The sequence below is a fragment of the Lysobacter sp. BMK333-48F3 genome, assembly GCF_019733395.1.
Classification (GTDB): Bacteria; Pseudomonadota; Gammaproteobacteria; order Xanthomonadales; family Xanthomonadaceae; genus Lysobacter.
In genome coordinates, this window is sequence record NZ_JAIHOO010000001.1 from 1,766,128 (window position 1) to 1,879,535 (window position 113,408).

General features: G+C 70.6%; 96 protein-coding genes and 1 pseudogene (2 of these 97 only partly in view). 43 read left to right on the forward strand and 54 right to left on the reverse strand.

Features of this window, described 5'->3' with window-relative positions; all coding sequences use genetic code 11:
- Nucleotides 1-1,320, forward strand: the 3' portion of a protein-coding gene (locus K4L06_RS07425; RefSeq protein ID WP_221670794.1) for a M64 family metallopeptidase. 399 nt of this gene lie to the left of the window's left edge; 1,320 of the gene's 1,719 nt are visible here — the last part of the coding sequence; the start codon falls outside the window, past its left edge; the stop codon is at nucleotides 1,318-1,320.
- A 42-nt stretch (nucleotides 1,321-1,362) separates the two neighbouring features.
- Here the strand turns inward: K4L06_RS07425 and K4L06_RS07430 are convergent, their stop codons facing one another.
- Nucleotides 1,363-2,313 carry a ComF family protein gene (locus tag K4L06_RS07430; RefSeq protein ID WP_255595014.1) on the reverse strand — a complete coding sequence of 317 codons (951 nt, stop codon included), beginning with the start codon at nucleotides 2,311-2,313 and terminating at the stop codon, nucleotides 1,363-1,365.
- 91 nt (nucleotides 2,314-2,404) lie between these two features.
- On the opposite strand from K4L06_RS07430, the pseudogene bioB reads away from it, so the two are divergent.
- From bioB to K4L06_RS07465, 6 genes and pseudogenes are all read left to right on the forward strand, one after another.
- A pseudogene (bioB, locus tag K4L06_RS07440) lies at nucleotides 2,405-3,358 on the forward strand (biotin synthase BioB); the annotation flags it as partial.
- 102 nt (nucleotides 3,359-3,460) lie between these two features.
- On the forward strand, nucleotides 3,461-4,693 hold the full coding sequence (gene bioF / locus K4L06_RS07445; protein ID WP_221670796.1) for an 8-amino-7-oxononanoate synthase: 1,233 nt from the start codon (nucleotides 3,461-3,463) through the stop codon (nucleotides 4,691-4,693).
- A 10-nt stretch (nucleotides 4,694-4,703) separates the two neighbouring features.
- Nucleotides 4,704-5,138, forward strand: a complete 435-nt coding sequence (locus K4L06_RS07450) for an ACT domain-containing protein (RefSeq protein ID WP_255595015.1) — start codon at nucleotides 4,704-4,706, stop codon at nucleotides 5,136-5,138.
- 109 nt (nucleotides 5,139-5,247) lie between these two features.
- A complete protein-coding gene (gene bioH, locus K4L06_RS07455; RefSeq protein ID WP_221670797.1) occupies nucleotides 5,248-6,048 on the forward strand; it encodes a pimeloyl-ACP methyl ester esterase BioH in 801 nt (266 codons plus the stop codon).
- Between the two features lie 7 nt (nucleotides 6,049-6,055).
- Complete coding sequence (gene bioC / locus K4L06_RS07460) at nucleotides 6,056-6,961, forward strand: malonyl-ACP O-methyltransferase BioC (protein WP_221670798.1); 906 nt, start codon at nucleotides 6,056-6,058, stop codon at nucleotides 6,959-6,961.
- Nucleotides 6,958-7,950 (forward strand): multidrug resistance efflux transporter family protein, encoded by a 993-nt coding sequence (locus tag K4L06_RS07465; protein ID WP_221670799.1) that lies wholly within the window; start codon nucleotides 6,958-6,960, stop codon nucleotides 7,948-7,950. The genes bioC and K4L06_RS07465 overlap by 4 nt, the downstream gene beginning before the upstream one ends.
- A gap of 27 nt (nucleotides 7,951-7,977) precedes the next feature.
- Here K4L06_RS07465 and K4L06_RS07470 read toward each other — a convergent pair whose 3' ends face one another.
- From K4L06_RS07470 to K4L06_RS07510, 9 genes are all read right to left on the reverse strand, one after another.
- Complete coding sequence (locus K4L06_RS07470; protein ID WP_221670800.1) at nucleotides 7,978-8,406, reverse strand: ketosteroid isomerase-related protein; 429 nt, start codon at nucleotides 8,404-8,406, stop codon at nucleotides 7,978-7,980.
- A gap of 213 nt (nucleotides 8,407-8,619) precedes the next feature.
- Nucleotides 8,620-9,372, reverse strand: coding sequence for an MHYT domain-containing protein (locus K4L06_RS07475; protein WP_221670801.1), 753 nt, complete (start codon nucleotides 9,370-9,372; stop codon nucleotides 8,620-8,622).
- A 143-nt stretch (nucleotides 9,373-9,515) separates the two neighbouring features.
- Nucleotides 9,516-10,322: a 4-vinyl reductase gene (locus tag K4L06_RS07480; RefSeq protein WP_221670802.1), complete on the reverse strand. Its 807-nt coding sequence runs from the start codon at nucleotides 10,320-10,322 to the stop codon at nucleotides 9,516-9,518.
- 220 nt (nucleotides 10,323-10,542) lie between these two features.
- Nucleotides 10,543-11,541 carry a pyridoxal-phosphate dependent enzyme gene (locus K4L06_RS07485; RefSeq protein WP_221673555.1) on the reverse strand — a complete coding sequence of 333 codons (999 nt, stop codon included), beginning with the start codon at nucleotides 11,539-11,541 and terminating at the stop codon, nucleotides 10,543-10,545.
- Nucleotides 11,542-11,698: 157 nt separating this feature from the next.
- Complete coding sequence (locus K4L06_RS07490; RefSeq protein ID WP_255595016.1) at nucleotides 11,699-12,949, reverse strand: ABC transporter permease; 1,251 nt, start codon at nucleotides 12,947-12,949, stop codon at nucleotides 11,699-11,701.
- Entirely contained in the window at nucleotides 12,946-14,283 is a 1,338-nt protein-coding gene (locus tag K4L06_RS07495) for a hypothetical protein (protein ID WP_221670803.1), read from the reverse strand. The genes K4L06_RS07490 and K4L06_RS07495 overlap by 4 nt, the downstream gene beginning before the upstream one ends.
- On the reverse strand, nucleotides 14,280-15,242 hold the full coding sequence (locus tag K4L06_RS07500; protein WP_221670804.1) for an HlyD family efflux transporter periplasmic adaptor subunit: 963 nt from the start codon (nucleotides 15,240-15,242) through the stop codon (nucleotides 14,280-14,282). Before K4L06_RS07500 ends, K4L06_RS07495 begins: the two co-directional genes overlap by 4 nt.
- A complete protein-coding gene (locus tag K4L06_RS07505; protein WP_221670805.1) occupies nucleotides 15,239-16,210 on the reverse strand; it encodes an HlyD family efflux transporter periplasmic adaptor subunit in 972 nt (323 codons plus the stop codon). The genes K4L06_RS07500 and K4L06_RS07505 overlap by 4 nt, the downstream gene beginning before the upstream one ends.
- Nucleotides 16,194-16,868 (reverse strand): ABC transporter ATP-binding protein, encoded by a 675-nt coding sequence (locus K4L06_RS07510; RefSeq protein WP_221670806.1) that lies wholly within the window; start codon nucleotides 16,866-16,868, stop codon nucleotides 16,194-16,196. Before K4L06_RS07510 ends, K4L06_RS07505 begins: the two co-directional genes overlap by 17 nt.
- A gap of 399 nt (nucleotides 16,869-17,267) precedes the next feature.
- Here K4L06_RS07510 and K4L06_RS22585 point away from each other — a divergent pair, with 399 nt between their 5' ends.
- From K4L06_RS22585 to mnmG, 3 genes are all read left to right on the forward strand, one after another.
- Complete coding sequence (locus K4L06_RS22585; RefSeq protein ID WP_255595017.1) at nucleotides 17,268-17,396, forward strand: hypothetical protein; 129 nt, start codon at nucleotides 17,268-17,270, stop codon at nucleotides 17,394-17,396.
- A gap of 84 nt (nucleotides 17,397-17,480) precedes the next feature.
- Entirely contained in the window at nucleotides 17,481-17,984 is a 504-nt protein-coding gene (locus tag K4L06_RS07515) for a hypothetical protein (protein WP_221670807.1), read from the forward strand.
- Between the two features lie 608 nt (nucleotides 17,985-18,592).
- A complete protein-coding gene (gene mnmG, locus K4L06_RS07520; protein WP_221670808.1) occupies nucleotides 18,593-20,482 on the forward strand; it encodes a tRNA uridine-5-carboxymethylaminomethyl(34) synthesis enzyme MnmG in 1,890 nt (629 codons plus the stop codon).
- A gap of 154 nt (nucleotides 20,483-20,636) precedes the next feature.
- Here the strand turns inward: mnmG and K4L06_RS07525 are convergent, their stop codons facing one another.
- Nucleotides 20,637-22,226: a glucan biosynthesis protein D gene (locus K4L06_RS07525; RefSeq protein WP_221670809.1), complete on the reverse strand. Its 1,590-nt coding sequence runs from the start codon at nucleotides 22,224-22,226 to the stop codon at nucleotides 20,637-20,639.
- 369 nt (nucleotides 22,227-22,595) lie between these two features.
- Between K4L06_RS07525 and K4L06_RS07530 the strand changes: the two genes are divergently transcribed.
- The 3 genes from K4L06_RS07530 (at nucleotide 22,596) to K4L06_RS07540 (ending at nucleotide 27,037) form a co-directional block, all read left to right on the forward strand.
- Nucleotides 22,596-24,272: an NAD(P)/FAD-dependent oxidoreductase gene (locus K4L06_RS07530; RefSeq protein ID WP_221670810.1), complete on the forward strand. Its 1,677-nt coding sequence runs from the start codon at nucleotides 22,596-22,598 to the stop codon at nucleotides 24,270-24,272.
- A gap of 448 nt (nucleotides 24,273-24,720) precedes the next feature.
- On the forward strand, nucleotides 24,721-26,616 hold the full coding sequence (locus K4L06_RS07535) for a peptidase M61 (protein WP_221670811.1): 1,896 nt from the start codon (nucleotides 24,721-24,723) through the stop codon (nucleotides 26,614-26,616).
- A gap of 118 nt (nucleotides 26,617-26,734) precedes the next feature.
- Complete coding sequence (locus tag K4L06_RS07540; protein ID WP_221670812.1) at nucleotides 26,735-27,037, forward strand: putative quinol monooxygenase; 303 nt, start codon at nucleotides 26,735-26,737, stop codon at nucleotides 27,035-27,037.
- Between the two features lie 178 nt (nucleotides 27,038-27,215).
- Here the strand turns inward: K4L06_RS07540 and K4L06_RS07545 are convergent, their stop codons facing one another.
- Nucleotides 27,216-27,788 (reverse strand): cytochrome b/b6 domain-containing protein, encoded by a 573-nt coding sequence (locus K4L06_RS07545; protein WP_221670813.1) that lies wholly within the window; start codon nucleotides 27,786-27,788, stop codon nucleotides 27,216-27,218.
- Complete coding sequence (locus K4L06_RS07550; RefSeq protein ID WP_221670814.1) at nucleotides 27,785-28,861, reverse strand: catalase family peroxidase; 1,077 nt, start codon at nucleotides 28,859-28,861, stop codon at nucleotides 27,785-27,787. Before K4L06_RS07550 ends, K4L06_RS07545 begins: the two co-directional genes overlap by 4 nt.
- 226 nt (nucleotides 28,862-29,087) lie before the next feature.
- On the opposite strand from K4L06_RS07550, the gene K4L06_RS07555 reads away from it, so the two are divergent.
- Nucleotides 29,088-29,603, forward strand: coding sequence for a sigma-70 family RNA polymerase sigma factor (locus tag K4L06_RS07555; protein ID WP_221670815.1), 516 nt, complete (start codon nucleotides 29,088-29,090; stop codon nucleotides 29,601-29,603).
- Nucleotides 29,604-29,658: 55 nt separating this feature from the next.
- Nucleotides 29,659-30,417, forward strand: coding sequence for an anti-sigma factor (locus K4L06_RS07560; protein ID WP_221670816.1), 759 nt, complete (start codon nucleotides 29,659-29,661; stop codon nucleotides 30,415-30,417).
- 147 nt (nucleotides 30,418-30,564) lie between these two features.
- On the opposite strand, the gene K4L06_RS07565 is transcribed toward K4L06_RS07560, so the two are convergent.
- Complete coding sequence (locus K4L06_RS07565; protein ID WP_221670817.1) at nucleotides 30,565-34,260, reverse strand: indolepyruvate ferredoxin oxidoreductase family protein; 3,696 nt, start codon at nucleotides 34,258-34,260, stop codon at nucleotides 30,565-30,567.
- A 340-nt stretch (nucleotides 34,261-34,600) separates the two neighbouring features.
- Here K4L06_RS07565 and K4L06_RS07570 point away from each other — a divergent pair, with 340 nt between their 5' ends.
- From K4L06_RS07570 to K4L06_RS07580, 3 genes are all read left to right on the forward strand, one after another.
- Nucleotides 34,601-34,966, forward strand: a complete 366-nt coding sequence (locus tag K4L06_RS07570; RefSeq protein ID WP_221670818.1) for a hypothetical protein — start codon at nucleotides 34,601-34,603, stop codon at nucleotides 34,964-34,966.
- A gap of 30 nt (nucleotides 34,967-34,996) precedes the next feature.
- Nucleotides 34,997-35,584: a GNAT family protein gene (locus K4L06_RS07575; protein WP_255595018.1), complete on the forward strand. Its 588-nt coding sequence runs from the start codon at nucleotides 34,997-34,999 to the stop codon at nucleotides 35,582-35,584.
- Nucleotides 35,585-35,787: 203 nt separating this feature from the next.
- A complete protein-coding gene (locus K4L06_RS07580) occupies nucleotides 35,788-36,459 on the forward strand; it encodes a cyclic-phosphate processing receiver domain-containing protein (protein WP_221670819.1) in 672 nt (223 codons plus the stop codon).
- Between the two features lie 16 nt (nucleotides 36,460-36,475).
- Here K4L06_RS07580 and nagA read toward each other — a convergent pair whose 3' ends face one another.
- Genes nagA through K4L06_RS07595 form a run of 3 tightly spaced genes read right to left on the reverse strand, consistent with a single transcriptional unit; the run spans nucleotide 36,476 to nucleotide 39,418 of the window.
- On the reverse strand, nucleotides 36,476-37,609 hold the full coding sequence (gene nagA, locus K4L06_RS07585; protein ID WP_221670820.1) for an N-acetylglucosamine-6-phosphate deacetylase: 1,134 nt from the start codon (nucleotides 37,607-37,609) through the stop codon (nucleotides 36,476-36,478).
- A gap of 10 nt (nucleotides 37,610-37,619) precedes the next feature.
- Complete coding sequence (locus K4L06_RS07590) at nucleotides 37,620-38,630, reverse strand: SIS domain-containing protein (RefSeq protein WP_221673558.1); 1,011 nt, start codon at nucleotides 38,628-38,630, stop codon at nucleotides 37,620-37,622.
- Nucleotides 38,631-38,665: 35 nt separating this feature from the next.
- The gene (locus K4L06_RS07595; protein ID WP_221670821.1) at nucleotides 38,666-39,418 is read right to left on the reverse strand and encodes a GntR family transcriptional regulator; all 753 of its coding nucleotides are present in this window, start codon (nucleotides 39,416-39,418) and stop codon (nucleotides 38,666-38,668) included.
- 150 nt (nucleotides 39,419-39,568) lie between these two features.
- Here K4L06_RS07595 and zwf point away from each other — a divergent pair, with 150 nt between their 5' ends.
- The 5 genes from zwf to eda all read left to right on the forward strand — a co-directional run bounded on the left by zwf (nucleotide 39,569) and on the right by eda (nucleotide 45,581).
- Nucleotides 39,569-41,086, forward strand: coding sequence for a glucose-6-phosphate dehydrogenase (gene zwf, locus K4L06_RS07600; RefSeq protein ID WP_221670822.1), 1,518 nt, complete (start codon nucleotides 39,569-39,571; stop codon nucleotides 41,084-41,086).
- The gene (gene pgl, locus K4L06_RS07605; RefSeq protein WP_221670823.1) at nucleotides 41,070-41,825 is read left to right on the forward strand and encodes a 6-phosphogluconolactonase; all 756 of its coding nucleotides are present in this window, start codon (nucleotides 41,070-41,072) and stop codon (nucleotides 41,823-41,825) included. The genes zwf and pgl overlap by 17 nt, the downstream gene beginning before the upstream one ends.
- 349 nt (nucleotides 41,826-42,174) lie before the next feature.
- The gene (gene edd, locus K4L06_RS07610) at nucleotides 42,175-44,007 is read left to right on the forward strand and encodes a phosphogluconate dehydratase (protein WP_221670824.1); all 1,833 of its coding nucleotides are present in this window, start codon (nucleotides 42,175-42,177) and stop codon (nucleotides 44,005-44,007) included.
- 175 nt (nucleotides 44,008-44,182) lie between these two features.
- Nucleotides 44,183-44,863, forward strand: a complete 681-nt coding sequence (locus K4L06_RS07615) for an HAD family hydrolase (protein WP_064745944.1) — start codon at nucleotides 44,183-44,185, stop codon at nucleotides 44,861-44,863.
- Between the two features lie 73 nt (nucleotides 44,864-44,936).
- Nucleotides 44,937-45,581 (forward strand): bifunctional 4-hydroxy-2-oxoglutarate aldolase/2-dehydro-3-deoxy-phosphogluconate aldolase, encoded by a 645-nt coding sequence (gene eda, locus K4L06_RS07620; RefSeq protein ID WP_221670825.1) that lies wholly within the window; start codon nucleotides 44,937-44,939, stop codon nucleotides 45,579-45,581.
- A gap of 253 nt (nucleotides 45,582-45,834) precedes the next feature.
- Here the strand turns inward: eda and K4L06_RS07625 are convergent, their stop codons facing one another.
- The 9 genes from K4L06_RS07625 to K4L06_RS07665 form a co-directional block, all read right to left on the reverse strand.
- Nucleotides 45,835-46,881 carry a LacI family DNA-binding transcriptional regulator gene (locus tag K4L06_RS07625; protein ID WP_221670826.1) on the reverse strand — a complete coding sequence of 349 codons (1,047 nt, stop codon included), beginning with the start codon at nucleotides 46,879-46,881 and terminating at the stop codon, nucleotides 45,835-45,837.
- A gap of 63 nt (nucleotides 46,882-46,944) precedes the next feature.
- Complete coding sequence (locus K4L06_RS07630; protein WP_221670827.1) at nucleotides 46,945-47,397, reverse strand: hotdog fold thioesterase; 453 nt, start codon at nucleotides 47,395-47,397, stop codon at nucleotides 46,945-46,947.
- Nucleotides 47,398-47,608: 211 nt separating this feature from the next.
- Nucleotides 47,609-47,800, reverse strand: a complete 192-nt coding sequence (locus K4L06_RS07635) for a hypothetical protein (RefSeq protein ID WP_221670828.1) — start codon at nucleotides 47,798-47,800, stop codon at nucleotides 47,609-47,611.
- 752 nt (nucleotides 47,801-48,552) lie between these two features.
- Nucleotides 48,553-50,547, reverse strand: coding sequence for a phospholipase D family protein (locus K4L06_RS07640; protein ID WP_221670829.1), 1,995 nt, complete (start codon nucleotides 50,545-50,547; stop codon nucleotides 48,553-48,555).
- Nucleotides 50,544-51,242: a YceI family protein gene (locus K4L06_RS07645; protein WP_343225741.1), complete on the reverse strand. Its 699-nt coding sequence runs from the start codon at nucleotides 51,240-51,242 to the stop codon at nucleotides 50,544-50,546. The genes K4L06_RS07640 and K4L06_RS07645 overlap by 4 nt, the downstream gene beginning before the upstream one ends.
- Nucleotides 51,233-51,709 (reverse strand): histidine phosphatase family protein, encoded by a 477-nt coding sequence (locus tag K4L06_RS07650; protein ID WP_221670830.1) that lies wholly within the window; start codon nucleotides 51,707-51,709, stop codon nucleotides 51,233-51,235. Before K4L06_RS07650 ends, K4L06_RS07645 begins: the two co-directional genes overlap by 10 nt.
- A gap of 157 nt (nucleotides 51,710-51,866) precedes the next feature.
- Nucleotides 51,867-52,496 carry a ParA family protein gene (locus K4L06_RS07655; RefSeq protein ID WP_221670831.1) on the reverse strand — a complete coding sequence of 210 codons (630 nt, stop codon included), beginning with the start codon at nucleotides 52,494-52,496 and terminating at the stop codon, nucleotides 51,867-51,869.
- A 68-nt stretch (nucleotides 52,497-52,564) separates the two neighbouring features.
- Nucleotides 52,565-53,821: a hypothetical protein gene (locus tag K4L06_RS07660; protein ID WP_221670832.1), complete on the reverse strand. Its 1,257-nt coding sequence runs from the start codon at nucleotides 53,819-53,821 to the stop codon at nucleotides 52,565-52,567.
- Nucleotides 53,818-54,729, reverse strand: a complete 912-nt coding sequence (locus tag K4L06_RS07665; protein ID WP_221670833.1) for an AEC family transporter — start codon at nucleotides 54,727-54,729, stop codon at nucleotides 53,818-53,820. Before K4L06_RS07665 ends, K4L06_RS07660 begins: the two co-directional genes overlap by 4 nt.
- Nucleotides 54,730-55,095: 366 nt before the next feature.
- Between K4L06_RS07665 and K4L06_RS07670 the strand changes: the two genes are divergently transcribed.
- Together K4L06_RS07670 and K4L06_RS07675 are read left to right on the forward strand one after the other, a co-directional pair.
- Nucleotides 55,096-56,580 carry an AAA family ATPase gene (locus tag K4L06_RS07670; protein ID WP_221670834.1) on the forward strand — a complete coding sequence of 495 codons (1,485 nt, stop codon included), beginning with the start codon at nucleotides 55,096-55,098 and terminating at the stop codon, nucleotides 56,578-56,580.
- Nucleotides 56,581-56,606: 26 nt separating this feature from the next.
- A complete protein-coding gene (locus tag K4L06_RS07675) occupies nucleotides 56,607-57,008 on the forward strand; it encodes a hypothetical protein (RefSeq protein WP_221670835.1) in 402 nt (133 codons plus the stop codon).
- Here the strand turns inward: K4L06_RS07675 and K4L06_RS07680 are convergent.
- Nucleotides 56,992-57,345 carry a gamma-glutamylcyclotransferase family protein gene (locus K4L06_RS07680; protein WP_221670836.1) on the reverse strand — a complete coding sequence of 118 codons (354 nt, stop codon included), beginning with the start codon at nucleotides 57,343-57,345 and terminating at the stop codon, nucleotides 56,992-56,994. The genes K4L06_RS07675 and K4L06_RS07680 overlap by 17 nt on opposite strands.
- Before the next feature lie 223 nt (nucleotides 57,346-57,568).
- Nucleotides 57,569-59,308 (reverse strand): gamma-glutamyltransferase, encoded by a 1,740-nt coding sequence (ggt, locus tag K4L06_RS07685; RefSeq protein WP_221670837.1) that lies wholly within the window; start codon nucleotides 59,306-59,308, stop codon nucleotides 57,569-57,571.
- 251 nt (nucleotides 59,309-59,559) lie between these two features.
- On the opposite strand from ggt, the gene K4L06_RS07690 reads away from it, so the two are divergent.
- A complete protein-coding gene (locus K4L06_RS07690; RefSeq protein WP_221670838.1) occupies nucleotides 59,560-61,065 on the forward strand; it encodes a hypothetical protein in 1,506 nt (501 codons plus the stop codon).
- 593 nt (nucleotides 61,066-61,658) lie between these two features.
- Complete coding sequence (locus K4L06_RS07695; RefSeq protein WP_221670839.1) at nucleotides 61,659-62,321, forward strand: ankyrin repeat domain-containing protein; 663 nt, start codon at nucleotides 61,659-61,661, stop codon at nucleotides 62,319-62,321.
- A 156-nt stretch (nucleotides 62,322-62,477) separates the two neighbouring features.
- Here K4L06_RS07695 and K4L06_RS07700 read toward each other — a convergent pair whose 3' ends face one another.
- From K4L06_RS07700 to K4L06_RS07730, 7 genes are all read right to left on the reverse strand, one after another.
- Entirely contained in the window at nucleotides 62,478-62,627 is a 150-nt protein-coding gene (locus K4L06_RS07700; protein WP_221670840.1) for a hypothetical protein, read from the reverse strand.
- A gap of 166 nt (nucleotides 62,628-62,793) precedes the next feature.
- On the reverse strand, nucleotides 62,794-65,682 hold the full coding sequence (locus K4L06_RS07705; RefSeq protein WP_221670841.1) for an ATP-binding protein: 2,889 nt from the start codon (nucleotides 65,680-65,682) through the stop codon (nucleotides 62,794-62,796).
- Nucleotides 65,683-65,689: 7 nt separating this feature from the next.
- Nucleotides 65,690-66,886: an EAL domain-containing response regulator gene (locus K4L06_RS07710; protein WP_221670842.1), complete on the reverse strand. Its 1,197-nt coding sequence runs from the start codon at nucleotides 66,884-66,886 to the stop codon at nucleotides 65,690-65,692.
- Between the two features lie 196 nt (nucleotides 66,887-67,082).
- Nucleotides 67,083-67,721, reverse strand: coding sequence for a tetratricopeptide repeat protein (locus tag K4L06_RS07715; protein WP_221670843.1), 639 nt, complete (start codon nucleotides 67,719-67,721; stop codon nucleotides 67,083-67,085).
- Nucleotides 67,722-67,924: 203 nt separating this feature from the next.
- Nucleotides 67,925-70,315: a family 20 glycosylhydrolase gene (locus K4L06_RS07720; protein ID WP_221670844.1), complete on the reverse strand. Its 2,391-nt coding sequence runs from the start codon at nucleotides 70,313-70,315 to the stop codon at nucleotides 67,925-67,927.
- Nucleotides 70,316-70,598: 283 nt separating this feature from the next.
- A complete protein-coding gene (locus K4L06_RS07725) occupies nucleotides 70,599-73,274 on the reverse strand; it encodes a TonB-dependent receptor (protein ID WP_221670845.1) in 2,676 nt (891 codons plus the stop codon).
- 199 nt (nucleotides 73,275-73,473) lie between these two features.
- Nucleotides 73,474-74,547, reverse strand: coding sequence for a glucokinase (locus K4L06_RS07730; protein WP_221670846.1), 1,074 nt, complete (start codon nucleotides 74,545-74,547; stop codon nucleotides 73,474-73,476).
- A gap of 395 nt (nucleotides 74,548-74,942) precedes the next feature.
- Between K4L06_RS07730 and K4L06_RS07735 the strand changes: the two genes are divergently transcribed.
- The 6 genes from K4L06_RS07735 (at nucleotide 74,943) to K4L06_RS07760 (ending at nucleotide 81,778) form a co-directional block, all read left to right on the forward strand.
- Nucleotides 74,943-76,253 carry a sugar MFS transporter gene (locus K4L06_RS07735; protein WP_221670847.1) on the forward strand — a complete coding sequence of 437 codons (1,311 nt, stop codon included), beginning with the start codon at nucleotides 74,943-74,945 and terminating at the stop codon, nucleotides 76,251-76,253.
- Between the two features lie 157 nt (nucleotides 76,254-76,410).
- Nucleotides 76,411-77,217 (forward strand): lysophospholipid acyltransferase family protein, encoded by an 807-nt coding sequence (locus K4L06_RS07740; RefSeq protein ID WP_221670848.1) that lies wholly within the window; start codon nucleotides 76,411-76,413, stop codon nucleotides 77,215-77,217.
- A gap of 7 nt (nucleotides 77,218-77,224) precedes the next feature.
- Nucleotides 77,225-78,214 (forward strand): alpha/beta fold hydrolase, encoded by a 990-nt coding sequence (locus K4L06_RS07745; RefSeq protein WP_221673560.1) that lies wholly within the window; start codon nucleotides 77,225-77,227, stop codon nucleotides 78,212-78,214.
- Nucleotides 78,215-78,333: 119 nt separating this feature from the next.
- Nucleotides 78,334-80,409 (forward strand): tetratricopeptide repeat protein, encoded by a 2,076-nt coding sequence (locus K4L06_RS07750; RefSeq protein WP_221670849.1) that lies wholly within the window; start codon nucleotides 78,334-78,336, stop codon nucleotides 80,407-80,409.
- Nucleotides 80,410-80,585: 176 nt separating this feature from the next.
- Nucleotides 80,586-81,212 carry a YbhB/YbcL family Raf kinase inhibitor-like protein gene (locus K4L06_RS07755; RefSeq protein WP_221670850.1) on the forward strand — a complete coding sequence of 209 codons (627 nt, stop codon included), beginning with the start codon at nucleotides 80,586-80,588 and terminating at the stop codon, nucleotides 81,210-81,212.
- Between the two features lie 98 nt (nucleotides 81,213-81,310).
- Nucleotides 81,311-81,778, forward strand: a complete 468-nt coding sequence (locus K4L06_RS07760; protein WP_221670851.1) for an RDD family protein — start codon at nucleotides 81,311-81,313, stop codon at nucleotides 81,776-81,778.
- Nucleotides 81,779-81,812: 34 nt separating this feature from the next.
- Here the strand turns inward: K4L06_RS07760 and K4L06_RS07765 are convergent, their stop codons facing one another.
- From K4L06_RS07765 to K4L06_RS07785, 5 genes are all read right to left on the reverse strand, one after another.
- On the reverse strand, nucleotides 81,813-82,673 hold the full coding sequence (locus K4L06_RS07765) for an META and DUF4377 domain-containing protein (protein ID WP_221670852.1): 861 nt from the start codon (nucleotides 82,671-82,673) through the stop codon (nucleotides 81,813-81,815).
- A gap of 103 nt (nucleotides 82,674-82,776) precedes the next feature.
- Complete coding sequence (locus K4L06_RS07770; protein WP_221670853.1) at nucleotides 82,777-82,971, reverse strand: hypothetical protein; 195 nt, start codon at nucleotides 82,969-82,971, stop codon at nucleotides 82,777-82,779.
- Nucleotides 82,972-83,010: 39 nt separating this feature from the next.
- Complete coding sequence (locus tag K4L06_RS07775; RefSeq protein WP_221670854.1) at nucleotides 83,011-83,427, reverse strand: META domain-containing protein; 417 nt, start codon at nucleotides 83,425-83,427, stop codon at nucleotides 83,011-83,013.
- Nucleotides 83,428-83,665: 238 nt separating this feature from the next.
- Nucleotides 83,666-84,175: a DUF2750 domain-containing protein gene (locus K4L06_RS07780; RefSeq protein WP_221670855.1), complete on the reverse strand. Its 510-nt coding sequence runs from the start codon at nucleotides 84,173-84,175 to the stop codon at nucleotides 83,666-83,668.
- 19 nt (nucleotides 84,176-84,194) lie between these two features.
- Complete coding sequence (locus K4L06_RS07785; RefSeq protein ID WP_221670856.1) at nucleotides 84,195-85,001, reverse strand: undecaprenyl-diphosphate phosphatase; 807 nt, start codon at nucleotides 84,999-85,001, stop codon at nucleotides 84,195-84,197.
- Nucleotides 85,002-85,304: 303 nt separating this feature from the next.
- Between K4L06_RS07785 and glnA the strand changes: the two genes are divergently transcribed.
- From glnA to K4L06_RS07805, 4 genes are all read left to right on the forward strand, one after another.
- Complete coding sequence (glnA, locus tag K4L06_RS07790) at nucleotides 85,305-86,714, forward strand: type I glutamate--ammonia ligase (protein WP_221670857.1); 1,410 nt, start codon at nucleotides 85,305-85,307, stop codon at nucleotides 86,712-86,714.
- A 482-nt stretch (nucleotides 86,715-87,196) separates the two neighbouring features.
- Nucleotides 87,197-88,009 (forward strand): TorF family putative porin, encoded by an 813-nt coding sequence (locus K4L06_RS07795; protein ID WP_221670858.1) that lies wholly within the window; start codon nucleotides 87,197-87,199, stop codon nucleotides 88,007-88,009.
- A 42-nt stretch (nucleotides 88,010-88,051) separates the two neighbouring features.
- Nucleotides 88,052-88,390 carry a P-II family nitrogen regulator gene (locus K4L06_RS07800; RefSeq protein ID WP_221670859.1) on the forward strand — a complete coding sequence of 113 codons (339 nt, stop codon included), beginning with the start codon at nucleotides 88,052-88,054 and terminating at the stop codon, nucleotides 88,388-88,390.
- A 108-nt stretch (nucleotides 88,391-88,498) separates the two neighbouring features.
- Nucleotides 88,499-89,797, forward strand: a complete 1,299-nt coding sequence (locus K4L06_RS07805) for an ammonium transporter (RefSeq protein WP_305068583.1) — start codon at nucleotides 88,499-88,501, stop codon at nucleotides 89,795-89,797.
- Nucleotides 89,798-89,839: 42 nt separating this feature from the next.
- Here K4L06_RS07805 and K4L06_RS07810 read toward each other — a convergent pair whose 3' ends face one another.
- The 3 genes from K4L06_RS07810 to K4L06_RS07820 are packed head-to-tail and all read right to left on the reverse strand — an operon-like array spanning nucleotide 89,840 to nucleotide 92,409.
- Nucleotides 89,840-91,135, reverse strand: coding sequence for a caspase family protein (locus K4L06_RS07810; protein WP_221670860.1), 1,296 nt, complete (start codon nucleotides 91,133-91,135; stop codon nucleotides 89,840-89,842).
- Between the two features lie 9 nt (nucleotides 91,136-91,144).
- Entirely contained in the window at nucleotides 91,145-91,828 is a 684-nt protein-coding gene (locus tag K4L06_RS07815) for a M23 family metallopeptidase (RefSeq protein ID WP_221670861.1), read from the reverse strand.
- On the reverse strand, nucleotides 91,825-92,409 hold the full coding sequence (locus K4L06_RS07820) for a hypothetical protein (protein WP_221670862.1): 585 nt from the start codon (nucleotides 92,407-92,409) through the stop codon (nucleotides 91,825-91,827). Before K4L06_RS07820 ends, K4L06_RS07815 begins: the two co-directional genes overlap by 4 nt.
- Nucleotides 92,410-92,959: 550 nt before the next feature.
- Between K4L06_RS07820 and K4L06_RS07825 the strand changes: the two genes are divergently transcribed.
- The 3 genes from K4L06_RS07825 to K4L06_RS07835 all read left to right on the forward strand — a co-directional run bounded on the left by K4L06_RS07825 (nucleotide 92,960) and on the right by K4L06_RS07835 (nucleotide 99,592).
- Complete coding sequence (locus K4L06_RS07825) at nucleotides 92,960-94,327, forward strand: S8 family peptidase (protein WP_221670863.1); 1,368 nt, start codon at nucleotides 92,960-92,962, stop codon at nucleotides 94,325-94,327.
- A gap of 464 nt (nucleotides 94,328-94,791) precedes the next feature.
- Nucleotides 94,792-97,470, forward strand: a complete 2,679-nt coding sequence (locus tag K4L06_RS07830; protein ID WP_221670864.1) for a TonB-dependent receptor — start codon at nucleotides 94,792-94,794, stop codon at nucleotides 97,468-97,470.
- A gap of 559 nt (nucleotides 97,471-98,029) precedes the next feature.
- The gene (locus K4L06_RS07835; protein WP_221670865.1) at nucleotides 98,030-99,592 is read left to right on the forward strand and encodes a sodium/sugar symporter; all 1,563 of its coding nucleotides are present in this window, start codon (nucleotides 98,030-98,032) and stop codon (nucleotides 99,590-99,592) included.
- Nucleotides 99,593-99,642: 50 nt separating this feature from the next.
- On the opposite strand, the gene K4L06_RS07840 is transcribed toward K4L06_RS07835, so the two are convergent.
- The gene (locus K4L06_RS07840) at nucleotides 99,643-100,668 is read right to left on the reverse strand and encodes a LacI family DNA-binding transcriptional regulator (protein ID WP_221670866.1); all 1,026 of its coding nucleotides are present in this window, start codon (nucleotides 100,666-100,668) and stop codon (nucleotides 99,643-99,645) included.
- Between the two features lie 162 nt (nucleotides 100,669-100,830).
- On the opposite strand from K4L06_RS07840, the gene K4L06_RS07845 reads away from it, so the two are divergent.
- Together K4L06_RS07845 and K4L06_RS07850 are read left to right on the forward strand one after the other, a co-directional pair.
- Nucleotides 100,831-103,407: a glycoside hydrolase family 3 protein gene (locus K4L06_RS07845; protein ID WP_221670867.1), complete on the forward strand. Its 2,577-nt coding sequence runs from the start codon at nucleotides 100,831-100,833 to the stop codon at nucleotides 103,405-103,407.
- A 486-nt stretch (nucleotides 103,408-103,893) separates the two neighbouring features.
- A complete protein-coding gene (locus K4L06_RS07850; RefSeq protein ID WP_221670868.1) occupies nucleotides 103,894-104,469 on the forward strand; it encodes a response regulator transcription factor in 576 nt (191 codons plus the stop codon).
- 540 nt (nucleotides 104,470-105,009) lie between these two features.
- Here the strand turns inward: K4L06_RS07850 and K4L06_RS07855 are convergent.
- From K4L06_RS07855 to K4L06_RS07870, 4 genes are all read right to left on the reverse strand, one after another.
- Entirely contained in the window at nucleotides 105,010-105,459 is a 450-nt protein-coding gene (locus tag K4L06_RS07855; RefSeq protein WP_221670869.1) for a copper chaperone PCu(A)C, read from the reverse strand.
- Between the two features lie 52 nt (nucleotides 105,460-105,511).
- Nucleotides 105,512-106,156 (reverse strand): SCO family protein, encoded by a 645-nt coding sequence (locus tag K4L06_RS07860; protein WP_221670870.1) that lies wholly within the window; start codon nucleotides 106,154-106,156, stop codon nucleotides 105,512-105,514.
- Nucleotides 106,157-106,229: 73 nt separating this feature from the next.
- A complete protein-coding gene (locus tag K4L06_RS07865; protein ID WP_221670871.1) occupies nucleotides 106,230-106,913 on the reverse strand; it encodes a hypothetical protein in 684 nt (227 codons plus the stop codon).
- 123 nt (nucleotides 106,914-107,036) lie between these two features.
- Entirely contained in the window at nucleotides 107,037-107,360 is a 324-nt protein-coding gene (locus tag K4L06_RS07870) for a hypothetical protein (protein ID WP_221670872.1), read from the reverse strand.
- 209 nt (nucleotides 107,361-107,569) lie between these two features.
- On the opposite strand from K4L06_RS07870, the gene sctU reads away from it, so the two are divergent.
- Nucleotides 107,570-108,679: a type III secretion system export apparatus subunit SctU gene (sctU, locus tag K4L06_RS07875; RefSeq protein ID WP_221670873.1), complete on the forward strand. Its 1,110-nt coding sequence runs from the start codon at nucleotides 107,570-107,572 to the stop codon at nucleotides 108,677-108,679.
- 274 nt (nucleotides 108,680-108,953) lie between these two features.
- On the opposite strand, the gene sctT is transcribed toward sctU, so the two are convergent.
- The 6 genes from sctT to K4L06_RS07910 form a co-directional block, all read right to left on the reverse strand.
- The gene (sctT, locus tag K4L06_RS07880; RefSeq protein ID WP_221670874.1) at nucleotides 108,954-109,739 is read right to left on the reverse strand and encodes a type III secretion system export apparatus subunit SctT; all 786 of its coding nucleotides are present in this window, start codon (nucleotides 109,737-109,739) and stop codon (nucleotides 108,954-108,956) included.
- Nucleotides 109,740-109,752: 13 nt separating this feature from the next.
- On the reverse strand, nucleotides 109,753-110,019 hold the full coding sequence (sctS, locus tag K4L06_RS07885; protein ID WP_064748015.1) for a type III secretion system export apparatus subunit SctS: 267 nt from the start codon (nucleotides 110,017-110,019) through the stop codon (nucleotides 109,753-109,755).
- A gap of 136 nt (nucleotides 110,020-110,155) precedes the next feature.
- Nucleotides 110,156-111,097 (reverse strand): EscR/YscR/HrcR family type III secretion system export apparatus protein, encoded by a 942-nt coding sequence (locus tag K4L06_RS22725; RefSeq protein WP_305068577.1) that lies wholly within the window; start codon nucleotides 111,095-111,097, stop codon nucleotides 110,156-110,158.
- Nucleotides 111,098-111,100: 3 nt separating this feature from the next.
- Nucleotides 111,101-112,177, reverse strand: a complete 1,077-nt coding sequence (gene sctQ, locus K4L06_RS07900; protein ID WP_221670875.1) for a type III secretion system cytoplasmic ring protein SctQ — start codon at nucleotides 112,175-112,177, stop codon at nucleotides 111,101-111,103.
- Nucleotides 112,170-112,775, reverse strand: coding sequence for a response regulator (locus K4L06_RS07905; protein ID WP_221670876.1), 606 nt, complete (start codon nucleotides 112,773-112,775; stop codon nucleotides 112,170-112,172). The genes sctQ and K4L06_RS07905 overlap by 8 nt, the downstream gene beginning before the upstream one ends.
- A gap of 237 nt (nucleotides 112,776-113,012) precedes the next feature.
- Nucleotides 113,013-113,408 carry the final stretch of an ATP-binding protein gene (locus tag K4L06_RS07910; RefSeq protein WP_221670877.1) on the reverse strand. The gene runs 687 nt beyond the window's last position, so the window shows 396 of its 1,083 coding nt (coding positions 688-1,083); the start codon falls outside the window, past its right edge; it ends in the stop codon at nucleotides 113,013-113,015.

Here is a 113,408-nt window from a genome sequence, read left to right on the forward strand (position 1 = left end):
CTCGGCGACGGCGCCGGCAAGGCCGTGCAGCGCTTCGACCTGCGCGAGCTGGCCCTGCGTTCGGCGCAGTTGCCGTTGGCGACGACGGCGGCGCCGGCCGCGGCGCCGACCGCAGTAGCCGCCGCGACCGCCGACAAGGCGGCCAATTCCGCCAACCGGCTCGACATCCTGGTGCTCGGCGACGGCTATACCGCCGCCGAGCAGGGCGTGTTCGCCGATCATGCTGCGGCGCTGAAGACCGCGATGTTCCAGGTCAGTCCGTACAAGGAGTACCAGAGCTTCGTGAACTGGCAGGCCGGTTTCGTCGCCTCCAGCCAGTCTGGCGCCGACCATCCGCCGTATCAGGCCGGCTGCACCGGCACGAGCTGCTGCGCCGACAGCGGCGCGCGCAGCGATCCGCTCGCCGGCCGCTTCGTCGCCACCGCGCTCGATGCGACGTTCTGCACCAGCCAGATCCATCGTCTGCTGACCGTGCGCTCGTCCAAGGTCATGGCCGCGGCGGCGGGCTTTCCCGACTGGGACAAGATCATCGTCACCGTCAACGATCCGGTCTACGGCGGCGCCGGCGGCTCGTATGCGGTGTTGTCCGCGCACGCCAGCGCCGCGCTGATCGCGATCCACGAATTCGGCCACAGCTTCCACGGCCTGGCCGACGAATACGAAACGCCGTATCCGGGGTTTCCGGCCTGCAGCGACGTCGGCGGCAACGCACCCTGCGAGGCCAACGTCACCAACCAGAGCAACGCCAGCCTGGTGAAGTGGCGCAGTTGGTTCACGCCCGGGCTGCCGATCCCGACCCCGGACGGCACCGCCGGCACCGGCTTGTTCGAAGGCGCGCGCTACCGCGCCGCCGGCATGTACCGGCCGGTCGGTGCGAGCTGCCTGATGCGCGCGCTGGGCACGTCGTTCTGCCCGGTGTGCCGGCAGGAATACGTGCGCAAGCTGTATCGCGGCGGCTTCGGCTCGCCGGCGGCCGGGATCGACCTGATCGAGCCGGGCAGCGAGTCGCCTTCGCCGGCGACCGCGGTGAACTACCAGCGCGGCAGCACGCGCCGGTTCTCGGCCGCTCTGCTGCAGCCCAGCGTCGGCGCCTTGGGCGTGCAGTGGTATCTCGACGGCGTGGCGATCCCCGGCGCGACTTCGCCGAGCTACGACTTCGTCCAGTCTGCGGCCACGCCGGCGACGCGCACGCTGGAACTGCGGGTGACCGACCGCACCGCCTTCGTGCAGCCGGCGATGGCCGGCGACCTGTTGCTGCACCAGCGGCGCTGGACGATCCGGGTCGGCGCCGCGCTGCGTTCGGTGGCGGCCGCGCGCTGAGGGCGCGATATGACGTGCGCAGCGTCGCTCCTACAAGGGCTATCACCCCAGCGGCACGCGCGCGCAGACCCAGGCCTCGATGCGTTGCGCGCCGGCGCGGCGCAGCACGCGCGCGGCGGCGTGCAAGGTGGCGCCGGTGGTCATGACGTCGTCGACCAGCACCACCTGCGCCGGGGCGGCGCCGCCGTGCCAGGCGAAGGCGTCGCGCAGGTTGCGCCGGCGCTGGCGGGCGTCCAGTCGCGATTGCGCGGCGGTATCGCGGCTGCGGCGCAGGCCGTCGTCGTACAGGCGCAGGCCGAGCCGGCGCGCCAGCGGCCGGGCCAGTTCCAGGGCCTGGTCGTAGCCGCGCCGACGCAGCCGGGCCGGGTGCAGCGGCACCGGGATCAGCACCGGGGCGGCCGTGTCCGGCGCGCGGCCGCAGTCGGGACCCGGCGCCGGCGCGCGCGCTTCGGCGCTGCGATGACCACCCGCAGCGGCTCCGGCTTCGGCGAAAGCACGCGCCATCATCGTCGCCAGCAGCCGGCCGGCGGCGAGGTCGCGGTGGAACTTGAAGCGCGGCAGCAGGCGGTCCAGCGGCGGCCGGTACAGGCAGGCGGCGCGGACCCGGTCCAACGGCGGGGGGCGGCGCAAGCAGTCGCCGCAGACCGGGCCATCGTCGGCGAAGGGCAGGGCGCCGCGCCGATGCCGCTCGCCGGCCTGGCCGCCGTGGTCGGCGCGATCCGGGCCGCGGCCGCGCGCCGTGTCGGCAACCGCCGCCAACGTGCATTCATCGCCGGGCATCTGCACCGGGTTTCCCTGCGGCAGCGGCAAGGCGCAGCGCGCGCAGGCCGGCCCCGCGTGCGGCCAGTCCGCGGCGCAGGCCGGGCACAGGTCGCAGCCGGCCTCGGCGGCTTCGTCGCAGACCAGGCAGCGCGCCGGCCACAGCGCCCAGCCCAGCCGTCGCCAGAGACTGTCAACTGGAATGGGTAAGCTGCGGTTGACAGTCTGGGTCATGCTTCCCAGACTGCCGGCTCCGACTCGCCCCTGCTGTCGGTGCATTCCTCTGCCCGCCGTCAGTGAAGTCCCCGCTGTGGAGCCAGCCCTAGTGTCAACGACCCCGCTTCGCCACGATTGGTCCCGCGCGGAAGTGCGCGCCCTGTTCGACCTGCCGTTCCCGGAACTGCTGCACCGCGCCGGCACCGTGCACCGCGAGAATTTCGACCCCGCCGAGGTCCAGGTCAGCACCCTGTTGTCGGTGAAGACCGGCGGCTGCCCCGAGGACTGCGCCTACTGCCCGCAGGCCCAGCGCTATCACACCGGGGTCGACGCGACCAAGCTGATGAGCACCGAAGCGGTGCTGGAGAAGGCCCGCCAGGCCAAGGCCGCCGGCGCCTCGCGCTTCTGCATGGGCGCGGCCTGGCGCTCGCCCAAGGACCGCGACATCCCCAAGGTCGCGGCGATGATCCGCGAAGTGAAGTCGCTGGGCCTGGAGACCTGCGCCACCCTGGGCATGCTCTCCGGCGACCAGGCCCAGGCGCTGAAGGCGGCCGGGCTGGACTACTACAACCACAACCTGGACACCGCGCCGGAGTTCTACAACGAGATCATCCGCACCCGCGAGTTCCAGGACCGCCTGGACACGCTGGAACACGTCCGCGACGCCGGCATGAAGACCTGCTGCGGCGGCATCGTCGGCATGGGCGAATCGCGCGAGCAGCGCGCCGGCCTGCTGCAGACCCTGGCCAACCTGCCGGCGCATCCGGACTCGGTGCCGATCAACCGCCTGGTCCAGGTCGAGGGCACGCCGCTGGCCGGCACCACCGAGCTGGACCCGTTCGAGTTCGTCCGCACCATCGCGGTCGCCCGGCTGATGATGCCCAAGTCCATGGTCCGTCTCTCCGCCGGGCGAGAAGCCATGAGCGACGAGCTGCAGGCGCTGTGCTTCCTGGCCGGCGCCAACTCGATCTTCTACGGCGAAAAGCTGCTGACCACCGGCAACCCGGACACCGAGCGCGACCTGGCCCTGTTCGCCCGCCTGGGCCTGCGGCCGATGCAGATCGTCGAGACCGCGGGCACCGTCCATGCGAGTATTGAGGAGCACCTCGAGCCCCCGGTCGAGCCCGTCCACACCTGCGCCGCCTGAGGCGGCGGAGCTATCGCAATGAGCAGCCAGCGACCCCTTTGGCGCGAACGGATTCAGGCGGCCCACGACCAGCGCGTGGCCGAGGCGCGCACGCGCCGCCATCGCGCGGTCACCCACCGCGACGGCGCCCGTTGCGAGGTCGACGGGCGCTCGCTGCTCAACTTCTGCGGCAACGACTACCTCGGCCTGTCGCAGCACTTCGCGGTGATCAACGCGTTCCAGGACGCGGCCTCGCGCGAAGGCGTCGGCGGCCTGGCCTCGCACCTGGTCTGCGGCCATCACGCCCAGCACGAAGCGCTGGAGCGCGAACTGGCCGACTGGCTGGGATCGCCGCGCGCGCTGCTGTTCGGCAGCGGCTTCATGGCCAACCTGGCCGCGGTCCAGGCCCTGCTCGGCGAAGACGACGTCTGCGTGCAGGACAAGCTCAACCATGCCAGCCTGATCGACGCCGCGCGCCTGTCCGGCTGCCGCCTGCGGCGTTATCCGCATGCCGATCCCGAAGGCGCGATCCGGCAGTTGCGCAACGTGCCCGACGGCCTGGCCATGCTCGCCACCGACGGGGTGTTCAGCATGGACGGCGATGTCGCTCCGCTGCGCGATCTGGCGCTGGTGGCGCGCGCGCAGAAGGCCTTGCTTTACGTCGACGACGCCCACGGCGTCGGCGTCAACGGCCCCGACGGCCGCGGCACGGTCGCCGCGGCGCGGCTGTCGGTGCAGGAAGTGCCGCTGCAGTTGGCGACCTTCGGCAAGGCCCTGGGCAGCTACGGCGCGGCGCTGCACGGCGACGCCGACCTGATCGGCCATCTGGCCGAAACCGCGCGCAGCCATCTGTACACCACCGCCCTGCCGCCGGCCCAGGCCGCGGCCACCCGCGCGGCGATCAAGCTGGCGCGCAACGACCATTGGCGGCGCGAGAAGCTGGCCGAACTGACCGCGCATTTCCGCGACCGCGCGTCCAAGCTCGGTCTGGAACTGCTGGCGTCGGGCACCCCGATCCAGCCGGTGGTCTGCGGCAGCGACCGGCGTGCGCTGGCGATGGCGCAGGCGCTGGAACAGCAGGGCTACTGGGTCGCGGCGATCCGTCCGCCGACCGTGCCGGAAGGCCGTGCGCGCTTGCGCGTGACCTTCTCGGCGCTGCACACGCGCGAGCAGGTCGACGGCCTGATCGAGGCCTTGGCGCGCGCCGCCGAGCGGGTCGCGATCGAGCGCAGCGACGACGCGCCGGCGCCGCCGGCGAGCGCGGCCCGATGACTCCGGCCCGATGACCGCAGCCGGACCGCTCGCCGCCGCCGAAACCGATCTGGCGAAGATGCTGGCCACGTTGCAGGTCGATGCGCGCGACGGCGAGTACGTGTTCGTCAGCGCGCCGCACTGGGACGCGCTGCCGCGCGAACTGGCCCAGGCCACGATCGTCGAGGCCGAAGGGCCGACCTGCGTGCTGCGTCGCGAGCACGCCGATGCGCGGGGGCTGGATTACGACTTCGTCGCCGCCTGGTTGAGCCTGCGCGTGCACTCGGCGCTGCAGGCGGTCGGCCTGACCGCGGCGGTGGCGCAGGCGCTGGCCGCGCGCGGCATCGCCTGCAACGTGCTGGCCGGCTATCACCACGATCACCTGCTGGTGCCGGCGGCGCGGCGCGAGGACGCGCTGGCGGCGCTGCTGGCGCTGCGCGGCGACGGCGGAGCGACGCCGGCCTGAGGCGATCGCGCGCGCCGGCCGCCGCAGCCGACCCTTTCATCGGCCGCTCCGGACGGATCGGCCGCGCAGTACCGAAACCAGGCAACAAACCAGGCAAGACGGAACCTCCATGTACATCGAAACCACCGGCGCGGCCCCCGACAGCGGCCGCCCGGCGCTCGTCCTGATCCACGGCTGGGCCATGCACGGCGGCCTGTTCGCGCCCCTGGTCGAGGCCCTGGCCGAGCACTGCACCCTGCACCTGGTCGACCTGCCCGGTCATGGCTACGCCCGCGACGATGCGACGCCGCTGGATCCGACCGCGCTCGCGGCCGAACTGGTCGGGCGTTTTCCCGATGCCTACTGGCTGGGCTGGTCGCTCGGCGGTCAGGTCGCGCTGCGCGCCGGGCTCGACCATGCGCAGCGCGTGCGCGGGCTGATCCTGGTCGCGTCCTCGCCGCGCTTCGTCACCGGCGCCGACTGGCCGCACGGCGTCTCGCCGGAGCTGTTCCGCAATTTCGGCAGCGCATTGAAGAACGACTTCCGCGGCACCCTGGAAGGCTTCCTCGCCCTGGAAGCGCTCGGTTCCAGCAGCGCCCAGGACGATCTGCGCTGCCTCAAGCAACGCGCCTTCGAACGCGGCGAACCGGCCGAGCGCGCCTTGCAGGAAGGCCTGCTGCTGCTCGACGGTTTCGACGTGCGCGGCGAACTGCCCGGCCTGCGCGTGCCCAGCCTGTGGATTTCCGGCCGCCGCGACCGGCTGGTGCCGGCCGGGGCGATGCCCGCCGCCGCCGCGCTGGCGCCGCAAGCGCGCAGCGAAGTCATCGCCGGCGCCGGCCATGCGCCCTTCCTCGGCGCCACCGCGCAGGTCGCGCAACTGCTGCGCGAATTCGTCGCTCCCGCCCCCACTCCATCGCTGCGCAGGCAGTGACCTCGTCATGACCGATCTGTTCGACCACCGCCAGGTACGGCGCTCGTTCTCGCGCGCCGCGCACGGCTACGACGGCGCCGCCGCGTTGCAGCGCGAAGTGGGCGCGCGCCTGTCGGAAACCCTGGATTATCTCGACGACCGCGTGCCCGAGGTGGTGGTCGACGTCGGCTGCGGTCCCGGCCACCTGACCGCGGCGATGCAGCAGCGCTGGCCGCGCGCGCAGGTGATCGGCCTCGACCTGGCCCTGCCGATGCTGCGCGAAGCGCGCGGCCATGCCGGCAGCAGTTGGCGGCCGCGCCTGCTCGGCGGCCCGCGCCGTCCCGACCTGATCTGCGCCGACGCGCGCGCGCTGCCGCTGCGCGACGCCAGCGTCGACGTGCTGTTCTCCAACCTGTGCCTGCAATGGGTCGAGGACCTGCCGGCGGTGTTCGCCGGCTTCCGCCGCGTGCTCAAGCCCGGCGGCCTGCTGTTGGTGTCCACCTTCGGCCCCGACACCTTGTTCGAGTTGCGCGGCGCCTTCGCCGAGGCCGACTCGGCACCGCACGTCAGCCTGTTCCCGTCGATCGCCCAGTTCGGCGACGCGCTGATCGCCGCCGGCTTCAAGAACCCGGTGCTGGATCGCGACGAGTTCGTGCTCGGCCATCCCGACCTCGGCCATCTGATGCGCGAGTTACGCACGCTCGGCGCGACCAACGCGATGAGCGAGCGCCGGCGCAGCCTGACCGGCCGCGCCCGCTTCGCCCGCGCCGCCCAGGCCTACGAGGCGCTGCGCGGCGGCGACGGCAAGCTGCCGGCGACCTGGGAGGTGATCTACGCCCACGCCTGGGGCCCGGCGCCGGGCACGCCGATCCGCAGCGGCGGGATCGACGAGGTGCAGGTGCCGGCGTCCAGCATCCGCGTGCGCCAGCGATGAGCGAGCGCCGCCACGCCCTGTGGGCGGTGTCGATCGCGCTGGCCTCGGCGCTGTTCTTCACCTGCACCTACGTGCTCAACCGCGCCGCCGCGACCGCCGGCGGGCATTGGGCCTGGACCGCGGCGCTGCGCTATCTGTTCACCCTGCCGATGCTGTTGCTGGCGATGCCGCTGCTCGGCGGGGTCAAGCCGGTGTGGAAGGCGATCCGCGCCCATCCCTGGCCGTGGCTGCTGTGGAGCGGGATCGGTTTCGTGCTGTTCTACGTCTGCCTCAGCTACGCCGCCGCCAGCGGGCCGTCGTGGCTGATCGCCGGCACCTTCCAGCTGACCGTGATCGCCGGAATGCTGTGCGCGCCGTTCCTGTACCGCGACGCGCGCGCGCGGGTGCCGTTGCCGGCCTTGCTGGTCGGCCTGTTGATCGTCGCCGGCGTGCTGATCATGCAGTTCGGCCACGGCGGCGGCCGGCTCGACCGCGCCGGCTGGATCGCGCTGATCTGCGTCGCGGTCTCGGCCTTCGCCTATCCCCTAGGCAACCGCGGCCTGCTGCTGCACCTGGAGCGCAGCGGCACCGAGCTCAACGCCACCCAGCGCGTGTTCGGCATGACCCTGGCCAGCCAGCCGCTGTGGTGGGCGGTGGCGGCGTACGCGGGCGCGCAGGCCGGCGCGCCGCCGGTGGGACAGCTGTGGCTGGCGGCGGGCGTGGCCCTGGGCGCGGGTGTGATCGCCACCGTGCTGTTCTTCCAGGCCACCGGCATGGTCCGCAACGAGCCGACCGCGCTGGCCGCGGCCGAAGCGATGCAGGCCGCGGAAATCCTGTTCGCGACCGTGATCGGCGCGCTGTGGCTGGGCGAGGCCTGGCCGCAGGGGCGCACCCTCGCCGGCGCCTGCCTGGTCGGGATCGGCATCGTCATGTTCAGCGTGGTCGCCGCGCGCGCCGCGGCCGGCAACGAGCGCCGGGTGAAGCAACTGCGCAGCGACCGCGGCGGTTGAGCGCCGCGCCGGGCCGCGCGGCGCCGTTCAGGCGCCGACCTGGGCGGTCCAGTCGCCGAGGTTGTAGTAGTTGCTGACCCGGCGGATGCGGCCGTCGGCGATCTCGAAGAAGGCGCCGCCGGGCAGCACGTAGCGTTGCCCGCGCGCTTCCGGCAGGCCCGGATCGGTGACCAGGTATTCGCCGTGGACCACGTACTCGGCTGCGGCGCGGGCGCCGTCGGGCGAGGTCATCACCACCACCTCGCGCAACTGCTCGCGGTAGTGCCGGGCCATGCGCTGCAGGAACGCGGCGAAGGCCTCGCGGCCGGTTTCGCGCGCGCCCTGGTTGAGATCGTGGGCGACGTCGTCGGCGAGGGTGGCGAGCATGCCGTCCCAGTCGCCGCGGTTGAAGGCGGCGTAATACGACAGCACCAGTTCGGTGGCGCGGTCGTCGCGGCGGGTGCCGTCGATCTTCATCGGAACTCCAGGCGGTGCGGGGCAGGCGGACATGATCGCCGATCCCGTGCGATCCCGTGCGATCGCGCCGGCCCGCCGTCCGCGCGGCGCGGAACGCGTCGTACAAGACGCGTTGTACAGAACGCGCCATATAGAACGCACCATATAAAATCGGAAAGGCCCGCGCGAGGCGGGCCTTTCCTTATTGCCGGGTGGGTTTGCGGATGCGCAGGATCAGATTCGCACCATCGCGCGCTGGCGCTGGCGCAGCAGGCTCAGGGTCAGCACCGCGGCGAGCAGGGCCGTGGTGACGACGAAGATGCCGATGCCGAGGTAGCCGCCGCTGACGCCGCCGGCGAGCGCGGCGCTGCCGGCCTTGTTGGGGATGAAGCTGGCCGCGAGCATGCCGGTGTAGTGCATGCCGCATACCGCCACGCCCATCACCAGGGCGCTGCCGAGCATCTGGCCCCAGCCGCGCAGGTTGAACGCCAGCCACAGGGCGACGATCGAGGCGACCACCGCGATCGCCGCCGAGGCCAGCACCAGGCTGCTGTTGTAGACGGTGTCGGCCGGCATCAGCATCGCCGCCATGCCGGCGTAGTGCATGCCGGTGACGCCCAGGCCCATCAGCACGCCGCCGAGGATCAGCTTGCCCCAGTTGAACAGGCCGCTGCCGGCGATGGCCAGCCCGGCCATGCACGAGATCACCGCGACGATCGCCGAACCGATCGTGATCGGCAGGTCGTAGGTCACCGTCACGTCCATCTTGCAGGCGAGCATGGCGATGAAGTGCATCGCCCAGATGGCGCCGCCGCCCATCGCGATGCCGGCCGCGGTCACCGCGCGCCAGCGCTGTCCCGGGGTGGTCGCGCTGGGGATCGCGATCGCCAACTGCAAGGCGGTGAACGAGCCCAGCACCGACACGACGTAGGACAGAACGACGAGGAACGGGTCATGGATGCACTGGATGGCGTGTTCGAGCGGCATGGCGGAACCCCCTGGTGGGTTGTCTGGCTATGGGCCGCGGCGGCGCCTTCCCCGCGCCGTTGCGGCATTGCGGCTCCGGCTTGCGGCCGGAGCGTCCGGAACGCCACGGCCTTCCGCGCCGTGGCCGACCGGTATCGGACCGGTCAGGCTTGGAATTCGAACCGGCACGCTTCCGCGCCGGTGTTGCGGCATTGGCTTTCCACCACCCGCACGCTTTCGGCGCCGTGCTGGCCCTCCAGCAGGCCGCCGAGCATGCCGCGCAGGAAGTGGCAGCATTCGCCGCTTTCGCCGCGATGGCAGAAGGGGCTGTTGCGGATCCGCAAGGCATCGTCCTGCAGCTCGGCCTGGACCAGCTGGCGCATCGCCGGCAAGGCGATGCGGCGTACCGAGTCGTGCAGGGGCAGCTGCCCGCCGAGCGCAAAGTCGCGCTTGTAGACCCAGGCGCCGACGCGCTGGCCGATGTAGCGCATGGTCGCCTCGCGCTGGCTCGGCGGCAGCTCGCGTTCCAGCGCCACCAGTTGCAGCAGGATGTTGGGGTAGTTGCGCGCCAGCTGCGGCAGCAGGGTCTCGACCCGCTGGGTGTCGATCGGCACCGCGGCGGCCTGGACCGCCGCGGGGGCCGGCGTTGCGGCCGGCGGCGGCAGGTTCGGCGCGCTGGCCGCGCCATTGCTGCGCACCGGCGCCGCGGGCGGCGCTGCGGCCGCGCCGTTGCCGCCTTCGTAAGCCGCGGCTTCGAAGCTCTGCACCAGGTGGTGCGTCCCCAGGCGCTCTTCCAGCACCAGCAGCGACTCGGCCGGGCCGCGAACGACCATGCTCAGGACCACGCCTTCTTCGCTGTTGAGCATGCGTTGGCGCAGCAAGGTGAAGCCGTTGGCGATCACCACCTGTCCCAACGCGAGCAGCAGCCCGTCGCGCCGGTCGGACACCACGCGGAATTCGACATCCACCATGTGTTACTCCCCTGGCCTGTGCATGTTCCTGAAGACGGCTCGCTGCTCGAGCGGCGCGTCATGACAGGGACTGGCGCGCGATGGCGCAGCGTGCCAGCTGCGTTCACAAAAAACGCAAACCAAGATCACAGATGAAGGGGGTTTTTACGCGTTTTATGCGGCCGTTCGTGTCCGTAGAAAACGCTGCCGCATAACAAACGCGAAGCAGTTCGCGAACCGGTCAGGACGCGTCGGCGAACCAGGCGGACGCCAATCCCAGATCGACGTTGCCGCCGGACACGATCAGCCCGACCCGGCGCCCGGCGAAGCGCTCGCGCTGGGCCAGCACCGCCGCCAGCGGCACCGCGCCGGAGGGCTCGACCACCAGCTTCATGCGTTCCCAGATCAGCCGCATCGCCGCGATCGCCTGGGCGTCGTCGACCAGCAGGATCTCGCGCACGTGCCGGCTCAGGATAGGAAAGGTGAGCGTGCCCAGTTCGGCGCGCAGGCCGTCGCAGATCGTATCGGGCAAGCGGCCGGTGATGCGGCGGCCTTCGCGCAGCGAGTCGTGCGCGTCGCGCGCGCCCAGCGGCTCGGCGCCGTAGACCTCGATCGCCGGGTCGACGCCGTGGGCGGCGATGGCGGTGCCGGACAGCAGCCCACCGCCGCTGACCGGGGCGATCACCGCGTCCAGCCCCGGCGCCTGGCCGAGCAGTTCCAGGGTCGCGGTGCCCTGGCCGGCGATCACCCTGGGGTCGTTGAACGGATGCACCAGCACGCCGCCGGTTTCGGCCAACACCTGCGCGGTGACCGCGTCGCGCGAGGCCTGCAGCGGTTCGCAGGTCACGATGCGCGCGCCGTAGGCGCGGATCGCCGCCAGCTTGACCTGCGGCGTGTTGTGCGGCGCGACCACGGTCGCGGTGGTGCCGCGCAGGCGCGCGGCCAGGGCGATCGCGCCGCCGTGGTTGCCCGAGCTCTGGGTGACGATGCCGCGCGCGGCGTCTTCGTCGCTGAGCGCGAACACCGCATTGCTCGCGCCGCGGAACTTGAACGCGCCGCCGCGCTGCAGGTTCTCGCACTTGAAGTGCAGCTCGCAGCCGGCCAGTTCGTCCAGCGCGCGCGAACGCAGCACCGGGGTGGCGTGCGCCAACGGCGCGATGCGCGCGGCGGCGGCGAGGACGTCGGAAAATTCCGGCGCGGCCGGGGCGAGGGCGGCGTCGGCCGCGAGCGGAGCGGTCATCTCGTTCATGGCCCAAGCGTAGCGCAGGGGCGGCGAGGGCGGCGTGCGCGCCCTGGCGGGTGCGCCGGGCCGCCGCGCGAGGTGTGCGCCGGGTCGCCGAACGCGCGCCGGCCGCGTCCGCCGGCTCAGCGGCGGGCCAGGTCGGTCTTGGCGCAGGTCAGTCGTGGCGCAGGGCCGCGATCGGGTCCAGGCGCGCGGCCTGGCGCGCCGGATACACGCCGAAGGCCAGGCCGACCGCGGCGCAGAACAACGCCGACAGCAGCACCGGCAGCGGCGCCCAAGCCACCTGCCAGCCGGCGAAGAAGGCGATCAGATAGGCCAGGGCGACGCCGAACAACAGGCCCAGCGCGGCGCCGGCGACGCAGATCACCGTCGCCTCGCGCAGGAACTGCGCGACCACGTCGCGCCGGCGCGCGCCGAGCGCGCGCAGCAGGCCGATCTCGCGCCGTCGCTCGAGCACGTTGGCGAGCATGATGTTCATGATGCCGATGCCGCCGACCAGCAGGCTGACCCCGGCGATCGCGCCCATCACCACGCGGAAGATGCGCTGGGTTTTCTGGTGCTGCTGGAACAGCTGTTGCGGCACCACCAGGCGGAAATCGGCCATCCCGGCATGACGCTGGGCCAGCACGGTCGACAGCACGCGCGCGCCGGCGGCGAGCTGGGCCGGATCGCGCAGGCGCAACAGGAAACGGTCGACTTCGTCCTCCTGCGGCTGGAAGCGGAAGCGCGCCCGCGCGCTGGCCAGCGGCAGGTAGACCCGATTGCTTTCCAGCCCTAGTTGCACGCCTTCGAACTGATCCTTGCTGAGGTCGCGGTCGGCGAGCACGCCGACCACCTCCAGCCACACATGATTGACCTTGAGCAGTTGCCCGACCGGGTCCATGCCCGGGAACAGGTCCGCCGCGGCCTGGTGGCCGAGCACCGCGACCGCGGCCAGGCGCTGGTCGTCTTCGGCGCTGAGCGTACGGCCGCGGGCGATGCGCAGCGAGGACAGGGCGAAATAGTCCGGACTGACGCCGCTGGTCTGGGCGTCGCTGCGGCCGTGGTCGCTGAACACCGAATGGGTGCGCACCGGTTTCTCGGCGGCGTAGCGCTCGGCGCCGGGCACCACCGCCAGCGCGGCGTCGGCGTCGGCCAGGCTCAGGCCGAGGCTGCGTGCGCGGGTCTCGCGCAGGCTGCTTTCGTCCTGCGCCTTGGCTTCGGCGATCAGATTGTTCAGGCCCAGGCTTTCGACCAGACGCAGCGCTTCGCGCCGGCTGCCTTCGCCGACCGCCTGCATGGCGACGATCGCGCCGACGCCGAAGATCAGCCCGAGCAGGGTCAGCAGGGTGCGCAGGCGGCGCCGCCACAGTTCTTCGACCGCCTCGCGCCAGATCGGCGGCAGCATCCGCGACAGACCGTTCATGGGCGCGCCTGGCGCGGACTGCGCGCCGCGGCGGTGGGCGCGCCGGCCGCGGTTTTCGCCGGCGCCGCGGCATCTGCGCCGGGGTCCGCGTCGTCGTCGGTTCCGATGCCGCCGTCGACCGCGCCGGCCGCGGCCAGCAATACCTCGTCGCCGTCGCGCAGCCCTGACAGCACCTGCGAGCGCGCCGGCCCGCGCGCGCCCAGGCGCACCTCGCGGCGCAGGAAGCCGTCGCCGTTCCGCACCCGCACGTATTCCTTGCCGGCATCGCCTTCGATGGCGACGTTGGCGACGCTGAGCGTGCGCGGCGCGTCGAACAGGATCACCCGCGCGCGCAGCCGCTGCCCCGGCACCAGCTTGTAGCGCGCGATCGCTTCGGCCGGGATCGGCGCCTTCATCGACAGATACTTCACCGGACTTTCCTGACTGCGGACCTTGGCCGCGCTGGCGACCCACGACAGCTTGCCGACGATGCGCTGCTCGGGCCGGCCGACCGGCGCCATCTCGACCATGTCGCCGACCTGGACCCCTTGCGCCTCGATCTGCGGCAGGCTCAGTTCCAGCTCCATCGCCGAGGCGTCCGGCAGGCTGCCGTAGTCGAAGCCGGCGCGCAGGGTCGCGCCGACGCTGGGCTTGTCGCCGGACCAGTTGGCGCTGAGCATCAGCACGCCGTCGTTGGGCGCGCGCAGTTCCAGCGCGTCCAGGTCGGCCTGGCGCGCCTTGGCGGTGATGTCGAAGGTCGCGCGCTGGGCGTCGAGCACCGCCAGTTCGGCGCCGCCGCGCACGCCGGCCTGGCCGCGCTGCCACTCCAGGGTGTCGCGCTTGGCGTGCAGGAAGCGCGCGTCCTCGACCGCGTCCAGCACCTCGTTGCGCGCCATCGTGCTCAGGTCGGCGCTGGCATAGCGTTCGGCGATGCCCAACTGCACCGCGACCTGGGCCAGGTCGACCGCAACCTTGCTCTGCGCGGTGTCCAGGTCGCCCTGCTTGGCCGCGCGCGCCAACTCGTTGCGCTGCAGGTCGATCAGGGTCTGGGCCAGTTCCTGTTTGCCCTGCGCGGCGGAGAAGCGCGCGATCAGATCGCCGCGCTTGACCGCGCTGCCCTCCGGCAGCATCCATTCCAGCTGCCGCGCCGACCAGTTGCGTCCGGGCACCTGCAGCGGCGCGGCCTTGGCCGACTTGAGCTCGCCTTCGCCGGCGACGCTGAGCCGCAGCGGCGCCGCGCTCACGGTTTCGGTCGCTGCCGGCGCCTGCTCGGCGGCGCAGCCGGCGAGCAGCGCGAGCGTCAGCGCCAGACCGGTCGCGCCGGCGGCGCGCGGCCGTTGCCAGCGCCGGCTCATCGCACGCCCCGCGGCGCCGGGATCTCGACCCGCACCGCCTGGCCCGGGCGTAACGGCGCGCGCGGGTCGTCCAGGCGCACGTCCAGGTCCAGCACCGGCACCGGCTGCACCTGCGATTTGCTGCGCACCGCGCGGCCGACCGATTCGATCCGCCCGCGCAGCACGCTGCCGGCGCCGCCCTCGACCACGATCCGCACCGGCGCGCCGACCGCGACGCGCTGCAGTTCGCGTTCGGGCAATTCGGCGCGCACCGCGAGCGTGCTCATGTCGGGAATCTCGGCCACGGTCTGGCCGACCCAGGCCTGCGAGCCGACGTCGTATTTTTCGCCTTCCCAGTTGCTCCGATGCATCATCAGGCCGTCGCGCGGCGCGCGCACTTCCAGCGCCGCCAGCGAGCGCTGCAGACGGTCGACGTCGGCCTGCAACTGGGCGCGCTCGGCGGCGAGCAGGCGCCGTTCCTGCCGGCGCTGCTGCGCCGACAAGGCCTCGCGGCGTTGCGCCAGGGCCAGCTTGCGCTCGGCCTGAGTGCGCGCGATCAGCAGTTTGCGGTACTCGATCCCGGCGATCAGCTCGGCCGGTTGCTGGGTCTTGCGCTGCGCCTTGTCGAGCGCGGCGCGCGCTTCGTCGGTGGCCAGGCGCTCGGTGCGTTCGCGTTCGGCCAGTTCCAGATCGAGCTTGTCCAGCTCGACCTGCTTTTCCTTGAGCCGGCTGCGCTTTTCCGCCAGTTGCTTGACGACGTCGCTGCTGTCGAACGCGATCACCGGCTGGCCGCGCTTGACCGGCGCGCCGTCGGCGGCGAGCTGGGTGATGTTGAACTGCCACATGCGTTCGACCGTCGGCGGCATCAGCGCCGAGGTGCGGCGCGCATAGACTTCGCCGTCCACGCGCAGCGGCGCGGCCGCGGCGCCGGCGGCCGCGGCGATCAGGACCAACGCGATGGCGTGGCGCAGGCGCCTCATCGCGCGGCTCCGGCCGGAGCCAGCGGGCTGACCCGCACGCTCATGCCCGGCAACAGCTTCAGCGCATGGCGCGGCGGCAGGGCGATGTCGACGCTGAAATAGCGCCCCTCGCCCCATTCGGGCTTGCGGTCCGGGGCGCCGGCGATCGCCGTGATCCGCCCCCGCAGACGCTGCCGCGGCAGGGCATCGAAGGCCAGTTGCACCGGCTGGCCGACGCGCAGTCCGCGCCGGTCCGGTTCCAGCGCCCAGGCGCGGACCTGCATGCCGCCGTCGCCGGCGATTTCGCCGGCTTTGCTGCCGGGCATGGTCGAGCTGCCTTCGTCGATGCGGCCGCCGATCCAGTTGGTGTTGAACCCGTGCAGGACGATGCCGTCGCGTTCGGCGCGCACTTCCGACTGGCGCAGCAGCAGGGCGTAGTAATCGCGCTGGCCGCTCAGCTTGGCCACCTCCAGGCGCGCGTCTTCGCGCTGGCGCGCCTGCGCGGAATGGGCGGCGGCGAGTTGTTCGCGCTTGAGCTTGAGCTCGCGGGTGGTCTTGTCCAGGTCGCCCTGGTGGCGGTCGTAGTCGAGCTGCGAAATCAGCCCGCGCGGGATCGCCGCTTCGATCCTGGCCGTGGCCAGCGCGGCTTCGGCGTCGGCCAGCGCGACTTCGGCGTCGACCGTCTTGACCTCGAGTTCGGCCGTTTCCTTGGCCGCCTTGGCCCGGGTCTGTTCGAGCTTGGCGTCGAGTTCGGGAATCTGGGTGCCGGCCTGGCCGGGGTCGATGCGCAGCACTACCTCGCCGGCCTTGACCGCCTGGCCCTCGGGGACGAAGTAGCGGATCGTCACCGGCGCGGTGTTGGACTGCGGGGTGTAGATCGGCTGCGCGCCGAGCGAGCGCACTTCGCCGGTCAGCACGGCCGCGGCCGCCGGCGCGCAGGCCAGCAGCGCCAACGCCGCGGCGGCGCTGCGATCAAGCCGCCGAGTCATGTTCGATCCTGCCGTCGTGCAAGCGCACCTCGCGCGGCGCGCGCGCAGCCAGGTCGCGGTCGTGGGTCACCAGCACCACGGTCTGGCCGCCGCCGTGCACTTCGCCGATCAGGTCGAGCACGTCGGCGGCGCTTTTCGAATCCAGATTGCCGGTGGGCTCGTCGGCCAGCAGCAGCGCCGGCTGCAACAACAGCGCGCGGGCGATCGCCGCGCGTTGCTGCTGGCCGCCGGACAGTTCGCTGGGGCGGTGCTCGCTGCGCGCGCCGAGGCCGACCCGGTCCAGCAGCTGGCGCGCGCGCTGCGCGCTGTCGGCCGGCGGCGCGCGGTGGAAGCGCAGCGGCAGCAGCACGTTTTCCAGCACGCTCAGCCGCGGCAACAGATGGAAGCTCTGGAACACGAAGCCGATGCGGCGATTGCGGATGTCGCTGGCGGCTTCGTCGTCGAGCGCGGCGACGTCGCGGCCTTCGATCAGGTAGCGGCCGCGGCTGGGCCGGTCGAGGCAGCCGAGGATGTTGAGCAGGCTGGACTTGCCCGAGCCGGAGGCGCCGGTGATGGCGACGAACTCGCCGGCTCGGATGCTCAGGTCGACCCCATCCAACGCGTTTACCGCCTGCCCATTCATCTCGTAGCGACGATGGACCGCTTCCAATTCGATCATCGAGAACTGCCGGGCCAAAGATGAGTGGTGCGCGACGGCGCCGCTCCGGCGCCGAGGTCGAAGACCCGCCGCAGGCGCGGAAGGTTCCCGCCGGCGCGCGCATCGCGGCGCGCAACGGGCCGGTCGACCGTCGCGGCAATCTACCTCAAGCGCAGGCGCGGGCGGCAGTGTGCCAACCGCGACGATCGGGCGCGGCACGAAGCGGCGCTGCGGATCTGTGAGCCGGTACCGGAATTCGCCCCCGGGGCGGGGCTAGTTTGGATCTCATCGTGCGCCGATCCGGTCACGGAACGACGCCGGAGGCGGTGTGGCTATACTCCGGACGACGCGCCACGATGGCTCAACCGAACCCAGGACGCGGCATTCCGTCGATGTCCAATAAAAAACAGGGGATGACCCATGTTCCGCAAACTCTCGGTATGCCTGCTCGCGGTCCTGCTCGCCGGATGCATGCCGCCGCGGCTCGATCCGACCATGGTGTCGGCGCCCAATGCCCAGGCCACGGCCGACGCCAAGGCCGCGGGCTGAACCATACAGGCCGGCCCGGGTTGAATTAAGCCCGAGTTCAAAACGCCGGACCGAAGCTGGACCCCTGAGAACCGGGGGTCCGACATGATCCGCAAATTGCTGTTCCCATTGCTCGCGACCGCCTTGCTGGCGGGCTGCGTAACCGACTATTCCCTGCGCGGCGGCAGCGGCGGCGGCTCGTACTACTACGGCCGGCCGAGCGTCGACTACCGCTACTACGGCGCGCCTTACGGCTACGGCTATCCCTACGGCTACGGCGGCTCGTACTACCGCTACGGCGGCTACTACGGCAATCCGTACCGTTACGGCGGCTACGGCTATCCCTACGGCTACTACCCGTCGCCGTACCCGCGCTACTACTACCCGAACCGCCCGCATCGCCCGCCGACCACCCGGCCGTCGCTGCCCGACCACCCGCGCGGCATTCCGTGGCGCGACGCGCGCAGCGATCGCGGCCAGCGCTGGAGCGGTCCGGGCCCGGGCAGCGTGCCGCAGCCCAGCAGCATCCCGCGGCCGTCGATGCCGCAGCCGTCCAGCCCGCCCGCCAGCGGCCGGCGCGGCGTGCCCTGGCGCGAGGTCCAACGCTGAACGGAGGCCTGCCGGGTGCACGGTCGTGCACCCGGTGCTGCAAAAGTGGAACGGCGCGCACTTGCGTTCCGGCCGAAGTGACCGCAATCTACCGCTACTGACCGCTTACGTCGTATTTGGACGTTTTCGGTAAGCAGAGACTTCTATGTCGGCGCCTGGCGAGGAATCACGGATCCCCCCTGTTCCGTCCCCGTCAGGCGTCGGCGCCCATTCCCCCGGACTCGGGGCATAGCCAAAGCGCACGCCTAGCCGTGCGCTTTTGCTTTTTGCGATTCAATGACTTGCGTCGTGCGGCCGGGACGGCCGGGTTCGATGCGGGCGATGGCGGCGGCGCCGCGGGCGCCGCGCGCAGGCCGGTCGCCGGCCTGCAGGGCGCAATAAAAAAGGGGCCGAATGTCCCCCGACATTCGGCCCCCCGGCTTCCCCCGCGAGCGCTTGGCCAGCCCCTGTTCCAATTCCAGCCGGCGTCTAGCGCCTGCCCCGCAAGGTGCACGTGTATCCCAAGCATGAAGTGTGCCAACTCTGAGTGAAGCCCCCGGCCGGTCCCTGGCCGTAAAATCAGCGCCGGGTCGTCCGTGGGCGACGACCGTTGCGGCGACGACGAAGCGATGAGCGATTCTTTCTACCAATACGACGTGATCGTGGTCGGCGGCGGCCACGCCGGCACCGAGGCCGCGCTGGCCGCGGCGCGCGCCGGCGCGCGCACGCTGCTGCTGACCCATTCGGTGGAGACGGTCGGCGCGATGAGCTGCAACCCGGCCATCGGCGGCATCGGCAAGGGCCACCTGGTCAAGGAGATCGACGCTCTTGGCGGGGTCATGGGCCACGCCGCCGACGCCGCCGGCATCCAGTGGCGCCGGCTCAACGCCAGCAAGGGCCCGGCCGTGCGCGCCACCCGCTGCCAGGCCGATCGCGCCTTGTACCGCGGCTTCATCCGCCGCGCGGTCGAGGCCCAGCCGGGCCTGACCCTGTTCCAGGCCGCGGTCGACGACATCGAATTCGACGCCGGCCGGGTGGCCGGCGTGCTGACCCAGACCGGCCTGCGCTTCCGCGCGCCGGCGGTGGTGCTGACCGCCGGCACCTTCCTCGCCGGCAAGGTCCACGTCGGCCAGACCACCTACGCCGCCGGCCGCGCCGGCGATCCGCCCGCGATCGCGCTGGCGGCGCGGCTGCGCGAAGGCCCGTTCGTGGTCGACCGGCTCAAGACCGGCACCCCGCCGCGCATCGACGGCCGCAGCCTGGACTACTCGGTGATGGAAGAGCAGCCGGGCGACGATCCGCGTCCGGTCATGTCCTTCCTCGGCACGCGGGCCGACCATCCGCGTCAGGTGTCGTGCTGGATCACCCATACCAGCGAGCGCACCCACGAGATTATCCGCGGCGCGCTCGACCGCTCGCCGCTGTACACCGGCCAGATCGAAGGCATCGGCCCGCGCTACTGCCCCTCGATCGAGGACAAGGTGGTGCGCTTCGCCGAGAAGGCCAGCCACCAGATCTTCGTCGAGCCCGAAGGCCTGGACGTGGCCGAGATCTATCCGAACGGGATCTCGACCTCGCTGCCGTTCGACGTCCAGCTCGAACTGGTGCGTTCGATCCGCGGCTTCGAGCAGGCCCACATCACCCGCCCGGGCTACGCGATCGAATACGACTTCTTCGATCCGCGCGGGCTCAAGACCACGCTGGAGACCAAGTCGGTCGCCGGGCTGTTCTTCGCCGGCCAGATCAACGGCACCACCGGCTACGAAGAGGCCGCTGCGCAGGGCCTGCTGGCCGGGGTCAACGCCGCCCGCTTCGTGCTCGGCCGCGAGGGCTGGAGCCCGCGCCGCGACGAGGCCTACCTGGGCGTGCTGGTCGACGACCTGATCACCCACGGCACCAGCGAGCCCTACCGCATGTTCACCTCGCGCGCCGAGTACCGGCTGCAGCTGCGCGAGGACAACGCCGACCTGCGCCTGACCCCGTTCGGGCGCGAGCTGGGCCTGGTCGACGACGCGCGCTGGGATGCGTTCGCGCGCAAGCGCGAGGCGATCGAGCGCGAGACCGCGCGCCTGGGCGCGGTCTGGGCGGCGCCGAACAATGCCCTGGGACGCGAGATCGCCCAGACCCTCGGGGTCGAGGTCAGCCGCGAAAGCAGCGCGCGCGATCTGCTCAAGCGCCCCGAGCTGGACTACGCCAAGCTGATGCAGGTGGCTTCGCTGGGGCCGGCGGTGGCCGATGCGGAGGTCGCCGAGCAGGTCGAGATCGGGGTCAAGTACGCCGGCTACCTGGATCGCCAGCGCGACGAGATCGAGCGCCAGCAGCGCAACGAGAGCACGCCGATTCCGGATGGCTTCGACTACGCCGCGGTGCGCGGCCTGTCGGCGGAAGTGCAGCAGAAGCTGGAGCGGGTGCGCCCGCAGACGGTCGGCCAGGCCCAGCGCATCCCCGGCATGACCCCGGCGGCGATTTCGCTGTTGCTGGTGCACCTGACCCGCGCGCGACGCACCCGGGTGGCTTGAGCCGGGCGCCGGCGTCGCCGCCCGATCAAGGCCGCGACGCCGAAGCCGCCTTGATGCTGCGATTGCGGCTGTAGGAGCGACGCGAGTCGCGACCGCGTCCTGCAGTTGCGTCGCAAGTTTCGCCGTAGCCGCGTTGCCGCGACCGCATCGCCGCTCAATAGAGCTTGCGTTCGCCCTTCGTCGGCGGCGACCACTGGTACAGCCAGGTTTCGCTCAGCGCGCCGCTGGCGTCGCGCAGGAACAGGCGCAGGTCGAGCTGCTCGGTGGCATCGCCCGGCGGCACCGCGTCGAACATCGCCCGGTAGCCGCCGATCTCGTGCAGCGGCCGGCACGACACGGTTTCCAGGCGGCCGCCGCGGCCGATCTGCAGCACCGGTTCGACCGTGGCCTTGCGCTTGGCCAGCTCGGCCAGGCGGCCGCCGGCGAAGTCGACCGCGAAGCGCCAGGAAAAATAATCGCGCTTGAAGCCGATCCGTCCGCCCAGGCCGGTGCGGGTGGCGACGCAGCGCGCCAGGCTCGGCGCCGCCGGCGGCTGCGCGCCCCAGTACAGACGGTAGCCGTACAGCAGTTCCTGCCCGGCCTGCGGTTTCTCGCGCGGGTTCCAGAACGCGACGATGTTGTCGAAAGATTCGTCGACGGTCGGGATCTCGACCAACTGCACCGAACCGGCGCCCCAGCCCTGCTTGGGTTCGACCCACAGGCAGGGGCGCTTCTCGTAGAACACGCCGTCGTCCTGGTAGTGGTCGAAGTTGCGGTCGCGCTGCAGCAGGCCGAAACCGCGCGGGTTCTCGTCGGCGAACATGTTGAAACGCAACTGCTCGGGATTGCACAGCGGACGCCAGATCCATTCGCCGCCGCCGGTCCACATCGCCAGGCCGTCGGTGTCGTGGATCTCCGGGCGCCAGTCCCAGTCCATGCGGCGGTCGTTCTCGCCGACCTGGTACATGCTGGTGCACGGGCCCAGCCCCATGCGTTCGATGCGCTTGCGCGGATACAGCGCGCAATCGATGTCCATCAGCAGCACGTCGCCCGGGGTGATCGCGAAGCGGTAAGCACCAGCGATGCTGGGCGAGTCGAGCAGGGCGTAGACCACCAGGGTGTCCGAGCCCGGGTCCGGGCGTTCCAGCCAGAACGCGGTGAAATCGGGGAATTCCTCGGGCCGGCCGGTGCCGGTGTCGATCGCCAGGCCGCGCGCCGACTGGCCGTACTGGCCTTCGCCGCCGACCGCGCGGAAATAGCTGGCGCCGAGGAAGGCGGCGAAATCGCGTTCCGGATCGCGTCGGGTGTTGAGGCGGAAACCGGCGAAGCCCAGGTCGGCCGGCAGCGGCTTGCCGTCCAGGCCGCTGCGGCGGCGGTCGAACATCGCCGGGTCGTAGCCGATCTCGCGCGCCTGGCCGCCGGCGACTTCGTACATGCGCACGGCCGACTTGAAGAACAGGCCGAGGTGGAAGAACTGGGCCAGGAACTTGCCGTCGTCCGCGCCCCACAGGGCATGGTCGCGCTGGAAGCGGATCGACTGGTACTGGTCCCAGTCCATCGCCGCGACCGGCGCCGGCAGGGCGGTATTGCGGGCGACGTAGGCGCGCTCGGCCAACGCCCGGGCCTGGCCCTTGAGGGTGGCGAAGTCGAACGGCTGCGGCGGGCCGAGGCGGGTCGAGGGCGCGGCGAAGGCCAGCACCGGCAGGGGCAGGCCGGCGGCGGCGAGGGCGCCGGCGGCGCGCTTGAGAAACTGGCGTCGGATCATGGGGCAGGCGACGTCGTGGCAACGGGACGGAGCATGCTAGCCAATACCGGCGCGGCGATGGTTATGCGGGCGTTGAGGGCGCGGCTGGGGCGGCCTGATCCGTCCTGCGGGCCCCCCGATCGAGTGCGCTCCGGGGGCGGGCTCTTCTCCCGCAAGCGGGAGAAGGGGAATTCGACGATTTGCGCAGCGCAGCGAGCGCTTCCCGCCCCTCGCCCGCGGCGGCGACCGAAGGAAGTGCAAAGCCGACCGAAGCAGGCGCAAAGCGGAGCGGGCCGGAGCGAGGGCCGTCCGGCGCCGGGTCGTCGCGAAACCGGCGCCCCACGCCGCGGCCAGAAAACCGCTCGCGACCGAAGCCTCTAGAATATCGCCATGCTTCGACTCACCGACCTCCGACTGCCGCTGGACCATCCGGCCAGCGCGCTCACCGACGCCATCCTCGCCCGCCTCGGCCTCGCCGCGGCCGAACTGACCGGCTACACCGTCGCCAAGCGCAGCTACGACGCGCGCAAGCGCGGCGGCATCGAACTGATCTATTCGATCGACGTGGACACGCCGCGCGCGGCCGAGATCCTGCAGCGCGAGCAGGCCGCCGCGGCAGCGACCGCCGGCGCGCGCAAGGGCGCGGCCGATGCGGGCAAGGTCAAGGTGCTGCCGACCCCGGACACCGAATACAAATTCGTCGCCCGCGCGCCGGAGGCGCTGCCGCTGCGGCCGATCGTGATCGGCATGGGCCCCTGCGGCCTGTTCGCCGGCCTGGTGCTGGCGCAGATGGGCTTCCGTCCGATCATCCTGGAACGCGGCAAGGCGGTGCGCGAGCGCACCGTCGACACCTTCGGCCTGTGGCGCAAGCGCGTGCTCAATCCGGAGTCGAACGTGCAGTTCGGCGAAGGCGGCGCCGGCACCTTTTCCGACGGCAAGCTCTACAGCCAGATCAGCGACAAGCAGCACCACGGCCGCAAGGTGCTGACCGAGTTCGTCAAGGCCGGCGCGCCGGAGGAGATCCTCTACGTCAGCAAGCCGCACATCGGCACCTTCCGCCTGGTCTCGATGGTCGAGAACATGCGCGAAACCATCGAGTCGCTGGGCGGCGAAATCCGCTTCTCGCAGCGGGTCGAGGACGTGCTGATCGAGGACGGGCAACTGCGCGGCGTGGCGCTCGCCGACGGCAGCCAATTGCGCGCCGACCACGTGGTGCTGGCGGTCGGCCACAGCGCGCGCGACACCTTCGCGATGCTGCACGCGCGCGGCGTGCACATGGAAGCCAAGCCGTTCTCGATCGGGTTCCGCATCGAGCATCCGCAGTCGCTGATCGACCGCGCCCGCTTCGGTCCGCAGGCCGGCCACGAGATCCTCGGCGCGGCCGACTACAAGCTGGTCCATCACTGCCGCAACGGCCGCTCGGTGTACAGCTTCTGCATGTGTCCGGGCGGCACCGTGGTCGCGGCCGCGAGCGAGCCCGGGCGAGTGGTCACCAACGGCATGAGCCAGTACTCGCGCAACGAGCGCAACGCCAATGCGGCGATCGTGGTCGGCATCACCCCCGAGGACTATCGCGCCTACGACGACAGCGACAGCCCGCTGGCCGGCATCGCCCTGCAGCGGCATTGGGAGGCGCAGGCCTTCGCCCTGGGCGGCGGCGAATACGACGCGCCCGGCCAGACCGTCGGCGATTTCCTCGCCGGCCGGCCCTCGACCGCGCTCGGCGCGGTGCAGCCGTCGTACACGCCGGGCGTGCGCCTGACCGATCTGGGCGACTCGCTGCCCGAGTACGCGATCGCGGCGATCCGCGAAGCCTTGCCGGCGTTCGACAAGCAGATCAAGGGCTTCGCCATGGCCGACGCGATGTTGACCGGGGTGGAGACGCGCACCTCCTCGCCGGTGCGGATCGCCCGCGGTCCCGACGGCCACAGCCTCAACACCCGCGGCCTGTTCCCGGCCGGCGAAGGCGCGGGCTATGCCGGCGGCATCCTGTCGGCGGGCGTGGACGGGATCAAGGCCGCCGAAGCGGTGGCGTTGAGCATCATGGCGGGCCTGGGCCGCGGCTGAGACCGGGGCCTGTTCGCGGCGATCGACTGCGGTCGCGGCCGGATCTTCGCCCGGCGCGTTCAATCCGCAAACCGATCCTCTTGCCTGGATAAAGCCCTGGGCTCCCGCCTTCGCGGGAGCGACGGTAGGAAGGGCCCGCCGCGCCTCTCCGATGCGTCATTTCGCGTTCGCGGGAACGATGATAGGCGGGCTTCGTCGCGTCTCCGCAAACCCGTCATCCCCGCGAAAGCGGGGATCCAGAGGCTTCAGCGCCATGCCCCGACGAAGTTCCGGGCTCCCGCCTTGGCGCAAACCACGGCGGCAGGCTCGCCTTGTCCCCTCGTTGCGTTTGCCTTGTGCGCGATCGGGCCAAGCCCGGCCCGGCGGGTCGCGGCCATGCCGAATGGCAGGGGGCAGGGCGGGTGCGATGGGTAGGATGCGGGATCGTCTTCGCGCAACCGGACTCGCCATGCCCCGACTCGCCGTCGCCGCCCTGCCGCTGCTGATCGCCACCGCTCTCGCCACGGCCCCGGCCGCCGCACAGACCGCGCCGCCGGCGCCGGCGGCCGCTTCCGTCGTCATGCGCCTGGAGGTCGACGCCAGCGACCTGTCGCGGCGGGTGCTGCACGCGCGGCAACGCATCGCGGTGCGGGCCGGCGCGCTGACCCTGCTGTATCCGCAATGGATCCAGGGCAATCATTCGCCGACCGGGCCGATCGACAAGCTCGCCGGCCTGCGCATCCGCGGCAACGGCCAGGCCATCGCCTGGCAGCGCGACCCGCTCAACGTCTACGCGTTCAAGCTGGTCGTGCCCGAAGGCGTGAGCGAGCTGGAGCTGAGTTTCGACGTGCTGACCCCGACCGCCGGCAACCAGGGCCGGGTGGTGATGACGCCGGATGTGCTCAACCTGCAATGGAACCAGGTCGCGCTGTACCCGGCCGGGATCCCGGCGCCCAGCATCGAGGTCGCGTCCAGCCTGACCCTGCCGGCCGGCTGGCAGGCCGGCACCGCGCTGGAACTGGAAGCGCGCGACGGCGACCGCCTGCGCTATCGCCCGGTGCCGCTGCACACCCTGCTGGACTCGCCGGTGTTCGCCGGCCGCCACTACAAGCAGTTCGACCTCGCCCCCGGAGCCAAGATTCCGGTCCGGCTCAACGTGGTCGCCGACGCAGCCAAGTACCTGGAAGCCAAGCCCGAGCAGCTCAAGCCGCATCGCGAACTGGTGACGCAGGCCGGGCGGCTGTTCGGTTCGCAGCCTTACGACCGCTACGACTTCCTGTTGTCGCTGTCGGGCCAGCTCAGCGGCATCGGCCTGGAGCATCACCGCTCCAGCGAGAACGGCGTCGACGCCGACTACTTCACCGGCTGGGACGGCGGCAGCGCGACCGGCCGCGACCTGCTCGCGCACGAATTCGTCCATGCCTGGAACGGCAAATACCGGCGCCCGACCGGGCTGGTGGCCGACAACTTCAACCAGCCCTTGAACGACGAACTGCTGTGGGTCTACGAAGGCCAGACCCAGTACTGGGGCTATGTGCTGGCCGCGCGCTCGGGCCTGTGGAAGCCCGAGTTCGCCCGCGACGCGCTGGCCCAGGTGGTGGCGCGCTACGCCCACGACCGCCCGGGCCTGGCCTGGCGCAGCTTGCAGGACACCACCTACGACCCGGTGATCGCCCAGCGCCGGGCCAAGCCCTACGGCAGCTACCAGCTCAGCGAGGACTACTACAGCGGCGGCCAGTTGGTCTGGCTCGCGGTCGACGCCAAGCTGCGCGAGCTCAGCGGCGACAAGCGTTCGCTCGACGATTTCGCCCGCGGCTTCTTCGGCGGCGAGAACGGCGACTACCAGGTCAAGCCCTATGCCTTCGAGGACGTGGTCGCGACGCTGAACCGCGTCGCCGCGTTCGACTGGGCCGGCTTCCTGCGCCAGCGCCTGGACGCCCACGCGCCGCCGCTCGACGGCCTGGCCGCGAGCGGCTGGAAGCTGAGCTTCGCCGACACTCCGAGCGAGTACCAGAAACTCGCCGAGGGCGAGCGCAAGGCGACCGACCTGACCTATTCGCTGGGCATGAGCGTGGCCAACAGCGACGCCAACGTGGTCTCGGTGCGTTGGGACGGGCCGGCCTTCGACGCCGGCATCGCGCCCGGCAGCGTGCTGCTGGCGGTGAACGGTTATGCCGCCAACGGCGAACGGCTCAAGGATGCGGTGACCGCGGCCAAGGACGGCAAGCCGATCGAGCTGATCGTCAAGAACGCCGACCTGGTGCGCACGGTGCGGATCGATTACCGCGAAGGCCTGAAGTATCCGCGCCTGGAGCGCATCGAAGGCACCCCGGACCGCCTGACCAGGATCTTCGCGCCGAAGTGAGCGATGCCCGGTGCGGCGGCGCAATGCGCCGCGGCTGTCCGCGATCCGCCCTCGATTCGGCGCTACAGTCGCGACGGCCCCGGCCCACGCCGTCCCTTCTTCTTCGGATGCCCCCGCCATGTACGGACTGATCGGAAAAATGACCGCCGTCGCCGGCCAGCGCGATGCGCTGCTGGCGATCCTGCTCGACGGCATCGAGGCGATGCCCGGCTGCCTGAGCTACGTGGTCGCGCGCGATCCCAAGGACGCCGACGCGATCTGGATCACCGAGGTCTGGGACCGCGCCGACAGCCATCGCGCCTCGCTGGCGCTGCCGCAGGTGCAGGCGGCGATCGCCCAGGCCCGGTCCTTGATCGCCGGCTTCGATTCGCACGTCGAAACCGAACCGGTCGGCGGGCACGGATTGACTAGGGCCGGTTAACGCCGGCGCACCGCGTTTGCTAGCCGACGCCGGCGAGCGTGCCGGCATCGGGGGTGGAGCGGTGCCCCTCGCGGACTTCCTTCGGTCACAAGCCGCGACGGCGAAACCGCAGCGACGGCATCGACGCGGTCCGCGATCGCGCTTGCGGGAGCTTCCCGCGCTGCGCGAGCGCCCTGCTTCAGCCCGCCTCGTCTTCGGCTGCCGGGACGGTATCGCGCTTTCGCCACAGCATGCTGCGCAACACTCCGTCGTGGCGGATCAAGCCGTGATGCAGGGCCGCGCCCAGGTGCAGCAGCACCAGCGCGAACAAGGCATAGGCCAGGGTCCGGTGCAGCCAGCGCAACGGCGCGAACCAGGCCGGGTCGAACGGCACGATCGGCGGCAGCCGCAGGCCGGCGCCGAGTTCGATCGGATAGCCGCCGGCCGACAGCATCGCCCAACCGATCAGCGGCATCGCCAGCATCAGCGCGTACAGCAGCCAATGCGAGATGCGCGCGGCCCACCGCTGCGCCGCGCCGAGTTCGCGCGGCAGCGGCGGCGGCCGATGCCGCCGCCGCAACGCCAGGCGCAGCACCGCCAGCGCCAGGATCGCGATCCCCAGCGGCTTGTGCAGCGCCAGCAGCCAGGCGTGCCGCTCCGATACGCTCGCGACCAGGCCCGCGCCGACGAACAGCATCGTCAGGATCATGATCGCCATCAGCCAGTGCAGGACGCGCGCCGGCCACCAGAACATCGTCTCGTCGCGGTTCATCGTGCGCTCTCCTGGGGCGGACGGCCGCCGGCGCGCGCGATTTCGGCGCTGCGGCGGCGGTAGGACTCGGCATAGGCGGCCGAGCGCGCCGGCAGCAGCGGATCGGCCGAAGCGACGATGCCGTCGGGCAGGATCAGCGGGTCGTAGTTGATGTCGCGGCAGGCGCCGCTGTCCTGGTCCTGGGCGCGCTCGATCACCACCGTGCCGGCGTCGATCTGTTCGCGTTGCGCGGGCCAGGCCCGGCTGGCGTCGTCGACCGGATCGCCGGGCGCGGCCAGGGTCGCCCACAACGTCCAACGCAGTGGCCCGCGGGCGAGGCGTTGTTGTAGTTCGGCGCCGAGCGTCTCGCGCTCCTGCGCGCCCAGCGGCGCGGCGGCCGCGCCGTTGTCGGGTTCGACCCGCCAACGCACCGCCCGGCGCGCGCCGTCGGCGGCGACGAAGTAGAACGCGTTGAGGCCGTAGTAAGGCTCGGTCGCATAGCTGGCCGACGGCCGCTGGTCCTTGATCCAGGCGCGGAACGCGGCGGTTTCCGGATGCGCGGCGAAGAAGGCCTGCTGCCGCGCCGGATCGGGCTTGCCGGTGGCCGGATCGGGCGCGGTGGCGCGCAGTTGTTCGTAGAACGCCTGCGGCGTGGCGACCGGAAACACCGGCATGTTGTTCATGCCGGTGCGCCATTGCTGGCCGTCGGCCTGGATCAGGCGCAGGGCCAGGCTGCGGATCGGCACGCCGCCGTCGGGTGCATGCGGGTTGCCGCCGGGCAGGGCGAAGCGGCCGACCAGCGGGGTGCGGGCGCCGGGCGCGAACAGCGCCGCGCGCGAATAGCGCGCGGCCGCGCCGCTGCTGTCGAAGCGGCCGATCACGCACACGCCCTTGGCATGGTTGCGGCGATAGCCCGGATGCGCGCCGCCGTTGGCCTGCAACTGGTCGACCAGGCGCTGCGGGGTCAGCCGTTGCGGGTCGAGCGGGCCGGCGACGTAGGCGAAAACGGCGCCGAGGCCGCCGACCGCGAGCGCGATCAGGGCCCAGCGAGCGAGGGGGACGGGCGGTCGGGGCGGGGCGAGAGGCTCGTTCATGGGCAAGGCCGTGGCTGCGATACTGGATACGACGCGCGCCGGCGCGGCTTATTCCCGCCGGGATTAGGGATTCGTGATTGGGGATTGGCCAAGCGCGACGCTGCCCTTTGTAGGAGCGGCGTCCCACGGGGATTTCCTTCGGTCATAAGCCGCGACCGCGCCGCGGGAATAAACTGCGGCCGGCGGCGTCCTACGGACGAACCCTCTCCGAATCGGCTCTGCGCTCATGTCCCCGCACGAACTCGACCAGGCTCTGCGCGAACAACTGCCCTCGCTGCGACGCTTCGCCCGCTGGCTGGCGCGCGACCCGCACGCCGCCGACGATCTGGTCCAGAGCGCGCTGGAACGCGCGATCGCCGGCTGGGGCCAGCGCCGCGACGCGGCGGCGCTGCGGCCGTGGCTGTTCTCGATCCTCTACCGCCAGTTCCTCGACGGCCAGCGCCGCGCCCAGCGCTACGCCGGCCTGCTCGCGCGGATCGGCCTGGGGGCGGCGGAAAGCCAGCCTTCGGCCGAACGCGAGGTGGTCGCGCGCTCGGCGCTGGAAGCCTTGCAGCAGTTGCCGGTGGAGCAGCGCAGCCTGCTGTTGTGGGTGTCGGTCGAAGGCCTGAGCTATCAGCAAGTGGCCGAGATCCTCGAGGTGCCTATCGGCACGGTGATGTCGCGGCTGTCGCGCGCGCGCCAGGCGTTGCGGCGCCTCAGCGAAGGCGAGACCGCGACGCCGCCGCTGAGGCTGCTGAAATGAGGTCGTCGCGCCGCATTCCGCGCCGCCGTATTCCGTTTACGTTTGCGAGTTCCGTATGAGCCACTACGCCCCCGACGAACACGACCTGCACGCCTACATCGACGGACGCCTGGCGCCCGAGCGTCGCGCCGAGGTCGAGGCCTGGCTGGCGCGCCAGCCCGAACGGCTGGCCGAACTGCAGGCCTGGCAGCGCGACGCGCAGCAACTGCGCGCTGGCCTCGCCGGCGCCGCGCCGCCGCCCGATCCGCTGCTCGACCCCGCGCGCCTGCGCGCCGGCCTCGCGCGCCGGCGCAGCGCGCGCTACGCGGTCGCCGCGACGGTGTTGCTGAGCCTGGGCGTCGGCGGCATCGGCGGCTGGCAGGCGCGCGAATGGAGCCGCCCCGCGCCGCGGTCGATGATCGCGACCGCGCCGATGGCCGACGCGATCGCCGCGCACCGATTGTTCGCCGCGCGCCGCGATCTGCGCACCGATGCCGGCGCCGGCGAGGTGCAGGCGTGGCTGGATGCGAACTTCCGCGAGCCCATGCGCCTGCCCGACCTGAGCGCCGCAGGCTATCGTCCGGTGAGCGCGCGCGCGCTCGCCACCGACCAGGGCGCCGCGGCGCTGGTGCTGTACCAGGACCCGACCGGCGCGGCGATCAGCTTCTACATCCGCCCGCCGGGTCCGCGCCATTACCTGCTGCCGCGCGGCGACCGCCGCGACGGCGGCCTGCTGGCCCAGTACTGGTCGCGCGGCGGCTACAACTACGCGATGGTCAGCGCCGGCGACGAGGCCAGCGCGGGCCTGGTGCGGCAAGCCCTGCGGGCGATCTGAAGCGCGGCGGCGGGCCGCTCTCGCAGCGTCCGCGAATACCGTCGCGGCCGAACCGCGATCTCCGCCGTCCTCGCCGCCCGGGCCGGGCGCGCAAAACGAAACGCCCCGCAAGCGCGGGGCGTTTCGTCGTCGCAGGTGCCGGCCGGCTCAGGCCGCCTGCACGATCCGCAGCGGGTTGCGGAATTCCTTCAGCAGCTCCGCTTCGCGCGCCTTGGCCTTGTGCAGGTGGTCTTCCTTGACGTGGCCGTAGCCGCGGATGTGCTCGGGGATGCTGGCGATTTCCGCCGCCAGGTCGACGTTGCCGCCGTCCAGCGAGGACAGCAGGTCGCCGACGGTCTGCTCGTACTCGGCGATCAGGCGGCGTTCCATCTTGCGCTCTTCGGTGTAGCCGAAGATGTCGAAGGTGCCGCCGCGCAGGCCGCGCAGCTTGGCCATCCACTTGAACGCGGTGAACACCCAGGGGCCGAACTCCTGCTTGATCAGCCGGCCCTGCGCGTCCTTCTTCGCCAGCAGCGGCGGGGCGAGGTGGAACTTGAGCTTGTAGTCGCCGTCGAACTGCTGCTGCAGGCGGCGCTGGAACTCGCCGCTGGTGTACAGGCGCGCGACTTCGTACTCGTCCTTGTAGGCCATCAGCTTGAAGAAGTAGCGCGCCACCGCCTCGGCCAGATCGGTCGAGCCCGGCGCCTTCTTCTGTTCGGCCTCGCGCACCTTGGCGACGAAGTCGCTGTAGCGCTTGGCGTAGGCGGCGTCCTGGTAGTCGGTGAGGAAGGCGACGCGGCGCGCGATCAGTTCGTCGAGCGAGCGCGACAGGCGCAGGTCGTCGAGCGGCAGGAAGGCGACGCCGTCGCCGTCGGCGGCCGTCGCCGGCACGTGGCGCAGTTCGTCTTCGTTGCGGGTCGCGCGCGGCGCCGAGGTCGCGCCCCATTCGTTGCCTTCCCATTCGCCGGGCTTGAGGTGCGGCAGATCGTGCGGGGTGGCTTCGGCGGCGGTCGGCACCTTGCGGACCACGCCGGCGGCTTCGGCCACCGCGCGCGGATCGATCGCGGCCAGGCGGCCCCAGGCGAAGGCGGTCTTGTTCATCTCGATCGCCGCGCCGTTGAGCTCGATCGCGCGCATCAGCGCATCGAAGGCGATCGGCACCAGCGCGCGCTGCCAGGCGTAGCCGAGGATGAACAGGTTGGCGGCGATGGCGTCGCCGAGCAGGGCGGTGGCGAGCTGGGTCGCGTCGACCAGGTGCGGGTCCTGGTCGCCGAGCGCGAGCTTGATCGCGGCGACGATGTCGGTGGCCGGGAACTGCATGTCCGGACGGGTGGTGAAGGTGCCCGGCATCGCTTCGTAGCTGTTGAGCACGACCTGGCTGCGGCCGGCGCGGATCTTCGACAGCGCCCAGTAGTCGTTGACCACGACCATGTCGCAGCCCAGCACCAGGTCGGCCTCGCCGGCGGCGATGCGCACGGCGTGGATGTCTTCCGGGGTCTTGGCGATGCGGATGTGGGTGGTGACCGCGCCGCCCTTCTGCGCCAGGCCGGTCTGGTCGAGCACGCTGGCGCCCTTGCCTTCCAGGTGGCCGGCCATGCCGAGCAGGGCGCCGATGGTGACCACGCCGGTGCCGCCGACGCCGGTGATGAGGATGTTCCAGGGCTGGTCCAGCGACGGCAGCACCGGCATCGGCAGGTCGGACAAGCGGTCCTTGGCCGACGAGCCCTTCTTCTTCTTCAGCCCGCCGCCTTCGACGGTGACGAAGCTGGGGCAAAAACCATTCACGCAGGAATAGTCCTTGTTGCAGTTCGACTGGTCGATCTCGCGCTTGCGGCCGAACTCGGTTTCCTTCGGCAGCACCGAGACGCAGAACGACTTCTTGCCGCAATCGCCGCAGCCTTCGCAGACCAGGGTGTTGACCATCACCCGCTTCTGCGGGTCGACCATCTTGCCGCGCTTGCGCCGGCGGCGCTTCTCGGTGGCGCAGGTCTGGTCGTAGATCAGCACGCTGACGCCCTTGACCGTGCGCAGGCGCTTCTGGATCGCGTCCAGTTCCTTGCGGTCGTGGAACTCGACGTCGCTGGGGAACAGCTCGCGCTTGTTCCACTTGGCGATGTCGTCCGACAACAGGACGATCGTGTGCACGCCTTCCGAACGCACCTGGTGGGCGATCTGCGGCACCGACAGTTGGCCGTCGACCGGCTGGCCGCCGGTCATCGCCACCGCGTCGTTGTAGAGGATCTTGTAGGTGATGTTGACGCCGGCGGCGACCGACTGGCGGATCGCCAGCGAGCCGCTGTGGAAATAGGTGCCGTCGCCGAGGTTCTGGAACACGTGATCGGTTTCGGTGAAACCGGCCTGGCCGCACCAGGTCACGCCTTCGCCGCCCATCTGGGTGAAGGTGTTGGTGTCGCGGTCCATCCAGGTGACCATGTAATGGCAGCCGATGCCGCCGAGCGCGCGCGACCCTTCCGGCACCACCGTGGAGGTGTTGTGCGGGCAGCCCGAGCAGTAGTGCGGCACGCGCGGGAACGCGGCGCGCGGCAGGGCCAGCTCGCTTTCCTTCTCCTCCATCCAGCGCAGCACGTTCTGCATCTGCTCGGAGTTGTGGAAACGCTGGATGCGGCGCGCGATCACGCCGGCGATGCGCGCCGGGGTCAGCTCGCCGGTCGAGGGCAGGATCCACTCGCCGTTCTCGTCGTACTTGCCGACGATCGACGGGCGGCGGCCACCGTCCCAGTTGTACATCGACTCCTTCATCTGGCTTTCGATGAAGGCGTGCTTCTCCTCGACCACCAGGATGTCGTCCAGGCCGCGCGCGAACGCACGCAGGCCGACCGGCTCCAGCGGCCAGGTCATGCCGACCTTGTACACGCGGATGCCCAGGTCGGCGCAGGCGCGCGCGTCCAGGCCCAGGTATTCCAGGGCCTGCAGCACGTCGAGGTAGCTCTTGCCGGTGGTGATGATGCCCAGGCGCGGGGTCGGCGAATCGATCACGATCCGGTCGATGCGGTTGGCGCGGGCGAAGGCCTGCGCGGCCTTGACCGCGTACTGGTGCAGGCGCATCTCCTGGTCCATCGGCGGGTCCGGCCAGCGGATGTTGAGCCCGCCCGGCGGCACCACGAAGTCGTCGGGAGTGACGATCTGCAGCGCCAGCGGATTGACGTCGACCGAGGCCGAGGATTCGACCGTCTCGGCGATGGTCTTGAAGCCGACCCAGCGGCCGGTGTAGCGCGACATCGCCCAGCCGATCAGGCCCATGTCGAGGATGTCCTGCACCCCGGCCGGGTTGAGGATCGGCATCATCGCGCTGGTGAACTCGCCTTCCGAGCCGTGCGGCAGGGTCGAGGAGCGGCAAGCGTGGTCGTCGGCGGCCAGCGCCAGCACGCCGCCGTACTTGCTGGTGCCGGCGGCATTGGCGTGCTTGAACACGTCGCCGGTGCGGTCCACGCCCGGGCCCTTGCCGTACCACATGCCGTACACGCCCTCGACCTTGGCGCCCGGGAACAGGTTGGTCTGCTGGGTGCCCCAGACCATGGTCGCGCCCAGGTCCTCATTGAGGCCCGGGGTGAACTTCACTCCGGACGCTTCCAGGTGCTTGCGCGCGCGCCACAGCTCCAGGTCGAAACCGCCCAGCGGCGAGCCGCGGTAACCGGAGATGAAGCCGGCGGTGTTCAGCCCCGCGGCCTGGTCGCGCAGCCGCTGCATCAGCGGCAGGCGCACCAGCGCCTGCACGCCGGACAGATAGATGCGGCCTTCCTGACGGGTGTACTTGTGCTCCAGGGTGTAATCCGGATCGAGTACGGAATTGGTCAGTTCGGTGTTCGCCGAGGACGGCGAGCTGAGTTCTGCGGTGCTGGTCATGGCGGGCTCTCGCGGCGGTGCCGCGGGTTGGCTGGCGGGGGCGGGGCGGCGTCCGGCGGGACGGCGGTGGCGCGCCGAGGCCCGAACAAAGACTCGGAATTATAGCCTTTGTGCCGAATCGGGCCGCCAGGCGGCGCCCGGGAGCGCCCGGCCGGGCGGCGCGCGCCGGCTGAATGCGACATCCGTACCGAAGCGCATTGCCGGGCCCGCGCTTGGGTTCCGGGCCGTGCCATGATTCGCGGCCGCGCCGGGGAGGCGGCGACGGACACGGCGGCGCGAGCGCACCGGTCCGGCTCGGCCGCGCCGCCGGCCCGATGATGTTCGACGCCGAGGAGGAGGCGTGACCCAGGACCTGTACTGCTGGCGATGCAAGCGCGTGGTGCCGATGCTCGACGAAGCCGAGTGGGCGCGGTACCGGGCGCTGATCGAAGACTACGTTCGCGATCTCAAGCGCGAAGGCAGCCGCGACGCCGCCGGCCGGCTCTTGCCGCAGCCAGCGAAGAGCCGCTTCGAAGTCGTCGCGGACTTCTACCAGAGCCTGGTGGGCTATCCGGTGGTCGACCCGGACTGCAGTTTCTTCGAGGCCTTTGCGATCGATCACCATCGGCTCAGCGAGATCGGCCCGCCCTGCGCCCACTGCGGCAAGCCCCTGCGCACGCAGCGCGCGAGCTTTTGCGCGGATTGCGGGACGCCGCGCGCGGGCTGAGCGCCGGCGGAGGCGCGTTGCCGATTCGCGATGCCCGATCCCGGGCGCGGCTACCATGCGCGCATGGCCGCCTTCGATTCCGTCGTCCTGACCACGCAACGCCTGTCGCTGCGTCCCTTGCGGCCCGACGATGCGCCGGCCTTGCTGGCGATCTGCTCCGATCCGCAGGTGATGCGCTACTGGAGTTCGCCGCCGTGGGAGGCGATCGGCCAGGCCGAAGCCTTGATCGCGCGCGACCGCGAGGCGATGGCGTCCGGGCAGTACCTGCGCCTGGGCATCGAGCGCGACGGCGGCCTGATCGGCTACTGCACCCTGTTCCAGCTCGATGCGCAGAACCGTCGCGCCGAACTCGGCTACGTGCTCGCCGCCGCAGCCTGGTCGCAGGGCTATATGCGCGAAGCGCTGCGCGCCCTGCTCGACTACGGCTTCGACGCGCTCGACCTGCACCGCATCGAGGCCGACACCGATCCGCGCAACCGCGCCTCGGTGCGTTGCCTGGAGCGCCTGGGCTTCGTCCGCGAAGGCCTGCTGCGCGAGCGCTGGATCGTCGCCGGCGAAGTCTCCGACACCGCCCTGTACGGCCTGCTGCGCCAGGACTGGCGCGCCAATCCCCTGTAGGAGCGGCGTGAGCCGCGACAGCCGAAGCGGTGGACGTAAGCGTACTCCGGCGAAATTCGGACCTGCGGCTGCGATTTGTCGTTCCCGGATCTCGGCGAATGGCGTGGTATCTCACCGCTTCGGCTGTCGCGGCTCACGCCGCTCCTACAAGGGCGGCGCCGCGCTCCTGGCGCAGCGCCAGCCGCATCGACTAGATTGCCGCCATGCGTGTCTATCTCGACGACGAGCGCTCCACGCCCGAAGGCTGGGTGCGGGTGTATTGGCCGGACCAGGCCATCGCCCTGCTGCGCCAGGGCGGCGTGACCGAGATCAGCCTGGACCACGACCTGGGCGACGACGCGCGCGGCACCGGCTACGACGTGATCGCCTGGATCGAGGAAGCCGTCGCCCTGGACGGCTTCTCGCCGCCGCTCATCCGCGTGCATTCGGCCAACCCCTCGGCGCGGCTGCGCATGGAAGCGGGGATCGCCGCGATCGGGCGCCTGGCGGTGCAGCCCCATGAGCCGAATCGCGTGCTCTGGACCTCCTCCAACCGTTCGCGCGGCGCCGATGCGCGCGTGCGCTTCGAATTGACCGGGCTCGGCGCGGACGGTGGGCGCAGGCGCGTGCTCGACGACTACCGGCCGCACTATCGCATCCGGCCGGATTACCACACGTCGGCGCGGCATCGTTTTCTGGATGCGACCGAAGTCCTCAGCGGGGAATCCGCCGAGGCCGAGGTGTGGCTGCTGACCCCCGAACACTACCCGGGCACGCTTTGGGTCGGACGCCGCCTGGAGCTCAGCGAAGGCTCGCGGCCGGTCGGGTTCGCGACCGTGCTGGAGGTGTTCAACCCGATCCTGCTCGGCGTCGAAACCCCGCCGGAGCGGATTTAGCGAAGACCGGCGGCGCTTACGGCAAGCCGCCGATCCAGGTCCCCGTCACCTGCAGGTCTTCGTCCAGCGCGACCAGGTCGGCGCGGTAGCCCGGCGCGATCCGGCCCAGTTCGTCGCCCAGGCCGAGGAAGTCGGCGGGGTAGGCCGAGGCCATGCGGCAGGCTTCGTCCAGCGGCAGGCCGAGCCGGCGCACGGTGTTGCGCACGGCGCTGGCCATGTCCAGCGCGGAGCCGGCCAGGGTGCCCTCGGCGGTGCTGCACTTGCCGTTGCGGCAGGTCATGGTCTGGCCGTAGAGGACGAAATCCTCCTGCTCGCCGCCGACCGGCGGCATCGCATCGGTGACCAGCATGATCTTGCCGCGCGGCTTGGCGGCGATGGCGATGCGCAGCGAGGCGTCGTGCACGTGTTCGCCGTCGACGATCACTCCGCACCAGCTGTCGGGGTCGTCGAGGCAGGCGCCGACGCCGCCGGGCTCGCGGCTGCCGAGCGGGGTCATGGCGTTGAACAGATGGGTCGCGCCGCGCACGCCGTGGGCGAAGGCCGAGCGCAGGCGCTGGTAGTCGGCGGCGGTGTGGCCGGCGCAGACCAGCACGCCGCGCGCGGCCAGGGCCTGCAGCACGGCGTCGTCGAAACGTTCCGGGGCCAGGGTCAGCATGGTCCGGCCGATGCCGAGCGAGGCGACCAGGTCCAGTTCGTCCTCGCCCGGGGTGTGGAACTTGTCCGGGTCGTGCACGCCCTTGCGCGCCTGCGCCAGGTAGGGGCCTTCCAGGTGGATGCCGAGCACGCCGGGCAGGCCCTGGTGCATCGCTTCGCGCACCGCGCCGATCGCCTCGCGCATGGTCGCGACGTCGTCGCTGATCAGGGTCGGCAGCAGGCCGGTGGTGCCGAACCGGCGGTGCGCCTGGGCGATGCGGCGCACGCCTTCGACCGTCGGCTCGTCGTTGAACAGCACATCGCCGCCGCCGTTGACCTGGGTGTCGATGAAGCCGGGCACCAGGTAGCGGCCGCGCAGGTCGATCGCCTCGGCGCCGCGCGGCGCCGGGCCGGGCAGCACCGCGACGATGTGGCCTTCCTCGACGATCACGCTGAGGTCGGACTCGAAGCCGCGCTCGCCGAGCACGCGAGCGTTGACGAAAGCGGTAGCGGTCATGGCGTGGGCCTCAAACCGTTTCGGTGACTTTGTTGAGGTGCGGCGGCAGGTCCGGGTTGTGCCCGCGCGCCACCGACAAGGCGTTCACCGCCTTGTAGAAGCTGGCCACGGTGATCAGCGGGGTCATCGCCGGATGCAGCGAGCGCGCCAGCGGCAGGCTGTCGCCGCCGTGGATGCCCGGCGCGGCCAGCCACACCGGCGCGCCGCGCTGGCGGAACTCGCGCGCCACCGCGACCGTGCCGTCGCCGGTGCCGTCGTCCTGGGCGAAGGCCAGCACCGGAAAGCCGGGCCCGACGATCGCCATCGGCCCGTGCTTGACCTCGGCGCTGCTGAACGCCTCGGCGTGCAGGCCGCAGGTTTCCTTGAACTTCAGCGCCGCCTCCTGGGCCGCGCCCAGGCCGAGGCCGCGACCGATCACGAACAGGTTGCGCGCATCGACCAGGCCTTCGACCAGCGCCGACCAGTCCTGGCGCGAGGCTTCGCGCAGCGCCTCGGGCAGGGCGTGCACGGCGTCGAACAGCCGCGCCTCGTGGCTCCAGCGCGCGGTCAGCTGCAGCAGCGCGGCCAGCGAGCACAGATAGCTCTTGGTCGCCGCGACGCTGGTTTCCGGGCCGGCGTGCAGGCCGAGCACGGTGTCGGCGACCTGGGCCAGCGGCGAGTCGGTCACGTTGACCAGGGCGACGACATGGGCGCCGGCGGCCTTGGCGATTTCGGCGTTGCGCACCAGGTCCGGGCTCTTGCCCGACTGCGAGACGGCGACGAACAGCGCGTCCTGCAGCTGCGGCTTGACCGCATACACCGAACCCACCGACGGCGAGGCCGAGGCGGTGACCAGGCCGAGCTGGGTTTCGAACAGGTACTTGCCGTAGGTGGCGGCGTGATCGGAGCTACCGCGCGCGCAGGTGACGATGAAGCGCGGCGGACGCTGGCGCAGGCGGTCGACCAGGTCGTCGACGAGATCGGCGTTAGCGGCGAACTGGCGCGCGACCGCGTCGCCGGCCTCCTGCGCCTCGGCGTACATGCGGGTACCGGTCGGGTCGAGCAGGGTCTGGGTGGTCACGGCGTGGTTTCGCTCTGTAGTTCGGCGACGAAGTCGTAGGCGTCGCCGCGGTAGAAGGACCGGGTGAATTCGACGACGCGGCCGTCGTCGAGGAAGGTGCGGCGTTCGATGAACAATCCGGGCGCGCCTTCGGGCAGGTTCATCAGCCGCGCCTGCTCGGCGTCGAAGGCGATCGCGCGCAGCCGCTGCAGGGCGCGGCTGGGGCGGATGCCGAGCTTGGCGAAGGCTTCGTACAGCGAGTTTTCGACGAGCGTCGGGTCGGGCAGCACCGCCAAAGGCACGACGGTGCGCTCGAGTGCGAGCGCCACGCCGTCGGCGGTGCGCAAGCGGTAGTAACGAACCACCTGCGCGCCGGGCGACAGGTTCAGCGCCATCGCCTCTTCCGGAGTGACCTCGCCGACGCCGCGCTCGAGGAAGGTCGAGCGCGGGTCGAGGCCGCGCGCGCGCAGGTCGTCGGTGAAGCTGGTCAGGCGCGAGAAGGATTTGACGATGCGCTCGGCGACGAAGGTGCCGGCGCCCTGGCGCTGCACCAGCAGGCCGTCGGCGACCAGGCCGGCGATGGCCTTGCGCACGGTGACCCGCGACAGGTCCAGCCATTTGCCCAGCTCGCGTTCGCCGGGCAGGGCCTGGCCGGCGGTCAGCTCGCCGTTCTCGATCGCGTGCTGGAGGGTCCGGCGCAGGTGCTGGTAGGCCGGCGCGCGTCGCGCGTCGGACTGCCGGCGGAACTCGTCGAGCAGATAGGGCTGCATAGTGTGAAAAGATACCAGTGCAAGACCAATGGCGGCAACAAAGGCGCGTAGAACGCGTCTAAATCGTTGAATTCAGGTTAATTTGTCGGAGTGGTATCTTACTGGTATCTTTGCTGGTATGGTTTCACCCAGACCAGTTCGAGCCCGACCATGAGCGTCTACTCCGTACCGTCCCCGTCCCAGGCGCCGCATCTGGCGCCGTTGGCCCCGTTCGATCTGGTGATCTTCGGCGGCACCGGCGACCTGGCCCTGCGCAAGCTGCTGCCGGCGCTGTTCCACCGCTACGTCGACGGCCAGATCGTCGCCGGCACCCGCCTGGTCGGCATTGCCCGCGACGAGCGCAGCGACGAGGACTACCGCGGCAAGGTGCGCGAGGCGCTGCGCAGCTTCGCCGGCGAACAGGCCCAGCAGGGCGAGGCCCTGGACGGGTTCCTGGCGCTGCTGCACTACCGCCGCCTGGACCTGAGCTCCGACGGCGGCTGGCCGGAGTTCGCGGCCGAGTTCCCCGACCAGGAGCGGGTGCGGGTGTTCTACCTCGCGGTCGGCCCGGACCTGTTCGGCGTGGTCGGCGACCGCCTGCAGTCGCACGGCCTGGTCAACCCGAAGACGCGGGTGGTGGTGGAAAAGCCGCTCGGCAAGGACGGCGCCAGCGCCGACACCATCAACGACGCATTGGCGCGGGTGTTCGCCGAGACCCAGATCTTTCGCATCGACCATTACCTCGGCAAGGAGACGGTGCAGAACCTCACCGCGCTGCGTTTCGGCAACGCGCTGTTCGAGCCGTTGTGGAAGGCCGAGCACATCGACCACGTGCAGATCACCGTCGCCGAGACCGTCGGCGTGGAATCGCGCGCGCCGTACTACGACAAGTCCGGCGCGCTGCGCGACATGGTCCAGAACCATCTGCTGCAGCTGCTGTGCCTGGTGGCGATGGAGCCGCCGTCCTCGCTCGCCGCCGACGCGATCCGCGACGAGAAGCTGAAAGTGCTGCGCGCGCTGCGCCCGATCGAGAACGGCAACGCCGCCCAGTTCACCGTGCGCGGCCAGTACAAGGCCGGCGCGGTCGAGGGCCGCGCGGTGCCGGGCTATGCGCAGGAGCTCGGCGCGCAGTCGCTGACCGAAACCTTCGTCGCGCTGAAGGCCGAAGTGAAGAACTGGCGCTGGGCCGGGGTGCCGTTCTACCTGCGCACCGGCAAGCGCCTGGCCGAGCGCGTCTCGGAAATCGTGGTCACCTTCCGCCAGGTGCCGCATTCGATCTTCGAAGACCTGACCGAGCAGGACCCGTCCAGCCGGTTGGCGCCGAACAAGCTGGTGCTGCGCCTGCAGCCCGACGAAGGCGTGAAGCTGTGGCTGATGAACAAGGTGCCCGGCCCCGGCGGCCTGCGCCTGCGCCACGTGCCGCTGGACATGAGCTTCGCCGCCGCGTTCGGCGGGCGCCAGGCCGACGCTTACGAGCGCCTGCTGATGGACGTGGTGCGCGGCAATCCGATGTTGTTCATGCGCCGCGACGAAGTCGACGCGGCCTGGAAATGGATCGACCCGATCCGCGCCGCCTGGGCGGCGAGCGCCGATGCGGCGCGCCCGTACACCGCCGGCAGCTGGGGCCCGAGCGCCGCGGTGGCCCTGATCGAACGCGATGGGAGGACCTGGCATGAAGATGCAGGCTGAGCGACTGAAAGTGATCGAACCCTTGCCCCTGCCGCTGCACGAGCGCCTGTTCGACGACAGCGAACAACTGGCCCAGGCGCTGGCGCGCCAGGTCGCCGCCGACCTGCGCGGCGCGCTGGCCCGCCACGGCGAGGCCTGCATCGCCCTGTCCGGCGGCAACACGCCCAAGCGCTTCTTCCAGGCGCTGTCGACCCAGACCCTGGACTGGGCGCGGGTCACCGTGCTGCCGATCGACGAGCGCTGGCTGCCGCCGGAGCATCCGCGCTCCAACGAACGCCTGCTGCGCGAACATCTGCTGCAGCACAACGCCGCCGCGGCGCGCCTGCTGCCGATGTACCGGCCGACGCCGACCCCGGAAGCGGCGCTGATGCCGGTAATGACCAAGATCGCCAACGAAGGCCTGCCGCTGGACGTCGCCGTGCTCGGCATGGGCGACGACGGCCATGTCGCTTCGCTGTTCCCGGACCTGGGTCGCGACAACCCGGCGCTGCGCGAGATCGGCCTGCAGCCGCGCGGCCGCGCGCCGGTGATGGCGATCCGCACCGACGCGATGCCCGAGCCGCGCATAACCCTGACCTTGAGCGCGATCTTCACCGCGCCGGCGCTGTACCTGCACATCGAAGGCGAGAAGAAGCGCGCCGTGCTCGACAACGCCCAGCGCGATCCGCGCAACGCCTTGCCGATCCGCTCGGTGCTGCTCGGCGCCCCGCAGCCTCCGACCCTCTACTGGAGCCCCTAAGCGCGAACGCCCGCGTTCCCGCTTCTACGATTCCCCATTCCCCATTCCCCATTCCCGCTTCATTGGCGCCCGCAGCATCTTGGGCGCCCAAGACAGCCAAGCCCTGACTCCCTCCCCTCCCAAGTTACGGCTTTTGCTGTCGCCCCCTTCGGACGAAGGGGGCAGCGCCCGCCTCGCGGGCGTGGGGGGATTTGCTTTTGCCTCTGCTTCTGCGGAAGGTGTAGGAAGAGCAAATCCCCCCTAACCCCCCTTTTTCGAAGGGGGGAACCGGTCGGCCTCTGCTGGCGGAGAGAGGGTCGTCCGGCTTCTTCCGCAAGTTCCGCAAGCGCCTGGCACTGACCGAGTACCCGTGAATACCCAACTGCACCCCGTAGTCGCGCAAGTCACGCAACGCATCGTCGAACGCAGCCGCGCGCGCCGTACCGCCTACCTGGCCCGGATCGAGGCGGCCAGCGGCAGCGGTCCGCATCGGCGGCGTCTGTCCTGCGGCAATCTGGCCCACGGTTTCGCCGCCTGCACGGTCGGCGACAAGCACGCGCTGCGCAGCGGCGTCGCGCCCAACCTGGGCATCGTCAATTCCTACAACGACATGCTCTCCGCGCATCAGCCGCTGGAGCGCTTTCCCGAGCTGATCAAGAGCGCGGCGCGCGATTGCGGCGCTACCGCCCAGGTCGCCGGCGGCGTGCCGGCGATGTGCGACGGCGTCACCCAGGGCCGCGAAGGCATGGAGCTGTCGCTGTTCTCGCGCGACGTGATCGCGATGTCGACTGCGATCGCGTTGTCGCACGACATGTTCGACGCGGCGCTGTACCTGGGCGTGTGCGACAAGATCGTGCCGGGCCTGCTGATCGGCGCGCTGCAGTACGGCCACCTGCCGGGCATTTTCGTGCCGGCCGGGCCGATGACCTCGGGCCTGCCCAACGACGAGAAATCGCGCGTGCGCCAGCGCTACGCCACCGGCGAGGCCAGCCGCGAGGAACTGCTCGAGGCCGAGGCGCGCAGCTATCACGGCCCCGGCACCTGCACCTTCTACGGCACCGCCAATTCCAACCAGATGCTGATGGAGATGATGGGCCTGCACCTGCCGGGCTCCAGCTTCGTCCATCCCAACACGCCGTTGCGCGATGCGCTGACCGCGCAGGCGGCGCAGCGCGCGGCGCAGATCACCGCGCTCGGCGACGACTACCGTCCGATCGGCCGGATCGTCGACGAACGCGCGATCGTCAACGGCGTGATCGGCCTGCACGCCACCGGCGGTTCGACCAACCACCTGCTGCACCTGATCGCGATGGCCGCGGCGGCCGGCATCGAGCTGCGCCTGGAGGATTTCGACGCGCTGTCCTCGGCGATTCCGCTGCTGGCGCGGGTGTATCCGAACGGCAGCGCCGACGTGAACCATTTCCACGCTGCCGGCGGCCTGGCGTTCCTGATCGGCGAACTGCTCGACCACGGCCTGCTGCACGGCGACGTCGAAACCGTCGCCGGCCCTGGCCTGGCGCGCTATCGGGTCGAGGCGCGCCTGGCCGACGACGGCACGGTGGCCTACGTGCCCTCGGCGCCGGTCAGCGCCGACACCGCGGTGCTGCGTCCGGTCGCCGAGCCGTTCCGCGCCGACGGCGGCCTGCGCGTGCTCACCGGCAACCTCGGCACCGCCGCGATCAAGGTCTCGGCGGTGCCGGAAGACCGCTGGACGGTCGAAGCGCCGTGCCGGGTGTTCGCCGAACAGCACGAGGTCAAGCAGGCCTTCGAGCGCGGCGAACTCGACCGCGACGTGGTCGTGGTGGTGCGCTTCCAGGGCCCGCGCGCCAACGGCATGCCCGAGCTGCACCAGCTCACCCCGACCCTGACCGTGCTGCAGAAGCGCGGCCACCGCGTCGCCCTGGTCACCGACGGGCGCATGTCCGGCGCGTCGGGACAGGTGCCGGCGGCGATCCACGTCACCCCCGAAGCCAGCGCCGGCGGTCCCTTGGCCAAGCTGCGCGACGGCGACTTACTGCGGGTGGATGCGGTCGCCGGCACGCTGAGCGTGACCGAGCCGGCCGACTGGGCGACGCGCGAGCACGCCACGGCCGACCTGTCGGCGCACCACGTCGGTTTCGGCCGCGAGCTGTTCGCCGCCTTCCGCGGTTACGCCGCACCGGCCGACCAGGGTGCCGGGGTGTTTCCGCCCCTGCCGCTTTGACTGCGAAGCCGGGTGCGCCTCCCATCGCGCATCCCGGCTCGATCGTCATTCCCCTGCGCAGGCGAGGGTCCAGGACTTCATCGCGACAAGGCTCTGAAGTCTCTGGATTCCCGCTTTCGCGGGAATGACGATAGGAAAATGCTTGGCCGACCCATTCCGTAACTCGGAGCGTTGCATGCCCGCCCCCGTACGCACCACCTTCCTGTTCGACCTCGACGGCACGCTCGTCGACAGCGTTTACCAGCACGTGCTGGCGTGGAAGCACGCGCTCGACGCCGACGGCATTCCGCTGTCGGTGTGGCGCATCCACCGCAAGATCGGCATGAGCGGCGGCTTGTTCACCAACATCCTGCTGCGCGAGACCGGAATCGACATCACCCCGGAACGGGTCGAGCGCCTGCACCGCCTGCACGCCCAGGCCTATGCCGCGCAGGCGACCCAGATCCGGCCGCTGCCGGGTGCGGTCGAACTGCTGGCGTATCTGAGCGACAACGGCATTCCCTGGGCGATCGCCACCAGCGGCCGGATGGAGACCGCACGCCACAACCTGGTCGCGCTCGGCGTCGACCCGGAGCGTTCGGTGGTCATCACCCGCGACATGGTCAAGCACGCCAAGCCCGACCCGGACCTGTTCCTGGCCGCGGCCGACCAGGTCGGCGCCGACATCGAGCATTCGGTGGTGGTCGGCGACAGCATCTGGGACCTGCTCGCCGCGCGCCGCGCGCGTGCGCTCGGTGTGGGGCTGCTGTCGGGCGGCTACGGCCAGGAAGAGCTCGAGCGCGCCGGCGCGTTCCGGGTCTACGAAGATCCGGCCGACCTGCTCAAGCACATCGACGAAGTCGCCGCGCGTCCTTAAGCGCGCATCTTTGAGCCAACATCTTCGGGCGAGCGTCTTTGAGCGAGCATTCCAGCTATCGGGAGTTACGGGCATGAGTTCGATCCAGGATCTGCAACAGCGCGTCGGCGCAGTGCTGGCGTTGGCGCCGGTGGTGCCGGTGCTGGTGATCGATGAATTGAAGGACGCGGTGCCGCTGGCGCGCGCCCTGGTCGCCGGCGGATTGCCGGCGATCGAAGTCACCTTGCGCACGCCGGTGGCGCTGGACGCGGTGCGGGCGATCGCGGCCGAAGTCGAAGGCGCCGCGGTCGGCGTCGGCAGCGTGCGCCGTCCTTCGGACTTCGCCGACGCGCTCAAGGCCGGCGCCACCTTCGCCGTGTCGCCGGGCAGTTCGCCCGGGCTGCTCGCCGCCGCGCGCGACATCGACCTGGCGTGGCTGCCGGGCGCGGCCACCGCCTCGGAAGCGATGGCCTTGCTGGAGCAGGGCTATACCCAGCTCAAGTTCTTCCCGGCCGAATCGATCGGCGGCGCGACCGCGCTGAAAGGCATCGGCGGGCCGCTGCCGGAGCTGCGGTTCTGCGCCACCGGCGGCATCGGCGCGCACAACGCCGGCGAGTACCTGGCGTTGAACAACGTGCCCTGCGTGGGCGGCTCGTGGGTGGCGCCGGCGGCAGCGGTAAAGGCCGGCGATTGGGCCAGGATCGAAGCGCTGGCGCGCGAAGCGGCGGCGTTGAAGTGAGCCGTACCAAGCGCCGGCGTTGAAACGAGCATGCCTCCCTCGTGTCAGGTGGAGGCGTCGAAGCGGGCTTGTCTCCCTCTCCCGCTTGCGGGAGAGGGCTGGGGTGAGGGCGAGCGCGACTGCATAGTCGGTGCTGCTGCGAGATCGGGTTTCCCCTCACCCTAACCCTCTCCCGCAAGCGGGAGAGGGGACTGTTGCGTCGATCGGGGAGCTGCGTTCGATGCCTGATTACGGCGTCGAACAGCGCCGCGGCTCAGGCGCCCCCAGGCGGTCGCGGCGGCGCGGTCGAGCCGCGCACCACCAGGATCGGGCTGAAGCCTTCGTTGGCCGGCGCTTCCACCGGCTGGTCGGTCTCGCGCCGCAGCTCGGCGATCAGCCGGTACGCGGCATGCCGGGCGATCTCTTCGGTGGCCTGGCGCGCGGTGGTCAGGGTCGGCCAGGACTGCTTGGAGAACGGGCTGTCCTCGAAGCCGGCGATCGACAGGTCGTAGGGCACGTGCATCCCCGAGGACTTGGCCGCGGCCAGCACGCCGGCGGCGATCTCGTCGTTGCTGCCGAAGATCGCGGTGGGCCGGTCGGGCAGGGCGAACAGCCGGCGCGCGCCGCGGAAGCCGTCGTCGAAGGAATAGTCGCCCGGCAATACCAGGTTTTCGTCCTCGCCGATGCCGTAGTCGGCCAGCGCCTGCGCATAGCCCTTGTAGCGTTCCCAACTGGAGCGGTGCGACTTGCCGCCCCACAGGAAACCGATGCGCTGGTGGCCGAGCTGGATCAGATGCTCGGTGATGTCGTAGGCGGCGTCGCGGTCGTCGACCCAGACGCAGGGCGAGCCGTCCTTCGGGTCTTCGGCGGCGGAGACGATGCGCACCAGCTTGATTCCGTGCGCGACCAGTTCGCTGACCAGTTCCATGCGTTCGGACATCGGCGGCGCCAGCACCAGGCCGGCCAGGCGCGCGCCCTGGACCAGGTCGATCAGGTCGGCGGCCAGCAGCGGCGAGGACGAGTCGCAGGGATGGATCTGCAGGCCGTAGCCGGTTTCGCGGCAGGCGGCGAGCACGCCGTTCTGCACGCTGATGATGTAGTACGGGTTCGGGTTGTCGTAGACCACGCCCAAGGCGTACGGCTGGGCGCTGCGCAGGCTGCGCGCCGACGGGTCGGGCCGGTAGTCGAGTTCGGCGATGGCTTCGTGCACCCGCGCGCGGGTGCGCGCGCGGACGCCTGATTCGTCGTTGATCACCCGCGACACGGTCTTCAGCGAGACCTGGGCGAGTTCGGCGACGTCTTTGATGGTGGGTCGGCGCACGGGGCTCCTGCGGCGGCGCGGCCGGCGCGGGCGCGCCGTCGGAGGTCTAGCCTACTCGCCGGCTCAGGCCTTGGGTACCACGGCCAGGGTCAGGCGCGAGACGCAGGCCAGGCGGCCGGCCTCGTCCTCGATGCGGATCTCCCACACCTGGGTGCTGGCGCCGACGTGCAGCGGCCGCGCGGTGCCGGTGACCTGGCCCTGGCGCACGCCGCGCAGGTGATTGGCGTTGATCTCGATGCCGACGCAGACCTTGCCCTCGGGGCAGCACAGGTTGCCGGCGCTGCTGCCCAGGGTTTCGGCGAGCAGGACCGAGGCGCCGCCGTGCAGCAGGCCATAGGGCTGATGGGTGCGGGCGTCGACCGGCATGGTGCCGCGCACGTAGTCGGGGCCGATTTCGGTGAAGACGATGCCGAGCGGTTCCATCGCGGTGTTGCGCGAGAGCCGGTTGAGGTCGTCGACGGTGGTGGTGCCGCGGAACAGGGGACGCGCGGCGGAAGCGGAGGCGGGAGCGTTCATCGCTCCACGATAGCGGCGCGGACGGGGCCGGGCCAGCCGCGATGCGGCGGAAAGCGGGCAGGGGCAGCTACTGCGCGGGCGTTGCGCGGAACTTCAAGAAGCCCGGATTCGGCGCGCCGGGCAATGATTGCGGGGGCGCGCCGATCCGGGTCGGGGTGAGCGTGGATGGAGACTTGCTGCGATCGGCCGGTCCATGGTCGGCGACCGGCGATCAGGCGAAGCGGAAGCGCGGCTGGACCCAGTTGCTGGCGTAGCTGCGATTGCTGGCGTAGCCGCTGCTGTTGCCGTAGCCGACGCCGAAATCGCGCTGGCGGTGCAGGTGGCGGACCGGAGCGACGGTCTTGGCGGCAGCCGGGGCGGTGGTGGTGGTGGTGACGGTGCGGGTGGTGGTCAGAGCGTTCATGGCGGTTTCCTTTTCCTCGTGTTGTGGCGTCGTAGTGCTTCGGTGTGTTGGTAAAGTACAACACCTGGTCTAGTTCCCACCCGTGCCGTAAGTCATGGTCCTTTCGGCGAGATCCTGAACAGGGGTTCCGGACTGGGCGGCGGGTGCTGGGCACCTGCCAGGGTTCGTAGATAGAGATGTCTTCCGGAGCGGCTTGGTTGCATCGCCGCGCCTATGACTGAAGACCTAGCCAGGGCGGAAAATGTGACCGGGCCGGGGCCGGGTTCTTTTCGCCGGGCTTACGCCGCTGCCGATGCCGGCGCCGGGACGCCGTCTAGTTCAAGCGCGGCTGCCGCAGCGGCGCGACCGGCGGAAGAGCAAATCCCCCGCGCCAATGCGGCCGCTGCAGGACTTCGGGCGACGCAGGGCGCAGCCCCCTTTTCCAAAGGGGGCGATTTTCAAAGGGAGCGATTTCACTTTGTGCGGGTTCTGGCGGGCCGAATCCCTAGGCGTCTCGGCGTGCCGGCTTCCGCTCCCGCCACCCACGCTGTTCCCCCCCCTTTGAAAAAGGGTGAGAGCGTGCGCTTGCGAACCGCAGGTTCGCGCACGATCGAACGCCAGCAGGCTATGCCTGCTGGCCGGACGGGTAGGGGGGATTTGCCTTTGCTCTGCGCTATTTAAAGAACGCGCCGACCTGTGCGCGCCGAACGCGGATCCCCACGCCGACCCACAATCGATTCCCGATTCCCGATTCCCGATTCCCGATTCCCGACTCAAAGAATCGGCGCCAACCCCGCTCCGAAGGCGGTGAACATGCGCGTGGTCAGGCTCTTGACGCCCAGGTTGACCTCGGGGAAATCGCCGACCGGCTTGTAGCAGGCGCGGAAGCCCGGATCGTTGCGGTACAGCGGGTGAGGGCAGTTCGGGCCGGGCACGAACTCGTAGCTGGTCGCGTAGCGCACCGGCCACAGGTCGAAGATCGGCAGGTGTTCGGAGATCTTGGCCAGCGAGTACTCCAGCCCGGAGAACACCGGCGGTTTGTCGCGGCGCGCGATCACCCAGGAATTGGCCGGCGCGATGTCGCGGCGGATGCTGTCGGCCAGGGCGCGGGCGAAGGCCGGATCGTCGATCACCACCGCGCTCTCGGTGTTGTAGTGGTCGCCGCGCGGATCGAAGTTATGGGTGCCGATCACGCCGATGCGTTCGTCGATCACCATCGACTTGGCGTGCATGCCGATGCGCACGCCGGCGCGCTTGAGCGGCACCGGTTCGTTGCTGCGCCGGCGCGCGTAGCGGATCGCGGCGTACTCGCGCGCCAGCGGCTGGCGGTAGCGCTGGCCGTACAGCACGCTGCTGCGGTCGGGCAGGCTGCCGCGCGATCCGCTGCCCTGCAGGGCCACCCGGTTGGGCCGGCTGCGATCGCGCGGCCCGCTCTGGTCAGGCCCCTGCGATGCGGGCAGGCCGGGCAGGTCCAGGTCGGGCAGCTGCGCGCCGGTGGCGGCGATGTCGATCGGCGCGTCGGCCGGGAAGGGTTTGTACTCGTAGATGTCGAAGCCGAACTCGCGCAGGTAGCGGCGCTTGTACTTGTACGACAGCGCGTAGGCGATGAAGGCGTCGGTCGCGGCCAGGCTGTTGGTCGAGACGATCACCCGCGGCGCGTCGGGGCGTTCGTGCAGGGTGCGGAACAATTGCTGGGCCGATTTCGACAGCACCAGATAGGGCGTCTGCAGCATCACCTCGTCGCGCGAGTTGGCGATCAGGTTGCGCAGCGAGTCGGAGGCCAGCGCGGCGGCGGCGCTGTCCTCGCGGTGTTTGTCCGGGGTGTCGGAGATGTAGCGCACCGCGCCGACTTCCAGCGCCTGCGCGGCCAGCCGCTGGCGCACCTGCTCGGTGTCGGCCGCGTCCTCGCGCATCCGCGCGGCGCGCTGCGGGCGCTCGAACTCGGTCTTGGGCAGGGTCGGCACGCCCTGCTTGAGCAGGCGCCGGCCGACGTCGCCGAGCCGCTCGACCGGGACGCTGCGGCGGTCGTTCCAGAACAGCTCGAAGTCGTCGCCCATCAGGTCGGCGACCGGGCCGGCGACCAGCACGTCGCGGTCGCGGAAGTTGTACTCGTCGTCCCAGTCGTAATAGTCGTCCTGGTAATTGCGGCCGCCGGCGATGCCGGTCTGGCGGTCGGCCAGCAGCAGCTTGGTGTGCATGCGCTGGTTGAGCCGGCGCCAGCAGCAGGCCGCGGCCAGCACGTACTGCGGATAGCTGATCCGGGCGCGCTGCAGCACCGGGTTGTACAGCCGGACTTCGAAGTTGACGTGCGCGCCGGACAGCGCGGCCAGGGTGTCGACGTGGCGCAGCGCCGACAGCTGGTCCAGCAGCAGGCGCACGCGCACGCCGCGGCGCGCGGCGGCGAGCAGTTCGTCGAGCACCAGCTTGCCGGCGTCGTCCTCGTCGAAGATGTAGGTCTGCAGGTCCAGGCTGCGGGTGGCGCCGCGGATCAGGTCCAGCCGCGCCAGCATCGCATCGGGGCCGCGGTCCAGGATCAGGGCGTAGTGGCGCGGCTGCTCCGGGGTCGAAGCGGCGCGCGCGCGCAGACCCAGGTCGCGCAGCGGCGACACCTGGGCGCAGGCGTCGGCGGCCTGGCAGTCGACCTGCTGCGAGCGGGCCTGCGCGGCGATCTGGCTGGCGCGGTCGCGCTGCGCCGGACTCAGGGTCGCGCAGGCGCTCAGGCTCAGGGCCAGCAGGGCGGCGGTCAGGCCGCGCGGCACGGGATTCAACGGGACGGCTCCTTGCGTTCCGTGCCGTCGCCGGCCGGAGTCTTGCTGTCGCTGGGTTTCGGGTCGGCCATTCTGAGGCCTGCAGGCTTCAACCGTACTTGCATGGTGAAGCGGACCCGGTCGCCGAGCGCGAGCTGCCAGCCGTCCAGGCGGTAGTCGTAGCGGCTGACGCTGCCGTAGGCGTAGGCGTCGCAGTCCTCGCCCGGGCGGGCGCAGGCGCCGGGGGGCAGGACGAAGGTTTCCCAGCGGCTGACCCCGTGCAGGGTCAGCCGGCCGCGCAGCGGCCCGCCGGTGCGGACCAGGTCGGCGGCGTGCGGTTCGGACACGAACTCGATGGTCGGGTAGCGGGCGGCGTCGAAGAAACGCTCGCCGCGCGCCAGCCGGGTGTAGCGCTCGGATTCGCCGACGACCACGGCGGTGGTGGCCAGGCGGATGCGGACCTGGTGGCGGCCGTCGGCGAGGGTCGCGACCTCGCCTTCGTAGCGTGGGAACTCGCCGTTGACCTTCTGCCCCCAGCGGGTGCGCAGTTCGAAACCGAAACGGGTGTGCAGCGGGTCGAAGCCCTGGCTGTGCGCCACCGCGGACGGTTGCGCCAGGCCCGCGCCGGCGCACAGCGCCAGCGCGATGCCGCCCAGGGTCCGCCGGACCCGGCCTCGCCAGCGCATCGGCGCCGGCGCCGCCGGGTTCACGGCCACCAGAACTGGCTGAGCTGGGCGATGCCCGGTTCCAGGCCGGTGCCGGCCGGCACGGTGAGCACGGCGATGCCCGCCGGCGGCATGCCGCGATAGTCGCCGGACTGGCCGCTGTAGAGCAGCGCCGCCAGCCGTTCCAGGCCCGGGTTGTGGCCCACCAGCATCAGCCGCTCGGCTTCCAGGTGGGTGTCGGCCAGGCCGATCAGGGTGCCCGGCGTGGCCTCGTAGATCGACGGCTCGATGCGCTGTTCGACATAGCCGACCGCGCCGAGCACGGCTTCGAGGGTCTCGCGGGTGCGCCGCGACGGCGAGCACAGCACGCAGTCGGGCACCAGTTTGTTCTGCGCCAGCCAGCGCCCGGCGGCTTCGGCTTCGGCCAGCCCCTCGGCGGACAGCGGGCGGTCGAGGTCGGCCTGGCCTTGGGCGGCGGGCTCGGCGTGGGCGTGACGCAGCAGGATCAATTCGCGCATGAGAGCCAGTGTGGTGAGGAAAGGAATCGGACCGCGGCGGGGGCGCGAAGGTCGTCGAAGCATGCCTGTCGGCGCCGCCGAAGGGTAGCGGCGCGACGGCGGCAGGCGCGTGAACGCGCGCCGCGCAAGGCGGCGCCGGCGCGCGCGGGCGGAAGGCTTACTTGCGGATCCACTTCAGCAGCGGTTGCCAGTCGGCCTGATGGTCGCGGATCTGCTGCGAGTGGTAGTCGAACAGGCTCTTGCCCAGCGCGGTCATGACCACGTAGGCCTGGCTGTCGCGGATCTGCCCGACCACCGGATACGGCCACTCGCGCAGCAACTCGACCGCCTGCTGCGAGGCGTTGGTCCAGGGCTTGAGCTTGTTGCCGACCAGGCCGACCCGGAGCTGGCCGCGGCGCACCCGCGGGTGCTGGGCCAGGGTGTCGAGGAAGGGCACGGTGGCCTCGATGTCCAGGGTCGAGGGCTGCACCGGCACCAGCACCGCGTCGGCGATTTCGAGAAACCCGTCCAGGTCGTCGGCCATCGCCCCGGCCGGCGCGTCGATGACCGTGCGCTGGGCGTCTTCGGGCAGCTGCTTGCGCCAGGCCTTCTTGCGCGTGCCGTCCAGCGGCAGGACCGCGCTTTCCAGCACCGAGCGGCGCTGTGCCCAGCGGGTCGAGGAGCCCTGCGGATCGGCGTCGATCAAGGCCGTGCGCAACCCGTCCAAGGCCGCCTGCGCGGCGAGATGGGTCGCGATCGTGGTCTTGCCGACCCCGCCCTTGGAACTGGCCACCAGCACGGTCTTCATGCGAGCTCCCCTCCGGAAGGAACCCGCAGCGTACACCGGGGGCGGGGGCGGGTCATCACGGGGGCGGACTACGGTGTCGGGCCGTCGCCGGCAGGTGGGCGATCAGTCGGGATGGGAGGCATGCGGCCGGTCAGGATCAACGCGCGCCCCCTAGGGTGCTCGGGCAGCCAGCCCGGTGGAGCGTCGCCCCGCCCGCGCCGTTCCAATTCGGCGCGCAGCGCCGGAACCTCGCCGTGCTCGCGGATCGCCCAGGCCAGCGTCGGCGACGAGATCTCGGCCGCGTTGGTGCGCAGCCAATGCGATTGACGCAGGCGCTCGCGCCACAGGGCGGCATCCGGCCCGTCCGGCGTCAACAACACCATCCGCGTGGTACCCATCGCCTGCGCGAGCAGGCTGTCGCCGTCTGCGATCAGCCTCATGACCGCACGGCAGGGCGCAAGCCGGGTCGAACCCGGCGCCAGCACGACGCCGGGAGAGCAGTTTTCGAAGGTTCGGCCGAAAGTCTGGATCCCCACGGCGGTGGCGTAGGAGGCTACAAGCGCCGGGCCGAGTTGCGCCGCTGGTGTGGAGTCGGGAATTTCCAGCATGTGCCGTAGCGCTGTCTCGGCGTGGTGATCGAGCGGTGGCCATGGCACGGCCTGCAGGGCGCGCAGCGTCTCGCGGCTGGTCCCGGCCAGATGGTCGTCATAGCGGCTCGCCTGGGCGGCTCGGTTCAGGACTGCCGTATCCGTTTGCGAGCCGGCCGCCGCAGGTGCGGCCCGGTCCAGGGCCAGTAGCCAGACCGCGGCATTGTCAGGCTCGATCTGCTGCAGGCGATCGATCGCGGGGCCCGGTTCGCATCCGTCGACGCCCAGGCAATCGATCGCCTCGAGCCAGGCGACCAGGGCCCGGTGTTCGGACAGATCGCGTGCGCGCACCAGAGCGTCGCGACGCCGCGACGGATCGAACGGTGGGTCCGACTCGATCAATGGCAGCAGCAGGGCGATATCGAGGTGGTCGCGGGCCTGGCCGCGCGCGGCCAGTTTGTGCAGATGCGCTTTCAGAGCGGCCGAGATGTCGTCGGTCAGCCGGGCCATGGCCTTGGCTGCCGCAGGCGCGGTCGAAACCGTAGCGGCCTGACCTTCGCGTCGATGGCTGGCTCGGTCCGCGGACGCGGCGGCGGTGCGGTCCGCCTGGGCAGCGGCAGCGGCAGCGGCGGCGGTCGGCGCCGACGTGCCGGCTCGATCGGAGGGGGGCGCGCTGCAGGCGCACAGTAAGGCCAGCCAGGCCAGTGACTGCGCGAAGCGTGGGCGCAAGCCGGTCGCGCGACGGTGCGAATCCCTCATCCGTTGGCTCCGATACCCGCCCACAGCGGCAGGGTCAGCAGGGACAGCAGCAGGCCGTAGCCGACCATCGCCGCGGCCAGGCGCGGGGCCAGGTTGTGGGCGATGGCCAGGGCGCCGGCGGTGACCATCGACGGCATCGCCGATTCCAGCACCACGGTGCGGGCCCCTTCGCCGTGCAGGCCGAGCCAGGGCAGCAGCAGCCAGGCCAGGGCCGGCATCAGCGCCAGTTTCAGCGCCAGGCCGGCGGCCAGCGGCTTGAGTTCTTCGCGCGGCAGGGCCAGCTTCACCGACAGGCCGATCGTCAGCATCGCCAGCGGCAGCAGGGCGTCGGACAGGCGCTGCAGGCCGCCGGCGATCCAGGCCGGCGGCTCGGCCGGCATGACGCTGAAGCCGATCAGCAGCGCCCACAGCGGCGGGAAGCGCAGTACCCGGCGCAGCATGTCGCGCGGGCCGGGGCGGGCGTCGCCGCCGTAGCGGGCCAGCACCCACAGGCCGAAGGTCGACAGGATCAGGAAGGCGCCGAACTGGTCGTAGACCACCGCATAGGGCAGGGCGTGTTCGCCTATCAGGGCGCGGGTCAGCGGGTAGCCGAGGAAGCTGGTGTTGCCCAGGGCCACGGTCAGCAGCAGCACCGCGTGTTCGTCGCGGCGCAGTTTCAGCAGCCGCGCCAGCAGTCCGACCAGCAGCACGGTCGCGCCGAGCAGCAGCCAGGGCACCGCGGCGACGCCGAGCAGGGCCGGCTCCAGTTGCAGGCGCGGCGCGTAGCGCAGCACCGCGGCCGGCAGGCAGACGTAGAGCACGACCAGGTTCAGGGTCTGGGCGGCGTTGTCCGGCAGCGCACGCAGGCGCTGGAACGAATAGCCCAGCGCCAGCATGGCCAGGATCAGGGCGAAGGCGTCGAAGGCCATGGGTGGGTAAGTCGTCGATACGCGGAAGTGCCTCAGGCGATGGTCGCGGTTGCGGGGCGCGGGCTCAAGGCGGCTTTTGGGTTAGGGGCGGTAGGGGGGCGTTCGAGCGGAGGGGAGAGCAAAAAGCAAAAGCAAATCCCCCCTGGCCCCCCTTTTCCAAAGGGGGGAACCCCATCTTGTGTCGGCGCCTGCTGTCGCCGGCGTGGAGTCGGCTTGGAGCCGGCGTGGATGGTGCCGTTGCCCCCTTTACAAAAGGGGGCGGCGACCGCGCAGCGGGCGCGGGGGATTTGCTTTTGCTCTTGCTCCTGCTTCGGCAGTCCAGCCGCAGCGCCCGTATCATGGGTGTTCCACGGAAGACCTGCCCCGATGAGCGACCTGCAAGACCTGACCGCGCTGATCCGCTCCAATACCGCCCTGATCGTGATCGAGACCCGCGACGAAGCGCGCGTGGTCGAGCTGTTCCGCCAGGCGCTGATGAACGTCTGGCGCGCGCTGCATCGCTGGTCGATCACCGAGGGCCTGCGCCGGATCGATCTGGATCGCGAAGACCAGGCCGAGACCGCGCCGGACATCTCGACCACCTTGCAGGCGATCCGCGAGGCCGACCAGCGCGGCATCTATCTGCTGTTCGACGCCCATCCCTACCTGGGCTACGCCAGCACCCAGCGCCAGCTGCGCGAGATCGCCCAGCGCCGCGACTGCGAGCCGCACGTGCTGGTGCTGGTCGGGCATCAGGTCGAGCTGCCGCCGGACCTGGATTCGCTGGCGGTGCGCTTCGCGCCGCGCCTGCCCGACGCCAACGCCCTGCTCAAGCTGGTGCGCGAGGAAGCGGCCAACTACATGCGCGAGCACGGCGGCCGCCGGGTCGAGAGCGATGCCGAGGCGGTCGAGCAGATCGTGCGCAACCTGCGCGGCCTGGACCTGGTCGACGCGCGCCGCATCGCCCGCCATCTGATCTTCCGCGACGGCGCGATCGGTCCGGACGACCTGCCGGAACTGGCCAAGCTCAAGTTCGAGTTGCTCAACCGCTCCGGTCATCTGCATTACGAATACGACAGCGCGCGCATGAGCGAAGTCGCCGGTGCGCGCCGGCTCAAGCGTTGGGTCGAACAGCGCCGCAGCGTGTTCACCGGCGCGCAGCCGCCGCCGGGCCTGGATCCGCCCAAGGGGATGCTGCTGCTCGGCGTGCAGGGCTGCGGCAAGTCGATGCTGGCCAAGGCGGTCGCTTCCGGTTTCGGCGTGCCTCTGCTGCGCCTGGACTTCGGCACCCTGTACGACAAGTTCCACGGCGAGACCGAAAAGAACCTGCGCGCCGCGCTGGCCTCGGCCGAGCAGTTGGCGCCGGCGGTGCTGTGGATCGACGAAATCGAGAAGGGCCTGGCCTCCGGCGGCGAGGGCGACGGCGGCGTGTCGCGGCGCGTGCTCGGCTATCTGCTGACCTGGATGGCCGAGCGCAAATCCAGGCTGTTCCTGGTCGCGACCGCGAACCAGATCGAGGCGTTGCCGCCGGAACTGCTGCGCAAGGGCCGCTTCGATGAGATCTTCTTCGTCGACCTGCCGGTGGCAGAGGTGCGCGAGGAACTGTTCGCGACCCATCTGCGCAAGCGCGCGCTGGAGCCGCAGCAGTTCGATCTGCCCGCGCTGGCCGCGGCCAGCGAGGGCTTCTCGGGCGCCGAGATCGAACAGGCCATCGTCGCCGCGCTCTATGCCGCGCATGCGGCCGGTGCGCCGCTGTCGGACTTCGTCCTGCGCGGCGAGCTCAAGCAGACCCGGCCGCTGTCGGTGGTGATGGCCGAGCAGGTCGAGGCATTGCGCGAATGGGCGCGCGGGCGCACGGTGGCGGCGGACTGAGCCGGGTCGAGGTTGGGGAGGCGGCGATGCGCCTGCTGGTGACGGATTGGTGCAGGGACTGGCGCGGCGAACGGCCCCAGCAGCCGCTGTCGAACCGGCTCGAGCTGGACCACCCCAAGAGCGCGTTGGTCGTCTATCTGAACCTGGCCAACGGCAACTACGAAGAGGCCTGCATCGAATCGGATTCGCCGCAGGCGCTGGACACCTGGCGCGGGGCCCTGCAAGGCGCCGGCGGCGCCGAGCGGGTCGAGCCGGACGCGGCGATGCGCGCTTCGTGCATGTACCGGGCCGGTTACGAGGCCTACGACCAGGGCGGCAACTGGTTGTTCGTCAATCCCATGCAGCGGCCGGAGCTGTTCGAGGACGAATCCGAGTACCAGCGCTATCTGGCCGAATTCGCGCTGTGCGGCGTCATCCGCGGCGCTTGACGTACACCCAGGCGCGTTGGCCCGAGGCCAGCTCGGCCAGCACGCGTTCGTACTCGTCCACTTCGTATTCGTCGGCCTGCGCCAGTTCGGCGGCGCTGATCGCGAACACCGTGCCGTCGACGCGGTCGTGCGGGTCGCCGCTGGCTTCGACGATGGGGTGATAGGCCTCGCCGCTGGTGGCGACGACCTGCGGGTCTTCGATCCGCACCATGGTGCGGCGGAAGCCGGTCAAGGCGTCGGCCCGGCCCTGCAGCAGGCGGCCGAAGGTGGCCTGCTGCACCGCCGGCAGTTGCAGGGTGCCGTAGGAGAACAGGCGTTGGTCGTAGGCGTCGGTCATGATGGAGTTCGAGGTAAGGAAGCGGAGGCTCTTGTAGGAGCGGCGTGAGCCGCGACCACCGAAGCGGTGTGCGACAGCGTTCCGACCGAAACCCGTTCGACCGACACGCTGCGCAGATCCTGTTTGCCGGGCTGCGGCGGCAGCGCTTGCGTTCGTCGCTGCGGTGGTCGCGGCTCACGCCGCTCCTACAAGGAGCGACGTGCGCCGCCGAGAAGGCCGCCGATCAATAACCGGCCGCCTGACCGTCCTTGCGCGACTCGCTGGCGCCGATGTAGCCGCCGTGCGGGTTGACCATGATCGCCTGGTAGCCGCCGTACGGCCCGTGGGCGAAGCGCACGCTGTGCCCGCGGCGCATCAACTCGCGCACGGTTTCGTACGGGTAGCCGGTCTCCAGGTCGAGCTCGCCGCCGTCGCTCATCGCGGTGGCCTGCCCGGCCGGTTCGGTCGAGCCGTCGTGCTGGATCCGAGGCGCGTCGCCGGCTTCCTGCAGGTTCATGCCGAAATCGATCAGGTTGATCAGGATCTGCGCATGCCCCTGCGGTTGCATCGCTCCGCCCATCACCCCGAACGACAGCCAGGGCTTGCCGTCCTTGGTCACGAACGCGGGAATGATGGTGTGGAACGGGCGCTTGCCCGGCGCGAACGAGTTCGGGTGCCCTTCCTTGAGCACGAACTGCTCGCCGCGGTCCTGGAAGATGAAGCCCAGTCCCGGCGGCGCCATGCCGCTGCCCATGCCGCGGTAATTGGACTGGATCAGCGAGACCATCATGCCGTCGGCGTCGGCCACGGTCATATAGATGGTGTCGCCCTGGTCGAGCTGCGCCGGCGTCGCCGGCTGCGCCTCGCGCAGCGCCTTGTCCATCGAGATCAGCTTGCGCCGCTGCGCGGCGTAGTCCTTGGAGATCAGCTTGGCCACCGGCGAAGATTTTTCGAACGCCGGGTCGGCGTACCAGCGCGCGCGGTCGGCGAAGGCCAGCTTCTTGGCTTCGGCGAACAGGTGCACGTGCTCGACGCTGCCGAAGCCGTGCGACTTCAGGTCGTAGCCTTCCAGGATGTTGAGGATCTGCAGCGCGGCGATGCCCTGGCCGTTCGGCGGCAGTTCCCAGACATCGTAGCCGCGGTAATTGCTGCTGACCGGCTCGACCCACTCGCCGCGGTGCTCGGCCAGGTCCTCGTAGCGCAGGAAGCCGTCGTTGGCCTTGAAATAGGCGTCGATGGTGCGGGCGATGTCGCCCTTGTAGAACGCGTCGCGGCCGCCGCGCGCGATCTGTTCCAGAGTGTCGGCCAGGTTCGGGTTCTTCCACATCTCGCCGGTGCGCGGGGCGCGGCCGTCGAGGGTGAACTGTTCCTTGAAACCCGGCCACTTCGACAGCCGCGGCACCGAGGCGTTCCAGTAATAAGCGATCACCTCGTGCACCGGATGGCCTTCGCGCGCGTAACGGATCGCCGGCGCCAGGTTCTCGTTCATCGGCTTGCGGCCGAAGCGTTGGTGCAGGGCGAACCAGGCGTCGACCGTGCCGGGCACGGTGACCGGCAGCGGGCCGTGCGGCGGCACTTCCTTCAGCCCGCGCTTCTCGAACTCGGCCAGGCTCAGCGCCTTGGGCGAGCGGCCGGAGCCGTTGTAGCCGTAGAGCTTCTTGCTCTTGGGGTCCCACACGATCGCGAACAGGTCGCCGCCGATGCCGTTGCCGGTCGGTTCCATCAGCCCGAGCGCGGCGTTGGCGGCGATCGCCGCGTCGATCGCGCTGCCGCCGGCCTTCATCGTGTCCAGCGCGATCTGGGTGGCCAGCGGGTGCGAGGTCGCGGCGATCGCGTGCGGGGCGTAGACCTCGCTGCGGGTGGCGAAGGGCTGGCCGCCGATGCGGTCGGCCGCCGGCGCGGTGCCGGGCAGGGCGAGGGCGCAGGCCAGGGCGAGCGCGGCGCGCAGCGCCGGCCGGCGTCGCGCGGGGATCGTTCGGGACATGAAGGCTCTCTCCAGGGGACGAGCGACGATAGCGCAGCCGGACCCGGCTACGCCCGGGCCGAAGGAAAGGGACGCAGGGGGTTAAGCCGCCTGGCTCATGCCGGTCGGCCGGCCGATGCCGCGGCGCGGCTTAACCCCCTCCGTCCCCGGGGGGGCGACCTAGGGTCGACCCTAGCTGGGGAAGGCACCAGCTTTGTGCCGATCTTGTCATCCCATACGCTGCCGTCCAGATAACGGAACAGGGCCTTGCCATGAGCTTTCCGGAATTCTCCAACCCGCTGCTGCGTTTCGCGCAACTGCCCGGGCTGATCGACCAGCTGCTGCACCAGCAACAGCCGCAGCAGCCGGCGACGCCGGCCCCGGTGGTCGAGCAGGCGCCGGCCGCGCCGATCGAGCTGCCTTACAGCCCGCATGCGCCGGTGCCGAAGGCCGAGACCAAGCCGCTCAGCGAGCAGCTGTACGGCCAGCAGCCGCAGAAGGAAATCGACACCGCCCTGGCCGAGCTGTCCAGCGACGTCTACGACACGCAGGGCAAGGGCGCCGCCGGCTGGACCCGGCTGAGCCCGGAGCAGGTCAGCGCGCTCAAGACCCCGGACGGCAAGCCGGCCGGCATCGATCCGAACGATCTGGAAGTCGAAAGCTCCGGCTTCCGCGCCGCGATCTACACCAACGGCAACGGCCAGTACGTGGTCGCCTTCGCCGGCACCAACGGCTTCAATCCGATCGGCGACGGCGACATCGCCAACGACGTCGGCCAGGGCCTGGGCTTCAACACCAGCCAGTACAAGCAGGCGGTAGCGCTGGCCAAGGAAGCCGAAGCCGCGTTCGGCGACAATGTGGTCTACACCGGCCACTCGCTCGGCGGCGGCCTGGCCTCGACCGCCGCCCTGGCCACCGGCAACACCGCGGTGACCTTCAACGCCGCCGGCCTCAGCAACGACACCCTGCGCGACCTGGGCTTCAGCCCGCACGAGGCGCGCTCGCAGGCCGAGGACGGGCAGATCCGCCGCTACAACGTCGACGGCGATCCGCTGACCGGCGTGCAGCAGAGCGTCGAAGTGCTCAACGGCATGCCCGACGCGGTCGGCTACGAGCTCAACCTCAAGCATCCGGAAGGCTGGCCCAACGTGCTCAGCGCGCACGGCAGCGCGACCGTGATCGAGGCGATGAAGACCCAGACGCCGACCCCGACCGAGAGCACCGAGGGCGACGAACTCGGCGCCCTCGACGCGATGGCCGAGACCGTGTCCGAAACCGGCATCGACCTGCTCGGCGACGGCATCCAGGAAGTGGTCGACCTCGGCGTCGACGCCTTCAACGTCGGCTACGACTTCGGCGGCGACCTCGACGGCGTGATCAACAACGAATACGCCAACGGCCGCTATGTCGACGGCACGCTGAAGCTGGCCGGCGACGTGACCGAAGGCCTGCTCAACCTGACCGGCGACGTCGCCGAAGGCGCGTTCGACCTGACCGGCGACGTGCTGCAGGGCGCCGGCGAATTGAGCGGCGGCCTGGTCCGCGACCTCGGCGAATACGTCGGCCTGGAAGGCGCCGGCGACACCGTCGGCGGCTGGCTCGAGGACGGCGGCCAGTGGCTCGGCGCGCGCGCCGAGGACCTGGGCGACATCAGCGAGGCGGTGATCGACGGCGTCGGCACCGTGGCCGAGGCGACCTTCGACGTGGTCGGCGACGTGGCCGAGGGCACGGTCAACGTGGTCAAGGACGTCGGCAGCTTCCTCAATCCCTTCGATTGAGCGCGGTCGCGATGAGCTGACGCGGCGGTCCGCCGGGCGCGCCGTCGCGACCGAAGCGGCGCGGGAGGGAGCGCTGCGCTAGCAGCGGGAGCGTTGTTTGCCTGGGGGCAAGAGCGAGAGCAAATCCCCCCTGCCCCCTAAGGGGGGAAGCAGCAAAGGCGATGCGACATCGGGACGTCGCGATGCCATCCGCAACAATTGCATTCTGTTGCCGTTCCCCCCTTTGAAAAAGGGTGAGAGCGTGCGCTTGCGAACCGCAGGTTCGCGCATGATCGAACGCCAGCAGGCTATGCCTGCTGGCCGGACGGGCAGGGGGGATTTGCTTCGGCCTTTGCCCTTGCGCTCCAAACGGCCCCTTTCTTCATGGCCGGCGCAGGCAGGCAGGCGCGAGCCGAGCGACCACGCGCGCCGCGACTGACTTCGCAGCGGCCGGCGCCGGCCTGCGTTAGCATCGGCCGATGCAGCGAACCCAGGTACCTGCCATGCCCGCGCACTCCTCGCTCCTGCGGCGCCTGTCCTCGCGCGTGATGGCCGCCGCCGTCTTGCTTATGCTGTCGGTCTGCACGGCGTGTGCCGGCCCTGGGAGCGGATCGATGCAAGCCAGCGAAGTTTTCCCCGACCTGCGCAACGCCGAACTGGCCGAGGCGGCCGCCGAAGGCAACGGCGCGCGCGTGCGCGAGCTGGTCGCCGCCGGCGCCGACCCCAATGCGCGCGGCGCCAAGGGCGTGACCCCGTTGCAGTGGGCGTTGTACCACCGCAGCACCGACGGCCTGAAGGCGCTGCTCAGCGCCGGCGCCGATCCCGCGGTCGGCAGCGACGACGGCATGACCGTGGTCCACCTGGCGGCGATGGCCAACGATCCGCGCCTGCTGCGCGCGCTGCTCGACCAGGGCGTGGACCCGAACCTGCCCAACACCGTGACCCGCGCCAGCCCGCTGGCGTCGGCGTTGATGGGCGAGCGCGAGGAGAACTTCGAAGCCTTGTTGGCCGCCGGGGCCAAGCCCGATCTGGCCGACCGTACCGGCAACACCCCGCTGCACGAGGCGGCCAAGGTCAACGAATTCGGCCATGCCCTGACCCTGCTCAAGGCCGGCGCCAGCCCGAACGCACGCAACGTGCAGGGCGCGAGCTTCCAGCGCTTCATGTTCATGACCCCGAGCAAGCTGCTCAACGCCCAAACCCGCGACCAACGCGAAGCGGTGGTGGAATGGCTGCGCGAGCACCAGATTCCGATCGAGGACGCGCAGGCCAAGTGAGCCTGGGCCGGGTTTACGCGGCCGATCGGGCGTCGTCGTAGCGGGGGGGCGTCGCTTGCGGGCGCCAAGAGCAAATCCCCCCTACCCGTCCGGCCAGCAGGCATAGCCTGCTGGCGTTCGATCGTGCGCGAACCTGCGGTTCGCAAGCGCACGCTCTCACCCTTTTTCAAAGGGGGGAACAGCAAGAGCAACGACAGCAGCAACAAAGGCAGCAACAACAACAGCAACAGCAAGAGCAACAGCAACAGCAACAGCAACAGCAACGACGTCTGCACTGGTGGCTGCGAGGGTTCGGCACTGCGCCATGCTGCGACACGCACGGCTGGCCTGCCTGCGTCACAACCGGCCAAGTCGCTTTCGCCGCCCCCTTTTTCGAAAATTTGCTGTTCCCCCCTTTGAAAAAGGGGGGTAGGGGGGATTTGCTTTACCCGATTCCCGATTCCCGATTCCCGATTCCCGATTCCCGAACTCCTCAAACCGCCCGCCGCAAGCGCTCCAGCGCCGTCTCCAGATCGCTCAGCAGCGGCAGCACCAGGGCCCAGTCCTGCGCCCGCGCCGCCTGTTCCAGGGCTAACGCGGTGCGTTCGAGTTCGTGCGCGCCGATCAGGGCCGCGGCGCCCTTGATCCGGTGCGCCTGGCGCTGGATCGCGCCGATGTCGCCGTCGCGGTGGGCCGCCTGCAGCGCGTCGCGGTCCTGCGCCGCGGTGGCGAGGAAGTCGTCGAGCACCTCGCGGCCGTCGCCCTCGTCCTCGGCGAGCAAGCCGCGCAATACCTCTCGGTCGAGCACGTGCGAGGCGTCGGCTGCGGGTTCGTCCAGCGCGCTTTCCTCCGCCACGTCCTGATCCGGCCCGGTCTCGTCCGCTGCCGCCTCGTCCGCCGCCGCAGTGTGCGGCAGCCAATGGCGCAGACAGGCGGCCAGCCGCGCGACCGCGACCGGCTTGACCAAGTAGTCGTCCATGCCCGCACTCAGGCAGGCCTCGGCCTCGCCCTTCAGCGCCGACGCGGTCAGCGCCACGATCGGCGTGCGCGGCCGGCGCTCGCGCGCTTCCTCGCTGCGCACCGCCTGCGCCAGCGCGTAGCCGTCCATGCCCGGCATGTGCACGTCCGACAACAGCAGCGCATAGCGGCCGCTGCGCCAACGCGGCAGGGCCTCCTCGCCGCTGCCGGCCGATTCGCTGGCGTAGCCGGCCAGGGCCAGCTGGCGGGCGATCACCAAGCGGTTGGTCGGGTGATCGTCGATCAGCAGGATCAAACTGCCCTGGCGTTGCGCCTGCTCGACGTCGGGCGCCGCGCGCGCCGGCATCGCGCCCTCCACGCCGATCGGTGCCGGCGCCGGCGGCAGTTCGGCCTCGCTGGCGCGCGCCAGCGGCACCCGCAAGCGCAGGGTGGTGCCGCGCCCGGGCTCGCTGTCCAGTTCGATCTCGCCCTCCATCAGCGCCGCCAGCCGGCGGCAGATCGCCAGGCCGAGGCCGGTGCCGCCGTAGCGGCGGGTGGTTTCGTTGTCGGCCTGGCTGAAAGGTTCGAACAGATGCCGTTGCTGTTCGGCGTCGATGCCGATGCCGGTGTCGGCGACGCAGAAGCACAGCGCGTCGCGCGGCCGGCCGGCGGCGTCGGACGCGGCCTCGCCTTCGTAGCTCAGCCGCGCCTCGACCGTGCCGCGCTCGGTGAACTTGACCGCGTTGGAGAGGAAATTGCCGAGGATCTGCCGCAGCCGCAGCGCATCGGCGCGATGCGCCGGCGGCACCCGCGGGTCGACCTCGCAGTGCAGTTCGATGCCGCGGCTGGCGGCGGCGCCCAGGAACCCGGCGACGGTGGTGCGCAGCAAGGCCGGCAGCGCCACCGGCTCCGGCGCCAGCTCCAGCCGGCCGGCCTCGATCTTGGAGAAGTCGAGGATGTCGCCGATGATCTGCAGCAGCGAGTGCGAGGATTGCTGGATCACCTCCAGCGCATGCCGCTGCTCCGGATCCAGGCGCGAATGCGCCAGCACTTCGATCATGCCGGTGACGCCGATCATCGGCGTGCGGATCTCGTGGCTCATCGCCGCCAGGAACGAGGACTTGGCCCGGCTCGCGTCCTGCGCCCGCGCCTCGCTGACCCGCAGCTCGCGCTCCAGCCGCTTCAGCGCGCTGAGGTCGGCGGCGATCAGCAGCAGGCCGGGGCGGTCGTCCTCGTCGGCGGTGGCCGAGACCGCGACCAGCGCCGGCACCCAGGTGCCGTTGCGGTGGCGCAGGCGGATCTCGCGCGGCGCGGCGCGCGATTGCGCGAGCTCGCGCAGCGCGGTCCAGTCGGCCGCCACCGGCCGGCCCAGGCGCGCGCCCAGTTCGGTCGCCAGCGCGCGCAGCGCGCGGCCTTCGAACACCGAATGCAGGTAATCGCGGCCGATCGCCTGTTCGGCGCGGATGCCGAGCAGGCGTTCGGCGAACGGATTGATCAGACTGAAGCGGCCCTGCTCGTCGACCGCCAGGATCGCGGTCTGCGCCGCTTCCAGCAGCGAGCGCTGGAAGCGCTCGCGCCGCTCCAGCTCGGCGCGGGTGCGCTCGTTGCGGATCAGCTGGCCGGTCAGCTCGGTCTCGAAGCCGAGCACGTCGCGGCGCATGTCGATGAAGGCCTGCATGACCGCGCCGAGTTCGCCCGGCGGCAGCTCGCCGGGTTCGGCGGTGTAATCGTGCTCGCGCATCCGCCGCGCCAGCCAGGTCAGCCGGACCACGCCGCGCGAGGCGTTGCGCAGCACCCGCTGGCCGACCAACGCCGCCAGCAGCAGCGCCGCCAGCGACACGCCGATGCGCAGCAGGCTGACCCGCTCGCTGCGGACGATGTCGGCGCGGACCACCGCGTCGGCCTGGATCAGCTCCAGGTCGGAGATGGCCTGCAGGCGCTGGGTCAGCGGGTCGATCGACGGATACAGGCGGGTGTCGGCGAAGCGGCCCAGCGCCGGCAGGTCGCGTCGGCGCAGGATCGCCTGCAGTTCGGCCGCGGCGGCGTCGGCGCGGTGCCGGGCCTGTTCGGCGGCGCGCAGTTGGTCGTGCTCGATCGCGGTATGCGGCAGGTGCTGCAATCGCCGCCAGCCGCGGTCGATGCGCTGGCGCGCGTCGTCGACGCGGCGCAGGCCTTCGTTCCAATCGACCAGGCCGTTGCGTACCCGGAAGGTGGTGTCGACCACGTCCAGGCCGTAGGCATCGGAGACGGTCTTAAGCAGGCGCAGGCCGATCAGGCCGTCGTCCTTCAGCGCGTGCAGGGTTTTGCGCGCCCGGTACTGTTCGAACTCGTCGATCGCCAGCACGCTGGCGCCGGTCAGCAGGAACAGGCCGAACAGGCCCCACAGCTGGTGGCGCACGCTGATCCGGTCGAGCCAGGCCAGCATCGCCGCCTCAATGCTCGGGCCGGCGCCAGCGGCCGAGCAGGGCCGGCAGTTCCGCGCCGGGCACGGCGTCGCCGATCAGCCGGCCCTGGGCGATGGCGCAGCCCAGGTCGGCCAGCATCTGCCAGTCCTCGACCGTCTCCACGCCCTCGGCGACCGCGTCCAGGCCGAGCTTGCGCGCCAGGTCCAGGCTGGCCTCGACCACCGCCCGCTTGCGCGGCTGGTGGGCGGCGCCGGCGACGAACTCCTGGTCGATCTTGAGTTCGGTGAACGGCACCTGCGACAGCTGCGACAGCGACGACCAGCCGGTGCCGAAATCGTCGATCGACAGGCCGAACCCTTTCAGCCGCAGCCGCGCCAGCACGCCCAGGCCGCGCGCGACGTCGGCGATCAGCGAGCTTTCGGTGAGCTCCAGCACCACTTCGCCGGGCTCGACCCCGGCCTCGCGGACGATGCGCTGGTAGCGATCGGCGGCGCCGGCGTCGTCGAGCGCGGTCGCCGGCACGTTGACCGACAGCTTCAGGCGCAGGCCCTGGCGCTCCCATTGCCGCTTCCAGGCGCAGGCGGCGGAGAGAATGCGCTCGGTCAGGCCGTCGAGCAGTTGCAGCTCTTCCAGCACCGGCATGAAGTGCTGCGGCATCACCACCCGGCCGTCGCTGCGGCGCCAGCGCGCCAGCGCCTCGACGCCGATCGCCCGGCCGTTGCCGAGTTCGACCTGGGGCTGGAACCAGGGCTGGATGTCGTTGTTTTCGAGCGCGGCGCGGGCGCTGTCGGGGCTGATCTCGCCCGGGTCCTCGTCGGCGGCGGCATCGACGGCGTGGTCCAGCCCGGCCAGGGCCTGGGCCAGCTTGGCCCGGGTCAGCGGCTTGGGCACCGCTTCCAGCACGTGCAGGCCGCAGGCGCGGGCCATGGTCTGGACGGTGTGCAGCAGGGCGGCGTCGAGCGCGCTGGCGACCAGGATCGAGCGCGCCAGGTGTTCCTGGGCGAGGTGGTCGATGAACTCGATCCCGTCCATGCCGGGCATGTCCAGGTCGACCACCACCACGTCCGGCGCCTGCGGCAGCGCGCGCAGCAGGCGCAGCGCGGCGTGGCCGTCGCCGGCTTCGTGCAGGCGGGCGATGCCGAGTTCGGCCAGCAGGCGCAGGGCCATGCGGCGCTGGAAGCCGTGGTCTTCGACTACCAGGACGCTCAAGGCCGACAGCGGCATGCGATCCCTCGGCTGCGTTTACGGCGGCAGACCGAGTCCCGGGAGCGGGCATCCGGCCGCGAACGGCAGACTGTAGCCGTGTCTGCGGGATCGGCGGAGCGCGCGGCGACGAACGGTCGCCGCCCAGATTACGCGCCGCCCGGCGGCGGCGCGTGAAGTCCTGCCGGCGCCGGGCGCGACGGCCCGGCGCGGCGGCTCAGGGCCAGCGCGGCGGGTCGGCCGCCCAGGCCTGCTGCACTTCGGCCAGGGTCGCGCGTTCGGCCTCGCGCCACTGCGGCAGCAGCTCGGCATAGCGCGCGGTGCCGCGCCACAGGTCCGGCTCGGTGCGCACCGCGGCGGCGTACCACTGCAGCGCCTCGTCCTTGCGCCCCAGCTGCCACAGCGCCACGGCGAAGGTCGGCGGCATCCAGGCGGCGCTGACGCTGCGCGCGTTGTGCAGCGCCGTCCACTGCTTGAACGCGTCTTCGTAGGCGCCGGCGCGGTACAGGTCCCAGCCGTAGTTCCAGTTGATCGCGCGCCACAGGCTGCTGCCGCTGTCGGCGTCGCGGAACGCGCGCGCATACAGCTGGCGGCCGACTTCGGCGCGGCCGGCGGCCATCGCCAGGTGGCCCAGCTGGGCCGCCTCGGCCGGGGCGTTGGCCTTGCGTTCGAGGGTCTTGGCCAGGCGTTCCATCGCCGCTTCGCCGGTTTCGCGGATCGCGAGCACCGGCTTGGTGGTCTGTCCGTCCACGTCGAAATAGAACTCGACCGGCTTGGACAGGGTCTGGGCGCCGGCAGCGCCGGACACGAGGGCCGCGGCAAGCGCCGCCGCCAACAACGAGTTGCGGATGAGCATGTAGATCGAATCCCCCTGGCTACCCGCACATGCTAACCGCTGCACAGCACAATCCATGAACGGGCGCACATAATTCTTTGACATAACCTGGCAGCCGGCCTGTTTGCGGCCGGCGTTTTCGCGTATTTGCGCGGCACCGCTCATGCGGCCCGCCTGTTCATCCAATCAGCGCCGCCGTCGCCGGCGGCGCAGGTCGCTCGCGCTCAACCGCCCGGACGCAACACCACCCGGTCCAGCGCCCACAACGGGTCGTGGCCGCCGCTGGCGAAGACCAGGCACAGGTTATGCCGGCCGCGGGTCTTCGGCAGCGCCGCCTTCAGCACGCTGAGCCCGGCCGAGCCGCGCGCCGGCGCCAGCGGCAGGCGCGCCACCGGCTCGCTCTTGCAGTCGTCCAGCCGCACCTCCAGCGCGCCGCCGAGTTCGGCCTTGCGCACCACGATGTTCTTGGTGTCGTGCCAGAGCTGGAAGTTGTACGGCAGCTGGCCGACCCGGACCTCGATTTCGCCGATCCCGTCCAGCGCGGCGTTGGGGTAGATCCAGCACGGGTCGATCAGGTTCACGGTCAACGCCGCGCGCTCGCCGTCGCCGCGGCCGTCGCGCGCGGCGTCGTCTTCCACCCGCAGGTTGTAGCCCTCGCGGCACGGGGTCAGCGCGGCGCTGCCGAGGGCGCCGAACTCGGCGGCGTCGGCGATCGGGTAGCGGCGCGGCGCCGACACCGGTTGGGTGTCGAAGAAGGTCGTGGCGACCAGGTCCAGCGGCGCCTTGGCCGGCAGCGGCGCGGTGTAGACCGGCGAGTTCGCGTCCGGCTCGCGGCCGTCGGTGCGGTAGCGGATCTGGCCGAAGCCGGTCTGGTTGGACAGGCGGATCTGCGCCGGCGCGCCGGGCTCGGCGGCGAGTTCGAACTCGACCGCGTAGGCGGCGTCGCTGGCGCCGACCCGCTGCGCCCGGTAGCGCGCCAGCTGCGGCACCAGGCGGCGCTGGAAATCGTTCCAGTCGCGCCCGGCCTGTGGCGACCACACCACCTCCGCCAGCGCGTCCAGGCGCGGATACAGCGCCAGCTCGACCCGGTCGAAGCCGCGCTTGTGCTCGCTCCACAGGTTGGCCTGGGCGCCGATCACGCGCCGGGCCTGCTCGCCGCGCAGTTCCTCCGGGATCACCTCGAAGCCATAGAAGTCCTGCAGGGTGCTGACCGGATAGCGGCCGCTGGGCTCGTCGTCGCGATCGCTCTGGACGTAGTCCAGGTACAGCTTGCGGTCCGGCGACAGGATCACGTCGTGGCCTTCGCGCGCGGCCTCGACCGCGCCCACGGTGCCGCGCCAGGACATCACCGTCGCGCTGGCCGGCAACTTGCCGCCTTCCAGGATCTCGTCCCAGCCGACCAGCACCCGCTGGTGCGAGTCCAGGTGCTGGCCGATCCGGCCGACGAACCAGCTCTGCAGCGCCATCTCGTCCTTCAGGCCCAGCGCCTTGATCTTGGCCTGCACCGCCGGCGAAGCGATCCACTGGTCCTTGGCCGCTTCGTCGCCGCCGATATGGATGTACTTCGACGGGAACAGGCCGACGACTTCGTCGAGCACGTTGCGCAGGAACTCGAAGGTCGAATCGTCGACGCCGTACAGGTAGGTGTGCACGCCCCAGTCCGGCGACACCGGCGGCGCCTGCTTGACCACGTCGCGCACGCCCAGCTCCGGATACGAGGCGATCGCCGCCTGGGCGTGGCCCGGCATCTCGATCTCCGGCACCACGGTGATGTGGCGCGCGGCGGCGTAGGCGACCACCTCGCGGATCTGTTGCTGGGTGTAGAAACCGCAGTAGGGGCGCGGCTTGCCGTCCTCGCCGCGGCCGGCGGCGCCGGCCGGGATGCGGCAGCCGCCGACCTCGGTCAGGCGCGGGTAGCGCTGGATCTGGATCCGCCAGCCCTGATCGTCGGTGAGATGCCAGTGGAAGGTGTTGAGCTTGTGCAGCGCCATCTGGTCGATCACCGACTTGACCTCGTCGACGCTGCGGAAATGGCGCGCGACGTCGAGCATCAGCCCGCGCCAGGCGAAGCGCGGCGCGTCCTCGATGCGCTGCGCGGCGATCGCGGTCGGGCCCTGGCCGCCGGCGGCGGTGGCCAGTTGCCACAGGCTGACCGCGCCGTAGAACAGGCCGGCGGCGGCGCGCGCGCGCACCTGCACGCCGTCGGCGCGCACCTCCAGCGCATAGGCTTCGTCGCCGGCCGGCGCGGCCGGGTCGATGGCGAACGAGATCGTTCCGGCGGCGGGCGATGCGGCGGTATCGATCGCTGGAGCGAAGCCGCGCGCTCGCTGCACGCGCGCGGCGAAGTCTTCGGCCACCTGGCGCGCCGCCGGGTCGCCGGCGGCGACGCTGAGCCGGGTCTGCGGACCGAATACGAAGCGGCCCTGGCCCGGCACCATCTGCGCCGGCCGCGGGATCAGCGCGCTGGGATGGGCGGCGGTGGCGACCGCGGCATCGGTCGTCGCGGCGGCGGGCCGGGCGGCGGCGGGCGCGTCGGGATGGGCGCCGTTGCAGGCGGCCAGCGCCAGGCTCAGCGCGGTAGCAGCGGTGCAGGTCCAGGCGGTGCGTGTCTTCATCGTCTCAGAGTCCTTGCGGCGCCCTCGCGCGGCGGCGGCGCGAACGGGCGATCAGTGGCGTGGGGCGTGGTCGGTCGGGTGGCGAGCGCGGCGACCCCGGCCGGGCCGACGCGGATGAAGCCCGCCGCGCGGGAAAAACACCGCGCGCGGCGCCAGGCCGCGCGATCGGCGGATAACGCAAGACGCCGGCACGGGGCCGGCGTCTTGGGTCGAACGCTGCGGACGATGCGGCGGCGCGAAGCCGCCGCATCGGCGCTTACGGCTCGGAGGAGCCGGGCGGTGCTCAGAAGTTGAACCGGAACGTGGCCATGTAGCGGCGGCCGCTGTGGTACTTGCCGACCAGCTTGTCCTTGCTGCCGGAGTACTGCACGTACTCCTCGTCGAGGATGTTCATCGCGTCGAACGACACGCCCATGTTGTCGTTGAACTTCCAACCCACGCTGGCGCCGAGCTCGGAGTAGTCGTCCACGCTCGCCGGCGCCGCGCCGGCCACGTAGCCGCCGGCCAGGTAATGGCTGCGCCAGTTGTAGGACAGGCGCACGCTCAGCGGACCCTGCTCGTAGTAGGGGCTGATCGCGACGCTGTCGCGCGACTGGTAGGGCAGCGGGTCGCCGGTGTTGTTCTCGCCGTCGGCGTAGGTGTAGTTCGCGGTCAGGCCGAAGCCGGTGTCGGCGAACGGCTGCTGGTAGCTTACGTTGAAGCCCTTGACCTTGCCCTTGCCGGCATTGCGCGGACGCTGGATGTCGTAGTCGCAATAGCCGTCGCTGGTGCAGCCGTGGAAACCGACCAGGGTGGCGTCGAACAGCGCCCGGTTGGTGTCGCGGATCGAGTTGTACTGGCGTTCCACCCGCGCGGCGCTGTCGATGTAGTTGTCGATGTCCTTGTAGAACACCGACGCCGCCAGCACCGCCTGTTCGGCGAAGTACCACTCCACCGACAGGTTGTAGTTGGTCGACTCGTACGGCGACAGCTCGGCGTTGCCGCCGCTGCCGTTGTAGGTGGTGTCGTTGAGGAAGGTGTTGTTGACCATCTGGTTGTACGGCGCCCAGGCGATCACCTTGGCCGCGCCGAAGCGGAACAGCAGGTCGTTGCCGGTGTCGTAGACCACGTTCACCGACGGCAGCAGGAAGTCTTCCTTCTTCGACTTGGTCTGCCACTTGCTGGCCAGGTTGGTCAGCGACGGCGCGCCGCCGTAGACGAAGCCGCTGGCGTCGGTCTTGGATTCGACGTAACGCAGGCCGAAGTTGCCGCGCCAGGCGCCGGTGGCGAAATCGGCCTGGACATAGGCCGCGGTGTTGGTCTGCTCCAGCGCCCAGGTGTTGTTGAGGTAGCCGGCGGCGTCGGGAGCGGCGAAGTTCAGCGGGCTGCCCTTGACCCAGTCGAGCACGTTGCCGCGGCCGACCTGGATGTGGCGGCCGTGGTCGTTGCTGAAGCCGCGGATGTCGGTCAGGCCGGAGGTGCCGACGTCGGCCAGGGTGCCGCGGTTGACCGGGCCGTAGATGTTGAGTTCGAACGATTCCTCGTGCTTGGCCCGGCGCACGCCGAACTGCAGGTTGTTGATCGCGCTGTCGAACTCGACGTTGAAATCGATCTGGCCGTAGGTGTCTTCGCTTTCGGTCGAGAACACGCCGTTGTTGCCGAGCCAGCCGGTGGCCAGGCCGCCGGCCGGACCCCAGTTGGCCGGATTGCGCGCCGCCGCCGGGTCGTCGAAGGTGATGCCGCGGTTCATGTCCCAGCTGAAGCCGCCGTTGAACACCGGCTCGATGAAGTACTGGGCCAGGCGTTCGTTCTCGGACTTGCTGCGGCCGATCTGGCCCTTGAAGCCCCAGTTCTCGGCCTTGTACGCGGTGCGCAGGTCGATGCCCTTGGTTTCGACTTCCGATTCGCGCACGTTGTTGTCGTACAGCACGGTGCCGCCGGTGGCGTCGGTGTTGCGCACCGAGTGGCCGCTGGTGACGATGCCGTTGCGCGCGTCGCCGAGGCGGTCGACCGCGGCGCGGGTGTTGTCGTTCCAGGTCAGGAAGGAATACAGCGACTGGTTGTAGTTGTCGAAGTTTTCCTTGATGTACAGGCCCTGCAGGTTGATGTCCCACTCGTCGCTGGGCTTGAACTGCAGGTTGACCACGGCGCTGTCGCGCTTGCGGTGCTGCTGGAACCAGGCGGCGTTGATCGAGTTGGGCACTTCGGCGTTGGGATCCAGGCCGGCGCGCTGGGCGTTGGCGAAGTCGGAGACCTTGGCGTAGCCGAACACCTCCATGCCCTGGCGGTCGACCTGCTCCTCGTAGTGCTGGGCCGAGACCGCGACGCCGAAGGTTTCCTCCGGGTTCTTCCAGCTGTACAGCACCGAGCCGCTCGGACGGCCCTTGCTGCCTTGGTCGCTGTAGTTCCAGCTGACCGAGCCGGCGATCGAGTTGGGGTCCAGGTCCAGCGGCTGGCGCGTATGCATCAGCACGGTGCCGCCGAGGCTGCCTTCGGTCAGGCGCGCTTCGGAGGACTTGATCACTTCCAGCCGGCCGAGGATTTCCGGCGCCAGCAGGGTGTAGTCGAAGCCGCGGTTGGGCTGCTCGCCGTACAGCCAGATCGCCTGCGCGACCGGGTGGTTGTCGAGGAAGCTCAGGTTGAGGCTGGGGTCGGTGCCGTCGATGCTGACCCGTTCGCCCTGGCCGAAGCGGCGGTCGAGCGACACGCCCGGGATCTGCGACATCGCCTCGGCGACGTTGGTGCTGGCGAACTTGCCGATGTCTTCGGCGGTGATCGCCTCCGACACGGTCACGTTGGCCCGCTTGGTGTCGAGCGACTTCTCCAGGCTGGCACGGATGCCGGTGACGACGACGGCGTCGAGCTCGGTGGCGTCGGCGCCGGCGGCCGGAGCCGTGGCGTCCTGGGCCATCGCCAGGCCCGGGCCGAAGGCCAGGGCCGCGACGATACTGGCCGACAAGATGGTCTTGCGCGCTTTCATTACTGTTCCTCCCTCGGGCGGTGATGGCTCGGCGATCGACCGTGCAGCCGGTTCGTCGCGAAGTCCGGTTGTGTTCTTTGATTTGCTGCCGTGCCGGTCGCGGCGCCGCCGCTTCCGCTTGCTGCGTGTTGCCGCCTTCGATGCGAGGCCGCGATGACGCGCGCACGCGCCGTGGGCGCGTGCGCCTGAGGCCTTGCGCCTACTGCGTTTGCTGTTGCCGTCCCGACGCTGCGGGCGCGTTCGCGCCGCCGTCGGAACCGTTGTCGCCGGATTCGTACTGACCGTGTTCCAGGTACCAGCTCGCCGCGCCGATCACGCCGAGCCGTTCGTTCTCGATCAAGCGCACCGGCACGCGTTCCATCACCGGCCGCATCGCGCCCTTGTCGAGCATGCGGGCGTGGAATTGGCTGTCGGGCAGGAAGTCCTTGAGCTGCGGCAGGATGCCGCCGGCGATGAACACCGACTTGGCGCCGGCGATCGTCGCCAGGTCGCCGATCACGCTGCCGAGCAGGGCGCAGAAGGTCAGCACCGCTTCGCGCGCCAGCGCTTCGCCGCGCCGCGCCGCTTCGGTGATCGCCGCCGGCGCGCGCAGCGAGGGCTCGACGCCGTTGAGCGTGCACAGCGCGCTGTACAGGTTCACCAGGCCGGGGCCGGAGACGAAGTATTCGGTCGGCACGTGGGTCTGGCCGCGTTGCTGGGCCAGGCGCAGCATCTCGACTTCGCGCGCGTTGCCGGGCGCGAACGCGGTGTGGCCGGCCTCGGTCGGCAGGATCACCGTGCCGCGGCCGTGCGGGATGCGCACCGCCGCGCCCAGGCCGGTGCCCGGGCCGATCACCAGGGTCGGGCCCGGCGCCGATTCGCTGACCCCGGGCGTCAACAGGGTCGAATCGCCCGGCGCCATGCATTGGGCGGCGTTGGCGTTGGCCTGGAAATCGTTGATGAACAGGACTTCGCGCAGGCCCAGTTCGCGCCGCAGCTCGGACAGCGAGATCCGCCACGGCAGATTGGAATTGATCACCTGGTCGTCCAGCACCACGCCGGCGCAGGCGATCACCAGGCGGTCGATGCCGACCCCGTTGCCGGCGATGAACTCGGCCAGGATCGCGGCCAGGCTGGGGTAGTCGGCGCACACGTACTTGCGGTGCGCGAGCACGGCCACCGCCGATTCGGCGCCGGTGCCGGGACGGACCAGGCCGACCCGGGTGTGGGTGCCGCCGACGTCGGCGGCGATGAACTGGGTGGAGGCCGGATTCAGCCGGGCGGGAGCGCTCATGCGGCCGCTCCGGCGGCGCGCTGCTGCGCGTCTGCGTCGTTCAAGCTGCGTCCCCGCGGGGACATCGACGTCCCGTACCAATCCCACTGCATGCGCCCTCCACGGCCGTCGGTTCCCCTGGCGGCGCCGAGAGTGCGATGCGTTTGACAACGTTGTCAACAAGTTCCCGCGAAATTGTCATCGCGACACAAAAATGGCCGGATCGGGCCGTGCTAATTGATGCGGCGCAACATGACGGCGCGCGCCTGAGATCACGGTTTGGCAGGGGTTTCGCCCTCGCGTCTGGCGTCGGCGGAAAAGTTGTGACAACGTTGGGCCGACGCTTGTCGTACCGGTCAACCGGAGCGGCCGCGCGACGTGGCGGGCGGTACCCGCCTCTCTGGGAGGGGAGTCAAATGTCGGTTTCCAACGCCAGCGCTCAGCCGCGGTATCTGGGTTCGATCGCGATCATCGGCGCGCTGTTCTTCGTATTCGGCTTCGTCACCTGGCTCAACGGGCCGCTGATCACCTTCGCCCAACTGGCCTTCGATCTCGACGAAGTCGGCGCGTTCCTGGTGCCGATGGCGTTCTATCTGTCCTACTTCTTCCTCGCCCTGCCGTCGTCGGCGATCCTGCGCCGCACCGGAATGAAGCGCGGCATGGCCCTGGGCCTGCTGGTGATGGCGATCGGCGCGGCGGTGTTCGGCGAGTTCACCACCCAGCGCTGGTATCCCGGCGCGCTCGGCGGCCTGTTCGTGATCGGCGCCGGCCTGGCCGTGCTGCAGACCGCGGTCAATCCCTACATCAGCATCCTCGGCCCGATCGAGGGCGCGGCGCAGCGCATCGCGGTGATGGGCATCTGCAACAAGATCGCCGGCATCCTCGCCCCGCTGGTGCTGGGCGCGCTGGTGCTGCACGGCATGGGCGACCTGGCCGCGCAGGTCGCGGCGGCCGATCCGGCGACCAAGGCGCAGTTGCTCGACACCTTCGCCGCCAGCATCCACGGCCCGTATCTGCTGATGGCCGGCCTGCTCGCCCTGCTCGCGGTCGGCGTGCTGTTCTCGCCGCTGCCGGAACTGCGCGCCGAAGAGGTCAACCGCGGCCCGGTCGACGGCGGCGGCCGCGACAGCCTGCTGCAGTACCCGCACCTGTGGCTGGGCGCGCTGTGCATCTTCGTCTACGTCGGCGTGGAAGTGATGGCCGGCGACGCGATCGGCACCTACGGCCAGAGCTTCGGCCTGCCCTTGGACAAGACCAAGTTCTTCACCTCGCTGACCCTGGGCGGGATGCTGGTCGGCTACGTGGTCGGCCTGATCGTGATTCCGCGCTTCATCTCGCAGGAGCGCTACCTCAGCGTGTCGGCGGTGCTCGGCGTGCTGCTGACCATCGGCGCGTTCGCCACCCACGGCTATGTCTCGGTCGGCTTCGTCGCCGCGCTGGGCTTCGCCAACGCGATGATGTGGCCGGCGATCTTCCCGCTCGGCATCCGCGCGCTCGGCCGCCATACCGAAGTCGGCTCGGCGATCATGATCATGGGCATCGCCGGCGGCGCGGTGATTCCGCAGCTGTACGCGGTGCTCAAGCAGCACATGGACTTCCAGCTGGTGTTCCTGCTGCTGATGGTGCCGTGCTACCTGTACATCCTGTACTTCGCCCAGGCCGGCCACCGGGTCGGGCTGCGCCAGCGCGCCGCCGCCGCGAACGCGGCCGTGGCAGCGCCGAACTGAAGCCCCGCCGGGCGCCGGGCCGGCCCGCGACGGGCCGGCCGGCCGCCGCGGCGCCGGCAGCGAACGCCCGGTCAACTATTCACCGCGGCGCGCGGTTCGCGCCCAAGCGTGAAATCGCCGCTGGCTGCCGACCCGACGCTTCGGTATCGTGCACACAATGAATGCGCCGCCTCCCCACGCCGGCGCGCTCGCGCCCTCCGGGGCGCCGACCGCGCGCGCGCTGCGTTACCTGATCCGTGTGCCCCTGCTGCTGTGGCATGTGCTCGTCCACCTGCCGCTGGTGTTGCTGCTGTCCTCGCCGCTGACCGGCCGCATCCGGATCGGCGCGGAAAGCCTGGAGCACCGGCTGATCCGGGCCTGGTCGGCCGGGCTGATGCGGATCTTCGGCTTCCAGCTGCGCCGCATCGGCACCCCGCTGCCGGGCGCGACCTTGTTCGTGGCCAACCACGTCAGCTGGGTCGACATCGAGATCCTGCACAGCCAGCGCATGATGGGCTTCGTCGCCAAGCGCGAGATCGCCGGCTGGCCGGTGGTCGGCTGGCTGGCCGCGCGCGGCGAGACCATCTTCCACCGCCGCGGCAGCACCGAATCGCTGGGCGGGGTGCTGCACGAGATGCTGTCGCGCCTGCGCGCGGGGCGTTCGGTCGGCGTGTTTCCCGAAGGCGGCACCCGCGGCGGGCGCGAGATCGGCCCGTTCCACGCCCGCATCTTCCTGGCCGCGGTCGAGGCCGGGGTGCCGGTGCAGCCGGTGGCGCTGCGCTACGGCGAGGGCGGCAGCGCCCAGACCGTGGTCGCGTTCCAGGACAAGGAAAGCTTCTTCGCCAACTTCCTGCGCCTGCTCGGCGAACCCGGCCGGCTGGCCGAGATCCATTTCCTGACTCCGATCGGCCCGGGCGAGGCCGACGGGCGCCGCCGCATCGCCGAACTGGCGCGGCAGCGCATCCTCGAGGCGATGGCGGGCTGAGGCCGTGCTGACCGCCTCCGACTACGCGCCGCCGCGTTGGCTCCGCAACGCGCACGTGCAGTCGCTGCTGGGCTCCAGCCCGTTGCGCCGGCGCCGCGCCGAACAGCGCCTGGCGCAGGCCGGCGCGAGCACCGAGTCGCACCTGATCGAGACCGCCGAGGGCGTACGCCTGCACGGCCTGCACAGCTGGATGCCCGGCGTGCGCAGCCGCGGCCTGGTGCTGCTGCTGCACGGCTGGGAAGGCAGCGCCGAATCCAATTACATGCGCCTGACCGCGGCGCAGCTGCTGGCGCGCGGTTTCGAGGTGTTCCGGCTCAACTTCCGCGACCACGGCGACACCCACCACCTCAACGAAGGCCTGTTCCACTCCAACCGCATCGACGAGGTGGTGCAGGCGGCGCTGGAAATCGCCCGGCGCTTTCCCGGCCGGCCGTTGTCGGTGGCGGGCTATTCGCTCGGCGGCAACTTCGCCCTGCGCCTGGCCTTGCGCGCGCCGCAGGCCGGCCTGGAGCTGACCCACGTCGCCTCGGTCTGCCCGGTCCTGGACCCGGCCCGGACCATGGACGCGATGGAAGCCGGCCTGCCGGTGTACCTGTGGTATTTCGAGCGCAAGTGGCGCGGCTCGCTGGCGCGCAAGCGCGCGCTGTTCCCGGCCCTGCACGACTTCGACGACCGCACCCTGGGCCTGAGCATGCGCCCGCTGACTCAGTGGATGGTCGAGCGGCATACCGACTTCGGCACCTTGGACCGCTATTTCGACGGCTATTCGATCGCCCGCGAGCGCCTGGCCGCGCTGGCGGTGCCGGCCAGCATCCTGATGGCCGCCGACGACCCGGTGATTCCGCTGGCCGGCTTCCGCGAGCTGGTCCTGCCGGCGCATGCGCGGCTGGAGATCGCGCCCTGGGGCGGACACTGCGGTTTCCTCGAGAACGCGAGCCTGGACGGTTTCGCCGAGCGCTGGATCGCCGACCGCCTGGCCGCCCTCGCCGCGGCTTGAGCGCGGCCCGGAGAACGGTGCGCGCCCGCAGCCGCGCGACAGAGTCGGCGGACGGGTCCGGGGAAATGGGCCGCGGGGCCCCTACAATGGCCGGTCTACCCTCAGCCGAAGCAAGCGCAATGTACGAACCCATCCTCGAGGCCCTGCGCCGCAGCGACGCGGCCCAGGCCGTGATCGCGGCCGAACAGGCCGTGGCCGCCGATCCGCAAGACGTCGGCGCGCACCGCCTGCACGCCGCCGCGCTGCGCTTGAACGGCGACCCGGCCTCGGCCCTGGCGGCGCTGGACCGGGCCATCGGCCTGGCCCCGGAGGATGCGCAACTGCATCTGGAGCGGGCCGGCGCCCTGCTCGACGGGCGCCAGCTCGACCAGGCCCAGGCCGCGCTGGCCCAGGCCATCGGCCTGGACCCGAACCAGTTCCCGGCCTACGTCATGCGCGCCCATCTGGCGATCGCCCGCGGCGATTTGGACGAGGCCGAGCGGCTCGGCCGCACCGCGGCGCGGATCGCGCCGAACCACCCGCAGGTGGCGGCGGTCGAGGGCGCGCTGGCCCTGCATCGCGGCGATCCCGACCGCGCCCTGGCGGTGCTCAGCCACGCCGCCGAACTGGCCCCGGACGACTCGCAGATCCTGCACAGCCTGGGCTTCGCCTATTTCGCCAAGGGCCACTTCGCCTTTGCCGAAGGCGCCTTCGCCAAGCTGGCCGAGCGCTATCCGGAACAGAGCTCGCTGCAGTTGCTGATCGCCGACCTGCTGCGCCGCCAGGACCGCTTCGCCGATGCCGCCGACCGCATCGCGCCGCTGGCCCAGGCCGCCGACGCCGGCTTCGGCGTGCAGCGCTGGGCGGGCGAACTGGAGATCGACGCCGGCCGGCCGGAACGCGCGCTGCCGCTGCTGCGCGCCGCGCTGGCCGCGCATCCGCAGGATCCGCGCACGCTCAACGCGATCATGGAAGCCTGGCGCCGCCTGGGCGATATCGAGGACGCGCGGCGCACGCTGGAGTCGGCCCTGGCCACCCACGCCGACCAGCCCAACCTGTGGCGCGCGCGCCTGGCGCTGGAGCCGTTCGCCGGTGCCGAGGCGCTGGCGGTGGTCGAGCGCTGGCACCAGGCCATGCCGCAGTACCTGGGCGCGCTGGAAGCGCGCGCGGCGATCCACGACCAGCACGGCGAGCACGAGCAGGCCGAGGCCATCGCCCAGCGCATCGTCGAACTCAGCCCCGGCGACGCGCGCGCGGAAATGCGCATCGTCCAGGGCCTGGCCGAGCGAGATCCCGACGCCGCGGTCGAGCGCATCGAGCGCCTGATCGCGATGGCCGCCGACCCGCTGGTCAAGCGCGAACTGCGCCAGCTGCTGGGCCGTTCGCTGGATCTGGCCGGCCAGCCCGCCGCCGCCGCCGCGACCTGGGCCGAACTGCACGCCGAAGTCGCCGACCAGCGCCTGCCGCGTAACGCGATCAGCGCGCGCGGCAGCGACGAGTGGCCGGCGCTGGCGCCGATCGCCGACGGCAGCCGCGGCATCCTGCTGCTGTGGGGCGCGCCGGGCTCGCAGATCGAGCGCGTCGCCCAGGTGCTGCGCCTGGCCGGCGCGCCGCTGCTGGTCGATCGTTTCGGCGCGCAACCGCCGACCGATCCCTTGCAGCGTTACGGCACGGTCGACGAACTGGTCGCCGGCAAGCTCGATCCGGCCTTCCTGGCCAAGCTCTACCGCGCCGCCCTGCCGGCGCGCGGCGCCGCCGACGGCCCGGTGTTCGACTGGCTGCTGTGGTGGGACAACGCCCTGCTGCGCGCGCTGCGGCCGAACCTGGCCGAGGCGCTGTTGCTGATCGCGGTGCGCGACCCCCGCGACATGCTGCTGGACTGGCTGGCCTACGGCAGCCCGACCCCGTACGCGCTGGAGACGCCGGAAGCCGGCGCGCGCTGGCTGGCGCGCCTGCTCGAGCAGATCGCCGACCTGCACGAACGCGAGCTGTTCCCGCACGCGCTGATCAAGCTCGACGAGATCGGCCAGGATCCCGGCGCGATCGCCCAGACGATCGCCGACACCCTGCGCGTGCAGATCTCGCTGCCCGAAGGCGTCGGCCTGGGCGGCGAACGCTTGCCGCCGGGCCGTTGGCGCGAGTACGGCGAGGCGCTGGGCGAATGCTTCGCCGTGCTGACCCCGGTCGCGCGCCGGCTGGGCTATCCCGAGCAGTGATCCGGGCCGCCGCGCGCGTTCGCGCGCGCGGCCTCGGCGTATCGTCGATGCCCTGAGCGTCGTGTCTTGGCGCGCCGCGATCCGGGCGGCGCGAAATACTTTCTTGCAAGCGGTCAGCTCGAGAGTCGCCTGCTCAAGAGCCGCCGTCTCAAGAGCCCATGTCAGGAGGAGTTCCGATGCGCATCCACAGCAACAGCTTCGAGCACGGCCAGCGTCTGCCGGCCGAGTTCGCCGCCGGCCAGGCCAGCGGCGACGGCTACGGTTTCGCCGCCAACCGCAACCCGCACCTGGCCTGGGACGAGGTGCCCGCCGGGACCCGTTCGTTCGCGCTGATCTGCATCGACCCCGACGTGCCGACCGTGGCCGAGATGGTCGGACGCGCCGACGTGCAGATTCCCGAGCACCAGGTGCGTGGCGATTTCATCCACTGGGTGGTCGCCGACCTGCCCGCCGAGCTGCGCGAGATCGCCGCCGGCGGCTGCAGCGACGGCGTGGTCGCGCACGGCAAGCGCGATCCGGCCGGCCCCGCCGGCTCGCGCCAGGGCCTGAACGACTACACCGGCTGGTTCGCCGCCGATCCGGACATGGCCGGGGATTGGTACGGCTACGACGGCGCCTTCCCGCCGCCGAACGACCTGCGCCTGCACCGTTATTTCTTCCGCCTGTTCGCGCTCGACGTCGAGCGGCTGGAACTGGATCCGCGCTTCACCGCTGCGGACGTGTTCTACGCCATCCAGGGCCACGTGCTCGGCCAGGCGACGACCTACGCGACGTATTCGTTGAATCCCGCGGTCGCGGGCTGAGCGCGGCAGGCCGCGTCGAAGCACATTCGTCGCGGATTGCGGCCCGGCGGCGGCCGGCTTAGAGTCGGCGCCGTCGATCCGATGGAGCGGTGCAGCGCATGGAAGAGCAACCCAACCCCTACCACGCGCCGCAGGCGGCGGTGGCCGTGCCGGAACGGGTCGGCGCCCTGGCCGATGCCAGCCGCAGCCGGCGCCTGGCCAATCACGTGATCGATACCTTGGCGATGTTGGCGATGATGTTCGCCGGCACCCTGGCGTATGCGTTGATCGCCGGCGATGCCGCGGTCGAGGCGCTTGAGCAGCCGAACCTGGCGCGCGACATCGGCTTCAACATCGTGCTGATGCTGGTCTACTACGTGCCGCTGGAAGGCATGTTCGGCGCGACCCTGGGCAAGCTGGTCACCGGTACCCGGGTGGTCGACGACCGAGGCTGGCCGCCGAGCTGGGGCCAGGTGCTGGGCCGCACCGCATGCCGGCTGATTCCGTTCGAGCCGCTGTCGGTCCTGATCTCCGGGCGCGGCTGGCACGACCGCCTGCCGCGCACCCGGGTGGTGCGGACGCGCTGAGCGCGCCCGCAACCGGCCGCTCGGCCGGCGCCGCTCAGCGCTTGGGCGCGACCAGCTCGCTCTCGACCACCATGTCGAGCACGTAAGCCACCGACGAGGCGTCGGCCGGCGGGTTCTTGATGTCGAACTTCTTCACCCGCACCACGTTGCGCACGCCGGGCTCGTGGGTGTAGCCCTCGATCTCCTGGTACAGGAACTGCCATTCGCCTTCCGGCTTCAGCGCCACGCCGTTGGCGTCGTACTTGCGCTCGCGCACCCACAGGCACTGATGGTTGGGGATCAGCGGATGCGGGCAGGTGCGGCGCTGGGCGTCGACTTCGAAGAACGCGGTCGCGCCCGGGCCGCCGTAGCGGGTTTCCGCGGTCGCTTCGCCGCTGAGTTCGAGCTTGGCGCCCGAGGCGGTGGTCAGCAGCAGGCGCGGCTGCGGCGCTTCGCCCTGGATCGCGTACTGGGCGCTGCCTTCCAACTGCTTGGCGATCTCGCTGTCCATCTGCATCAGGCGCTGGTCCTGGCAGGCCATCAGCGTGGTCTGGAAGGACTTGATCTCGAGCTTGTCGCCGGCGAGCGCATACGCGGCGCCGGCGCGGTTGCAGCCGCCGGACACGCCGACGCGGCCGTCGCGGAAACTCAGTTGCAGGCCGTACTTGCCTTCGCGTTGCAGCAGCGCGATCGGCTTGCCGGCGGCGTCGCTGGCGCGCTCCAGGTTCCAGACGTAGGCGGGCAGCTCGATCGCGGACGCGGCCGGCGCCGGGTCGGACTTGGCCGCATCCAGTGCGGCGCTCTCGGGCTTGGCGCCGGCGTCGGCGCCGTCGTGGTTGGTCGAGGGCGCAGCGCAGGCGGCGAGCAGAACGCTGGACAGCGCGGCGGCGAGGAGCAGGGGGCGTTGGATATTCATGGGGCGCAATGATCCGGGTTGAGCTGCGAAGATCGGATCAACGGCCCCGCGCGCGCAGTGGGGTTGGGCGCGTTCAGCCGCGGGTTTGGTTCGCTTGCGCCGCTCAGGGCTGCGCGGGTGCGGCGACCGTGTCGCCCTGCGCTGCGACTTGAGCCAGCGGTGCGGCATCGGCGATCTCTTCGACCCGATACACGCCCAGCGAGCAGGCCTGTCCGCTCAGGCTCGGGTAATGGCGCGTTTGCAGCACTTGGCGCCGGCCGGGCTGGGGACGCGGGCCATCGAAGACGTGCAGCGGCAAATCGAACCATTCCGGTGCCGGCTGCGGCCTGTCGTCGCTTCAGCGATCCGGCACCGTCTTCAATACCGCTGCGTCGACCAGTTCCATGCGCGAGCCGTCGTCGGCGATCGCATGCAGCGTCCACACGCGCCGCTGCCAATCGATGGAAATGCGCGTATCGAGCAGCGGCTGGGCGAAGAAGGCGCGCTCGGCCGCCATGTCGCGCCGACAGCCGGCGGTGGTTTCCACCGTATCGAGCCGGCGGTCGCGCAGCAGCCGGCCGCCTTCGACCCGGTAAGCGCCGCTGACGGTGTTGCACACGCCGATCAATTCGTAGCTGCCGTTGCGGAAGCGGGCGCGCAGATCGCGCCCGAGCTTGAGGTTCAATGCGGCCACCGGCTTGCCGTGGGCGTCGCGGGCCCATACCGGTCGCCAGTCGACCGACTGCAGCCGCTCGGCCAGGCGGGCGTCCGGCATGGCGGCTACAGACCGCGCAGCGGCAGGCTGGGTAGCGACAGGCTGGGTAGCGACAGGCTGGGTAGCGGCCGGCGGCTTTCCCGCCGCCTCGGCCGCTGCGGCCGTCGCCGTCGCGCCGGCGAGCGAAAGCGCCAAGATCAACCGATGCATGAGGACCTTCCTGGTCGGAGGCCGCGAACCGCGCCGGCCGGAGCTGCGATCTTAGCGGCGCGCCGGCGACAAAGCCGGGAGCCGGCGCTCAGTCCTTGGGCTGGGCGAACTTCTGCGCCAGCGCGCGCCGCGCCTGCTCCAGGTCGATGCCTTCGGCGGCGCTGTCGCCGGCCTCGTCCGCCTCGCCGTCGCCGGCCTGGTCGGCGAGCAAGGCATCCAGGTGGGCCAACACCTGCGCCGGCGCGACCGCCGCGCATTGCCGCTGCGCATTCGGGAACACGCCGACCAGCAGGCCGTCCTGGTCCAGCGCCGGCACGGCGCGCTCGCGCCAGGCGGCCAGTTCGCGCGAGGCCGGCGCGTAGTCCCGGAGCTTGGCCGCCGAGGCCAGGCTGGCCTGCGCGGTCTCGGCCGAGGGCCATACCGGCAGCAGTTCCTGGCCGTCTTCGTCGAACAGGGTGAGCACGTAGTCGCCGGACACCGCGACCCACAGCCGGCCCTCGCGCGCGACCGCGTCCAGCCAGGCCGCGTAGCGTTCCGGCGCCGACAGTTCCAGGTAATCGAGCAGGCGTTGCGGATCGGATTCGTCGAGGTCGTGCATGGCGGGCTCCGGAAGGCGATCAGCTGCCCGACGGCATCAGCAGCAACAGCGCCGCGCCGAACACGAAGCGGTAGATCGCGAAAGCGGTGAAACGATGGGTCTGGATATAGCGCAACAGCCACTTCACCGCGATGAAGGCGGTCACCGCCGAGGCGACGAAGGCCACCCCGAGCGCGTTCCAGTCCTCGTTCGCGGCCGCCGGCGTGCCGAGCACGTCGAGCAGTTCGTAGCCGGTGGCGGCGAACATGGTCGGGATGCCGACCAGGAAGGTGAACTCGGTCGCCGCGGCGCGGCTGGTGGTGCCGGCGAGCAGGGCGATGAAGATGGTCGCGCCCGAGCGCGAGGTGCCGGGGAACACGCCGGCGATCACCTGGGCGATGCCGACCAGGATCGCCACGGTCCAGGTGATCGCGCTGCGCTCGCCGAGCGCGGCGGCGCGCTTGGCGGCGAAATGCTCGGCCGCGATCATCCACACCCCGCCCAGCACCAGCGCCCAGGCGATCGGCAGGACCTGGTCGGGCAACTGGAAGCCGGCCTTCTTGACCGCGATGCCGAGCACCGCGGTGACGCCGAACGCGGCGCCGAGCTTGAACAGGTAGTCGCGGTTCTCGCGCCGGGAGAAGCCGGTGGCCAGTTCCCACAGCCGCTTCCAGTAGATCACCACCACCGCCAGGATCGCGCCGGCCTGGATCGAGATGTTGAACAGGTCCGAGCGGTGGCCGAGCCAGTGCTGGGCGATCAGCAGGTGACCGGTGCTGGAAATCGGCAGGAATTCGGTGATGCCTTCGATGATGCCCAGGATCAGGGCGGCTAACAGGTCGGTCATTTCGGGGCTTGGGGGGAATGGGGATCGGGAATGGGGAATAGGGAATCGGATGGAGCGCGCGGCCGGGGGCGCCGCGGCGGGCCAGGATAGCGGAAAGCTTGATGTTCCAAGATGGTGCAAATGGCCGAAATCGCGCACCAAGTTGGGTCGATTGATCGATCTGTCTAACAGGTTGTGCTTTTAAATCAGAGGTTTGCGCAGGATAAAAAGTTGGCATGCCGCTTGCTATCTCTCAGGCAGGCGGCCCCAATGCCCTTGCTTCGCACCATTCTCCATTCCCGACTCCCCATTCCCGGATCAGCCATGTCCCTCGAACACGTCGAAAAGCTCATCAAGGACCACAAGGTCGAATTCGTCGATCTGCGCTTCACCGACATGCGTGGCGTGCAGCACCACGTGACCTTCCCGAAGTCGATCGTCGAGCCGGCGCTGTTCGAGGACGGCAAGATGTTCGACGGCTCCTCGATCAGCGGCTGGAAGGGCATCAACGAGTCCGACATGATCCTGCTGCCGGATTCGACCACCGCGTTCCTGGATCCGTTCACCGCCGATCCGACCCTGGTCCTGACCTGCGACATCCTCGACCCGGCCACCATGCAGGCCTACTCGCGCGATCCGCGCGGCGTGGCCAAGCGCGCCGAGGCCTACCTGAAGTCCAGCGGCATCGCCGACCAGGCCTTCTTCGGTCCGGAACCGGAATTCTTCATCTTCGACTCGGTGCGTTACGCCAACGAGATGGGCCACACCTTCTTCCACATCGACTCGGAAGAGGCGCACTGGAATTCGGCGCGCGAATACGAAGGCGGCAACAGCGGCTACCGTCCGGGCATCAAGGGCGGCTACTTCCCGGTCGCTCCGCTGGACTCGCTGCACGACATCCGCGCCGAGATGTGCAAGACCCTGGAGCAGGTCGGCATCGAAGTCGAAGTGCACCACCACGAAGTGGCCAACGCCGGCCAGTGCGAAATCGGCACCAAGTTCAACTCGCTGGTCGCCAAGGCCGACGAGCTGCTGACGATGAAGTACATCATCAAGAACGTCGCCCACCGCAACGGCAAGACCGCGACCTTCATGCCCAAGCCGATCGTCGGCGACAACGGCAGCGGCATGCACGTGCACCAGTCCTTCGCCAAGGGCGGGGTCAACCTGTTCTCCGGCGACGGCTACGGCGGCCTGTCGCAGATGGCGCTGTGGTACATCGGCGGCGTGTTCAAGCACGCGCGCGCGATCAACGCCTTCACCAACTCGGGCACCAACAGCTACAAGCGCCTGGTGCCGGGCTACGAAGCGCCGGTGATGCTGGCCTACTCGGCCCGCAACCGTTCGGCGAGCTGCCGCATTCCGTACGTGGCCAACCCGAAGGCGCGCCGCATCGAGATGCGCTTCCCCGACCCGATCCAGTCCGGCTACCTGACCTTCGCCGCGCTGATGATGGCCGGCCTGGACGGCATCAAGAACCAGATCGACCCGGGCGCGCCCAGCGACAAGGACCTGTACGACCTGCCGCCGGAAGAGGAGAAGGGCATCCCGACCGTGTGCCACTCGCTCGACCAGGCCCTGGAAGCGCTGGACAAGGACCGCGACTTCCTCAAGGCCGGCGGCGTGTTCACCGACGACTTCATCGACGGCTACATCGCGCTGAAGATGCAGGAAGTCACCAAGTTCCGCGCGGCGACCCACCCGCTTGAGTACCAGATGTACTACACGATCTAAGTCACGAAGCCTCCGCCATGAACGCCTTCGCCCCGCCACCGCCCGCTGCCCGACTGCGCCGCCCCGCTGCGGCGCGGCGCGAGGCGATGCGGCGGTGCGCGGCGGAGCGCGCGGCGAGATGAAACGGCACACGGCCCGGGGCTAACGCTCCGGGCCGTGTCGCTTTCAGGGAACGAATTCCAAGCCGGGCGGCGCCACCCGCCCACCCCCGCCCGACGACGGCCCGCGGCCGCCGTCGCGGGAGCGGCTTGGCCGAAGAAATCCATGGCAAACGCGGCAAAGCGGCACCGGGCGGCACCGATACGAGACCGAAGAGTCCGGCGGCGCCAAGGCAAGCAGGCACGGCGACACAGGAGGAAGGACATCGCAGCGAGGCGGACCGCAGAGTCCGTCGCGCCACCGCCGCCGCATCCCGCGCACGGGACCGGCGCACCGCAGCAATGACCGGGGAGGGGCCACCGCTTATGAGGAGTGCCTGTGTCATGTCACGTATCACGATCGCCAGCACCGAACATCGTCCCACCCGTCGTGCCCGCACGGCGCGCGCGCACGCGCTCGCCCTGGCCGCGACGGCCGCCTTCGCCGCGCTGCTCGCGGCGCCCGCCCACGCCGGCGTAACCGGCTCGATCGCCCTGACCAGCGACTACCTGTTCCGCGGCGTATCGCAGACCGACCAGGATCCGGCCCTGCAGGGCGGCATCGAGTACGCCCACGACAGCGGCTTCTACGCCGGCGCCTGGGGCAGCAACGTCAGCTGGCTGTCCGACACGGTGGTGGTCGGCGACGACATCTCCAACAGCCTGGAGCTCGACGCCTATCTGGGCTATCGCGGCAAGGCCGGCGAGATCGTCTCCTACGACGTCGGCGTGCTGACCTACTACTACCCGGGCGACTACCCCTCCGGCTTCAACAGCCCCAACACCACCGAGATCTACCTCGGCGGCACGGTGGCGCCCTCGGACACGGTCTCGGTCGGGCTGAAGTACTCCTATGCCGTCACCGACCTGTTCGGCTACGCCGACTCCGACGGCTCGTCCTACCTCGACGCCAACCTCAACTGGACCTTCCAGCCCGGCTGGACGCTCAACCTGCACGGCGGCAAGCAGTGGATCGAGCACAACCAGGACTTCGAGTACGTCGACTGGAAGCTCGGCGTGACCAAGAGCTTCGACCACGGTTTCTCGGTCGCCGTCGCCTACAGCGGCACCGACGCCGAAGAGGCGCTGTACACCAACGCGCACGGCCATTTCCTCGCCGACGACGCCTTCGCCCTGACCCTGACCAAGGCGTTCTGACGCCTTGCGCCCCATCGTTCAAGACCTCCACGGAGCTGCGAGATGAAACTGATCACTGCGATCATCCGCCCGTTCAAGCTCGACGAAGTGCGCGAAGCGCTGACCGAAGTCGGCGTATCGGGCATCACCGTCACCGAAGTCAAAGGCTTCGGCCGGCAGAAGGGCCACACCGAGCTGTATCGCGGCGCCGAATACGTCGTCGATTTCCTGCCCAAGCTCAAGGTCGAGTGCGCGGTGCCCGACAGCCTGCTCGACGCCGCGCTGGAAGCGATCCAGAACGCCGCGCGCACCGGCAAGGTCGGCGACGGCAAGATCATCGTCCTGCCGGTCGAGGCGACGGTGCGGATCCGCACCGGCGAACTCGACGACGACGCTCTCTGACCCCTCACGCGAGATACGACCATGAAGTACACGACGATCGAATCCCGCTCGCGCGAGCGGTCCCCCCATGCCTCGGCCCGCGCCTGGGCCCCGGCCGCGGCGCCGGCGTTGGCGCTGCTCGCCGCCGGCGCCGCGCGCGCCCAGGACGCGGCCGCCGCGGCCGCGCCGACGGTCGATAAGGGCGATGTGGCCTGGATGCTGACCTCGACCCTGCTGGTGCTGCTGATGACGGTGCCGGGCCTGGCCCTGTTCTACGGCGGCCTGGTGCGCTCCAAGAACGTGCTGTCGGTGCTGATGCAGGTGCTGGCGGTGTTCTCGCTGATCGTGCTGCTGTGGGTCAGCTACGGCTACTCGCTGGCCTTCGCCGGCGGCAACGCCTGGATCGGCAGCTTCGACAAGCTGTTCCTCAAGGGCATCGACAAGACCTCGCTGGCGGCGACCTTCAGCGCCGGCGTGGCGTTGCCGGAATACGTGTTCGTGGCGTTCCAGTCGACCTTCGCCGGCATCACCGGCGCGCTGATCGTCGGCGCCTTCGCCGAACGGATCAAGTTCTCCGCGGTGCTGCTGTTCGCGGCGATCTGGTTCACCTTCGCCTATCTGCCGATCGCGCACATGGTCTGGTACGGGCCGGACGGCTTCCTGTTCGCCAAGGGCGCGATCGACTTCGCCGGCGGCACGGTGGTGCACATCAACGCCGGCATCGCCGGTCTGGTCGGCGCCTACTTCGTCGGCAAGCGGGTCGGCTACGGGCGCGAGGCGATCAAGCCGCACAACGTCGCCTACACCATGATCGGCGCTTCGCTGCTGTGGGTGGGCTGGTTCGGCTTCAACGCCGGCTCCAACCTGGAAGCGAACGCCGGCGCGGCCCTGGCCTTCCTCAACACCTTGCTCGCCACCGCCGCCGCGGCGCTGGCCTGGAGTCTGGTCGAGGCGGTGATCAAGGGCAAGCCGTCGATGCTCGGCGGCGCTTCTGGCGTGGTTGCCGGGCTGGTCGCGGTGACCCCGGCCTGCGGCACGGTCGGGCCGTTCGGCGCGATCGCGATCGGCGCGATCGCCGGCGCGGCCTGCGTGTGGGGCGTGCACGGCCTCAAGCGCCTGCTGCGCGCCGACGACGCGCTCGACGTGTTCGGCGTGCACGGCCTGGGCGGGATCATCGGCGCCCTGCTCACCGGCGTGTTCAGCGCGCCAGCGCTGGGCGGCTTCGGCCTCGGCGCCGGCAACGACAGCATCCTCGAGCAGGTCGGCGTGCAGGCGCTCAGCGTCGGCATCACCGTGGTCTGGTCGGGCCTGGTGTCGGTGTTCGCCTTCGTCCTGGTCAAGGCCGTCACCGGCCTGCGTGTGGCCGAAGAGGCCGAGCGCGAGGGCCTGGACATCACCAGCCACGGCGAATCGGCGTACGAGAGCTGATCGCGCGGCGCGCCGGTCCGGCTTCGCGCCGGGCCGGCGCGCTCAGTCGGTGGGGCAGGCGCGCAAGGCTTCGACCTGCTCGCGGCTGAGCCGGTCGGCGCCGTTCGCGCGCAGGCCGGGGCCGCCCAGCCAGGTGGTGGTCAGCACTTCCAACTGCAGCGGCTTGCGCCGGTAATCGCGGAACGGAAGGATCGCCTGCAGGGCGACGCCGTGGTCGAGCAAGGCCAAGGCCAGGGTGCGGATCGCCGCGCCCGGCGTGTCCGGCCCGCAGGCGATGGCGTTGGTGTGCAGGCGCTCGGGCAATTGGGCGCGGGTCTTGCGGTAGGGAATGCCGCTGCGGCTGAGCGCATCGTGGATCGTCGGGCCGTCGGCGATCTTCTGGTAATAGACCACGTCGATGCCGCGGAACACCGCCATCTCGGCGCGGTCGGGTTCGCCGAGCAAACGCGCCTGCGCGCCGCGGGTGCCGTCGCCGGCCGGCGCGCGCGCGCGGATCGGCGCCGTGGCCTGCATGCCGCTGGGCTTGAACAGCACGTCGCCCTGCTGGAATTCCTTCAGCGTCGAGGAGCCGTATTGCGGCGTCTGCCGGCCGAGCCGGGTGATCTCGGCCTTGAGCCAGTAACCCAGTTCGTTGCCGGTGACGATGCCGTCGGGGTAGGTGTCGGCGGCGCCGGCGATGCCCTCGATGAACTTGACCGCGAAATCGCTGCGCGCCGGCACTTGGTCGCTGGCGCTGCCGGAACTGATGAACTGGCGCACCGCCTTGTCGGCGTTGTTGAGGAACAGCTCGCCCGGCCGCAGGTTGGCGCGGGTCAGGAACACCGCGCCGGAGAAGCAGCTGTCGAACACCATCATCACGTGCTTGGCCGACGACTGCTTGGACCAGTTGGAGATGTCCTCCAGGCTGACCATGTGATCGAGAAAGCCGGGCTCGCCTTCCAGCGGATTGTCGACCGGCAGGACGAAGCCGGTGAAACGGCGGTCGGTATGGCCGTGCGCGGCGACGAACAGCAGCAGACGGGTGTCGCGTGGCACCGGTTGGTAGAGGAAGGCGCGGATGCGCTGGCCGAGTTCGGCGCCGCCCAGGTCGGCGACCAGATCGACCTGGTCGAAGCCTTGCTGCAACAGCGCGTCGCGCAGGTTGCTGGTTTCTTCCGGCACGGTTTCCAGCGCCGACCAGGGGCGGTAGCGCGACTGGCCGATCACCAGCGCGCGGCTATGGCCGTAGACGGTGACCTCGCCGGTGGTCGAGGCCACGGTCAACTCGCCGGCCTGCGCCGGCGCGGCCGCCAGCAGCAGCGCCAGCCAGCCCGACCGCAGCAGCGCGCGCGCGTTCACGGCCGCGTCTCAGGGCCGTCCGGCCAACAGCCGTTCGTAGGCGGCGCGCAGGCTGCTGTACGGCGGCACGAACAGCACCTGGCCGCGGCCGCCGACGCGCACGCTGTCCTTGATGTCGAAGTGCAGGTGGATGGTGGTCGCGGCGCCGCCGAAGTCGTTGGACACCTTGCCGATGCGCGCGCCGCGCGCGACCGCGTCGCCGCGGCGCACCGCCAGGTCGCCCATTTCCAGATGCAGATAGCGGTAGACGGTGCCGGCCGGGGTTTGCAGGCTGACGCTGTACTTGCCGATCTGGACGATCTTGCCGGCCTCGGCCGCGACCGCCCAATGCTGGCCGGCCTTGCAGGTGGCCGGGCGGATGTCCTGGCCCTGATGGCCCTGGCCCGAGGGGCACAGCGGCATGCCCCAACTGCGCGACTCGCAGAAGTTGTCGCGCCAGGGATAGCTGTAGTTGGCGCGGTCGCATTGCCCGCCGGCCGGCCCCTTGCTGCCGCCCTTGCGCCACACTTGCGAGTTCAGGAACGCCGGCGCCTTCTCGATCGGAAAGCGGATGTCGCGCAGGTAGACGTTGCCGTCGGCGACCCCGCGGCCGGAGCCGGCTTCGAGTTGGCCGGGCGGCGAAAACGCCGGCTCGTCCTGGGCCCACGCGGCCGCGCTGGCCAGCCAGGCGGCGAGGATCAGCCATCGTTTCATCGTGCCCGCCCTCCGACCGCGACCAGGCTCTCGGCGATCTTGCGCAGGAATTCGTCCTTGCGGCAGCGCGCGTCGTCGAGTTCGTCGCAGGCCAGCCGCAACACGTACGACGCGCCGTAGCGCAGGAAGCTCAGGTCGGCGCCGTACTCGTAACTCTCGAACACGTAGGCCGGCGCGTCGCTGGCCAGCAGCCCGGCGATCGGCGCGTCTTCGGCCACCGCCAGCGCCGAGGCCGCGCCCAGCACCACCAGGTCGGCGCCGTCGAGCGGATAGTCCGCGGCGTAGGCGCGGCCCTGCTCGATCAGCGACGGCGCCGCGCGCACCGAGTCCTGGTCCGGCACCAGCACCGGCAGGGCGATGCGGTCCAGGGTCTGCTGCAGGGCCGGCGCGGAGCGCAACTGGGCGACGGTGGCGCGGTCGCCGCTGTCGGCGCCGGGACCGTCGGCGGCGCGGATGTCGGCCTGCGCCTGCGGCCAGTCGATCTTCGCCTCGACCCGCTCGGCGGCGCCGGCCGGCGCCAGCGCCGACACGGCCAGCCCCAGCACCGGCAAAAACAGCATCAGCCATCGCGGTTCGGCCATGAAACGCACTCCGGTTCGGGCGGGCGAGCGCTCGCGCCGCGCTTCGGCGACGCGCGCGCGGGGACACATCGCGTGGAACGGGCCTTGGGCCGGCACGTGAATCCGGCCGCGCACCGCCGCGCTGGCGCGGCGTGCGCGATCCCTGGCTCCGCCATGCCGCCGAGGCGTCGTCGATGCCGACGCCTGTGACGGCTCTTCCAAAATCAACGCAAGTCCGGCGCCGGCCCGGACATCGGCGCGCCCACCCCACTCTCGGTTGTGGCGTGGGCGCGCGCCGGATTGCGGCGCTTGCGCACGCGGCCAATCCGGCGTTGGGCGTTATCGCAATTCCCATGCCAAGCCACGGAACCGATGTGACGAATAGTCGTTTAGTCGTTGTCGAATAAATATTCCTGCCTAGGCTGCCTAGCCCGGATGCATAGCGCTGCATCCGCCACGACGTCCGGACGCAATCGCGGAAGGCAGCCGTATCCCCATCGTCGATCGCGAGAGAACCAGGACGGTTCGCCGCATTCCTGCGGCCAAACGAAACCTCACGGGAGTTTCGCCAATGTCTCAGCAATCCAAGCGCAATCTCCGCCGCCACGCGCTGGCGGCCGCCACCCTCGCCATCGTCGCCGCGCCCGGCTTCGCCGCCGAACGCGTCAACCTGAGCAGCCTCGATCCGGATCGTCCGGTCGAGGGCTTCATCGTCGCCTACAAGTCCGGCTCGCCGGGCAAGGCCGCCGACTTCCAGCATCGCCTCGATCGCGCCGTCGGCGCGCTCGGCAAGAAGAGCCTGAGCATCAAGCACGCGCGCTCGGTATCGACCGGCGCCGAACTGGTCGAAACCAGCCGTCCGCTCGACGTCGCCGAAGCGACCACGCTGATGCAGCACATCGCCGCCGACCCGAACGTCGAATACGTCGAGCCGAACTCGATCTTCCATCCGGCGCTGACGCCGAACGACACCAGCTATCCCTCGCAGTGGGGCCTGCACGGCACCTGGGGCATCCGCGCCAACACCGGCTGGGACAACGGCTATCAGGGCCAGGGCGAAATCATCGCTGTGCTCGACACCGGCATCACCAACCATCCCGACCTGGTCGCCAACCTGACCTCGCCGCGCGGCTACGACTTCATCACCAACGCCACCACCGCCAACGACGGCGGCGGCCGCGACAGCGACCCCAGCGATCCGGGCGACTGGTGCTCGCCGAACCCGTCCAGCTGGCACGGCACCCACGTCACCGGCATCGCCGCGGCAGTCACCAACAACGCCACCGGCGTCGCCGGCACCGCGTTCCGCGCCAAGGTGCTGTCGGCGCGCGTGCTCGGCAAGTGCGGCGGCACCCTGGTCGACATCGCCGATGCGATCACCTGGGCCTCGGGCGGCACCGTCGCCGGCGTGCCGGCGGTGGGCGTCAACAAGGCCGGGGTGATCAACCTCAGCCTCGGCGGCGGCGGCGCTTGCAGCTCGACCTTCCAGAACGCGATCAACGGCGCGGTGTCGCGCGGCACCACGGTGGTGGTCGCGGCCGGCAACAGCAACGCCGACGCGCGCAACTTCCAGCCGGCCAGCTGCGCCAACGTCATCACCGTCGGCGCGACCACCTCCAACGGCGTGCGCGCCAGCTTCTCCAACCACGGTCCGGCGGTGGACGTCGCCGCGCCGGGCGCGAGCATCCTGTCGACCTTGAACAGCGGCGCCACCACTCCGGGCGCGGCCAGCTACGCCAACTACAGCGGCACCTCGATGGCGGCGCCGTTCGTCGCCGGCATCGTCGCGCTGATGCGCTCCAAGCCCGCGGCGGCGCCGTCGCCGGCCGGGATCGAGTCCATCATCAAGGCCAACATCACGCCGTTCCCGGTCGCGCAGGTGCCGACCATCGGTACCGGCATCGCCAATGCCGACGCGGCGACCGACGCCACGCCGTAAGCGATCGTCCGTTGCCACCGTTGCATCGCGAGCCCCGGCTGCGGCCGGGGTTCGCGCTTGCGCCCGCGCGCCTGCGCGACTCGCGCGGACGCATGATGCACTGCGCCATGCAGTGGTCGCGCCGGCACATCTACTGGCCGACGACGCACACTCGAAACCGATTCGACTTTGGTCGAACCCGAGCCGTCGGCGAGCGCGTCTGTAACCGCTTACGCCGAGCCCGTACAAGCGCTTGCGTGATTGCAGTCACGCTCGCCGGCGCCGGCGATGCCGCACGCGTCACGCAACGGTTGCCGCCCGCAACCATGCTGCGCCGCCACATCGTGTCCGCGAAATTGACAGCGCTGTCATAGTCGGGCTACATCGGCCGCGCATCGTCGTCCGCGGCGACGGGCCCGGCCCGGAACCGCGCGCACCACAGACCACAGCAGCGGCCGCCGGCCGACCCGGGGAGGGATGTTCTGATGACCGTGTCCAGCAGCGCGCGCCTGCGCGATTCGAGCCTGAGCCTGGCGATCTGTTCGGTGCTGCTGGCCGCGCCGGCCTGGGCCCAGCAGGCCGCGCCGGCCGCGCCGACGGGCGAGGCCGCGGCCGGCCGCGACGCCACCGACCTGGATTCGGTGATCGTCACCGTCGAGCGGCGCGAGCAGAGCCTGCAGAAGTACGCCGGCACCGCCCAGGCGCTGTCGCAGGACGATCTGCGCGGATTGGGCATCAACAACGAACTGCGCCAGATGCAGGTCGCCGTGCCCGGCCTGAGCATCGCCAACCAGGAGGGCGCGACCGAGGTCTTCATCCGCGGCGTCGGCTCGTCCAACAACACCGAGCTCGGCGACCCCGGCGCCGCGCCGCACGTCAACGGCGCCTACATCCCGCGCCCGCGCGGCCTGGGCGGGATGTTCTACGACCTGGAGCGGGTCGAGATCAACAAGGGGCCGCAGGGCACCCTGCGCGGCCGCAACGCGCTGGCCGGCACCCTCAACATCGTCACCAAGAAGCCCGAGCTCGGCGGCGAATTCGGCGGCTATGTGCAGGGCGAGGTCGGCAACCGCGAACAGCGCGGCTACGAGACCGCGCTGAACTTCCCGCTCGGCGACTACGCCGCGCTGCGCTTCGCCGGCTACCACATCGAGAAGGAGGCCGGGTTCGAGAACGTCGGCCTGTGGCGGCACATCGAGCCGGCCGGAATCCAGGACGACCACGCCGGCCGCCTGTCGTTCCTGTACGAGCCCGACGACAAGCTGTCGGTGTTCGCGATGCTCGACGTCGGCCGCGAACGCGGCACCGGCTACCCGGGCGCGAACCTGTTCCGCGCCGCCCAGGAGGGCTACAAGGCCGACGACATCGAACTGCGCGACATCCTCTACCGCGGCGTGCAGGGCGAGGTCGACAACAAGCTGTGGGGCTTCCAGGGGACGGTGCGCTACGACTTCGGCCCGGTCAACCTGGAGTACAACGGCAGCTACCGCGACGTCGACTACTTCCAGATCAATTCCGCCTCCGACGGCAACACCTGGCCGGGGCGCGACCTGCGCGAGCGTCCGCCCGGCCAGCCGGCGAGCTGGGGCGGAATCGACTACGACAACTTCGGCACCAACTACCTGCAGGCGCGTTCGCAGGCGCAGACCCACGAGCTGCGCCTGTCCTCGGCCGACGACGCGCGTTTCCGCTGGACCACCGGCGGTTTCTACTTCCACGAGAAGCAGCAGGTCGGCTTCATCGCCCTGGCCGACAAGGGCGCGTTCTACTCGGGCACCGAGTTCACCATGCCCGACGTCGACGGCAAGTCCTGGGCGGTGTTCGGCGACGGCACCTTCGACGTCAACGAGCGGTTCCGGGTCAAGGGCGGCCTGCGCTACACCGACGAACGCAAGTCGCGCGACGGCATCGGCGGCAACTGGACCATCGGCCTGGGCGGCGAGGGCGGCGTATTCCAGACCCGTCTTGGCACCGAAGGCTTCATGCCGACCCTGCTCGACCGGCCCAGCTTCGACGTCTCCGGCCTGACCAGCAACGCCGACATGGCCCGCTTCCTGCTCCAGGGCATCCTGCGCGCCGGCGCGCGCGACACCATGCAGCAACAGCTGCAGGGCATCGTCGACGGATCGCGCCCCAACGGCACCTGCGTCGACCGGCCCGACACCGGCGGCAACAGCGTCGATTGCCCGGCCAACGGCCAGCACAGCTTCCTGGTGCTCGGCGTGCCGTCGCCGCAGCACGGCTCCAGCGCCTTCGACTTCCTCGACTGGCGAGTCGGCTTCGAGTACGACCTGACCCCGCGCAACCTGTTCTACGCCACCGTTTCCACCGGTCACAAGGCCGGCGGCTTCAACGACAGCTTCGACGTCAACGTCATTCCCGAGACCTACAAGCCGGAGAAGCTGACCGCGCTGGAGATCGGCTCGAAGAACTCGTTCGACTTCCTCGGCCGCACTTCGACCTTCAACATCAGCGGCTTCTACTACGACTACGCCGACCAGGTGTTCCAGGACCTGAGCGTGATCGCGTTCAACCCCGACGGCGAGGCCACCGGCTTCGCCCTGGTCAACCGCAACGTCGGCAAGTCCGAGCTGTACGGCCTGGAGGCCGAAAGCCGGCTGCGCTTCGGCGCCGGTTTCACCCTCGACCTCAACGCGCTCTACCTGCAGACCAAGATCAAGCGCGGCGTGGTCGCCGACGTGCGCAGCCAGGACTTCGGCAACGGCGGCATCACCTCGCAGATCGACCTGACCGGCAACGAGCTGCCGCTGTCGTCGCGCTTCACCCTCAACGCGCGCCTGCAGCAGGCGATCGAGTTCGCCCGCGGCACCTTCGACTGGCAGATCCTCGCCGCCTACCGCTCCTCGTTCTTCCTGACCCAGTACAACGACCGCGACGTGACCTTCCTGCGCGACACCGCCGGCACGGTCGACCGGGTCGAGGACTCGGCCACGGCCGGCTTCCCCGACGAGCAACCCGGCTTCACCCAGATCAACGCCGGCGCCGGCTTCACCACCCTCGACGGCGCCTGGCGGTTCGAGGTCTGGGGCAGCAACCTGACCAACAAGGACGTGTCGCAGAAGGCCCTGGTCGGTTCCGGCGTCAACGTGCGCTTCCTCAACGACGCACGCAGCTACGGCGTGCGCGTGCGTTGGAACTTCTGATGGCCGCATCGCGTCGCAAGCCCCTCGCCCCGTCCCGCGCTCCGCTCCACGGCGCGCGGGCGGGGCGGCGGGGCATCCGGGCGGGCGGAGGCGCCGAGTCTCCCGCGCGTTCTCTACCCCGTCATTCCCGCGCAAGCGGGAATCCAGCGGCTTCAGCACGTTCTCTCCCTCGTCATTCCCGCGCAAGCGGGAATCCAGAGGCTTCAGCACGTTCTCTCCCCCGTCATTCCCGCGGAAGCGGGAATCCAGAGGCTTCAGCACATTCTCTCCCCCGTCATTCCCGCGCAGGCGGGAATCCAGAGGCTTCAGTGCCATGCCTCGGTGGAGCCCTGGATTCCCGCCTGCGCGGGAATGACGTCGGGCGGGTTTCGCGGCCGCTGGCTGTTGCTGCGTGCACGCGAGTCGTACACAACTCGTCCTCGGCCCGATTCGACCCGCCGAAAACCGTTCCCGACTTCATTGCAATCGAATTCTTGCCCGAAAACTCCGTTGCGCCGTGGCCAAGCCCGGTAGCGGCCGGTAGAACGACAGGCACCGCGCAGCCATTCTCAGGAGCCGCATGAAACTGTCCCTGCTCGATACCCTGATCGTCCTGGTCTACCTGGCCGGCGTGTTCGCCCTCGCGCAGTGGGTCTCGCGCGAGAAAGGCGGCCACGAGAAGACCGCCAAGGACTACTTCCTGGCCAGCAAGGCGCTGCCGTGGTGGGCGATCGGCGCCTCGCTGATCGCGGCCAACATCTCCGCCGAACAGATCATCGGCATGTCCGGCTCGGGCTACGCGCTGGGCCTGGCGATCGCCTCCTACGAATGGATGGCGGCCGCGACCCTGCTGGTGGTCGGCAAGTTCTTCCTGCCGGTGTTCCTGCGCAACGGCATCTACACCATGCCGCAGTTCCTGGAAGAGCGTTACGGCAACCGCATCCGCACCCTGATGGCGGTGTTCTGGCTGGGCCTGTACGTGTTCGTCAACCTGACCTCGATCCTGTGGCTGGGCTCGATCGCGGTGGCTCAGGTCACCGGCATGGACCAGTTCATGGCCCTGGCCCTGCTCGGCGCGTTCGCCCTGGCCTATCAGCTCTACGGCGGGCTCAAGGCGGTGGCGCTGACCGACATCGTCCAGGTCACCTTGCTGGTGCTCGGCGGGCTGATGGTGGCGGCGCTGACCCTGGGCAAGATCGGCGGCGACGCCGGCATCCTGGCCGGCTTCAAGACCCTGTGGGCCGCGCATCCGGATCACTTCAAGATGATCCTGTCGCCCGACAATCCGCACTACAAGGACTTGCCCGGCATCGGCGTGCTGCTCGGCGGGCTGTGGGTGATGCACGTGAGCTACTGGGGCTTCAACCAGTACATCATCCAGCGCGCGCTGGCGGCCAAGGATCTGCGCGAGGCGCAGAAGGGCATCGTGTTCGCCGCCGCGCTGAAGATCATCCTGCCGATCATCGTGGTGTTGCCGGGCATCGCCGCGGTGGTGCTGGCGCCGAACCTGCCGCGCTCGGACGACGCCTACCCGGCGATGATGGCGCTGCTGCCGACCGGCGTGCTCGGGCTGGTGTTCGCCGCCCTGGTTGCGGCGATCGTGGCCTCGCTGGCGTCGAAGATCAATTCGGTCGCGACCATCTTCACTCTCGACTTCTACGCCAAGCGCCGGCCCGACGCCTCGGAGCGGCAACTGGTGCGGATCGGCCGGCTGACCGCGGCGGTGGCGATCGCGATCGCGATCCTCACCGCGCGCCCGCTGATCGGCGGCTTCGACCAGGGCTTCCAGTACATCCAGGAATACACCGGCTTCTTCACTCCGGGCATCGTGGTGATCTTCGTGCTCGGCCTGTTCTGGAAGCGCGCCAACGAAGCCGGCGCGCTGGCCGCGGCGCTGGGCTCGTTCCTGCTCTCGATCGCGCTGAAGCTGGCCTGGCCGGAGCTGCCGTTCGTGAACCGGGTCGGGCTGGTGTTCCTGCTCGCCGCCGCGCTGGCGGTGGCGGTGTCGCTGGCGACGCGTTCGGGCGCCGGGGTCGACCGCATCCGTCACGACGGCGTGGGCTATGCGACGGCGCCCTCGTTCAACATCGCCGCGATCGCCGTGCTGGCGATCCTGGTCGCGCTGTACGCCGTGTTCTGGTGAGGACGGCGCGGCCCGCCATGCGCGGCGCCGGCGCCGCGCAGCCGCTGCGTTCAGCGCCGGCGCGCGCGGGCCTTGCCGACCGGGCCGGTGGACTGGCGCAGTTGCAGTTCGTAGGCGGCGACGATCATCTGCCCGTCCTCGGGCGACTTGAGCCGCTTGAACAATTCGTGGGTCGCCAACCGGCCCATCTCGCGGGTGGGCTGGCGCACCGTGGTCAGCGGCGGATAGATCTGGCGCGCGATCGGCGTGTCGTCGAAGCCGCATACCGACACGTCGCCGGGAATCGACAGGCCCATTTCGCTGGCGGTGCGGATGGTGCCGGCGGCCATGTCGTCGTTGGCGGCGAAGATCGCGGTCGGCGGGTCGGGCATCAGCAGCAGGCGCTGGGCGCAGATCGCGCCGGTGTCGTAATGGAAGTCGCCTTCCACCACCAGCGCCGGGTCGTACTCGATGCCGGCCGCGGCCAGCCCGTCGCGGTAGCCGTTCAAACGCCACTGGCTGGCGCCGTGCTCGGGATGGCCCTTGATGTGGGCGATGCGGCGGTGACCGAGCGAGATCAGGTGGGCCATCATCTCGCGCACCGCGCGCTCCTCGTCGAGGATCACGCCGATGCGGCCGCTGCGCAGCTTGGGCGAGATGTTGGCGTAGGGAATGCCGAGCTGGCCCAGGCGCTTCATCAGCCCCGGGTGATCGGTCAGCGGCGGAGTCAGCACCAGGCCGTCGGCGCGCGAGCGCTGCACGATCTCGTCGACGTGGGTCACCAGCTTGCGCTCGCCGTAGGTGACCGGGGCGAGCATCAGGTTGTAGTGCTGGGCGATGCAGGCGTCGAGCATGCCGGCCTGCACTTCCATCAGGTAGTTGCTGGACGGGTTGTCGTACAGCAGCGCGACCAGGAACGAGCGCTGTCCGGCCAGGCTGCGCGCCGACGGGTTGGGGCGGTACTGGAGCTTGCGCGCAGCGGCCTCGACGCGCTTGCGCGTCTCCTCGCTGACATTGGGTTCCTGGTTGAGCACGCGCGAAACGGTCTTCATCGACACGCCTGCCGCGTCCGCCACGTCTTCGATTCGCACCCGCATGAGTCGCCGATTCCCTGTCGCGTGTTGGGCGCATTCTGCCAGAACCGGCGGCGGATGCCCGCGCCGCGGCGATTCCGGTTCCGCCGCGCGGATGCAGCGTCCGCCCGGCATGCTCACACGGTACATCCACACGGTACATCCATCGATTCCCAGGAGCGAATCATGAACGCAAGCAAGGGGCGCGCAGGCGCCGTCCACGCACCGGCGCAAACGCGAGGCACGGCACGGCGCCGGCTGGCCTGCGGTATCGCCCTGGCCCTGCTGCCGGTCGTGCTGCAGGCGCAGGCGCCGCCGCTCGACCCCGCGCGCTGGCCCGAGCTGCAGGCGCCGATCCCGCGCGATGCGGCGCTGGAGGCGCGCGTGGCCGCGCTGCTGGCGCGGATGAGCGTGGAGGAGAAGGTCGGCCAGATCGTCCAGGCCGACATCAACAGCGCGACCCCGGAGGACGTGCGCAAGTACCACCTGGGCTCGGTGCTGGCCGGCGGCAATTCCGAGCCCGGCGGCATCTCCGAGCCCGGCGGACGCTACGACGCGCCGCCGCAGGAATGGCTGGACATCGCCGACCGTTTCTACGAGGCCTCGATGGACAGCGCCGACGGCAAGGCGGCGATTCCGATCCTGTTCGGCATCGATGCGGTGCACGGCCACAACAACCTGGTCGGCGCGACCTTGTTCCCGCACAACATCGGCCTGGGCGCGACCCGCAATCCCGAACTGATCCGGCGCATCGGCGAGGCGACCGCGGCGGAGGTGCGCAGCACCGGCATGGAGTGGACCTTCGCGCCGACCCTGACCGTGCCGCGCGACGATCGCTGGGGCCGCACCTACGAAGGCTATTCGGAAGATCCGCGGCTGGTCGCCGACTACGCCGCAGCGGCGATCGAAGGCCTGCAGGGCAAGCTCGGCAGCAAGCAGTTCCTCGACGGCGCGCACGTGATCGCTTCGGCCAAGCACTTCCTCGCCGACGGCGGCACCTTCGAGGGCCGCGACCAGGGCGATGCGCGGATCGGCGAGGACGAGTTGCGCCGCGTGCACGGCGCCGGCTATCCGCCGGCGCTGCAGGCCGGCGCGCAGACCGTGATGGCCTCGTTCTCGAGCTGGCAGGGCCGCAAGATGCACGGCAACCAGGAGTTGCTGACCGGCCTGCTCAAGCAGCGCTGGCATTTCGACGGCTTCGTGGTCGGCGACTGGAACGCGCACGGCCAGTTGCCGGGCTGCCGCAACGAGGATTGCGCGGCGGCGTTCAACGCCGGCGTCGATATGCTGATGGCGCCGGACAGCTGGCGCGGCTACTACGAGAACGCGCTCAAGCAGGTGCGCAGCGGCGAGATCGCGATGGCGCGGCTGGACGACGCGGTGGCGCGGATCCTGCGGGTCAAGCTGCGGCTGGGCCTGTTCGAGGCCGGCAAGCCCTCGCAGCGCCCGCTCGGCGGCAAGTTCGAACTGCTCGGCAGTCCGGCGCATCGCGCCGTCGCCCGCCAGGCCGTGCGCGAATCGCTGGTGCTGTTGAAGAACGACGCCGCGACGCTGCCGATTTCGCCCAAGGCCCGCGTGCTGGTGGTCGGCGCGGCGGCCGACGACGTCGCCCGCCAGTCCGGCGGCTGGACCTTGAACTGGCAGGGCACCGGGCTCAAGCCGGCCGACTTCCCCAACGCGCAGTCGATCTGGAGCGGCCTGCGCGAGCAGATCCAGGCCGGCGGCGGCGAGGCCGAGCTGTCCGCCGACGGCCGCCACGCACGCAAGCCCGACGTGGCGATCTACGTCTACGGCGAAGAGCCCTATGCCGAGTTCCAGGGCGACTTGCGCACGCTGGCGTTCCGTCCGACCCGCAATCCCGAATTGGAGACGATCCGCAAGCTCAAGGCCGACGGCATCCCGGTGGTCAGCGTGCTGCTGTCGGGCCGGCCGCTGTGGGTCAATCGCGAGATCAACGCTTCCGACGCCTTCGTCGCCGCCTGGCTGCCGGGTTCGGAGGGCGGCGGCATCGCCGACGTGCTACTGCGCGGGCGCGACGGTAAGGTCCAGCACGACTTCAAGGGCAAGCTGTCGTACTCGTGGCCGAAAACCGCGGTGCAGGTGGTCAACGTCGGCGACCGCGACTACGCGCCGCAGTTCGCCTTCGGCTACGGTCTGAGCTACGCCGAAGGCGGCAAGGTCGGCGTGCTGGCCGAGGATCCCGGCGCGGCCGACATCGACCCGCGTTCGATGCAGTTCCTCGGGCGCGGCGCGCTGCCGCGCGGCTGGCGGCTGCGCGCGACCGCGCAGGGCAAGGCCAGCGAAGCGATCAAGCCGCCGTTGGCGGCCGGCGCGGCGCTGGCGGTGACGGCGGTGGACTATCGCGCGCAAGAGGACGCGTGGCGCCTGCAGTGGAAGGACGCGGCGCGGCTGGAATGGGTCGCCGACGCGCCGGTGGAACTGGTACGCGAGACCAACGGCGACGTGCAGTTGCTGATTACGCTGAAAGCCGATGCCCTGGGCGAGGGCGAGGTCGCGCTGCTGGCCGGCTGCGGCCCCAAGTGCGAGGCGCAACTGCCGCTGGGCGCGGCCTTGCGCGGCCTGCCGCGCGGGCAGTGGCAACGGATCGGCGTGCCGCTGAAGTGCCTGCGCGCCGCGGGCGCGGAGATGGCCAAGCTGGAAGTGCCGTTCGGCCTGCAGGCCGGCGCCGGCACCACCCTGACCTTGCACGAGGTGGCGTACGGCACCGACGCGGAGACGGTGATCGACTGCAAGCGCCAGTGACGCCCGCGACGCCGCTCCGCCCACCCGGCGGAGCGGCGTCGCCGCTTTCCTGTAGGAGCGGCGTGAGCCGCGACAACCGAAACGAGATACGCGAGCGTCGTGGCCGAAGCCCGGACCGGCGAGGCAATGCCGCCGCGGATCGGGCGGGTAGTCGATTTTTGAGCGTGTCGTGGTATTTCACCGCTCCGGTTGTCGCGGCTCACGCCGCTCCTACAAAGGCGCGTTGCCGTCGTGTAGGAGCGGCGTGAGCCGCGACCACCGAAGCGACGTACGCGAGCGTTGCGGCCAAGTCCCGGTGGGCGAGGGAATGCCGCCGCGGATCGGGCGGGTAGTCGGTTTTTGAGCGTGACGTGGTATTTCACCGCTCCGATTGTCGCGGCTCACGCCGCTCCTACAGGGACGGCGCGTTAGCAGACCCCTGGACAGTTTGTCCTGCGGCGGTTTGCCGCAGTCCGGCGGCGCGGCGACAGGACTAGGATGCGGCGCATGAACGCACTGCCCCGTCCGTTATTGAGCGGTCTGCTCGTCGACGACGATCCGGCCTACGCCGCCACCCTGCAACGCAGCCTCGCCCGACGCGGCATCGAAAGCCGCACCGCCGGCAGCGTGCGCGAGGCGCTCGACCTGGCCCTGGCCCAGCCGCCCGGGTTCGCCTTGCTGGATCTCAAGCTGGGCCACGAATCCGGCCTGCAGCTGATCCGGCCGCTGCGCGAGCTGCGTCCGGACATGCGCATCGTCCTGGTCACCGGCTACGCCAGCGTGGCGACCGCGGTCGACGCGATCAAGCGCGGCGCCGACGACTACCTGCCCAAGCCGGCCAGCGTGCCGGCGATCCTGGCGGTGCTCGGCATCGAGACGCCGGATACGCCGTTGCCGGCGGCGCCGGCCAGCGAAACCATGATGCCGTTGCGGCGGATGGAGTGGGAGCATATCCAGCAGGCGCTCAACGACACCGGCGGCAACATTTCGGCGACCGCGCGCCTGCTCGGCATGCACCGCCGCTCGCTGCAGCGCAAGCTGGGCAAGCGCCCGGGCCCCGAGCGTCGCATCGTCGGCCTGTAGTTCTCCAGGGTTAGCATCGGCGTCCCGCCAGAGATTCCTTCGGTCACAAGCCGCGCCCGCCATCCCGCCCGGTCGCCGCGTCTTTATCCTGCGCCCCTGTAGGAGCGGCGTGAGCCGCGATCAAGGGACGCGCATAGGAATCAACGCCTCCGCCATCGATCGAAGCCCGAAACCATCGCGAAGGGTAGGAGCGGCGCAAGCCGCGACCGCGCTGCTGCGGTCTCGCGGCGCCTGTATTCGAAGGCCTCAAAAGCAAAGCTTCCGTCCGCAAGCGGCCGGGTCACTTTCTTTGTCCAAGGCGACAAAGAAAGTAACCAAAGAAAACGCCATTCCTGTTTCGAATCAAAAGCCACTATGGGACGGAGTCTGCGCAGGGCTGCTCCGCACAGGCCATCCCTGGCCTGGCTGCGCACGGCCCGCATCCTTGCGGGCCGCCCTTCGGGGCTTCAGGGCGTTCTCGCGAGTTCGCTGCTGCGCCAAGCTCTTTCCGGCAACGGCAACCGCAACCGCAACCGCAACCGCCGTTGTCGCTACGGTGCCTTACGGCCCCGTCGCCCCCAATGGGCGCACCAAGGCCTGCACCTCGGTCTCGCTGCGTTTGCCGTGGGCGTCCTCGAACACCAGGGTCATCGGCACGCGTTCGCCGGGGCGCAGGGCGCGGCGCAGGCCGATCAGCATGATGTGGTAGCCGCCCGGGGCCAGGGCGATGCTGCGGCCGCGCGGCAGGGGCAGGGCGGCGATCTGGCGCATGCGCATCATCTGCCCTTCCATCGCCATCTCGTGCACTTCCACCGCTTCGGCCGCCGGCGAGCGCGCGCCGACCAGGCGGGTGTCGCGTTGCGCGGTCAGGCGCATGAAGGCGCCGGTGGCGTGCTGCTGGGCGACGCTGGCGCGCACCCACGGCGCTTCGACCGCGACTTGCGCAGCGGCGGCGGTACTGAACACGAACAGGGACACGGCGAGGGCCGCGGAACTGAGACGGGCGATCATCGGGCGGCGCTCGCGGAGGGAGTGGGGATGAGCCGGGCTCACAGGGTCGGGCTCATAGGATCTGGCGGATATCGTCGACGCAGTGCTGCGCGCTCTGCTCGTGGCGCAGGGCGATGCGCAAGGCGCCTTGTGCGTCGAACACATAGCTCAGCGCCGAATGATCGATGGTGTAGGACGCGCCCGTCGGCACCTTGGCGTAGACCACGCGGAAGTCCTTGGCGGTGCGCGCGGTCCGTTCGGCGTCGCCGTACAGGCCGAGGAAACTCGGGTCGAAGGCGCGCACGTAGGTGTCCAGCACCTGTGGGATGTCGCGTTCCGGATCCAGGGTCACGAAGATCACCTGCAGCGCCTGGCCCGGCGCGCCGAGCAGCTTGCGGATCTGCACCGCGCGGGTCAGCGCGGTCGGGCACACGTCCGGGCACTGGGTGAAGCCGAAGAACAGCAGCACCGGACGGCCGCGGAAATCGGCCAGGCGGCGGACCCGGCCCTGCGGGTCGAGCAATTGGAAATCGCGGGCGAAATCGCGTCCGGTCAGGTTGATGCCGTGCAGCGACAGCGGGCGCTGGCCGCCGCAGGCGCTGAGCAGGCCGGCGCAGGCCAGGCCGGCGAGGACGCGCCGACGCGCGCGCAGGTCGATCGGGACGGGAAGGCGGGACGCGGGCACGGCGGCGGCCTCGACGATGCGGGAGGCCGGCATTGCAGCACCGCCGCCGCGGGCGGCGGATGTGGCCGAGTGTCGCAGCGCGCGCTGCCTCGCGCGCGACGACGCGCTACAGGTCGCGCACCACCCAGCCGCTGGGATGCGGCGTGTCTTCGCCGCTGTCGAGCGCGGCCTGGGCGACCTCGTCCGGGCTGCGCCCGGCCTTCCACGCCGCGGCCATCGCCGCCAGGCGCTCGCGGGTGGCGCGGGTGTAGGCGCCTTCCATTTCGTTCTGGGCGTCGGCCGCGAGCTTCTGCGGGTACAAGGTGCGCGCGTCCTCGCTGCGGTTGAGCAGGGCGATCAGGCGCGACAGCGCGGTGCGGAAGCTGGCCGCGCCGAGCGCGGTGCGCTGGGTGCGCTGCAGGTGCCACACGGTCAGGTACTCGACCGGGCCGAGCAGGCGTCGCGGCGTGGCGCCGAAGAAATGCCCGGACAGGGCGCTGACCGCGACCGGGCCGCCGGCGTCGGGCAACCGGGTCGCGCCCCAGGAGCTCAGCGCGCCGCCGGGCAGGTCCATGCGCCGCAACGCGGTGCCGAAGGTGTCGGCGAGCAGGCGCTGGGCATGGGCGTCGTCGCTCTCGGCGACCACCCCGAGCAGGCGGATGAACAAGGGATAGCGGTCCTCGCCGAGCCGGCGTACCACGCGCTTGAGCACCGCCAGGCGGTACTCCGGGTCGCTGTGCGCGGCCAGCGCGGAGATCAGCCGGTCGGCGCCGGCGCGCAGGGCTTCGGGGCTGGGAATGGAGTCGTTCAAGCGGGGACGGGGACGCGATGATGCCGGCGTCTAGGGTAGCGCGGACGTGGCTCGGGGGCCGCAGCCGGCGTTCGCGCGGGACGGGGTGCGGTCGCGGCTGGGCCGCTCCTGCCCCGGAGGGAGTCAGCTCAGCGCGTCGAGGACGGCGTCGGCGCCGCGGTCGGCGGCCGAGGACAGGTCCAGGCTGCCCAGCTCGTGTTCGAAGCCGGGGTCGCCGGCCAGGCGGCGTTCGCCCTCGGGCACTGCGCTCCAGGCGTCGGCGTTGAGCACGGTTTCGCCGGCATCGGCCGCCGGCGGCGCGTAGGCCGGCAGCGCGGCTTCGGCGACCTGGGGCGACTGCTGGATCTGCTCCTGCGGCGCCGGTTCCCGTCCGCGCAGGCTCTCGAGCGCGGCCTGCCCGTCGAGGCTGGTGCGGTCGATGCGCGAATCGGGGCCGATGGTGCTCATGCGGGGCGGGCAACGGGTGAAGTCGGGGGGATGGGCGAAATGTAGCGCCGGGCGGGGAGGGAGGATACTCGGGACGACCCTAGGTCGCCCGGCCCCGGTTCAGCCAGGCGCCGCAACGGCCGCGGAGCGTGACCGGAGTGGCGACGCCGCCACGGTCGCGGTCCGGTCTGCGTGATAGCCTCGTCACCCTCTCGCTGCAAGGGCCGCGCATGGCGAAGGACCAGGGCGCCGACAAGACCGAACCGCCCACCCCAAAACGGATCCGGGATGCGCGTAAGGAAGGCAATGTCGCCAAGAGCAAGGAGCTGACCAGCACGGTGCTGGTGCTCGGCTGGGTGGTGTGCGGCTGGCTGATGCTGGATTTCATGCGCACCAAGCTGATCCGGCTGTTCGAGACCTGCCTCAAGGCGATCAACCAGCCCTTCGGCGACGCCTTGCGCGAGTCCGGCGCGGCCGCGTTCGACACCTTGCTGTGGCTGTCGCTGCCGTTGCTGGCGATGGCGGTGTTCCTGGGCGTGATCGTCGAATTCCTCCAGGTCGGGCCGATCATCACCCTGGAGAAGCTCAAGCCCAGCATGGAGAAGATGAATCCGGCCGAAGGGCTGAAGAAGATGTTCTCCATGGACAACCTGGTCGAGCTGGTCAAGTCGGTGCTCAAGAGCGCCGCCCTGATCGGCATCGGCGGCTTCGTCCTGTTCCAGATGCTGGCCCAGCTGATGCTGCTGCCCTACGCGCCGCCGGCGGCGATGGGCGCGGGCATCTGGCACGGGCTGGTGCGGATCGCGGTATGGACGATCTTCGTGTTCTTCTTCGTCTCGGCGATCGACGTCTGGTACCAGAAGTTCGCCTACCTCAAGCAACTGCGCATGAGCCGCCGCGACATCCAGCAGGAGGTCAAGGAGAACGAGGGCGACCCGCACGTGAAGAGCCGGCGCCGGCAGTTGCATCAGGAATGGTCGCAGCAGAACATGCTCAATGCCGTCCGCCAGTCGAACGTCGTCGTGACCAATCCCACCCACATCGCCATCGCCCTGCAGTACGAGCACGGAGTGACCGACCTGCCGGTCGTGGTCGCCAAGGGCGAGGGCTACATGGCCGAGCAGATCAAGGCCGCGGCGGCCGAGGCCGGGGTGCCGATCCTGCAGAACGTCGAACTCGCGCGCGGCCTCAACGAGCACGTCGCCCTGGACGACTACATCGGCAACGAGTTCTTCGAAGCGGTGGCCGAGGTCCTGCACTGGGCCGAAGGCGTGCGCCGCCTGCGCGACGGCGACGACAGCGCGCCGGAACTGCCGCCGCCGGTGGAAGAGCCGCGCTGAGGCGCGGCGGCCGCCGACTCCCTCTGCGGCTTGCTGTCCCCATCAAGTAGCACCGCTCCCGCTGTTCCCCCCTTTGAAAAAGGGGGGCAGGGGGGATTTGCCGTTGCTGTTGCTGTTGCTTTCACGAGCGAGCGCACCGAAGCGAAGTCAAAAGCAAATCCCCCCTAGCCCCCCTTTTTCAAAGGGGGGAACCACAAGCGTTGGTCAAAAGGGGGCATCGGCCGCATGCTCCGCCGATTCCCGATTCCCGATTCCCGATTCCCGATTCCCCGCCTCACCCGCCAAACACGCGATTGAGCGCATCCAGCAAGCCGCGGTTGTCGGCCAGGCGGTCGAGCACGATTTCGACGTACACGCCGAGCATCAACAGGATGATCCAGGTCGCCAGCCAGGCCTTGATCGGCATGGTGATGGTGAACACGTTGAGCTGCGGGGCGAAGCGGTTGACCAGGCCGAACGACAGGTCGATCAGCAGCAACACCACCATCGCCGGCGCGGCCAGCACCAGCAGGGCGGTCATCAGATAGCTGAACTGACCGACGAACAACTCCATGCCGACCGCGTGCAGGGTCGGGAAGTAGGTGGTCACCGGCCACATCGCGTAGCTCGACAGCAGCAGGTCGAGGAACACCAGGAAGGCGCCGCTGGCCATGAATAGCCAGGCCGCGAACTGCGACAGGAAGCTGCCGTGCAGCGAGGCCTGGTGGCCCTGGATTGGGTCGAACACCTGCGCGAGGGTCATGCCGACCTGGGTGTCGATGATGTTGCCGGCGGCGCTGATCGCCCAGAACACCATGCCGAAGCAGAAGCCGATCGCGACCCCGATGAACAGTTCCTTGAGGATGATCGGCGCCCAGGCGAAGGTGCCCAGGGTATTGAGCGGCACGCCGTTCATCGCCACCGGGATGGCGATGATCGCCAGGCTGACCATGAAGCTGTTGCGCACCAGCGGCGGCATGTTCTCCGAGGTGAGCAGCGGCAGCATCATGAACGCGCCGATCACCCGCGGCAGCACCAGCCCGAGCGCGAGCAGGATGTTGCCGACCGAATCGAAATTCATCGCCTGCCGCGCCTCAGTGCCGGACCAGGCCCGGGAAGTCGATGAAGATGCGGTCGGCGAAGGTGTACAGGGTGCCGCCGATCATCGACGCGGTGACGAACAAGGTCACCACGATCACCGCGAACTTGATCGCGTAGGCGAAGGTCTGCTCCTGCAACTGGGTCGCGGCCTGGATGAAGGCCACCACCAGGCCCACCACGGCCGCGGCCACCACCGGCGGACCCGACAACAGCAGGGTCAGCCACAGGGCCTGTTTGGTGAGTTCTAGCATGTCGCCCATGAGCAGGTGCCGGGAGTCGGGAATGGGGAATGGGGAATCGGAAAAGCGCAGGAGCGGAACTTAGGGGGCGGCGGCTCGGTGGACGCGGCCAAAGCCGCTCTCACGATTCCCGATTCCCCATTCCCGACTCCCGGCCTCACCCGCCATAGGTCAACACCAAGCCATGCACCAGCTTGGCCCAGCCGCCGATCAGCACGAACAGCAGCAGCTTGAACGGCAGCGAGACGGTGGTCGGGGACAGCATCATCATGCCCAGCGAGAGCAGGATGTTGGACACCACCAGGTCGATGATCAGGAACGGCAGGAAGATCAGGAAGCCGATCTGGAACGCGGCGGTGAGCTCGCTGACGGTGAAGGCTGGAATCACGACGATGAAGTCGTTGACCGAGATGTCGCCGCGCGCGGCCGGCGGCAGCAGGCGCTGGGCGCTGCGCAGGAAGAACGCGCGCTCGGCGTCGCTGGAGTGCTTGATCAGGAACTTGCGCAGCGGCTCCTTGCCGGCGTCCATCAGCGCCAGCAGGCGCGCGGTGTCCATCTTGCCGCCGGAGCTGAGCAGGGCCGAGGGCGGCTTGCTCGCGCCGGCGGCCGCGGCCGGAGCGGCCGGCGGCGCGGCGACCGGGGTGGCGGTGGTGCTGAAGCCGACGCTGGTGTTGGCGGCCAGCGCGCCCGGCGCGGTTGCGGCCGGCGCGGCCGTGCCGGCCGGTACAGCCGCGGGCGCTGCGCCGGCGGGGGCGGCTGCGGTCGGCGCTGCAGTCGCCGCAGCGGCCGCGGGCGGCGCGCCGGTGCCCGGCGGCTGGCCCTGGGTCGCGCTCGCCGCCGGCTGGCCGCTCATGCGCGCGTTGATCGCGTCATGGGTCTCCAGGATCACCGGATACATCACGTAGATCGACAGCACGATCGCCAGGCCGTTGATGACCACGTTCGGCGGCACCTGCTGCAGGCCCAGCGCGTTGCGCAGCAGGCTCAGCACGACCACGATCTTGGTGAACGAGGTCACCATGACCGCGACGAACGGGGCCAGCGCCAGGCTGACCACCGTCACCAGCACCAGCGCCGGCGAGAACGAACTGAAATCCATCGGTCAGCTCCAGCTGATCAGCCGCACGCCCAGGGTGTCGCCGACCGCGACGATCTCGCCGCGCCCGGCGTCGCGGCCGTTGGCGCGGATCACCACGTTCGCGCCTTCCAGCCGCGAGGGCAGGGCGAACACGTAGCCGGGCTGGAAGCCCGCCAGTTCCTGGTATTTGCATTCCAGCCGGCCGAGGTCGAAGTCGAGCCGGACCGGCACGTCGGGCGCAGTGGGTTCCGCGGACTCGGGGGCGGCGGACTCGGTGTCGGACATCGCGGAAGTCTCCTGGTGCGTGGCAAGGGTCAAGGGCGGGCCGTCGATGCGCCAGCCGTCGGCGTTCGCGCTCAGCGGCCAGGCGTAGCCGGGCACGTGCGCCTGCACCGGCGGCGGGCGCTGGGCGTTGCCGATCACCAGCACGTCGCCCGGACGCAACTGGCGGAAATGGTCGTAACGCAGCTGCGGGCCGTTCCAGCGCAGCGCGACCGGCACCGGCAGGTCGCCCCAGCGCGCCAGCGCGTTGGGGTCCTGGGCCGATTCGACGATGTCCGAGCGCGACAGCAACTGCCCGACCCAGTTCACCGGCAGGCGCAGGGTGCCGCGGCTGAGCAGGTGCTGGCCGGAGGGATCGGCGATCGCGAACGCCAGCCACAGCCCGTCGAGTTCGGCCTCGGCTTCGGCGTGGGCGGCGCGGATCGGGTCGTTGTCGTCGGCGACCGGAATCAGCGCCACGTCGATGGCCTGGCTGAGCTTCATCAGCTGCGCCTCGTGGGCCAGGCTCCAGGCCAGCAGGCGCGAGCGGCCCTGGTAATCGCTCCAGTGCAGGCCGGTGTCGGCCTCCTGGCTCAGGCTGCTTTCGAAATGCAGCTTGATCCGCGCGCCGTCGCCTTCCAGGGTGAAGACCTCGCCGTGCACCGGCTGCGCCGGCACGAACTGCAGCCAGGCGCCGTCGCGGGTCGGCCAGCGCTGGCGCAGCGCGAACACGTCGCGCAGGGCTTCGGCCTGCCAGGGGTGCAGCGCCGGCAGGCGTCCGCGCACCGGCGCGGCGGCGGGATGCGCGGCGGGCGCGATCGCTTCGCTCGTCTCAACCATGTCCCAGCGCCACCTTCATCAGTTCGGGCAGCGAGCGTACCCCGAGTTTGTTCATCATGTTCGATCGATGCAGTTCCACGGTCTTGACGCTGATGCCGAGCACGTCGGCGATGATCTTGTTCGGCTTGCTCGCCACCACCAGGTCCATGACCTGGCGCTCGCGCGGGCTGAGCCGGGACAGGCGGTCGTCGCCGCCGTCGGCGCCGGCGTGCTGGCGGGCGTGGGCCATCGCGGTGCGCAGCGCGTCGATCAGGGTGTCGTCGTTGAAGGGCTTCTCGAGGAAGTTGGACGCGCCCTTGCGCATCGCCTCGACCGCCAACGGCACGTCGCCGTGCGCGGTCACGAACACCAGCGGCAGGCCGATGCCGCGCCGGCGCAGCTCTTCCTGCAGCTGCAGCCCGCTCATCAGCGGCATGCGGATGTCGCTGACGATGCACTGCGCGCCGCCGCCGCCCTGGCGTTCGCCGGCGAAGGTCTCCAGGAAGGCCGGGCCCGAGGGGTAGGCCAGCACTTCGAATCCGGCGGTTTCCAGCAGCCAGGCGGTCGACTCGCGGAAGCCGTCGTTGTCGTCGATCAGGTAGATCCGAGCTTCGGTCATGGGCGAACCCTCGCGCCCCGGCGCCGCGCACGGCACGCGCCCGCGCGCCCGGCGGAGCCGGCGGCGGGGACGAACGGGGCGCGGGACGGGGTCATCGGCGTCATCGGCGGTGCGCGCATCGAGGCCGAGGCCGGTCCGGCGCGCGGAGCGGATCCGGGCGCGACGATATAACCCGACAGGCCGGGGCGGCGGTCGTGACCTTTGTCATGCCCGTGGCCAAAGGCGCAACCCAGGCCATCAATTGCGGGCCTCGTAGCGCGGCAGGGTGAAGCCGAACACGCTGCCGCCGCCCTCGCGCGGTTCGAAGAACAGCCGGCCCTGGTGGTACTCGACGATCGAGCGGCAGATCGCCAGGCCGATGCCGAGGCCGTCGGTCTTGGTGGTGAAGAACGGCGAGAACAGCTGGTCCTGCTCGGCCGGGCTGAGCCCGGCGCCGCGGTCGGACACCCGCACCTCGACCTGGTCGTCGAGGTTCATGCGCGCGTCGATGCGCAGCTCGCGCTGCGCGGTCGGGATGTCGCGCATCGCCTCGATCGCGTTCTTGACCAGGTTCAGCAGCACCTGCTCGATCATCACCCGGTCGGCGAACACCGGCGCCAGCTGCGCCGGCAGGCCCAGGTCGATGCGCAACTG

Coding starts and splice junctions, on each gene's coding strand:
- K4L06_RS07430 (WP_255595014.1), bottom strand. CDS start 2,313: ATGACCCAGACTGTCAACCGCAGCTTACCCATTCCAGTTGACAGTCTC.
- bioF (WP_221670796.1), top strand. CDS start 3,461: ATGAGCAGCCAGCGACCCCTTTGGCGCGAACGGATTCAGGCGGCCCAC.
- K4L06_RS07450 (WP_255595015.1), top strand. CDS start 4,704: ATGACCGCAGCCGGACCGCTCGCCGCCGCCGAAACCGATCTGGCGAAG.
- bioH (WP_221670797.1), top strand. CDS start 5,248: ATGTACATCGAAACCACCGGCGCGGCCCCCGACAGCGGCCGCCCGGCG.
- bioC (WP_221670798.1), top strand. CDS start 6,056: ATGACCGATCTGTTCGACCACCGCCAGGTACGGCGCTCGTTCTCGCGC.
- K4L06_RS07465 (WP_221670799.1), top strand. CDS start 6,958: ATGAGCGAGCGCCGCCACGCCCTGTGGGCGGTGTCGATCGCGCTGGCC.
- K4L06_RS07470 (WP_221670800.1), bottom strand. CDS start 8,406: ATGAAGATCGACGGCACCCGCCGCGACGACCGCGCCACCGAACTGGTG.
- K4L06_RS07475 (WP_221670801.1), bottom strand. CDS start 9,372: ATGCCGCTCGAACACGCCATCCAGTGCATCCATGACCCGTTCCTCGTC.
- K4L06_RS07480 (WP_221670802.1), bottom strand. CDS start 10,322: ATGGTGGATGTCGAATTCCGCGTGGTGTCCGACCGGCGCGACGGGCTG.
- K4L06_RS07485 (WP_221673555.1), bottom strand. CDS start 11,541: ATGACCGCTCCGCTCGCGGCCGACGCCGCCCTCGCCCCGGCCGCGCCG.
- K4L06_RS07490 (WP_255595016.1), bottom strand. CDS start 12,949: ATGAACGGTCTGTCGCGGATGCTGCCGCCGATCTGGCGCGAGGCGGTC.
- K4L06_RS07495 (WP_221670803.1), bottom strand. CDS start 14,283: ATGAGCCGGCGCTGGCAACGGCCGCGCGCCGCCGGCGCGACCGGTCTG.
- K4L06_RS07500 (WP_221670804.1), bottom strand. CDS start 15,242: ATGAGGCGCCTGCGCCACGCCATCGCGTTGGTCCTGATCGCCGCGGCC.
- K4L06_RS07505 (WP_221670805.1), bottom strand. CDS start 16,210: ATGACTCGGCGGCTTGATCGCAGCGCCGCCGCGGCGTTGGCGCTGCTG.
- K4L06_RS07510 (WP_221670806.1), bottom strand. CDS start 16,868: ATGATCGAATTGGAAGCGGTCCATCGTCGCTACGAGATGAATGGGCAG.
- K4L06_RS22585 (WP_255595017.1), top strand. CDS start 17,268: ATGTTCCGCAAACTCTCGGTATGCCTGCTCGCGGTCCTGCTCGCCGGA.
- K4L06_RS07515 (WP_221670807.1), top strand. CDS start 17,481: ATGATCCGCAAATTGCTGTTCCCATTGCTCGCGACCGCCTTGCTGGCG.
- mnmG (WP_221670808.1), top strand. CDS start 18,593: ATGAGCGATTCTTTCTACCAATACGACGTGATCGTGGTCGGCGGCGGC.
- K4L06_RS07525 (WP_221670809.1), bottom strand. CDS start 22,226: ATGATCCGACGCCAGTTTCTCAAGCGCGCCGCCGGCGCCCTCGCCGCC.
- K4L06_RS07530 (WP_221670810.1), top strand. CDS start 22,596: ATGCTTCGACTCACCGACCTCCGACTGCCGCTGGACCATCCGGCCAGC.
- K4L06_RS07535 (WP_221670811.1), top strand. CDS start 24,721: ATGCCCCGACTCGCCGTCGCCGCCCTGCCGCTGCTGATCGCCACCGCT.
- K4L06_RS07540 (WP_221670812.1), top strand. CDS start 26,735: ATGTACGGACTGATCGGAAAAATGACCGCCGTCGCCGGCCAGCGCGAT.
- K4L06_RS07545 (WP_221670813.1), bottom strand. CDS start 27,788: ATGAACCGCGACGAGACGATGTTCTGGTGGCCGGCGCGCGTCCTGCAC.
- K4L06_RS07550 (WP_221670814.1), bottom strand. CDS start 28,861: ATGAACGAGCCTCTCGCCCCGCCCCGACCGCCCGTCCCCCTCGCTCGC.
- K4L06_RS07555 (WP_221670815.1), top strand. CDS start 29,088: ATGTCCCCGCACGAACTCGACCAGGCTCTGCGCGAACAACTGCCCTCG.
- K4L06_RS07560 (WP_221670816.1), top strand. CDS start 29,659: ATGAGCCACTACGCCCCCGACGAACACGACCTGCACGCCTACATCGAC.
- K4L06_RS07565 (WP_221670817.1), bottom strand. CDS start 34,260: ATGACCAGCACCGCAGAACTCAGCTCGCCGTCCTCGGCGAACACCGAA.
- K4L06_RS07575 (WP_255595018.1), top strand. CDS start 34,997: ATGCCCGATCCCGGGCGCGGCTACCATGCGCGCATGGCCGCCTTCGAT.
- K4L06_RS07580 (WP_221670819.1), top strand. CDS start 35,788: ATGCGTGTCTATCTCGACGACGAGCGCTCCACGCCCGAAGGCTGGGTG.
- nagA (WP_221670820.1), bottom strand. CDS start 37,609: ATGACCGCTACCGCTTTCGTCAACGCTCGCGTGCTCGGCGAGCGCGGC.
- K4L06_RS07590 (WP_221673558.1), bottom strand. CDS start 38,630: ATGTACGCCGAGGCGCAGGAGGCCGGCGACGCGGTCGCGCGCCAGTTC.
- K4L06_RS07595 (WP_221670821.1), bottom strand. CDS start 39,418: ATGCAGCCCTATCTGCTCGACGAGTTCCGCCGGCAGTCCGACGCGCGA.
- zwf (WP_221670822.1), top strand. CDS start 39,569: ATGAGCGTCTACTCCGTACCGTCCCCGTCCCAGGCGCCGCATCTGGCG.
- pgl (WP_221670823.1), top strand. CDS start 41,070: ATGAAGATGCAGGCTGAGCGACTGAAAGTGATCGAACCCTTGCCCCTG.
- K4L06_RS07615 (WP_064745944.1), top strand. CDS start 44,183: ATGCCCGCCCCCGTACGCACCACCTTCCTGTTCGACCTCGACGGCACG.
- eda (WP_221670825.1), top strand. CDS start 44,937: ATGAGTTCGATCCAGGATCTGCAACAGCGCGTCGGCGCAGTGCTGGCG.
- K4L06_RS07630 (WP_221670827.1), bottom strand. CDS start 47,397: ATGAACGCTCCCGCCTCCGCTTCCGCCGCGCGTCCCCTGTTCCGCGGC.
- K4L06_RS07635 (WP_221670828.1), bottom strand. CDS start 47,800: ATGAACGCTCTGACCACCACCCGCACCGTCACCACCACCACCACCGCC.
- K4L06_RS07650 (WP_221670830.1), bottom strand. CDS start 51,709: ATGCGCGAATTGATCCTGCTGCGTCACGCCCACGCCGAGCCCGCCGCC.
- K4L06_RS07655 (WP_221670831.1), bottom strand. CDS start 52,496: ATGAAGACCGTGCTGGTGGCCAGTTCCAAGGGCGGGGTCGGCAAGACC.
- K4L06_RS07660 (WP_221670832.1), bottom strand. CDS start 53,821: ATGAGGGATTCGCACCGTCGCGCGACCGGCTTGCGCCCACGCTTCGCG.
- K4L06_RS07665 (WP_221670833.1), bottom strand. CDS start 54,729: ATGGCCTTCGACGCCTTCGCCCTGATCCTGGCCATGCTGGCGCTGGGC.
- K4L06_RS07670 (WP_221670834.1), top strand. CDS start 55,096: ATGAGCGACCTGCAAGACCTGACCGCGCTGATCCGCTCCAATACCGCC.
- K4L06_RS07675 (WP_221670835.1), top strand. CDS start 56,607: ATGCGCCTGCTGGTGACGGATTGGTGCAGGGACTGGCGCGGCGAACGG.
- K4L06_RS07680 (WP_221670836.1), bottom strand. CDS start 57,345: ATGACCGACGCCTACGACCAACGCCTGTTCTCCTACGGCACCCTGCAA.
- ggt (WP_221670837.1), bottom strand. CDS start 59,308: ATGTCCCGAACGATCCCCGCGCGACGCCGGCCGGCGCTGCGCGCCGCG.
- K4L06_RS07690 (WP_221670838.1), top strand. CDS start 59,560: ATGAGCTTTCCGGAATTCTCCAACCCGCTGCTGCGTTTCGCGCAACTG.
- K4L06_RS07695 (WP_221670839.1), top strand. CDS start 61,659: ATGCAAGCCAGCGAAGTTTTCCCCGACCTGCGCAACGCCGAACTGGCC.
- K4L06_RS07700 (WP_221670840.1), bottom strand. CDS start 62,627: ATGGCGCAGTGCCGAACCCTCGCAGCCACCAGTGCAGACGTCGTTGCT.
- K4L06_RS07705 (WP_221670841.1), bottom strand. CDS start 65,682: ATGCTGGCCTGGCTCGACCGGATCAGCGTGCGCCACCAGCTGTGGGGC.
- K4L06_RS07710 (WP_221670842.1), bottom strand. CDS start 66,886: ATGCCGCTGTCGGCCTTGAGCGTCCTGGTAGTCGAAGACCACGGCTTC.
- K4L06_RS07715 (WP_221670843.1), bottom strand. CDS start 67,721: ATGCTCATCCGCAACTCGTTGTTGGCGGCGGCGCTTGCCGCGGCCCTC.
- K4L06_RS07720 (WP_221670844.1), bottom strand. CDS start 70,315: ATGAAGACACGCACCGCCTGGACCTGCACCGCTGCTACCGCGCTGAGC.
- K4L06_RS07725 (WP_221670845.1), bottom strand. CDS start 73,274: ATGAAAGCGCGCAAGACCATCTTGTCGGCCAGTATCGTCGCGGCCCTG.
- K4L06_RS07730 (WP_221670846.1), bottom strand. CDS start 74,547: ATGAGCGCTCCCGCCCGGCTGAATCCGGCCTCCACCCAGTTCATCGCC.
- K4L06_RS07735 (WP_221670847.1), top strand. CDS start 74,943: ATGTCGGTTTCCAACGCCAGCGCTCAGCCGCGGTATCTGGGTTCGATC.
- K4L06_RS07740 (WP_221670848.1), top strand. CDS start 76,411: ATGAATGCGCCGCCTCCCCACGCCGGCGCGCTCGCGCCCTCCGGGGCG.
- K4L06_RS07750 (WP_221670849.1), top strand. CDS start 78,334: ATGTACGAACCCATCCTCGAGGCCCTGCGCCGCAGCGACGCGGCCCAG.
- K4L06_RS07755 (WP_221670850.1), top strand. CDS start 80,586: ATGCGCATCCACAGCAACAGCTTCGAGCACGGCCAGCGTCTGCCGGCC.
- K4L06_RS07760 (WP_221670851.1), top strand. CDS start 81,311: ATGGAAGAGCAACCCAACCCCTACCACGCGCCGCAGGCGGCGGTGGCC.
- K4L06_RS07765 (WP_221670852.1), bottom strand. CDS start 82,673: ATGAATATCCAACGCCCCCTGCTCCTCGCCGCCGCGCTGTCCAGCGTT.
- K4L06_RS07775 (WP_221670854.1), bottom strand. CDS start 83,427: ATGCCGGACGCCCGCCTGGCCGAGCGGCTGCAGTCGGTCGACTGGCGA.
- K4L06_RS07780 (WP_221670855.1), bottom strand. CDS start 84,175: ATGCACGACCTCGACGAATCCGATCCGCAACGCCTGCTCGATTACCTG.
- K4L06_RS07785 (WP_221670856.1), bottom strand. CDS start 85,001: ATGACCGACCTGTTAGCCGCCCTGATCCTGGGCATCATCGAAGGCATC.
- glnA (WP_221670857.1), top strand. CDS start 85,305: ATGTCCCTCGAACACGTCGAAAAGCTCATCAAGGACCACAAGGTCGAA.
- K4L06_RS07795 (WP_221670858.1), top strand. CDS start 87,197: ATGTCACGTATCACGATCGCCAGCACCGAACATCGTCCCACCCGTCGT.
- K4L06_RS07800 (WP_221670859.1), top strand. CDS start 88,052: ATGAAACTGATCACTGCGATCATCCGCCCGTTCAAGCTCGACGAAGTG.
- K4L06_RS07815 (WP_221670861.1), bottom strand. CDS start 91,828: ATGAAACGATGGCTGATCCTCGCCGCCTGGCTGGCCAGCGCGGCCGCG.
- K4L06_RS07820 (WP_221670862.1), bottom strand. CDS start 92,409: ATGGCCGAACCGCGATGGCTGATGCTGTTTTTGCCGGTGCTGGGGCTG.
- K4L06_RS07825 (WP_221670863.1), top strand. CDS start 92,960: ATGTCTCAGCAATCCAAGCGCAATCTCCGCCGCCACGCGCTGGCGGCC.
- K4L06_RS07830 (WP_221670864.1), top strand. CDS start 94,792: ATGACCGTGTCCAGCAGCGCGCGCCTGCGCGATTCGAGCCTGAGCCTG.
- K4L06_RS07835 (WP_221670865.1), top strand. CDS start 98,030: ATGAAACTGTCCCTGCTCGATACCCTGATCGTCCTGGTCTACCTGGCC.
- K4L06_RS07840 (WP_221670866.1), bottom strand. CDS start 100,668: ATGCGGGTGCGAATCGAAGACGTGGCGGACGCGGCAGGCGTGTCGATG.
- K4L06_RS07845 (WP_221670867.1), top strand. CDS start 100,831: ATGAACGCAAGCAAGGGGCGCGCAGGCGCCGTCCACGCACCGGCGCAA.
- K4L06_RS07850 (WP_221670868.1), top strand. CDS start 103,894: ATGAACGCACTGCCCCGTCCGTTATTGAGCGGTCTGCTCGTCGACGAC.
- K4L06_RS07855 (WP_221670869.1), bottom strand. CDS start 105,459: ATGATCGCCCGTCTCAGTTCCGCGGCCCTCGCCGTGTCCCTGTTCGTG.
- K4L06_RS07860 (WP_221670870.1), bottom strand. CDS start 106,156: ATGCCGGCCTCCCGCATCGTCGAGGCCGCCGCCGTGCCCGCGTCCCGC.
- K4L06_RS07870 (WP_221670872.1), bottom strand. CDS start 107,360: ATGAGCACCATCGGCCCCGATTCGCGCATCGACCGCACCAGCCTCGAC.
- sctU (WP_221670873.1), top strand. CDS start 107,570: ATGGCGAAGGACCAGGGCGCCGACAAGACCGAACCGCCCACCCCAAAA.
- sctT (WP_221670874.1), bottom strand. CDS start 109,739: ATGAATTTCGATTCGGTCGGCAACATCCTGCTCGCGCTCGGGCTGGTG.
- sctS (WP_064748015.1), bottom strand. CDS start 110,019: ATGGGCGACATGCTAGAACTCACCAAACAGGCCCTGTGGCTGACCCTG.
- K4L06_RS22725 (WP_305068577.1), bottom strand. CDS start 111,097: ATGGATTTCAGTTCGTTCTCGCCGGCGCTGGTGCTGGTGACGGTGGTC.
- sctQ (WP_221670875.1), bottom strand. CDS start 112,177: ATGGTTGAGACGAGCGAAGCGATCGCGCCCGCCGCGCATCCCGCCGCC.
- K4L06_RS07905 (WP_221670876.1), bottom strand. CDS start 112,775: ATGACCGAAGCTCGGATCTACCTGATCGACGACAACGACGGCTTCCGC.